General features: G+C 60.4%; 90 protein-coding genes, 1 tRNA gene, 1 other RNA gene and 2 pseudogenes (1 of these 94 running past the window's edge). 52 read left to right on the forward strand and 42 right to left on the reverse strand.

Features of this window, described 5'->3' with window-relative positions; genetic code table 11:
• Positions 1-117 precede the first annotated feature (117 nt).
• A pseudogene (locus tag ACMQ11_RS02735) lies at positions 118-465 on the reverse strand (KilA-N domain-containing protein); the annotation flags it as partial.
• 351 nt (positions 466-816) lie between these two features.
• On the opposite strand from ACMQ11_RS02735, the gene ACMQ11_RS02740 reads away from it, so the two are divergent.
• The 21 genes from ACMQ11_RS02740 (at position 817) to ACMQ11_RS02840 (ending at position 36,706) form a co-directional block, all read left to right on the forward strand.
• Positions 817-2,166, forward strand: coding sequence for an alpha/beta hydrolase family protein (locus ACMQ11_RS02740; protein WP_418991134.1), 1,350 nt, complete (start codon positions 817-819; stop codon positions 2,164-2,166).
• Entirely contained in the window at positions 2,167-3,339 is a 1,173-nt protein-coding gene (locus ACMQ11_RS02745) for a DUF4861 family protein (protein WP_418991135.1), read from the forward strand.
• 120 nt (positions 3,340-3,459) lie between these two features.
• Positions 3,460-5,142, forward strand: coding sequence for a glycoside hydrolase family 28 protein (locus tag ACMQ11_RS02750; protein WP_418991136.1), 1,683 nt, complete (start codon positions 3,460-3,462; stop codon positions 5,140-5,142).
• A gap of 27 nt (positions 5,143-5,169) precedes the next feature.
• Positions 5,170-7,443, forward strand: coding sequence for a fibronectin type III domain-containing protein (locus ACMQ11_RS02755; RefSeq protein ID WP_418991137.1), 2,274 nt, complete (start codon positions 5,170-5,172; stop codon positions 7,441-7,443).
• Between the two features lie 68 nt (positions 7,444-7,511).
• Positions 7,512-9,140, forward strand: coding sequence for a pectinesterase family protein (locus tag ACMQ11_RS02760; RefSeq protein WP_418991138.1), 1,629 nt, complete (start codon positions 7,512-7,514; stop codon positions 9,138-9,140).
• Between the two features lie 55 nt (positions 9,141-9,195).
• Positions 9,196-13,560, forward strand: a complete 4,365-nt coding sequence (locus ACMQ11_RS02765) for a two-component regulator propeller domain-containing protein (RefSeq protein WP_418991139.1) — start codon at positions 9,196-9,198, stop codon at positions 13,558-13,560.
• A complete protein-coding gene (locus ACMQ11_RS02770; RefSeq protein ID WP_418991140.1) occupies positions 13,557-14,768 on the forward strand; it encodes a glycoside hydrolase family 88/105 protein in 1,212 nt (403 codons plus the stop codon). The genes ACMQ11_RS02765 and ACMQ11_RS02770 overlap by 4 nt, the downstream gene beginning before the upstream one ends.
• 215 nt (positions 14,769-14,983) lie before the next feature.
• Positions 14,984-18,235, forward strand: a complete 3,252-nt coding sequence (locus ACMQ11_RS02775) for a SusC/RagA family TonB-linked outer membrane protein (protein ID WP_418991141.1) — start codon at positions 14,984-14,986, stop codon at positions 18,233-18,235.
• 12 nt (positions 18,236-18,247) lie between these two features.
• A complete protein-coding gene (locus tag ACMQ11_RS02780) occupies positions 18,248-20,215 on the forward strand; it encodes a RagB/SusD family nutrient uptake outer membrane protein (RefSeq protein ID WP_418991142.1) in 1,968 nt (655 codons plus the stop codon).
• Between the two features lie 27 nt (positions 20,216-20,242).
• The gene (locus tag ACMQ11_RS02785) at positions 20,243-22,117 is read left to right on the forward strand and encodes a DUF5123 domain-containing protein (protein ID WP_418991143.1); all 1,875 of its coding nucleotides are present in this window, start codon (positions 20,243-20,245) and stop codon (positions 22,115-22,117) included.
• A gap of 94 nt (positions 22,118-22,211) precedes the next feature.
• Entirely contained in the window at positions 22,212-24,533 is a 2,322-nt protein-coding gene (locus ACMQ11_RS02790; protein ID WP_418991144.1) for a fibronectin type III domain-containing protein, read from the forward strand.
• Positions 24,534-24,675: 142 nt separating this feature from the next.
• Positions 24,676-26,121 carry a Fe-S cluster assembly protein SufB gene (gene sufB / locus ACMQ11_RS02795; protein ID WP_418991145.1) on the forward strand — a complete coding sequence of 482 codons (1,446 nt, stop codon included), beginning with the start codon at positions 24,676-24,678 and terminating at the stop codon, positions 26,119-26,121.
• 6 nt (positions 26,122-26,127) lie between these two features.
• A complete protein-coding gene (locus ACMQ11_RS02800; protein ID WP_418991146.1) occupies positions 26,128-26,700 on the forward strand; it encodes a flavodoxin family protein in 573 nt (190 codons plus the stop codon).
• Positions 26,694-27,443, forward strand: coding sequence for a Fe-S cluster assembly ATPase SufC (sufC, locus tag ACMQ11_RS02805; RefSeq protein ID WP_418991147.1), 750 nt, complete (start codon positions 26,694-26,696; stop codon positions 27,441-27,443). Before ACMQ11_RS02800 ends, sufC begins: the two co-directional genes overlap by 7 nt.
• A gap of 2 nt (positions 27,444-27,445) precedes the next feature.
• Positions 27,446-28,267: a SufD family Fe-S cluster assembly protein gene (locus ACMQ11_RS02810; protein WP_418991148.1), complete on the forward strand. Its 822-nt coding sequence runs from the start codon at positions 27,446-27,448 to the stop codon at positions 28,265-28,267.
• A gap of 2 nt (positions 28,268-28,269) precedes the next feature.
• Positions 28,270-29,490: a SufS family cysteine desulfurase gene (locus ACMQ11_RS02815; protein ID WP_418991149.1), complete on the forward strand. Its 1,221-nt coding sequence runs from the start codon at positions 28,270-28,272 to the stop codon at positions 29,488-29,490.
• A gap of 58 nt (positions 29,491-29,548) precedes the next feature.
• On the forward strand, positions 29,549-30,253 hold the full coding sequence (locus ACMQ11_RS02820; RefSeq protein ID WP_418991150.1) for a dTMP kinase: 705 nt from the start codon (positions 29,549-29,551) through the stop codon (positions 30,251-30,253).
• Positions 30,231-31,337 (forward strand): BT_3928 family protein, encoded by a 1,107-nt coding sequence (locus ACMQ11_RS02825; protein WP_418991151.1) that lies wholly within the window; start codon positions 30,231-30,233, stop codon positions 31,335-31,337. The genes ACMQ11_RS02820 and ACMQ11_RS02825 overlap by 23 nt, the downstream gene beginning before the upstream one ends.
• A gap of 62 nt (positions 31,338-31,399) precedes the next feature.
• The gene (locus tag ACMQ11_RS02830) at positions 31,400-32,431 is read left to right on the forward strand and encodes an efflux RND transporter periplasmic adaptor subunit (RefSeq protein ID WP_418991152.1); all 1,032 of its coding nucleotides are present in this window, start codon (positions 31,400-31,402) and stop codon (positions 32,429-32,431) included.
• Positions 32,432-32,438: 7 nt separating this feature from the next.
• Positions 32,439-35,471 (forward strand): efflux RND transporter permease subunit, encoded by a 3,033-nt coding sequence (locus tag ACMQ11_RS02835; protein ID WP_418991153.1) that lies wholly within the window; start codon positions 32,439-32,441, stop codon positions 35,469-35,471.
• Positions 35,468-36,706 (forward strand): TolC family protein, encoded by a 1,239-nt coding sequence (locus ACMQ11_RS02840; RefSeq protein WP_418991154.1) that lies wholly within the window; start codon positions 35,468-35,470, stop codon positions 36,704-36,706. The genes ACMQ11_RS02835 and ACMQ11_RS02840 overlap by 4 nt, the downstream gene beginning before the upstream one ends.
• Before the next feature lie 116 nt (positions 36,707-36,822).
• Here the strand turns inward: ACMQ11_RS02840 and ACMQ11_RS02845 are convergent, their stop codons facing one another.
• Positions 36,823-37,230, reverse strand: coding sequence for an OsmC family protein (locus ACMQ11_RS02845; RefSeq protein ID WP_418991155.1), 408 nt, complete (start codon positions 37,228-37,230; stop codon positions 36,823-36,825).
• Positions 37,231-37,383: 153 nt separating this feature from the next.
• On the opposite strand from ACMQ11_RS02845, the gene ACMQ11_RS02850 reads away from it, so the two are divergent.
• From ACMQ11_RS02850 to ACMQ11_RS02865, 4 genes are read left to right on the forward strand one after another with little or no spacing between them, the layout of a single operon-like run.
• Entirely contained in the window at positions 37,384-40,365 is a 2,982-nt protein-coding gene (locus tag ACMQ11_RS02850) for a tetratricopeptide repeat protein (RefSeq protein ID WP_418991156.1), read from the forward strand.
• 2 nt (positions 40,366-40,367) lie between these two features.
• Positions 40,368-42,107 (forward strand): hypothetical protein, encoded by a 1,740-nt coding sequence (locus ACMQ11_RS02855; RefSeq protein WP_418991157.1) that lies wholly within the window; start codon positions 40,368-40,370, stop codon positions 42,105-42,107.
• Between the two features lie 58 nt (positions 42,108-42,165).
• Complete coding sequence (locus ACMQ11_RS02860) at positions 42,166-42,459, forward strand: DUF2089 domain-containing protein (RefSeq protein ID WP_418991158.1); 294 nt, start codon at positions 42,166-42,168, stop codon at positions 42,457-42,459.
• On the forward strand, positions 42,443-42,988 hold the full coding sequence (locus ACMQ11_RS02865) for a hypothetical protein (protein ID WP_418991159.1): 546 nt from the start codon (positions 42,443-42,445) through the stop codon (positions 42,986-42,988). Before ACMQ11_RS02860 ends, ACMQ11_RS02865 begins: the two co-directional genes overlap by 17 nt.
• 117 nt (positions 42,989-43,105) lie before the next feature.
• Here the strand turns inward: ACMQ11_RS02865 and ffs are convergent.
• Positions 43,106-43,204: signal recognition particle sRNA small type (ffs, locus tag ACMQ11_RS02870), an RNA gene on the reverse strand.
• Between the two features lie 48 nt (positions 43,205-43,252).
• Here ffs and mltG point away from each other — a divergent pair.
• The 10 genes from mltG (at position 43,253) to ACMQ11_RS02920 (ending at position 57,875) form a co-directional block, all read left to right on the forward strand.
• A complete protein-coding gene (gene mltG, locus ACMQ11_RS02875) occupies positions 43,253-44,266 on the forward strand; it encodes an endolytic transglycosylase MltG (RefSeq protein ID WP_418991160.1) in 1,014 nt (337 codons plus the stop codon).
• Positions 44,267-44,286: 20 nt separating this feature from the next.
• The gene (locus ACMQ11_RS02880; RefSeq protein WP_418991161.1) at positions 44,287-44,889 is read left to right on the forward strand and encodes an L-threonylcarbamoyladenylate synthase; all 603 of its coding nucleotides are present in this window, start codon (positions 44,287-44,289) and stop codon (positions 44,887-44,889) included.
• 17 nt (positions 44,890-44,906) lie between these two features.
• On the forward strand, positions 44,907-45,479 hold the full coding sequence (locus tag ACMQ11_RS02885; protein WP_418991162.1) for a DUF4199 domain-containing protein: 573 nt from the start codon (positions 44,907-44,909) through the stop codon (positions 45,477-45,479).
• 3 nt (positions 45,480-45,482) lie between these two features.
• A complete protein-coding gene (locus ACMQ11_RS02890; RefSeq protein WP_418991163.1) occupies positions 45,483-46,439 on the forward strand; it encodes a glycosyltransferase family 2 protein in 957 nt (318 codons plus the stop codon).
• A gap of 3 nt (positions 46,440-46,442) precedes the next feature.
• Entirely contained in the window at positions 46,443-46,907 is a 465-nt protein-coding gene (locus ACMQ11_RS02895) for a DUF4293 domain-containing protein (protein WP_418991164.1), read from the forward strand.
• A 250-nt stretch (positions 46,908-47,157) separates the two neighbouring features.
• On the forward strand, positions 47,158-51,633 hold the full coding sequence (locus ACMQ11_RS02900) for a DUF5689 domain-containing protein (protein ID WP_418991165.1): 4,476 nt from the start codon (positions 47,158-47,160) through the stop codon (positions 51,631-51,633).
• 126 nt (positions 51,634-51,759) lie between these two features.
• Positions 51,760-53,007: a DNA/RNA non-specific endonuclease gene (locus tag ACMQ11_RS02905; RefSeq protein ID WP_418991166.1), complete on the forward strand. Its 1,248-nt coding sequence runs from the start codon at positions 51,760-51,762 to the stop codon at positions 53,005-53,007.
• Positions 53,008-53,025: 18 nt separating this feature from the next.
• Positions 53,026-54,060: an endonuclease/exonuclease/phosphatase family protein gene (locus tag ACMQ11_RS02910; protein WP_418991167.1), complete on the forward strand. Its 1,035-nt coding sequence runs from the start codon at positions 53,026-53,028 to the stop codon at positions 54,058-54,060.
• A gap of 14 nt (positions 54,061-54,074) precedes the next feature.
• Positions 54,075-56,831: a carboxypeptidase-like regulatory domain-containing protein gene (locus ACMQ11_RS02915; protein ID WP_418991168.1), complete on the forward strand. Its 2,757-nt coding sequence runs from the start codon at positions 54,075-54,077 to the stop codon at positions 56,829-56,831.
• Positions 56,832-56,858: 27 nt separating this feature from the next.
• Complete coding sequence (locus tag ACMQ11_RS02920; protein WP_418991169.1) at positions 56,859-57,875, forward strand: DUF5689 domain-containing protein; 1,017 nt, start codon at positions 56,859-56,861, stop codon at positions 57,873-57,875.
• A gap of 336 nt (positions 57,876-58,211) precedes the next feature.
• On the opposite strand, the gene ACMQ11_RS02925 is transcribed toward ACMQ11_RS02920, so the two are convergent.
• From ACMQ11_RS02925 to ACMQ11_RS02945, 5 genes are all read right to left on the reverse strand, one after another.
• On the reverse strand, positions 58,212-60,269 hold the full coding sequence (locus tag ACMQ11_RS02925; protein ID WP_418991170.1) for an LTA synthase family protein: 2,058 nt from the start codon (positions 60,267-60,269) through the stop codon (positions 58,212-58,214).
• A 98-nt stretch (positions 60,270-60,367) separates the two neighbouring features.
• Positions 60,368-63,202, reverse strand: a complete 2,835-nt coding sequence (locus ACMQ11_RS02930; protein WP_418991171.1) for a M16 family metallopeptidase — start codon at positions 63,200-63,202, stop codon at positions 60,368-60,370.
• A 33-nt stretch (positions 63,203-63,235) separates the two neighbouring features.
• On the reverse strand, positions 63,236-63,454 hold the full coding sequence (locus tag ACMQ11_RS02935) for a helix-turn-helix domain-containing protein (RefSeq protein ID WP_418991172.1): 219 nt from the start codon (positions 63,452-63,454) through the stop codon (positions 63,236-63,238).
• 12 nt (positions 63,455-63,466) lie between these two features.
• Positions 63,467-64,186 carry a DUF2975 domain-containing protein gene (locus ACMQ11_RS02940; protein ID WP_418991173.1) on the reverse strand — a complete coding sequence of 240 codons (720 nt, stop codon included), beginning with the start codon at positions 64,184-64,186 and terminating at the stop codon, positions 63,467-63,469.
• Between the two features lie 147 nt (positions 64,187-64,333).
• Entirely contained in the window at positions 64,334-64,945 is a 612-nt protein-coding gene (locus tag ACMQ11_RS02945; RefSeq protein ID WP_418991174.1) for a hypothetical protein, read from the reverse strand.
• Positions 64,946-65,034: 89 nt separating this feature from the next.
• Here ACMQ11_RS02945 and ACMQ11_RS02950 point away from each other — a divergent pair, with 89 nt between their 5' ends.
• The 3 genes from ACMQ11_RS02950 (at position 65,035) to ACMQ11_RS02960 (ending at position 67,570) form a co-directional block, all read left to right on the forward strand.
• Complete coding sequence (locus tag ACMQ11_RS02950; RefSeq protein WP_418991175.1) at positions 65,035-65,763, forward strand: acyl-[acyl-carrier-protein] thioesterase; 729 nt, start codon at positions 65,035-65,037, stop codon at positions 65,761-65,763.
• Between the two features lie 72 nt (positions 65,764-65,835).
• Positions 65,836-66,369, forward strand: a complete 534-nt coding sequence (locus tag ACMQ11_RS02955; RefSeq protein ID WP_418991176.1) for a ferritin-like domain-containing protein — start codon at positions 65,836-65,838, stop codon at positions 66,367-66,369.
• 64 nt (positions 66,370-66,433) lie between these two features.
• Positions 66,434-67,570, forward strand: coding sequence for a glycosyltransferase (locus tag ACMQ11_RS02960; protein WP_418991177.1), 1,137 nt, complete (start codon positions 66,434-66,436; stop codon positions 67,568-67,570).
• A gap of 75 nt (positions 67,571-67,645) precedes the next feature.
• On the opposite strand, the gene ACMQ11_RS02965 is transcribed toward ACMQ11_RS02960, so the two are convergent.
• The 3 genes from ACMQ11_RS02965 to era are packed head-to-tail and all read right to left on the reverse strand — an operon-like array spanning position 67,646 to position 71,970.
• Complete coding sequence (locus tag ACMQ11_RS02965; protein WP_418991178.1) at positions 67,646-69,034, reverse strand: MFS transporter; 1,389 nt, start codon at positions 69,032-69,034, stop codon at positions 67,646-67,648.
• A gap of 19 nt (positions 69,035-69,053) precedes the next feature.
• On the reverse strand, positions 69,054-71,042 hold the full coding sequence (locus tag ACMQ11_RS02970) for a tetratricopeptide repeat protein (protein ID WP_418991179.1): 1,989 nt from the start codon (positions 71,040-71,042) through the stop codon (positions 69,054-69,056).
• A 46-nt stretch (positions 71,043-71,088) separates the two neighbouring features.
• Entirely contained in the window at positions 71,089-71,970 is an 882-nt protein-coding gene (era, locus tag ACMQ11_RS02975; RefSeq protein ID WP_418991180.1) for a GTPase Era, read from the reverse strand.
• A 150-nt stretch (positions 71,971-72,120) separates the two neighbouring features.
• On the opposite strand from era, the gene ACMQ11_RS02980 reads away from it, so the two are divergent.
• Together ACMQ11_RS02980 and ACMQ11_RS02985 are read left to right on the forward strand one after the other, a co-directional pair.
• Positions 72,121-72,729 (forward strand): nitroreductase family protein, encoded by a 609-nt coding sequence (locus ACMQ11_RS02980; protein WP_418991181.1) that lies wholly within the window; start codon positions 72,121-72,123, stop codon positions 72,727-72,729.
• Positions 72,730-72,827: 98 nt separating this feature from the next.
• Positions 72,828-73,532 carry an energy transducer TonB gene (locus ACMQ11_RS02985; RefSeq protein ID WP_418991182.1) on the forward strand — a complete coding sequence of 235 codons (705 nt, stop codon included), beginning with the start codon at positions 72,828-72,830 and terminating at the stop codon, positions 73,530-73,532.
• A gap of 135 nt (positions 73,533-73,667) precedes the next feature.
• Here the strand turns inward: ACMQ11_RS02985 and ffh are convergent, their stop codons facing one another.
• A complete protein-coding gene (gene ffh, locus ACMQ11_RS02990) occupies positions 73,668-74,993 on the reverse strand; it encodes a signal recognition particle protein (RefSeq protein ID WP_418991183.1) in 1,326 nt (441 codons plus the stop codon).
• Positions 74,994-75,203: 210 nt separating this feature from the next.
• Here ffh and ACMQ11_RS02995 point away from each other — a divergent pair, with 210 nt between their 5' ends.
• Positions 75,204-75,848, forward strand: a complete 645-nt coding sequence (locus ACMQ11_RS02995; protein ID WP_418991185.1) for a hypothetical protein — start codon at positions 75,204-75,206, stop codon at positions 75,846-75,848.
• Here the strand turns inward: ACMQ11_RS02995 and ACMQ11_RS03000 are convergent.
• Positions 75,845-76,417 carry a DUF4294 domain-containing protein gene (locus ACMQ11_RS03000; RefSeq protein ID WP_418991186.1) on the reverse strand — a complete coding sequence of 191 codons (573 nt, stop codon included), beginning with the start codon at positions 76,415-76,417 and terminating at the stop codon, positions 75,845-75,847. The two genes, ACMQ11_RS02995 and ACMQ11_RS03000, sit on opposite strands and share 4 nt — an antisense overlap.
• 79 nt (positions 76,418-76,496) lie before the next feature.
• Here ACMQ11_RS03000 and ACMQ11_RS03005 point away from each other — a divergent pair, with 79 nt between their 5' ends.
• Positions 76,497-76,871 carry a thioesterase family protein gene (locus tag ACMQ11_RS03005; RefSeq protein WP_418991188.1) on the forward strand — a complete coding sequence of 125 codons (375 nt, stop codon included), beginning with the start codon at positions 76,497-76,499 and terminating at the stop codon, positions 76,869-76,871.
• Between the two features lie 2 nt (positions 76,872-76,873).
• On the forward strand, positions 76,874-77,698 hold the full coding sequence (locus tag ACMQ11_RS03010; protein WP_418991189.1) for a VanW family protein: 825 nt from the start codon (positions 76,874-76,876) through the stop codon (positions 77,696-77,698).
• 6 nt (positions 77,699-77,704) lie between these two features.
• Here ACMQ11_RS03010 and nhaD read toward each other — a convergent pair whose 3' ends face one another.
• The gene (gene nhaD / locus ACMQ11_RS03015; RefSeq protein ID WP_418991190.1) at positions 77,705-79,039 is read right to left on the reverse strand and encodes a sodium:proton antiporter NhaD; all 1,335 of its coding nucleotides are present in this window, start codon (positions 79,037-79,039) and stop codon (positions 77,705-77,707) included.
• A gap of 167 nt (positions 79,040-79,206) precedes the next feature.
• Here nhaD and ACMQ11_RS03020 point away from each other — a divergent pair.
• Positions 79,207-79,277, forward strand: a tRNA-Gln gene (locus ACMQ11_RS03020).
• Positions 79,278-79,293: 16 nt separating this feature from the next.
• Here ACMQ11_RS03020 and ACMQ11_RS03025 read toward each other — a convergent pair.
• The 12 genes from ACMQ11_RS03025 to ACMQ11_RS03080 form a co-directional block, all read right to left on the reverse strand.
• Entirely contained in the window at positions 79,294-79,764 is a 471-nt protein-coding gene (locus tag ACMQ11_RS03025; RefSeq protein WP_418991191.1) for a GlsB/YeaQ/YmgE family stress response membrane protein, read from the reverse strand.
• An 88-nt stretch (positions 79,765-79,852) separates the two neighbouring features.
• On the reverse strand, positions 79,853-80,113 hold the full coding sequence (locus ACMQ11_RS03030; RefSeq protein ID WP_418991192.1) for a TIGR03905 family TSCPD domain-containing protein: 261 nt from the start codon (positions 80,111-80,113) through the stop codon (positions 79,853-79,855).
• Between the two features lie 157 nt (positions 80,114-80,270).
• A complete protein-coding gene (locus ACMQ11_RS03035) occupies positions 80,271-81,719 on the reverse strand; it encodes a fimbrillin family protein (RefSeq protein WP_418991193.1) in 1,449 nt (482 codons plus the stop codon).
• 17 nt (positions 81,720-81,736) lie between these two features.
• On the reverse strand, positions 81,737-82,669 hold the full coding sequence (locus ACMQ11_RS03040; protein ID WP_418991194.1) for a fimbrillin family protein: 933 nt from the start codon (positions 82,667-82,669) through the stop codon (positions 81,737-81,739).
• 39 nt (positions 82,670-82,708) lie between these two features.
• Positions 82,709-83,557, reverse strand: a complete 849-nt coding sequence (locus ACMQ11_RS03045; RefSeq protein WP_418991195.1) for a hypothetical protein — start codon at positions 83,555-83,557, stop codon at positions 82,709-82,711.
• A 34-nt stretch (positions 83,558-83,591) separates the two neighbouring features.
• Positions 83,592-84,788, reverse strand: a complete 1,197-nt coding sequence (locus ACMQ11_RS03050; protein WP_418991196.1) for a BACON domain-containing protein — start codon at positions 84,786-84,788, stop codon at positions 83,592-83,594.
• Positions 84,789-84,808: 20 nt separating this feature from the next.
• The gene (locus tag ACMQ11_RS03055) at positions 84,809-85,882 is read right to left on the reverse strand and encodes a DUF3575 domain-containing protein (protein ID WP_418991197.1); all 1,074 of its coding nucleotides are present in this window, start codon (positions 85,880-85,882) and stop codon (positions 84,809-84,811) included.
• Positions 85,879-86,259, reverse strand: a complete 381-nt coding sequence (locus ACMQ11_RS03060; RefSeq protein WP_418991198.1) for a helix-turn-helix domain-containing protein — start codon at positions 86,257-86,259, stop codon at positions 85,879-85,881. The genes ACMQ11_RS03055 and ACMQ11_RS03060 overlap by 4 nt, the downstream gene beginning before the upstream one ends.
• A gap of 107 nt (positions 86,260-86,366) precedes the next feature.
• Positions 86,367-88,097: a helix-turn-helix domain-containing protein gene (locus tag ACMQ11_RS03065; protein ID WP_418991199.1), complete on the reverse strand. Its 1,731-nt coding sequence runs from the start codon at positions 88,095-88,097 to the stop codon at positions 86,367-86,369.
• Positions 88,098-88,491: 394 nt separating this feature from the next.
• Positions 88,492-88,812 carry a preprotein translocase subunit YajC gene (yajC, locus tag ACMQ11_RS03070; RefSeq protein ID WP_418991200.1) on the reverse strand — a complete coding sequence of 107 codons (321 nt, stop codon included), beginning with the start codon at positions 88,810-88,812 and terminating at the stop codon, positions 88,492-88,494.
• A gap of 75 nt (positions 88,813-88,887) precedes the next feature.
• Positions 88,888-89,298, reverse strand: a complete 411-nt coding sequence (locus tag ACMQ11_RS03075; RefSeq protein WP_418991201.1) for a DUF1573 domain-containing protein — start codon at positions 89,296-89,298, stop codon at positions 88,888-88,890.
• 4 nt (positions 89,299-89,302) lie between these two features.
• Positions 89,303-90,238: a transcription antitermination protein NusB gene (locus tag ACMQ11_RS03080; RefSeq protein WP_418991202.1), complete on the reverse strand. Its 936-nt coding sequence runs from the start codon at positions 90,236-90,238 to the stop codon at positions 89,303-89,305.
• A gap of 175 nt (positions 90,239-90,413) precedes the next feature.
• Here ACMQ11_RS03080 and ACMQ11_RS03085 point away from each other — a divergent pair, with 175 nt between their 5' ends.
• The 4 genes from ACMQ11_RS03085 (at position 90,414) to ACMQ11_RS03100 (ending at position 93,124) form a co-directional block, all read left to right on the forward strand.
• Positions 90,414-91,685, forward strand: coding sequence for an NAD(P)/FAD-dependent oxidoreductase (locus ACMQ11_RS03085; protein WP_418991203.1), 1,272 nt, complete (start codon positions 90,414-90,416; stop codon positions 91,683-91,685).
• Entirely contained in the window at positions 91,682-92,194 is a 513-nt protein-coding gene (locus ACMQ11_RS03090; protein WP_418991204.1) for a hypothetical protein, read from the forward strand. Before ACMQ11_RS03085 ends, ACMQ11_RS03090 begins: the two co-directional genes overlap by 4 nt.
• Positions 92,191-92,745, forward strand: a complete 555-nt coding sequence (locus ACMQ11_RS03095; protein WP_418991205.1) for a cob(I)yrinic acid a,c-diamide adenosyltransferase — start codon at positions 92,191-92,193, stop codon at positions 92,743-92,745. Before ACMQ11_RS03090 ends, ACMQ11_RS03095 begins: the two co-directional genes overlap by 4 nt.
• Before the next feature lie 157 nt (positions 92,746-92,902).
• Complete coding sequence (locus ACMQ11_RS03100) at positions 92,903-93,124, forward strand: DUF2795 domain-containing protein (RefSeq protein ID WP_019150042.1); 222 nt, start codon at positions 92,903-92,905, stop codon at positions 93,122-93,124.
• Between the two features lie 67 nt (positions 93,125-93,191).
• Here ACMQ11_RS03100 and ACMQ11_RS03105 read toward each other — a convergent pair whose 3' ends face one another.
• The 3 genes from ACMQ11_RS03105 to ACMQ11_RS03115 form a co-directional block, all read right to left on the reverse strand.
• The gene (locus tag ACMQ11_RS03105) at positions 93,192-95,546 is read right to left on the reverse strand and encodes an outer membrane beta-barrel protein (protein WP_418991206.1); all 2,355 of its coding nucleotides are present in this window, start codon (positions 95,544-95,546) and stop codon (positions 93,192-93,194) included.
• A 231-nt stretch (positions 95,547-95,777) separates the two neighbouring features.
• Complete coding sequence (locus tag ACMQ11_RS03110; protein WP_418991207.1) at positions 95,778-96,443, reverse strand: hypothetical protein; 666 nt, start codon at positions 96,441-96,443, stop codon at positions 95,778-95,780.
• A complete protein-coding gene (locus ACMQ11_RS03115) occupies positions 96,440-98,437 on the reverse strand; it encodes a glycoside hydrolase family 97 protein (protein ID WP_418991209.1) in 1,998 nt (665 codons plus the stop codon). The genes ACMQ11_RS03110 and ACMQ11_RS03115 overlap by 4 nt, the downstream gene beginning before the upstream one ends.
• 163 nt (positions 98,438-98,600) lie before the next feature.
• On the opposite strand from ACMQ11_RS03115, the gene ACMQ11_RS03120 reads away from it, so the two are divergent.
• Positions 98,601-99,974 (forward strand): MFS transporter, encoded by a 1,374-nt coding sequence (locus tag ACMQ11_RS03120; RefSeq protein ID WP_418991210.1) that lies wholly within the window; start codon positions 98,601-98,603, stop codon positions 99,972-99,974.
• Here ACMQ11_RS03120 and ACMQ11_RS03125 read toward each other — a convergent pair.
• From ACMQ11_RS03125 to ACMQ11_RS03175, 11 genes and pseudogenes are all read right to left on the reverse strand, one after another.
• On the reverse strand, positions 99,944-100,708 hold the full coding sequence (locus ACMQ11_RS03125; RefSeq protein WP_418991211.1) for an energy-coupling factor ABC transporter ATP-binding protein: 765 nt from the start codon (positions 100,706-100,708) through the stop codon (positions 99,944-99,946). The genes ACMQ11_RS03120 and ACMQ11_RS03125 overlap by 31 nt on opposite strands.
• A 6-nt stretch (positions 100,709-100,714) precedes the next feature.
• Complete coding sequence (gene cbiQ, locus ACMQ11_RS03130) at positions 100,715-101,524, reverse strand: cobalt ECF transporter T component CbiQ (protein WP_418991212.1); 810 nt, start codon at positions 101,522-101,524, stop codon at positions 100,715-100,717.
• Entirely contained in the window at positions 101,521-102,507 is a 987-nt protein-coding gene (locus ACMQ11_RS03135) for an energy-coupling factor ABC transporter permease (RefSeq protein ID WP_418991213.1), read from the reverse strand. Before ACMQ11_RS03135 ends, cbiQ begins: the two co-directional genes overlap by 4 nt.
• 12 nt (positions 102,508-102,519) lie before the next feature.
• Positions 102,520-103,683, reverse strand: a complete 1,164-nt coding sequence (gene yut / locus ACMQ11_RS03140; protein WP_418991214.1) for an urea transporter — start codon at positions 103,681-103,683, stop codon at positions 102,520-102,522.
• Positions 103,684-103,712: 29 nt separating this feature from the next.
• Positions 103,713-104,627 (reverse strand): urease accessory protein UreD, encoded by a 915-nt coding sequence (locus ACMQ11_RS03145; protein WP_418991215.1) that lies wholly within the window; start codon positions 104,625-104,627, stop codon positions 103,713-103,715.
• Positions 104,624-105,286 (reverse strand): urease accessory protein UreG, encoded by a 663-nt coding sequence (ureG, locus tag ACMQ11_RS03150; RefSeq protein WP_418991216.1) that lies wholly within the window; start codon positions 105,284-105,286, stop codon positions 104,624-104,626. Before ureG ends, ACMQ11_RS03145 begins: the two co-directional genes overlap by 4 nt.
• 96 nt (positions 105,287-105,382) lie before the next feature.
• The gene (locus ACMQ11_RS03155; protein ID WP_418991217.1) at positions 105,383-106,102 is read right to left on the reverse strand and encodes an urease accessory protein UreF; all 720 of its coding nucleotides are present in this window, start codon (positions 106,100-106,102) and stop codon (positions 105,383-105,385) included.
• Entirely contained in the window at positions 106,086-106,736 is a 651-nt protein-coding gene (gene ureE / locus ACMQ11_RS03160) for an urease accessory protein UreE (RefSeq protein ID WP_418991218.1), read from the reverse strand. Before ureE ends, ACMQ11_RS03155 begins: the two co-directional genes overlap by 17 nt.
• An 82-nt stretch (positions 106,737-106,818) precedes the next feature.
• Positions 106,819-108,537, reverse strand: coding sequence for an urease subunit alpha (locus ACMQ11_RS03165; protein ID WP_418991219.1), 1,719 nt, complete (start codon positions 108,535-108,537; stop codon positions 106,819-106,821).
• Between the two features lie 147 nt (positions 108,538-108,684).
• A pseudogene (locus tag ACMQ11_RS03170) lies at positions 108,685-108,975 on the reverse strand (urease subunit beta); the annotation flags it as partial.
• Positions 108,976-109,188: 213 nt separating this feature from the next.
• Entirely contained in the window at positions 109,189-109,491 is a 303-nt protein-coding gene (locus tag ACMQ11_RS03175) for an urease subunit gamma (protein ID WP_418991220.1), read from the reverse strand.
• A gap of 186 nt (positions 109,492-109,677) precedes the next feature.
• Between ACMQ11_RS03175 and crcB the strand changes: the two genes are divergently transcribed.
• Positions 109,678-110,055, forward strand: coding sequence for a fluoride efflux transporter CrcB (gene crcB / locus ACMQ11_RS03180; protein WP_418991221.1), 378 nt, complete (start codon positions 109,678-109,680; stop codon positions 110,053-110,055).
• Positions 110,056-110,126: 71 nt separating this feature from the next.
• On the opposite strand, the gene ACMQ11_RS03185 is transcribed toward crcB, so the two are convergent.
• Complete coding sequence (locus ACMQ11_RS03185) at positions 110,127-110,891, reverse strand: class I SAM-dependent methyltransferase (RefSeq protein WP_418991222.1); 765 nt, start codon at positions 110,889-110,891, stop codon at positions 110,127-110,129.
• 2 nt (positions 110,892-110,893) lie between these two features.
• A complete protein-coding gene (locus tag ACMQ11_RS03190; protein WP_418991223.1) occupies positions 110,894-111,730 on the reverse strand; it encodes a S1 RNA-binding domain-containing protein in 837 nt (278 codons plus the stop codon).
• A gap of 176 nt (positions 111,731-111,906) precedes the next feature.
• Between ACMQ11_RS03190 and ACMQ11_RS03195 the strand changes: the two genes are divergently transcribed.
• Both ACMQ11_RS03195 and uvrA read left to right on the forward strand, forming a co-directional pair.
• Entirely contained in the window at positions 111,907-112,674 is a 768-nt protein-coding gene (locus ACMQ11_RS03195; RefSeq protein WP_418991225.1) for a nitrilase-related carbon-nitrogen hydrolase, read from the forward strand.
• 120 nt (positions 112,675-112,794) lie between these two features.
• Positions 112,795-115,343: the 5' portion of an excinuclease ABC subunit UvrA gene (gene uvrA / locus ACMQ11_RS03200; protein ID WP_418991226.1), read on the forward strand. 274 nt of this gene lie beyond the right edge of the window; the window shows 2,549 of its 2,823 coding nt (coding positions 1-2,549); its start codon is at positions 112,795-112,797; its stop codon lies off the right edge, out of view.

The following is a 115,343-nucleotide window of genomic DNA, read 5'->3' on the forward strand; positions in this document are numbered from 1 at the left end:
CGGTCGTATTTCTTATTGTCCATAATCAATTGCCGACCGTTTTATAGATCATCCAATCGGTACACAAAGATAAAGACCCGATGATCCTTGCACAAGATGCATTAGAACGGATATTTACGCTATATCTCGGTGGGCATAGGTACCACCATAACGCCCGGCTCTGGCTTTGAGGCCGAGGGCATTGGTTTTTTCTACGTATTCCTTGACGCTAATTCGAAATCTATTCAACCCGGATTGGTTTCTAATTAGGGCGAATTCGTCCCAATTAAAATTGGAATTATAGACTTTTTCCCATATACCGAGAAATTCCAGCGTGTTCCGGTTTCGCAACCAATCTTTAACGAAAAAATCGCCGTCTTTGGCTTTGAGCATATCTGTAATGCAGATATAGTCGGTATCGTCGATCTGCAAAATTGTTATTTCGGTACCCTCAACCGAAATAGTTTTTGTAGTTTTAGTAGACATATAGGTAATTATCTTATATGCAAATATAGTCGAAAAAAAAGATAACTCTTTTGGTTTGAAGATTAGATTTTATAAGTAAAATGAAATAAACAGCCCGACTTACTTATGACGCATCCATGTACCGCTTCAGCATTTCCATCGCTTTGGGGTCGGCGTGCTGCCGGGCGGATCGGTGGAGCTCGGCGAGTTGATCGGGGTTCACCTGCCCGGTGGCGGCCTGTTCGGTAAAGGTCTTTATCTCGGCTTGCAGAATTTTTCAGCGAAATAAACGAGTTGCGGCCAAAATTCATATATTTGCAACAATCGAACACCCATAAGACGATGCGAAGATTCCTTTGCTTAATAATATATATGGTATGCTGCACGATGGTGCGGCCCGCTGTGGCGCAAAATGCCGCAACGCCGCCAGCCGCGCGTCCGCTCGCCGAGGTGCTCCGCGAGGTGGAGGAGCGGTTCGGCGTGCATATCGCGTGCAAGCGCTTTGCGGCCGATACGGTGATGCTTGCCTGGGCCGATTTCCGCCTCCGGCCCTATTCGCTGCGGGAGACGCTCGACAACGTGCTGCTTCCGCTCGACCTGAGGTGGAGCGGCGAACGGAAGATCACCGTCCAGCCCTATGAACATTACCGCCGCACGGTGGCCGACGGCCAGAAGCTCCTCGCGTGGCTCGGTGCGAAATATGCGGACCTTGCGCAATGGGAGACCCGGCGGCGGGAACTGTTGCGCGATGCCCACGAAAAGCTGGGGCTGGAACCTTTTCTTAAAGGGTTGGTCGCCCGACCCGCCGTCCATCTGGGCGACAAGGTGCGGCACGACGGGTACACGACGCAGAACTATGCGCTCGAAACGCTGCCCGGATTGTATGTCAGCGGCACGATCTACGCACCGCACACACCGGGACGCCATCCGCTGATCGTCTCGCCGGCCGGTCACTGGCCGGGCGGGCGGTACCGCTCCGACCAGCAGTTGCGCATGGCAACGTTCGCCCGCATGGGCGCCGTAGCGGTCGACATGGACATCTTCGGCTGGGGCGACTCGGAGCGGCAGGTGGGGCGCGAAGCCCATACCGCGCCTTATGCCATGCAGATCCAGGTCCTCTGGTCGAAAGCCGTAACCGACTGGATCGTAAACTCCCGCCAAGACATCGACACGACCCGCATGGCCGCTACGGGCGGTTCGGGCGGAGCGACGCACGCCATGCTGCTGGCCCTCGTGGACGACCGTTTTGCGGCGCTGGCGTCCGTAGTGCACCTGGTCTCGCATTTCGACGGGGGATGTCCCTGCGAGAGCGGGCGTCCGGTCACGCTGGCCGCAGGCGGCAGCTGCATGCCCGAACTGCTCGCCGCCGTGATGGCTCCGCGCCCGGTGCTCGCGGTGAGCGACGGCGGCGACTGGACGGCGTCGTACCCGACGCTCGAATACCCGTTTCTGAAGCGTATCTGGGGTTTTTACGGAGCGGAGGATGCGGTCTGCAACGCCCATTTTGCCGATGAAAAGCACGATTACGGCCCCAACAAGCGCCGGGCGGTCTATGCGTTTTTCGCCCGCACGCTCCATCTCGACGCCTCGCGCGCCGACGAATCGCGTGCGGACGTGCAACCCGAGCCCGCGTTGCGGAGTTTCGGCGACGGGGAGCTTCCGGCAGGCGCTCTGCGCTGCCGTGCCGAACTGGAACGAATCATTGACCAACTCGAACAATAGATGAAACGAATTTTACCCCTTTTGTTGCTGTTCAACACCGCCTGCGCACTGGGTGAGCAGAGCGAGAAATGCGTCTACCGCGTATCGACCGACGGTTTGCGGCCGGAGTGTCCGGTGGTGATTACCGATTTGCCGCCGTGGGCCGAAAGCGCCGTGGTCACGGGCGGAGGCCACGAAATTCCCTCGCAGCTCGACAAGGCGCTGGGCGAGCTGGTCTTCGTGGCGGGCGTTCCGGGAACGCAGGATTTCGAGGTCCGTTACTCCTCCGAGCCCGCTGGCAAGAGTTATCCATCGCGCGTCCATGCCCAAATGTGGTTCAAAAACCCCGACAAGTCGTTGCAGGCAGCCGACACGCTCTCCTCCGAAAAAGACGACATGTACCGCAAACTGCACCACCACGGTCCGGCTTTCGAGTCGGAGCTGGCCGCCTACCGCATCTATTTCGACAAGAAGCAGACCATCGACACCTACGGCAAGAAGCAGCAGCGCCTCGAATTGGCCCGGACCATGTGGTACCCCACGGACGAGCAGCTCGAGGCGGGCTACGGACACGACAACCTGCGCGTCTTCGGCTCGGTGGGCGTCGGTGCGCTCAAGGGCTGGGACGCCGAGCAGCAGCGCATGACCCATATCGACCGGTTCCGTCGCCGTGAAGCCTGCATCCTGGCCAAAGGTCCGGTGCGCACGGTGGTCGAAATGCGGGTCGAAGGGTGGCAGTACGGCGGCCGCGAGATCGACATGACCTCGCGCTACATCCTCTATGCGGGGCACGCCGACGTGCGGGTCGAGAACCGCATCGAGGGCGACTACGCCGACCTGGTCTTTACGACCGGGGTGATGAAAATGGCCGAAAACCGCATGATCCGCGACGAGGAGGTGACGGCCGCTTTCGGCAGCGACTTTCCCGAAAACGACACTCTCAAGTGGGAGCGCGAGCACGTGGGGCTGGCCATTGCCGTACCCCGACAGCAGATCGTCTCGCAAATCGACGACAAGGCCAGCTACCTCTATCAGCTGCGGCCCGACCGGCGGGGGCGGATCGACTACGTGTTCGAGATGGCATGGCGCAAGAGCGAGTGGCTCGCCGGCCGCACCGTCGACGAAATCCTCGTGGGGCTGATCGGCTCCGTGCGCAAGGCCAGTGCGCCGGTGCTGGTTTCGCGTATCCGCTGAAATTTGAAAAAAAGTACATCGTTTCAGTCAAAAAATCCCAATGCGATAGGCAGGATAGCCGTACATTTGTATACCTGAAACTCACGCAGATTTTAGTGATACAATAAAACTACCTGTCTTATGAACCTCAAAAAACTGACGATGTTCCTCACGGCGGCGGCTCTGCTGTCCGCCTGCAACTGCCGGGCACACGCTCCGGGCGACGCCTCGCCGTCCGATCTTCCGTTCGAAATGCCGGACGTTCCCCGGCCCCATATTCCCGCGCGCTCGGTGAGCATCGCCGATTTCGGCGGCGTGGGCGACGGTCATACGCTTTCGACCGAGGCGTTCGCCTCGGCGATCGCTTCGCTTGCGGCCCAGGGCGGCGGCCGGGTCGTGGTGCCTGCGGGCGTCTGGTACACGGGCCCCATCGTCTTGGAAGACAATATCGAACTGCACCTCGATAAGAACGCCCTTATCGTCTTCAGCGACGACAAGGCGCTCTATCCGCTGATGAAAGTCACATTCGAGGGGCTCGACACCTGGCGGTGCCAGTCGCCTGTCTCGGCTTTCGGGGCGAAGAACGTAGCCATCACCGGCGAGGGCGTCATCGACGGCAACGGCGATGCGTGGCGGGCCGTGAAATCGGACAAGCTGACCGCCCGCCAGTGGCAGAACAAGGTCCGCAGCGGCGGTGTCCTCTCGGACGACGGCAAAACGTGGTATCCGTCCGAGAGCTACAAGTTCGGAGCGACCACCGGCTCGGACCAGAACGTCTCGACCTGGGCCAGGACGCGCGAGGATTTCGAGAAGATGCGCGATTTCCTGCGTCCGGTGCTGGTGGCCATCCACAACTGCGAGAACGTGCTGCTCGAGGGCGTCACGTTCCAGAACTCCCCCTGCTGGAACATCCATCCGGCGCTCTGCACCAACCTCACGGTCCACGACATCACGGTCCGTTGTCCGGACTATGCCCAGAACGGCGACGGCATCGACATCGAGTCGTGCCGGAACGTCATTCTGACCGATTCGAGTTTCGACGTGGGCGACGACGGCATCTGCATCAAGAGCGGCAAGGACGAGGCGGGCCGCCGCAGGGGCATTCCGTGCGAGAACATCCTGGTCGACAATTGCATCGTCTTCCACGGCCACGGCGGTTTCGTCGTGGGCAGCGAAATGTCGGGCGGCGTGAAGAACGTCAAGGTCTCCAACTGCGTCTTTTCGGGCACCGACGTGGGGCTGCGCTTCAAGTCCACGCGCGGCCGGGGCGGAGTGGTCGAAAACATCTTCATCGAGAACATCGCCATGAACAACATCTTGCAGGAGGCGCTGCTTTTCGATCTCTTCTACGGCGGCAAATCGGCCTCCGAGGCGCGCGCCGAGGGCGGCGATACCGAGCCGACGGACCTGGCGCTCAAACCCGTGGACGAAACCACGCCCGCTTTCCGGGATATACATATCAAGAACGTTTGGTGCCGCAACGCCCGCCGGGCCATGTATTTCAACGGCCTGCCCGAGATGAACGTCGAGCGCGTGACGGTCGAGAACACCCGCATCCACGCCCGGACGGGCGCCCGGATCAACGAGTCGAGCGACGTGGTGCTGCGCGATGTGCAGATCGTCCCCGAAACGGGCCCCGCGCTGATGCTCAACAACGTCCGGGATTTCCGGGCCGAGGGCTTCCGCTGCCCCGCCGGCATGGCGTGCGCGCTGACGGTCTCGGGCAGCCGCAACCGGAACGTCGCCATCGGCTCGGAGCAGATCGCGGAGGCCAACTCGCAGCTGACCAAGGCTGCTGCGAAAGCCGTTCGGATCGGAAAATAATCGAATACGAAATACCTGAAATCACCTATGAAAAATCGAATTTTTACCCTGTTTGCGCTGCTTTGCGCCACGCTGGTTCTCGCCTGCTCGGATGATGAGACGGATGCGGCCACCCTCTCCACGCCGACCGACGTGCGGCTGCTGAACCGCTCCGAGACCTCCCTGATCTTCACCTGGGACGCCATGCCCTCGGCCACGCACTACACCTATCAGCTCATCGATGCCGAGGACGTGACCCTGCGCGTGATCGAGGTCGCCGAGAACACGGCCACCGTCGCCGATCTGACGGAGGGCGAAACCTACCGCTTCCGCGTGCTCGCGTCGGCGCAGAACTACATGCGTTCGGCCTATTCGGAGTACGTGGCAGCCGTTCCGGGCGAGGCCATGCCCGCGCTGGCGGCTCCCGATGCGACGCTCAAAGCCGTGACCCAGACCACGATCGAGGTCGAGTGGACGGCCGTCGAAAAAGCCGTGGGGTATGAATACCAATTGGTAACGGCTATCGACGGGGCGGAGGTCGCTGCGGGCAAAACGACGGAGACGAAATACACTTTCACCGATCTGGTCCGCAACACCGATTATATCTTCCGCGTTAAAGCCATCGCCGACACGGCTTCGGGCGAGAACTCCGATTCGGCTTTCAGCGCCGACCTGCTGGCCGGCACCGAGTCGGGCATCGCCGACGACGGGCTGTTCAAGTTCCCCAACGAGGAGAAGACGGACGGTATCACCCGCGCATTCCCCGGCGCCGAGGGTGCCGGCATGTACACCACGGGCGGCCGGGCGGCCGACGGGACGACGACCGTTTACCGGGTAACCAACCTCAACGATTCGGGCGCGGGTTCGCTGCGCGCGGCGGTCGAGGCCTCGGGCTACCGCACGGTGGTCTTCGACGTGGCGGGCGTGATCGAACTCGAGAAATCGCTCGACATCAAGAACGGCAACATCACCATCGCGGGCCAGACGGCACCCGGAGCAGGTATCTGCCTGAAGAACTGGGGCGTCTCGATCAAGGCAGACAACGTTATCGTCCGCTACCTGCGTATCCGTCCGGGCGATGGGAACGGCAACGACGGACTGGATGCTATCGGCGCCCGCTACATGCAGAACATCATCCTCGACCACTGCTCCATGTCGTGGAGCACCGACGAGTGCGCCTCGTTCTACGTCAACAAGAACATGACCATGCAGTGGTGCCTGATGTACGAGTCGCTGCGCAACGGCAAGCACAAAAAAGGCTCGCACGGCTACGGCGGCATCTGGGGCGGCGCTCCGGCCTCGTTCCACCACAACGTGCTGGCGCACCACGATTCGCGCAACCCGCGGTTCGACGGCCCCGAGCAGTACGCCGATCAGGAGCAGGGCGACGATGCAGCCAAGGCCAAGGGGATCAACTCGACGGACCGCCTGCTGGATTTCCGCAACAACGTGGTCTACAATTTCTGCAATTACGGCGGTTACGGCGGCGTGGGAATCAAGATGAACTACATCGGCAACTACTACAAGTGGGGCCCCGCTTCGGTCAAGGGCTGCGGCCCGAGCTACAAGTTGCAGGGGGGAGAACTGGTCAAGTCTGCGAACAAAGCCGTCAAGCGGGACATCCTCTTCATGGCCGACATCTACTACGACGGCAACGGGCTGAAAGTCCCCGTGCAGGGCAACCCGAGCGTCTATATCGGCGACAACGCCAACAACAAGTTCGACACCTCGGTGCCGGGCGGGAATGCCTCGGTGGGCGAAGCCGTCACGCGCGACAACAAGACGGGCATGAAAATCAACGCGAACAGCAATGCGACCATCACCCCCGCCTGGAACTGGTCCGCTGCGCAGTACGCCGTGCTTGCCGGCGGCAAGGCGTGCGATGTGACGACCCATGCGGCCGATGCGGCATTCAACCTGGCGGTCAAGTATTGCGGTGCGTCGCTGCGGATGGATACGGCCGATGCGCGCGTGCTTCAGGACGTGAAGAACGGCACCGGCACCTCGGGCGAGGCGGGCGGCACGACCGTCGTCGGGCTGGACCGCAGCTGGTACGGCATCATCGACTCGCAGACCGACGTGGGCGGCTGGCCCGCCTACACGGCCACCGAGGAGGAGCTCTCGCGTACGAAAGACACCGACGGCGACGGCATTCCGGACTACTACGAAGATTTGTTCGGCCTGAACAAGGAGGACAAGAACGACGCGCTGAAATACAATTTCGACGACCGCTACACCAACCTCGAAATGTACCTCCACTACCTGGTGCAGGACATCACGGTCGGTCAGGTGGCGGGCGGCGTAGCGACCAAACTGAATTGATCCGAAAAAGTTGAATGACGGGTGAGAGGCCGCAGGGCCCCTCACTTGTCGTATGAAAGAAACCGACTATGAAACGTCTCGTGTTATCGCTCGTTCTGCTCTGCACCGGCCTCAGCGCCGCTGCCGGCAACGACCCGATCCGGGTCTACCTCATCGGCGACTCCACGTGCGCCACCAAGGACCTCAAGAACGAAAACCCCGAGCGAGGCTGGGGGCATCTCTTCCAGCCGCTCTTCGACCAGGGGGTGGTGGTCGAAAACCACGCCGCCAACGGCCGCTCGACCAAGTCGTTCCGCACCGAGGGGCGCTGGAACAAGGTCTGTGAAAAGCTGAAGCCGGGCGACTACGTATTCATCCAGTTCGGCCACAACGACCAGAAGATCAAGGATACGACCCGCTATTCGGCGCTGGAGGGCTATGCCGCAAACCTGCGCCGCTATGTGCGCGAGACGCGGGATAAGGGAGCCGTTCCGGTGCTCCTGACGCCTGTCGTCAGGCGCCATTTCGTCGGGGGCGTTTTGACCGATACCCACGGGGGCTATCCCGAAGCGGTCCGGCGCGTGGCCCGCGAAGAGGAGGTCGTGCTGCTCGATCTGGAGCCGTTGACGCGCGAATGGGTTGCGTCGCTGGGCGACGAGGCTTCGAGGGGCTATTTCATGTGGGTCGCACCGGGCACCTCGCCGCTCTGCCCCAAGGGGCGGCAGGACGACACGCATTTCAACGTACGGGGCGCGCATGTCGTAGCCCGGATGGTCGCTGCGCAGCTGCGCGATCGGATTCCCGCACTGGCCGGGCACCTCGATATTCCCGATCTGGTAGTGGCCAGGGACGGTTCGGGAGATTTCTTCACCCTCTCGCAAGCCGTGGCCGCCGTGCCCGATTTCTGCCGCCGCACCACGCGGATCGTGGTGATGGAGGGCGTCTACCGCGAGAAAATTTCGATTCCGGCCTCGAAGCGCAACGTGGAACTCACGGGCCGGGGCGACGTGCGCCTGACATGGGACGACTACGCTTCGAAAATCGGTCCTACGGGGGTCGAGACCGGCACCTCGGGATCGGCGACGATCTATTTCGGCGGCGAGGGGTGGACCGTGCGCAACATGACTTTCGAAAATGCGGCGGGACGTGTCGGCCAGGCCGTGGCCGTGCAGTGCCTGGCCACGAACCTGCGCTTCGTAAACTGCCGCTTTCTGGGCAACCAGGACACGCTCTACCTCTACGGCTCGGGCAACCGGGACGGCGAAACCGTTACCGGGAACGCCCGCATCCGCTTCGAGGATTGCTACGTCGAGGGGACCACGGATTTCATCTTCGGTGCGGCTTCGGCGCTCTTCCGCCGCTGCGAAATCCGCTCCAAGGCCGACTCCTACATCACGGCCGCCTCGACCTGCCGGGGCCAGCAAGTGGGACTGGTCTTCGATGAATGCCGCCTGACGGCCGACGAGGGGGTTGCGAAATGCTACCTGGGCCGCCCGTGGCGGGAGTATGCCCAAACGGTCTTTATCGGTTGCGAAATGGGCGAACATATCCGTCCCGAGGGGTGGCACGACTGGGGCAAGCCCCGGGCGCACAAGACGGCTTTCTATGCCGAGTACAACTCCTCGGGACCGGGCGCCGCACCCGAAAAACGGGTGCGGTGGGCACGCCGGATTTCGGCCGAAAAGGCCCGCGAGCTGCTCGCCGCCTTTGAAAAATAGGTTTGTTTTCCGGAATTTTGTTATCTTTGTTTAGACCGGAATTTCACTCGAAACCATGAAACGACTGCTGCTGATTCTCTTATTGTGCTCGGCTGGTGCTCTGCGCCCGGCCGGGGCCGAGCCCCCGCAGTGCATTTTCCAGAACTACTCCACGCTCGACGGGCTCACGCACGACCGGATCGCCGATATTTTCACCGATTCGCGCGGTTTCGTGTGGGTCTGTACCTGGTACGGGGTCAGCCGTTTCGACGGGTATGCCTTCAAGAATTTCAGCCCCACGCCGGGCGACTATTCGCCCCTGTCGCACCACCGCTTCATCTCGGTGAGCGAGGATTCGAACGGCCACCTGTGGTTCACGACCTACAACCTGCACGTCTACCGTCTGAACCGGTTTACGGAGCAGTTCGAGGACGTGGCGAAGCTGGTCGAGGGGTTGGATTCGAAACACTACCGCACCAGCCACTGCCTGCACGACACCGCGGGCGGTACGTGGGTGGCCATTGCGGGGCTGGGCGTGGTGCGTTTCGCGGACCGGGCCGATGAAACGCCCGTGCGCGTCGACCGTGTCCTGGACGCTCCGGTGCTGGGCGGCGACGTGACGGCCATGTTCGTCGACGGCGGCAATGCGTGGATCGCAGCCTCCGACGGGCAGTTGAACTACGTGCCGGCGGACGGAGAGCCCGTGCGCACGCTCTCGGAAACCCCGACGCCCGTCTTCGCATTCACGGCCGACAGCGGACATGTCTACGGCCTCTCCCGCACCCTGGTCGTGCGGAGCGGAAAAGACGGAACCGACGTGCGGCAGATTCCCTCCGGCAGCGACGAACTGACAGCTATCGCTGCCGATTCGGTGCGGCGGACGGTCTATGCGGGCAGCCGCACGGGCGGACTGTACCGCATTGCGGACAACCGCCTGGCGCGAATCACCCCCAAGGGAGTGCGTCCGGGGCGTATCCGCGACCTGGCGGCCGACTCCCACGGCATTCTCTGGATCACCACGCCCCGCACGGGCATCACGCGCTACAACCCCTCTACCGGCGACTGCAAGCATTTCGAGCAGAAGCCCTACACCGTCTCGTACAACATCGACACGATCACCAAGATCGCCGAGGGCGGCGGCCGCCTGTGGATCAAGATGAACAACTGGGGGTTCGGTTACTACGACCGGGAGAAAGACGCCGTCGAACCGTTCTACAACGATCCACGGCTCCCCAACTGCCAGATGACCAATGCCGTGGTGCGCTTCGACGTGCGCGATGAGGTGCTCTGGCTCTCGACCTACTACGAGCGCGGGCTGCGCAAGGCCGTCCTGCTCCGGCAGCCGGCCGACGTCTTCACGCTCGACTCGCAGTCGCCGACCGGCCTCTCGGGCGAGGTGCGCGCGCTGATGAACGACAGCCGCGGGCGCATGTGGGTCGGCACGCGCGACGGCGAGTTGATCTGTTACGAAGCGGGTTACAAGCCCGTCTACCGCATGCCGTCGAATCCGGGTATGATCTACGCCCTCGAAGAGGACACCGCCGGCAACATCTGGGTCGGGACCAAGGGCGAGGGCCTCTACCGCCTGCGGCCCGAGGGGCGCGGCTATGCTGTCCGGCACTATGCCCACTCCCCGTCGGACGACTACTCGCTCAACAACGACCAGATCTACTCCGTCGAGCAGGACCACCTGGGTCGTATCTGGGTGGCGACCTACGGCGGAGGCATCAATATCCTCGAAGACCCCGAAGCGGGGCGCTTCATCCATGCGGGGAATCAACTGACGCACTATCCGCTCGAAGAGACCGACCGCGTGCGCTGGCTGCTCTTCGACCGGCCCGACCGCATGTTCGCCGCTACGGTCGACGGGCTGCTGGTCTTCGACCCGAGTGCCGGTTTCAAGCAGATGCGCTTCCGCCTGATGCAGAAAGTCCCGGGGGACGCCCGGTCGCTGGGCAACAACGACATCATCCACATGTGCAAGGATTCGAAAGGGCGCATCTGGCTGGCGACCTACGGCGGCGGACTGAATCTGGTCTCGGGTTCCGACTCTTCGGGGGCTCCGCGTTTCCGCTGCTACGACAAGACGTGCGGTCTTTCGAGCAACATCTGCATGGCCGTCACCGAGGATGCCCGGGGCGATCTGTGGGTCTCGACCCACAATGCCGTATCGCGTTTCGACCCCGAGCGCGAAACGTTTTCCAACTACAACCTTTACGACAACATGCGCAACGCCATCTTCAGCGAAGCCACGGCGCTCACGGCCGCCGGTGGCGACGTGCTCTTCGGCGGAGGCCGGCAAATCTACCGCTTCGATCCGGAGAAAGCCCGCTCGTCGAAGATCGACTACCGCCTGCGCTTCACGGGACTGAGCGTGCGCAACGTGCCGGTGGCGGCGGGGCCCCGTTCGCCGCTCGCGCAGTCGGTTACCGAGGCCCGCGAGATCGTGCTTCCGTACAATTTCTCGAATCTGCGCATGGAGTTCGCCTCGCTCAATTTCGCCATCCAGCACACGGTGGGATACATGTACCGGCTCGAGGGCTACGACCAGGACTGGAACATCGCGGGATCGACCAACCGCGCGGCCTACTCGAACGTGCCGATCGGGGAGTACGAACTCCACGTCAAGGCGTTCGTCGGCAATCCCGGCGCCGCCGACGAGGGCATCAGCGTCGGGGTCCGGGTGCTCCCCCCCCCTTGGCTGACGTGGTGGGCTAAAAGCCTCTACGCGCTGCTCGCGCTGACGATTCTGGCCGTGGTCTACCGCACGGTCAGCTCCGTGGCGCGCATCCGCCGCGAAGCGAGCGTCGAGCAGGACATGACCGACATGAAGCTCCGCTTCTTCACCAACATCTCCCACGAACTGCGCACGCCCCTCACGCTCATTCTGGGCGGCATCGAGGACGTGCGCAAGAACGACAAGCTCTCCTCGCGTGCGGACATCAGCCTCACGCTCGCGCATCGCAACGCCAAGCGGATGCTCACGCTCATCAATCAGCTGCTCGATTTCCGCAAGATCGTCAAGAACAAGATGGAGCTCAAAATTTCGCGCGTCGATCTGGTGCCGGTGGTCGAGGATGCGCTCGACGATTTCCGCGAACTGGCTTCGGAGCGCCGGATCGAACTCCTCTTCACCGTCTCGCGCCGCTCGATCCTGGTTTGGGTGGACATCGAACGCATCGAGAGCGTGGTCTACAACCTGCTCTCCAACGCCCTCAAATTCACCCCCAACGGCGGCAGGGTCGAGGTCATCCTCTCGCTGCGCGAGGACGAGGAGTGCGTGCTGCTGACGGTTCGGGACACGGGTATCGGCATTCCGCGCGACAAGCAGGGGGTGATCTTCGAACGCTTCGCGCAGGCTTCGCGCGCCGTGGACAGCAACATGAAAGGTTCGGGCATCGGACTCTCGCTGTGTCGGGACATCGTGGCGCTGCACCACGGCGAGATCGGGGTGGAGAGCCGTCCGAACGAGGGCTCGGCCTTCACGGTGAAACTCCGCCTGGGGAATGCCCATTTCGGCATGGAACAGATCGACTTTACGGGGGAGCACGGTGCCGAGCGCAGGAGCGACTACATGGTCAGCGACTACACGGCTGCCGACAGCCAGCGCCGCACCGACGTGCTCCCGCCGAAAGATGCACAGAAGATTCTGCTGGTCGAGGACAACCGCGAGCTGCGCATCTTCATGTACAACAGCCTGATCGACACCTACCACGTGATCGAGGCCGACGACGGGGTCGAGGCGCTCCAGAAGATACGGACCGAAATGCCCGACATCGTCGTAACGGACCTGATGATGCCCCGCATGGACGGTATCGAACTGATCGACAAGGTGCGCCACGACTTTACGATGAGCCACATCCCCATCGTCATGCTCACCGCCAAACATTCGCCCGACGACCGGGTGAAAGCGATGGAGTTCGGCGCCGACGGCTACATCACCAAGCCGTTCAGCATCGAGCTGCTGCTGGCGCGCATCGACAACCTCCTGACGCAGCGGCGCAAATTGTTCGAAAAATTCTCGGCCCAGACGGCCCGCAACAAGGTCGTCGAGCTGGTTGTCGAGGACGTGGTGGTGACCGACCGCGACGAGGAGTTCATGAAAGAGGTGATGGCGTGGCTGGGCGAGAACATCGAGAACTCGGAGCTCACGATCGACCAGCTGGCCTCGCACCTGGGATTGGGCCGCACGACCATGTACAACAAATTGAAGAGCCTTACGGGCAAGTCCCCCGTGGAGTTGATCAAGGAGTTTCGCATCACCAAATCGAAGCTGCTGCTGCGCACAGGGCAGTTTTCGGTCTCGGAGGTGGCTTACAAGGTGGGCTTCTCCGACCCGGGCTATTTCAGCCGCTGTTTCCGCGAGCAGTTCCGCATGTCGCCCGCCGAATACCTCAAAACCCATAATCTGAAACAAAACCAAGACACCAAAACCGCATGAAACGAATTCTGATCGCCGTCTGCGCCCTTACGGCCGCTGCGGCCTGCACCTCGCAGCGCTCGCTGCTCGATTCCGAGACCCCGCTGGCCGTGAGGATGGTCCAAAGCGAAATCGCCCGCAACCCCTCTCCCGCGACTCTCGACGGCATTCCCGCCGGCAAGGTCAAGTGGAACTACACCACCGGGCTGGAGCTGCTGGCCATGATGGACGCGGGCGAAGCCTACGACCGCCCCGAGTTCTACGAATACGCGCTGAGATACTACGACACCATCGTCCGCCCCGACGCTTCGGTGCTGACATACCGAAAGGAGAAACACAACATCGACCACATCTGTCCGGGACGTCCGCTCTTCGCAATCTGCGAGCGCACGGGCGACGAACGCTACCGCCGGGTGCTCGATACGCTCTATGCACAACTGCTGTCGCAGCCGCGCAACGACGACGGCGGCTTCTGGCACAAGCAGGTCTACCCGGGCCAGATGTGGCTCGACGGCCTCTACATGGGCGAGCCTTTCTACGCCGAATACGCCGTGCGCAACTTGCAAGGGGAGGAGTTCGACCGGGCTGCGGACGACATCGTCAACCAGTTCGTCCTTGCGGCCGGCCATACGTTCGACCCCGCAACGGGTCTCTACCGTCATGCCTGCGACGTCACGCGCCAAATGTTCTGGTGCGACTCGGTCACCGGACAGTCCGCCCACGCCTGGGGCCGGGCGATGGGGTGGTACGCCATGGGTATCGTCGAGACGCTGCAATACCTGGGTGCGAACGAGCGCACGCAGCCGATGGTCGACATCCTCAACCACATCTACGAGGTGCTGCCACGCTACGCCGACCCCGCTACGGGGATGTGGTACCAGGTGCTGGACCAGCCGGGCCGCGAGGGCAACTACCTCGAAGCCACCGGGTCGGTCATGTTCGTCTACGCCATGCTCAAGGGCGTGCGGTTGGGCTACCTGCCTGCGGAACTGGGCCCCGAGGCGCAGCGGCTCTACGAGCGTTTCGTCGAACGCTTCGTAAGGGAGAATCCCGATGGCACGCTCTCCATTACCGACTGCTGCGCCGTAGCCGGTTTGGGCGGCAAAACGCGCCGCAGCGGCACGTTCGACTACTACATCTCGGAGCCCGTGATCGAGAACGACTGCAAGGGCGTGGGGCCTTTCATCTGGGCCTCGATGGAGTACGACCGGGCCCGCGGAGTCCTCTGACGCGGACTTTCCGACCGAAAACAGCGTAGGAAAATCCCCTTTATGGAGGGGATTTTCGTGTCTCTGAGCCGCTCCGGGGCCGATGGGGCGACTTTCCGCCGGGGGCGTCAATTATTCCATGATAAGTGATAAAATTTACCAATCATCTCGGGAGCGTATTCCTATTTTTGTTTTGCGAAAGATGCGCAATTAACCTAATTATAAAACCTTAAACTATGACAGAGAACATTTACTCGTTCACCAGGACGGTGCTGCAACGCGTGGCGCTCGTCGTGGCATTTGTCGCTTTGGCGCAAGGGAGCGCGGCCCAGACGAGGGCTGTCTCCGGCACCGTCAAGGATTCGCAGGGTCCGGTGCTCGCGGCTACGGTGGTGGTCGTCGGGACGACCATCGGAGTCTCCACCGGTATCGACGGAGACTTTACGATCAACGTGCCCGCGGATGCCCGGCAACTCAAAATCTCCTACATCGGTTACGAGGACAAGTTCGTGGACATCGTGCCGTCGAAGACGGTCTACGACATCACCCTGAACGAAGCCTCGAACGTGATGGACGAAGTGGTCGTCGTGGGCTACGGCGTGCAGAAGCGCTCCGACCTGACCGGTTCGGTGGCTTCGGTCAACTCCAAGGTGCTCGAAGCCATGCCCGTATCGTCGGCCGCCGAGGCCATCACGGGCCGCATGGCCGGCGTGCAGGTGACCACCACCGAGGGCGGTCCCGACGCCGAGATCAAGGTCCGCGTGCGCGGCGGCGGCTCGATCACGCAGGACAACTCGCCGCTGTTCATCGTCGACGGCTTCCCCGTCTCGTCGATCAACGACATCGCCCCGGGCGACATCCAGTCGATCGACGTGCTGAAGGACGCCTCGGCCACGGCCATTTACGGCGCCCGCGGTGCCAACGGCGTGGTGATTGTGACGACCAAGTCGGGCAAGGAGGGCAAGACCTCCGTCTCGCTGAACGCCTATTTCGGCTGGAAGAGCCTGGCCGAAGAGCTCGACGTGCTGAACTCCTACGACTACGTCATGTCGCAGTACGAGCTGGCCAACAGCAAGGCTACCGAGTGGAACAACGACTCGTCGTTCCTCAAGTACTACGGCGCTTTCGGCGACCTGGAGCTCTACAAGAACCTCAAAACGACAAACTGGCAGCAGGAGATCTTCGGCCGCACGGCTTTCACCCAGAACTACAACGCCTCGATCACGGGCGGCTCGGAGAAAGTCAAGTACAACATCGGCCTCACGCACATGGACGACGAGTCGATCATGATCGGTGCGGGCTTCATGCGCAACAACATCAACGCCAAGCTCAACGCCCAGATCGCCAAGGGGCTTTCGTTCGATTTCACGGCCCGCTACTCCTATACGACCGTTACAGGCGCCGGCTCCTCGACCGAGGGCGGTTCGTCGGTTCCGCGTCTGAAGCACGCCATCCGCTACATGCCCACGGCCGGTCTCTCGGAGATGCTGCCCGAGGGCGACGACTACCTCGAGGAGATGCTGGCTTCGAACTCCGCGGAGTTCCTCAACCCGGTCGACATGACCAACGACGAGTACAAGAAGCGCATCCGCCAGCGTCAGACCTACAACGCTGCCCTGAACTGGATCATCGTCAAGGGGCTCACGTTCCGCTCGGAGTGGGGCGCCGACCTGGGCGACGAGCGCAACGACACGTTCTACGGCCTTTCGACCTCCAACGCTCGCAAGAACAACCTCGCTCCCGTGGCGATCAAGGAGAAGAAAGACTCGTACAGCTGGCGCATCGCCAACACGCTGACCTATACCAATACGTTCGCCGACAAGCACGACCTGACGATCCTCGTGGGTCAGGAGGTCAACTCGAGCGTGTCGAACTCCCTGAAAGTCGAAGCGCGCTATTTCCCCAAGAACACCACGCGCGAGGTCGCGCTGGCCAACATGGACCTCGGCACGCCCCGTCCGATCAGCACCGGCGTGGGTACGCCCAACAACCTGGCTTCGTTCTTCGGACGTCTGAACTACTCCTACGACAGCCGCTACATCCTCACCGCCTCGCTGCGTGCCGACGGTTCGTCGAAATTCGCGCCGGGCAACCAGTGGGGCTATTTCCCCTCGGCTGCCGTCGCCTGGCGCATCTCCGAGGAGAAATTCATGACCTCGGCACAGGACTGGCTCTCGAACCTCAAGCTGCGCCTCTCGTACGGCGCCTCGGGTAACAACCGCATTTCGAACGACCTCTACCGCTACGTCTACTCGGTGTCGTCGCCCTCGAAAATGTACGGTATCAACGGCGTTGAGCAGAGCATCATGACGCCTTCGTCGAAACTGCCCAACCCCGGACTGAAATGGGAGACTACCGTCACGCGCAACCTGGGTATCGATTTCGGCTTTTTCAACAACCGCCTGACGGGTTCGGTCGACGTTTACTGGAACACCACCAAGGACCTGCTGATCAGCGCCTCGATTCCCTCCTCGTCGGGCTTCAGCGCCCAGTTCCAGAACATCGGCGAGACCTCGAACAAGGGTGTCGAGGTCGTGCTGGACGCCGTGCTGGTCGATAAGAAGAATTTCCGGCTCAATTTCAACGCCAACCTCTCCTATAACAAGAACCGCGTCGAGGAACTGGGCTACACCAAGCAGATGCTTGTCGGCTCGGGCTGGGAAGCGACGATCTCGGGCGTGGGCGACTACCTGGTCGAGGTGGGCAAGCCCATCGGCCAGGTGTACGGCTACCGCTCGGACGGATTCTACACGATCGACGATTTCGACTATGTTTACGATCCCGTCTCCGGCACGGCTACCTGGACGCCCAGGGACGGCGTCGAGTCGCTGCCCTATGGCGGCACGCCCATGCCGGGTGCCATGAAGCTCAAGGACCTCGACGGCAGCGGCAAGATCGACTCCTCGGACCGCGAGGTGCTGGGCTGCACGCAGCCCACGATCACCGGCGGTTTCAACCTCTCGGCCCAGTTCTTCGGCTTCGACCTGGCCGCCTATTTCAATTACAGCGTCGGCAACAAGGTCTACAACGCCAACAAGATCGAGTTCACCTCGACTTTCAACACGCGCAAGTACGGCAACCTGCTGGGCATCATGAAAAACCGTTTCACCTACATCGATCCCGTGACCGGCACCACGCTGCTGAACGACATCGACGCCCTGCGCGCCGCCAACGAGAACGCCACGATGTGGACGCCGATCAACATCACGCGCGGCGTGATGACCGACTGGGCGCTCGAAGACGCTTCGTTCCTGCGCCTTTCGAACCTCACGCTGGGTTACACGCTCCCCTCGAAATGGACCAAGAAGATCGGCATGTCGCGCTTTCGCGTCTATGTGACCGGTACCAACCTCTTTTGCTGGACCAACTACTCCGGATACGACCCCGAGGTCGACACGCGCCGCTCGACGCCGCTGACGCCCAACGTCGATTACTCGGCTTTCCCCCGGGCTCGCCAGTGGGTCGTAGGTGCAAATATCACGTTCTAACCAATGAGCCGTATGAAAATGAAAAGATTATATATGTATGCGATGATCGCGGCGGCCTCTTTCGGCCTCGGTTCGTGTTCGTCGTTCCTGGAGCAGAGCTCTCCCTCGGTATTTACCCCCGATGTCGTCTACGAGGACATCGACATGACCTACAAGGTGCTCATGGGCGTCTACTCGAAATTCAACGAGGATGCGACCTACTCGCAGTACCTGGGCATCATCCTCAACTGCCAAAGCGATTCGGAAATCAGGTCGTTCACCTACAACAACCCCACCAGCGACGACGGCCGTGCCACGACCAACTACAAGCCGCAGATCACCAGCTCGATGGTCACCAAGGCCGTCTCGGCCCTGTACGAAGCCATCGAACGGGCCAACGTGCTGATCGAGGGCATCGAGGGTTCGTCGCTCTACGCCTCGGGCAACGGGGACGTGGTGAAGATGCACGGCGAGGCCATCACGCTGCGTGCGCAGTGCTACCGCGACCTGATCCGCATGCTGGGCAACGTGCCGTTCAAGATCGAGGCCACCAAGACCGACCTTTCGAACGTCTACCTCCCGAAGACCGACCGTTTCGAGATCATGGAGACGCTCATCGGACAGCTCGAACAGTTCGCCGGCGAACTGCCCTGGCGGCAGGACACGCCCGAACGCGTGACGCAGGGATACGCCCGCGGTCTGTGTGCCCAGCTGGCGCTGATGCGTGCCGGCTGGAACTACTCGACCGACGGAAAGTGGATCGAACCCGACGCCGCCGACGCCAAACCGTTCTACCAGATCGCCATGGAGCAGACCAAAAAGGTGATTGACGAGGGCGGCTACTCGCTCGTGCAGTCGTCGAGCGCCTACTCGGGCTTCGAGAACCTCTGGCGCACGATCTGCCAGCGTCAGTACGCCGACAACGAGGTGCTCTTCGAGATCGGCTTCGTGCTCTCGCGCTCCTCGGAGTTCGGCTACACGATCGGTCCGCGTCTGCGCACCACGACCCCGGCCTACGGCTACGCCACCCAGGGCCAAATCTTTACGCCCATCGAGTTCTTCTACTCCTACCATCCCGACGACACGCGCCGTCCGGTTTCGGTCTACTGCACCGAGTTCCGCGACATCTCCGACACGGGCGAATACGCCAACGGCGTGACCTCGAAGACGGGTATCAGCGAGAACATCATCAGCAACCCGCAGGAGTTCCGCGTAGGCAAGTGGAACGCCATGTGGATGCCGTCGGATTTCGCTTCGGCCTCGTTCGCCGCAAACACCAAGACCGGCACGGGCGTCAATTTCCCGATGATGCGCTACTCGGACATCCTCCTGATGTACGCCGAGGCCGCCTACAACTACACCGGCTCCGCATCGGCACTTGCACGGGATGCACTCAAGACGGTGCGTCAGCGGGCGATTCCGACGATGAGCGACGGCGAGTTCGAAGAGTACCTCTCGACCAAGACGTTCATGAAAGCCATCAAGGACGAGCGCCGCTGGGAGTTCGTGGGCGAGGGTATCCGCAAGTGGGACCTCATTCGCTGGGGCGAACTGCACACGGCCATCGCCACCACCAAGACGCTCTGCAAGGGGATCTACGGCGAGAGCGGCACGCGCAGCTACAACTTCGAGTTCAAGACCCGCAGGGTCAACGGCGAGACCGTCGAGCGCACCATCCCGCAAACCGTCTACTACCGCTACGACGACAACAACGAGATGATCCTCGACGCCAATTACGACTACGACCGCGCCAAGGCTCCCTCGGCCGACTATTTCAGCTCGAACAACGGCGGATGCTGGTTCTGGGACGCCGAGGGCAAGGCCAAATCGACGACCGCCAAGCAGTACGACCAGTACATCGACAACCTGGCCATCGGTCTCTTCGAGGACGATGCTACGGGCTACGGGTACCTCTACTGTCCGTTCTATCCCATCCCCTCGGACATGATCCGCGACTACAACGGCGTGCTGAAGCAGGATTACGGTTTCCCGAATCAATAGTGTACGAACCCTAAAGCAGAATCAACGATGAAATATATCAAAAACATAGCGATGCTGTTGGCGGCGTTCTTCGCCGTGGTTACGGTGTCGTGTACGGACGACGAAACCGCCGACTCGGGCGTCGCCGACCGCCTGTTCCGCCCGGTGTCCGTGACGCTTACCCCCAAGGGAACGTCGCTGACCGCCTCGTGGACCGGCATCAAGGGCGCCGCCGGTTACTGGGTCGAACTCTACACCATGTCCAAGGTTGCGGGTCCCGATGAGACAGAACTGAACGATTACCACCTGGTAGCCAGCAACGAAATGACCACGGCCACCACCTGGGTGGTCGACGGACTGGAGTACAACACCACCTACTATTTCCGTGTCAAGGCCATCGACCCCGACATGGCGCGCAACTCCTATTTCTCGGATTTCTATTCCGTCAAGGTTCCTGCCATGACCGAGGTGCTGAGCTGCGAGTTGCTCGAACCGGTTTCGGCGCTGGTGCGCTTCTCCTGGATGGAGGGCTACGGCATCGAATTCGTGAAGATCACCGCTCCCGACGGCGGCGTGCGCACGGTCTATGTCGACGATGCCGACGGCTCGTTCGAAATGGACGGCTTCGCTTCGGGAACCTACACGGCTGTCGCAGGCAATTCGTCGCAGACCTATAACACGGTCGAGTTCATCGTACCGGTGCTTTACGACGTGGAGGCTTCGGACATTACGTTCGACAACATCCGCTTCACGTGGAGGGTCGATGCCGACATCCGTGCCATCATCTGCACCAACGCCGCCGATCCGACGAATGTCGTGACGTTCGACCTGGGGTCCGAAGCGATCAACTCGGGCACCTACGACTACGCCGTCGCCGAGGGCCGGCTCAAATACGATGCGACCTATACGGCCATGCTCCGTTATGCAGACGAGACGCTTTCCAACGTAGTCACTTTCACCACCATGAAAGAGAAACCCGCCGGTGCGGTCTTCGTTTCGACCATCGATGAACTGCTGGCAGCCGTTTCGGGCGGCGAGCAGATCGTGGCACTCCAGCCGGGCGAATACCTCGCCGAGGAGAACATCGTGCTGACGCGCGCCATCACGTTCATGGCTGCGACGCGCCAGATGCCCAAGGTGATCGTCAACCAGTTCACCGTCTCTCCGACGGCCTATCTGGACGGGGTGATCCGCTTCGAGGCCATCGAGTTCGAATGCAAGAACTTGAACAATACGACCAGCTGCTTCATCGACAACACCAACATGAAAGCCAACATCCGTCGTATCGAGGTCGAGGATTGCTACATCCACGACTACGGCTCCTCGTTCATGCGCTTCAACCGTACCAACGACATCACGGTCGAGGAGATTCTGGTCAACAACAACCGCCTCTTGCGCATGTATGGCCAGAACAGCTTCCTCCAGTTGTCGAAAGGCACGCTGCGCGAGATCACGTTCACCAACAACACGATGACGGGTCTCGACACGCAGAACGCCGGCGTGCGCTTCATCTCCTACAACGCCGGAGACCAGACCCGCGCCGTGTTCAACAACAACACGTTCACCGACTACCACAACAAGGGCCGCCTCTTCTTCCACATCAACAGCAAGGAGGACGGCGCCGAGTCGGCCGGCTCCGTGGAGATCAAAAACAACATCTTCTACACCGAGGAGGCCGAGTACTGCAACGTCTCGAATTTCGACAAGTACGTGCTGACCGTGACCATCGAGAACAACGTGGTGACCAAGCCCTGGGGCAACGGCGGCGACTCCGCAGCTCCCGCTTCCGAGCCGCTCACGTCGTGGGGCGAGAAGTATTCCGAACTCGATCCGGTGTTCAAGAACGCCGCCAAGTACGACTTTACGGTGACCAACGACGAGGTAGTGAAATTAGGTGTGGGTGACCCCCGCTGGCTCAAATAAACTTTAACCTGTTGCTCGGGGACGGGGGAGCGGCCCTCTCCCGTCCCGAAGAGCGAAAATGAATCACGAAAAAATTAAAACAACATAAACTGTTATGAAAAGAAATCCGTTCATTTCGCGCCTTGCAACAAGCGTTGCAGCGGTTGCACTGGCTATCGGTTCGACTTTCACTTTCTCGGCCTGCTCGGACGACGACGAGGTCGACAACGGGGGTTCGAAACCCGTAACCCGTTTGGAGGTTCCCGTCGTGGCGGCGGTCGGCGACGAGGACATCGCCGAAAACTCGCTCAAATTCGCGTGGGCCGCCGTCGAGGAGGCCACCTCCTATTCCGCGCAGATCCGCCTGTCGCAGACGGGCGACATCTTCCGCGAAACCATCACCGAGACCACCTCGGCTGCGTTCGAGGGGCTCAGCGACGGCACCGAGTACTATTTCCGCGTGCGTGCCAACAACAAGTACAACGAGAGCCGCAACTCGGCCTACTCGGAGTGGACCGTCGTCGAGACCCTCGCGGCCGACCCGACCCGCCCGACGCTTCCCACGCCGGCCAACCCCATGTGCGACATGTCGAAGACTACCGTCTCGTCGCTCACTTTCTCGTGGGAATCGGTCGAGGGCGCTGCGGCCTACAACGTCGTGCTGACCTCGATCGGCAAGGACGACGTCACGGCCACCACCACCGACACGTTCTACACGTTCAACGGGCTGGAAAAGGGCGTCAAGTACTATTTCACGGTGCAGGCCGCCGAAATCCAGGGTTACAACGCGTCGAAATTCTCGGGTGTGGTCTATGCCATCACCACCTCCCAGCTCGCAACGCCCGCGGGTCTTTCGTGCACGCTCAAAATGTCCGAGGCCGCCCGCTTCGAGTGGGAAGCCGTGGAGAATGCCGGCGATTACCAGTATGAACTGGCCCAGATCGTCAGCGGTTCCGAAACCATCGTCATGGAGGGACTCGTCAGCGAGATCGACCCCTCGGAGATCGTCCCGGGCAAGACCGTTTCCGCCTCGCAGAGCGGCACGAGCGTCTCGTTCCGCGGTCTGAGCAAGGACACCTACTACTCGTTCCGCGTCAAGGCCGTTCCGTCGGGCGACGCCTACATCGAATCCGCGTTCACGGACTACTGCATCATCAAGACCCTCGTGACCGACGCCACGCCGCTGGCAGCTCCCGCTCCCGCAGTCAAGGAGGCGCAGCAGCTCAAGGTCATCTTCGAGTGGACCGCCGTGGCCAACGCTTTCGGTTACGACTACCAGTTCGCCACGCAGGAATTGATCGACGCGGGCGACGAGAGCGCCTACACGTTCGAACTGCGCGCGGTGAGCGCCGAGGAGAGCGAATCGGGCGAGGCGGTTCCCCTGCCCACGACAGTCACGGTCTCGAAACTCGGCAAGGGCGACGCAGCCGTGGCCCTGACGCCCAACACCACCTACAAGATGCGCATGAAGACCATCGCCGATCCCGCGAAGCCGACCGACGGCGATTCGCAGTGGAGCGAGTGGATGGAGGTCAAGACGGCCGAGTTGACGTCCGAGCTGACCATCACCGCCGATGAGGAGCTGGCCGAGTCGATCGCCCGCATGGCCGACGGCGGTACGCTCTACCTCGCATCGGGCGACTATGCCGTCTCCGACGGAATCGAATTCAACCGAGCCATCACCATTGCGGCGGCTCCCGCAGCGACGACCATGCCTGCTGTCAGCATGGGCGTGAATCCGACGATTGCAGGTACCGTATCCCGGATCGTCTTCTCGGGTCTGGACATCGCGGTCGGCAAGCAGTACATCTTCAACACCAACTCTTCGGCGGCCTATACGCTCGATCTGTTCAAGGTGACCGGCTGCCGCATCACCAACCTCAAACGTGCCTTGCTGCGTACGCAGGACGGCGGCACGACCAACGTCAAGGCCGTGGTCATGGAGAACACGACGGTGATCTGCACGGGCGACGATACCTATGGCGTCTTCGTCTTCAAGTCGAATGCTCCCGCAACCTATACGTTCACCGACTGCACGTTCGACAAGGTGCAGAAGCTGGTCGACCATAGCGCCAACAAGGAGTCCGTCGTCACCGCAACCAACTGCTCGTTCCATCAGTTGCAGAACAAGTCGGGCCGCAGCGACGCCGTCTTCAGCATGAAGGGCGACAGCGGCGTGGTAAATGTCTCGAACTGCGTCTTCGCCTCGACGCTTCCGGTGAACAAGATCTATGTCGGTACGCTGGCCACCGACAGCGGCAATTTCTTCGCAAGCGATCTGGTCGTTACGACCCAGGCCAATACGCTGCCCGCAGCCACGCAGCTTGCCGTCACGCAGGCCGAGCTCTTCCCGAACGTCGCTTCGGGCAACTACGGACTGGCCTCGGGCAATGCCGCCTACGACGCCAAGGCTGGCGACAGCCGTTGGTACAAGTAACAAGGGTTTTTGATTGGGGAAGGGGTGCGGAATTTCGCACCCCTTTTTTTGTCGTTTCGGTCTTGTGGAACCAGATTTGCGGGACAGGCTGTTGAAATTTAGAAACGAATTTGTACCTTTGTACGATATTTTGCTGCAAAATATGGCTGAGAACGAAAAGGACATCATCGAAAATATAACCGGGCAGGAGTACAAGTACGGCTTCACCACCGACATCGAGACCGAAACCATCCCGAAAGGACTTTCGGAGGAGGTCGTGCGCCTGATCTCCGCCAAAAAGGGCGAACCCGCCTGGCTGACCGAGCAGCGGCTGAGGGCCTATCGCCACTTTCTGACGCTCGAACCGCCCACGTGGGCGCACCTGACGATCCCTGAGATCGATTTCCAGGACATCATCTACTACGCCGCACCCCGTCCGCAGAAGAAACTCGCCTCGATGGACGAGGTCGATCCCGAGCTCAAACGCACGTTCGAGAAACTGGGCATTCCGCTCGAGGAGCAGATGGCGCTGGCCGGCGTGGCCGTCGATGCCGTCATGGACTCCGTCTCGGTCAAGACGACGTTCAAGGAGGTGCTCTCGGAAAAGGGTATCATTTTCTGCTCCATGTCCGAGGCCGTAAGGGACTATCCCGATCTGGTGCGCAAATACCTCGGGAGCGTGGTTCCCTATACCGATAATTTCTATGCGGCGCTCAACGCGGCGGTCTTCTCCGACGGCTCGTTCTGCTACATCCCCCGGGGCGTACGCTGCCCGATGGAACTGTCGACCTATTTCCGCATCAATGCCGCCGGCACGGGGCAGTTCGAACGCACGCTGATCGTGGCGGACGAGGGGGCCTACGTCAGCTATCTGGAGGGGTGCACGGCACCCCGGCGCGACGAGAACCAGCTGCACGCCGCCGTGGTGGAGATCGTGGTGGAAAAGGACGCCGAGGTCAAGTATTCGACCGTCCAGAACTGGTACCCGGGCGACCGCGAGGGCCGGGGCGGCATCTACAATTTCGTCACCAAGCGGGGCATCTGCCGCCAGAATGCGCGGCTGTCGTGGACGCAGGTCGAGACCGGCTCGGCCATAACGTGGAAATACCCGAGCTGCATCCTCGCGGGCGACAACTCGGTCGGCGAGTTCTACTCGGTGGCCATGACCAACCATTTCCAGCAGGCCGACACCGGCACGAAGATGATCCACATGGGGCGCAACACGCGCAGCCGCATCGTCTCGAAAGGCATCTCGGCCGGGCGCAGCGAAAACTCCTACCGCGGCCGGGTCCGCGTGGCCAAGGGGGCCGAGAATGCCCGCAACTTTTCGCAGTGCGACTCGCTCCTGATCGGCGACCGCTGCGGGGCGCATACGTTCCCCGAGATCGACGTCCGCAACCGCACGGCGGTGGTGGAGCACGAGGCCACGACCTCGAAAATTTCCGACGACCAGCTCTTCTACTGCAACCAGCGCGGTCTTTCGACCGAGGACGCTGTGGGACTGATCGTCAACGGCTACGCCCGCGAGGTGCTCTCGAAGCTGCCGATGGAGTTCGCCGTCGAGGCGCAGAAACTGCTGGCCCTGCAACTCGAGGGGAGCGTAGGGTAGAACGCGATGAAAGTCGTTGTGCTCAATGGCAGCCCCCGCCGCGAGGGCGTCGTATCGCAGATGGTGGGCCATGTGGTTCGCAACCTCCCTGCGGAGTGCCGTGTCGAAGCGTTCTTCGTCCACGGACTCCACGTGAAACCCTGTACGGGGTGTATGCGCTGCCGCACGCTGGGGCGCTGCGTACTCCCCGAGGACGACGGGCACCGCGTGGCTGCGCAGCTGCGCGAGGCCGATGCGTTCGTGGTGGGCTCGCCCTGCTACTGGGGCGGCATGAGCGGAGAGCTGAAAGTACTGTTCGACCGGTGCGTCTATGCGATGATGGGCGAGCGGGAGAACGGAATGCCCGTTCCGCTGCACAAAGGCAAGCGCGCCGTGCTCGTGGCGTCGTGCAACACCATCTGGCCGTTCAACGTGTTGTTCCGCCAGACGGGCGGCGTGTTCCGTGCGCTGCGCGAGATATTGAAATGGAGCGGCTGCAAAGTGGTCGGAAAGCTGGCCAAGGGCGGGTGCCGCAAGTGCGGCGAACTGTCCGTAAAAGAGATGAGAAAATGCAGAAAATTAGCTAAAAAAATATGTTAAGCGTAAAAAATCTACACGCCTCGGTCGATGGCAAGGAGATTCTGCGGGGCATCGACCTCGAGGTCCGTGCCGGCGAGGTGCACGCCATCATGGGGCCCAACGGCTCGGGCAAGTCGACGCTGGCGGCCGTATTGGCCGGCAACGAAAAATACACGGTCACCGAGGGCTCGGCCGAGTTTCTGGGCCGCGATCTGCTGGACCTGTCGATCGAGGACCGGGCGCGCCTGGGGCTTTTCCTGGGCTTCCAGTATCCGGTGGAGATTCCCGGCGTCACGATGGCCAATTTCATGAAACTCGCGGTCAACGAGCAGCGCCGCTTCCGCGGCGAGGAGCCTCTGTCGGCCTCCGAGTTCCTGCGCCTGATGCGCGAGAAGAGCGCCGTGGTTGAACTCGATTCCAAACTCACGTCGCGGGCCGTCAACGAGGGCTTCTCGGGCGGCGAAAAGAAGAAGAACGAGATTTTCCAGATGGCGATGCTCGATCCGCGGCTGGCCATCCTCGACGAGACCGACTCGGGGCTGGACATCGATGCGCTGCGGATCGTGGCCACGGGCGTCAACAAACTCCATACGCCCCACAACGCCACGGTGGTCATCACCCACTACCAGCGGCTGCTGGACTACATCGTGCCCGACGTGGTGCATGTGCTTTACCGCGGCCGGATCATCCGTACGGGCGACCGCACGCTGGCCCTGCGGCTCGAAAAGGAGGGGTACGACTGGCTCATCAACGAACAGCGGTAATAATGGAACGCATCGAGGAGATACTGCATGCGTTTTACCCCGTCCGGGGCGAAGCGCTCTGCGTAACCGGAGCGGACGAGCGGATTTATGCCGCCGTCGATCCGCGCAAACTGCTGGTCGAGCTGGAGGCGGGCGCTTCGGCGCGGCTCGTCGTCGTGCACAGGTCGCCCGACATGTCGTCGCTGCGCCTGGTGGTGGGCGAGGGGGCTCGGCTGGAGGTGACCGAACTCTTTACGGCCGAAGCATTTGCCGAGATCAGCGCCGAGCAGGCGGCCCGGAGCAGTTGTTCCCTCACCGCCGTGCAGCTTACGAGCGCCAACGCCTCCTATACGGTCGATCTGAACGGCGCCGATGCCGAGAACCGGCTGGGCGTGGTCTTTCTCGCCGCCGGGGAGGAGCACTGCGTCGTGAAATTGCGTACGAACCACCAGGTTGCGGATTGTCGCAGCGACTCTTTCGTCAAGGGCATTGCGGGCGGCTGTGCGGTGGGCGAATTCTGCGGACTGGTCTACGTGGCCGAGGATGCGCAGCATACCGATGCCCGGCAGCAGAGCCGCAACCTGCTGCTGAGCGAGACGGCCCACATCACGACCCGTCCGCAGCTGGAGATCTACGCCGACGACGTGAAATGTTCGCACGGCGCCACGGTGGGGCAGATGGACGCCGAGGCCGTGCTCTACATGCGCCAGCGCGGGCTGAGTCTTTCGCAGGCCCGCCGGTTGCAGATCGAGGGCTTCGCGGGCGACATCGTGCGCCGCTGCGGCATCGAACCGCTTTGCGAGGCGGTGATGGAGGCCGTTTCGGCGAAAATGGAAAAGCTGTAACGATGCTGGACATCGAAAAGATACGCGGGGAGTTCCCCATTCTGAGCCGCAAGGTCTACGGCCGTCCGCTGGTCTACCTCGACAGCGGTGCCACGGCCCAGAAGCCGCAGCAGGTGATCGAGGCGACCGACCGCCTCTACCGCGAGCTGAACGCCAACATCCACCGGGGCGTGCACTACCTCTCGGAGCAGGCCACCGAACTCTACGAATCGGCCCGCAGCCGCATCGCCGGGTTCATCGGCGCCACGTCGCCCGAGGAGGTGATCTTCACCTCGGGGGCCACGGCATCGCTCAACACGGTGGCCTATGCCTGGGGCGACATGGCGGTCCGCGCCGGCGACAACATCGTCGTCAGCGAACTGGAGCACCACTCGAACATCGTTCCCTGGCAGATGCTCGCCGAGCGCAAAGGGGCCGAAATCCGCGTGCTGCCGTTCGACGAGGCCGGGGCGCTGCGCCTCGATCTGCTGCCCTCGCTTCTGGACGAGCGGACGCGCGCCGTGGCCGTCACGCAGGCGTCCAATACGCTCGGCACGCGGCCCGATCTGCGGGCGGTGATCGCCGCCGCCCACGCGGCCGGGGCCATCGTCGTGGTCGACGGCTGCCAGGGTGCGGTCCACGGCGGGGTGAACGTTGCGGAGCTGGATTGCGATTTTTACGCTTTCTCGGGTCATAAACTTTATGGGCCCACGGGGATCGGCGTGCTGTGGGGCCGCCGGGAGCTGCTCGAAGCCATGCCGCCGTTCCTCGGGGGCGGGGACATGGTCGACCGGGTGACGTTCCGCAAGACGACCTATGCGCCCGTTCCGTTGAAATTCGAAGCCGGCACGGCCAATTTCGTCGGTGCGATCGGTCTTGCCGAAGCCGTGCGATTCCTCCAGCGGTTCGATCCGGCCGGGATCGAGGCGCACGAAGAGGCGCTGCTCCGCAGGGCTGCCGAACGGCTGGAGCGGATCGAGGGCCTGCGCATCTACGGCACGACCCCCGGCAAGTGCGCCATCCTCTCGTTCAACGTCGCGGGGGTGCACGCCTACGACCTGGGCATGATCCTCGACAAACTGGGCATCGCCGTCCGCACGGGGCAGCACTGCGCCGAACCGGTCATGGACCACTACGGTGTGCAGAGCATGTGCCGGGCCTCGTTCGCCCTCTACAACACCCTCTCCGAGGCCGACGCCTTGGCCGACGGCGTGGAGCGCGCGGTGAAGATGTTGCGTAGCTAATTAGAATTAAATCGATTTTTAATTCTTAATTTTTAATTCTCAACTACTACTGACGCCTATGTTCATTGTACTCGAAGGCCTCGACGGAGCGGGCAAATCGACCCAGGTGCGCAACCTCCGCCGCCTGCTCGCCGACCGGGGCATGCAGAGCGAATACATCCATTTCCCGCGCTTCGACTCGCCGGTCTACGGCGAACTGATCGCCCGTTTTCTAAGGGGCGAGTTCGGCGGTGCCGACAAGGTGGACCCTTACCTGGTGGCGCTGCTCTTCGCCGGCGACCGGGCCGATGCGGCTCCGCAGCTAAGGCAGTGGCTCGCCGAGGGCAGGGTGGTGGTGCTCGACCGCTATGTCTACTCCAATGTCGGCTTCCAGTGCGCCAAGCTGCCCGCGGGCGATGAGCGCAAACGCCTGATGCGGTGGATTCTCGACCTGGAGTTCGGCTACAACGCCCTCCCGCGCCCCGACCTCTCGCTCTTCCTCGACGTGCCTTTCTCGTTCACCGAGCGCAAACTCACCGGGACGCGCAAGGGCGACGACCGGAGCTATTTGCAGGGCGCCGAGGACATCCACGAAGCCTCGCTCGCACTGCAACGGCGCGTGCGCGAGGTCTACCTCGAAGCCGCCGCCGGGGACCCCGCGCTGCATGTGGTCGATTGCAGCGACGCCGTGGGCGAGATGAACACCCCCGAGGGCACTTTCGCCGCCATTCGCACCGTCGTGGACCCCATACTCGAAACCCATGTCCAGAAACCGATCCTTTAAACTGCTGGCCAACGTCTGCCGGCTCATCCTGGCCGCCACGTTCATCCTCTCGGGCTTCACGAAAGTGATCGACCCCTGGGGCACGGCCATCAAGGTCAACGAATACCTCTCGATCTACGGGGTGGAGTTCCTGTGCCCCGCCAGCATGGCCTTTTCCATCTGGCTGTGCGGCGCCGAGCTGATGATGGGCTGCATGCTGCTCTTCAAGGTGCGCATCCGGCTGATCTCGATCTTCGCGCTGGTCTCGATGCTCTTTTTCACGCTTCTTACGCTGCTCAGCGCCACGATCATCCCGGTCGAGGACTGCGGATGCTTCGGCGAAGCGCTGAAGCTCACCCCGTGGCAGACTTTCTTCAAGAACCTGGCGCTGCTGCCGATGGCCGTCGTGGTCTGGTGGCGTTACCGGCGTGACCGCATTTTCGCATTCAACGCCTTGGAGATCGTCCTTACGTGTACGTTCTTCTTTCTCTCCATGTACCTGGGTTACTACTGCTACCGCCACCTGCCGCTCATCGATTTTTTGCCCTACAAGGTCGGGGTCAACATGTGGGAGGCGATGCAGGCCCCCGTGGTCGAACCGGGAGAATCCCAGACCGTGCTCGTCTACCGCAACCGGAAGACGGGCAAGCTGCGCGAATTCTCGCTCGAAGAGACGGCGTGGCAGGATGCCGAAACCTGGGAGTGGGTGGATACGCGCACCACGACCGAAGCGCCGGCCGTACGGCCGCTGATCAGCGAGTTCGCCGTGCGGGACGCCGAGGGCGACGCCACCGAGCAGCTGCTGACCGCCCCGGGCCGGTTATACATGCTCTGCGTCACCTCCTTCGAACGACTTTCGCGCGGGTGCACCCGACGCATGGCCCGTCTGGCCGAACGGGCTGCGGCGGAGGGCGCCCGGGTGGTCTGCCTGACGCCCCAGCCGCTCGACGGGGTAACGTACCGCGCTTTCGGCGAAGAGCGGGTACGCTGCTACAACATCGACGCCTCGACCATGAAGACCATGCTCCGCGCCCGCAACGGCGTGGTCGAGCTAGTCGACGGAACGATCACTGCTAAAAGGAATTGTCGTGATATTCGTCCGTAGGGACACCCTGCTGCGAATGGTATGAAAGTTGACCCGGGAGAGCCCGAGTCAACTTTTTTCGTATGCGAAGAGTCTTCCTATTTGCGACCGTCCTCGTGGCGTGCGGTTGCGGGCGGCGTGGGGCCGTGCCCGATACAACGGTGCGGCCCGTCAAGGTCACCACGGCCTTGGGGGCGGGCATGATCGACAAGGATTTCGCCGGCCTGGCGACACCCGACGACGTGGTCAACCTCGCGTTCAAACTCCCCGGACAGGTGCTCGACATTCCGGTCAAACAGGGCGAGGAGGTCCCAAAAGGGGCCCTGCTGGCCGAACTGGACCCGCGCGACATCCGGTTGCAGGTCGACGCCGACCGCTCGGCCTACGCCGAGGCCCGTTCGCAGATGCAGCGCATGCAGCGCCTCCTGGCCCACGAAGCCGTTTCGCGCCAGGAGGCCGAAGCGGCCGAAACGCGCTATGCGCAGGCCCGGTCGAAATACGAGAATTCGCTCGACATGCTCCAGCAGACACGCCTCAAGGCCCCCTTTGCGGGGGTGATCGAGGACAAGTACGTCGATAATTTCGAGCGTGTGCAGGCCGGCCAGTCGATCCTCCGCCTGGTCGGTCCCCGAACCACGACCGTCAAGTTCACGCTGCCCGAGAGCAGCCTTGCGATGCTCCGCGATACGGCGGTCCGCTTCCGCGTGGAGTTCGACAACTACCGCGGCGTGCAGTTCCCGGCCGTGCTGAAAGAGTGGGCCAAAACCTCCTCCGACGCCTCGGGCTTTCCCGTTTCGCTGACCCTTACGGGGGTCGACACCGCCCGTTACGACATCTCGCCGGGCATGTCGTGTACGATCACCATGCAGACGGCCGATCCCGTTCCGGATGCCGTCTCGCTGCCCGTCTCGGCCATCTATGCCCCGGCCGGGGGCGGCACTTTCGTCTGGGTGGTCGGAAGCGACGACCGGGTCGAGCGGCGCACGGTGACGCTGGGCGAGTTGTACGGCCGCAACCGGGTGGTGGTCGACAGCGGGGTCGAACCGGGCGAGCGGATCGTTACGGCGGGCGTCTACCAGTTGCAGCCGGGCGAACGGGTCCGAATTCTAAACTGAACCGACCATGAGCCTACCCGAATATTCGCTGCGCAACTCCAAGGTCATCTGGTTTTTCCTCTTCGTGCTGCTGGCAGGCGGCCTCCTGGGCTTCTCGACGCTGGGCAAAAAGGAGGATTCGGTCTTCGTCATCAAGAGCGCCTCGCTCGTCTGCTCCTATCCGGGCGCCACGCCGCTCGAGGTCGAGCAGCTCATCAGCGAACCCATCGAACGCGAGGTGCAGTCGATGCGGCTGGTGCACAAGATCACCTCCGAATCCTACTACGGACTCTCGAAAATCCAGGTCGAACTCGACCCCGCCACCCGTGCCTCGGAGATTCCCCAACTCTGGGACGAACTGCGCCGCAAGGTGCTCAACGTCCAGCCGCAGCTGCCGGCCGGGGCTTCGCCCGTCACCGTGGCGGACGATTTCGGCGATGTGTACGGCATCTATTACGGCCTTTCGGTCGACGCGGGCTACACGTGGTCCGAGCTGCGCGACTGGGCCCAGCGGCTCAAGACGGCGCTCGTCACGGTCGAGGGCGTGCAGAAAGTGACGCTCTTCGGCGAGCAGACCCCCGTGGTGAACGTTTATGTCAGCCTGGCTGCGCTGGCCAATTTCTCGATCCGCCCCGAGACCATCGTCCAGACCATCGGCCAGCAGAACACCATCGTCAACAGCGGCGAAAAACAGGCCGGGAAGCTCCAGGTGCAGATTCTGGAGGACGGGACCTACAAGGAGCTGGACGACATTTCAGACCAGCTCCTGATCTCCTCCTCGGGCAAGCAGTACCGCCTGGGCGACATCGCCCGCGTCGAGCGGGGCTATGCCGAGCCGCCCCGCACGCTCATGCGCATCGACGGACGCCGTGCCGTGGGGATCGGCATTTCGACCGAGGCGCGTGTCGACGTGGTCAAGACGGGCGCTAAAATCACCCGCATGCTCGACGCTCTCGTGCGCCAGATGCCCGTTGGCATGGACCTCACGGTGCTCTACCCCGAGGACCGCATCGCCCGCGAGGCCAATGCCACTTTCGTGCTGAACCTGGCCGAGTCGGTCGGTATCGTCATCCTCATCATCATGCTGGTCATGGGCTTCCGTGCGGGGGTGCTGATCGGCAGTTCGCTCCTCTTCTCGATCGGCGGCACGCTGCTTTTGATGCAGTTTCTGGGCGAGGGGCTCAACCGCACGTCGCTCGCGGGCTTCATCATCGCCATGGGCATGCTCGTCGACAACGCCATCGTCGTCACGGACAACGCCCAGCAGGCGATGCTGCGGGGCGTCGAACGGCGCCGGGCGGTGGTCGAGGGGGCCAACGGCCCGCGCTGGAGCCTGCTGGGGGCCACGCTGATCGCCATCTTCTCGTTCCTGCCGCTCTACCTCGCCCCCTCGGCCGTGGCCGAGATCGTCAAACCGCTCTTCGTCGTGCTGGCTCTCTCGCTGCTGCTGAGCTGGGTGCTGGCACTGACGCAGACGCCCCTGTTCGGCAATTTCATGCTCAAAGTCAAAGCCACGGGCCGCGATCCCTACGACACGCGCTTCTACCGCGCTTTCGACCGGCTGCTGGCCGGGCTTCTGCGCTGGCGTTGGGTCGTGGTGGCGGTGGTTGCAGGACTTTTCGTGCTCTCGCTGGTGGTGATGGGGATGATGCCCCAGAATTTCTTTCCGTCGCTCGACAAACCCTATTTCCGCGCCGACGTGCTGCTGCCCGACGGCTACAACATCCGCGAAACGGAGGCCAACATGCGCCTCATGGAGGAGTGGCTCGCCGCACAGCCCGAGGTGAAAACCGTCTCGGTGACGATGGGTTCGACGCCTCCGCGCTACTACCTGGCCAGCAGCAGTACCTCGCTCAGGCCCAATTTCGGCAATATCCTGGTCGAACTCGACGACAAGCGGCAGACGGTCGGGGTCGAGGAGCGGTTCAACGCGTTCGTTGCCGCAAATTGCCCCGACGTATGGCTGCGCTCGTCGCTCTTCAAACTCTCGCCCGTGCCCGATGCGGCCATCGAGTTCGGATTCATCGGTGAGAATATCGATACGCTGCGCAGCCTGACTGCCCGGGCCGAGGCGATCATGTGGCGCACGCCCGGAGCGGTGAACATCCGCAACGGCTGGGGAAATCGCGTGCCGACGTGGATGCCCGTCTATTCGCAGATGAAAGGGCAGCGGATCGGCATCACCCGTTCACAAATGGCCCGCGGGATCACCGTGGCCACGCAGGGCTACCGCCTGGGCGAGTACCGCGAGGGCGACCAGTTCATGCCCATCCTTTTGAAAGACGAGAATATCGACGCCTACAACCTGACCAACTTGCAGGCGCTGCCGATCTTCACCCCGGGCGGGCGCGTCTTCTCCATCGAGCAGGCCACCGACGGCTTCCGTTTCGATTTCCGCAACGGGGTCGTGCGCCGCTACAACCGCCAGCGGGTGATGAAGGCGCAGTGCGACCCGGCCCGCGGGGTCAACACCATGCAGCTCTTCGCCGCCCTGCGCGACTCCATCGGGCGCGAAATCGTACTGCCGGAGGGCTACTCGCTCAAGGTCTTCGGCGAGCAGGAGAGCCAGCAGGAGTCCAACGAGGCGCTGGCCGCGAACATGCCTCTGACGATGGTGCTGATCCTCGTCGTCCTGCTCCTGCTGTTCCGCAACTACCGCGATCCGGTCGTGATCCTGCTGATGATCCCGCTGATCTTCATCGGCGTGGTGCTCGGTCTGGCGGTGACGGGCAAGGTCTTCAATTTCTTCTCGCTCCTGGGATTGCTCGGGCTGGTGGGCATGAATATCAAGAACGCCGTGGTGCTGGTCGAACAGATCGGTTCGCTGCGTTCGTCGGGACTGGGAGCCTACGAAGCGCTCACGGCGGCCACGCGCAGCCGCCTGGTTCCCGTGGCGATGGCTTCGGGCACCACGATCCTCGGGATGCTGCCCCTGTTGTTCGACTCCATGTTCGGGGCCATGGCCGCCACGATCATGGGCGGACTGCTCGTGGCGACGCTCCTGACGGTCTGCGTCCTCCCGGTGGTCTATGCGATCTTCTACAACATCCGAAAACCATGAAACGACTGCTGACTTTTCTTCTGGGCGCGCTCTGGGTGCCGGTGTGTGCGCAAACATCGCTTGCGGAGTACCGCCGTGCCGTCACCGATTACAGCTGGCAGCTCAAGATCGCCGTCTCGCGCAGCGAAGAGGCGGCTCAGACGATGGAGCAGGCGCGTACGGGCTTCCTGCCGCGCCTCTCGTTGGCGGGGAGCTTCACGGCCAACGCGCGCCACTACGACGGGGTGGAGCACTGGACGTTCGGCGTGTTGCCCCAGCTGGTGCAGACCGTCTATGGCGGCGGAGCCGTAAAGGCCCTCTACGAGCAGGCCTCGCTGGGCTACGGCATCGCCCTGTGCGACGAGGAATTTTCGCGTCTCGACGTGCGCTATGCCGCAGACTACGCCTACTGGAACCTCTCGGCCATGGGGCTCCATGCCGAATCCATGCGGCAGTACGTGGCCATTATCCGCTCGCTCAAAGAGATCGTCGACCGCCGTTTCGACGAGGGGTACATCGCCAAGGGCGACGTGCTGATGATCGACGCCCGGCTGAGCGAAGCGGAGTACGAACTGGTCACCGCCGAGCAGAACTACTCGGTGGCCGTGCACAATTTCAACATCCTGCGCGGGACCGATCCCGCTCTGGACGTGCACCTTGCACAGAGCATCCGCGATACGCTGGCCCTGCCCCGGCGGGTGGCGACCGATCTGGCGTTGCAGCGCCGCCCCGACTATGCCGCAGCCCGGCTCCGCTCGGAGCAGGCCGAGGTCGGCATCCGCACCGCGCGGGCGCCGTACAACCCGCAGGTATCGGTCGGCATCGGCGGCTCGTGGCAGCCCTACGTGCCCAACCGGACCGGCGCCACGACGGTCGACGGCTCGGCTTTCGTGCAGCTTTCGGTGCCCATCTTCCACTGGGGCGAACGGCGCCGGGCCGTGGGTGCCGCACGCGCCGTGCAGTTGCAGACCGAATGGGCGCAGGCACAGCTGCACGATGCGATCGTGCAGGAGGAGATGAACGGCTGGACGGCCATCGTCGACAGCCGGGCGCAGGTCGACGCCTCGGAGCGGAGCCTTCGGATCGCCGCCGAGAACCTCGAACTGAGCACCTACTCCTACGGCGAGGGGCTTTCGACTGTTCTCGACGTGTTGCAAGCCCAGCTGAGCTGGATTCAACTCTACACCAACGCCATCCGCGCGCACTACAACTACGCCCGCTCCATTTCGGACTACGAGCGCATCACGGCGGAGTAATTGAGAATTGAGAATTAAAAATTAAGAATTGAGAATTACAAGTCGACTATTCGCGTCATATCACTTCCCCTTTTTAATTTTTAATTTTTAATTTTTAATTCTTATATTGCGGAGTCTTACGCCTCCACCGCGTCGGTGCTCACCACGGCGATCTCGCGCGAGACAGGGGCGATGCGGCGCAGCATCTGCAACATGCCGCAATAGGTGTCGTGCGTCAGTTCTACCGCGCGGCTCACCCTGGCCTGGTCTTCCTCGGTGCCGCATTCGACGTTGTAGACCACGTGGAACGAACGGAAAGTGCTGTCGGACTGTAACTTTTCGGTGGAAAGATCGCCCGAGAAACCGATCTCGAAACGTTTGGGCGCGATGCGCTCTTTCTGCATGATGTGTATGGCCGTCTGTCCGGCGCACTGGGCGGCGGCATAGAGCAGCAGCTCCTTGGGGTTCATCTCTTCGCAGCAGGTGCCTGCCTCGGGCGCGAAACGGCCCTCCTGGTTCAGTTGAACGGTTACTTTCTCGATCATGGATTCCGGATTTTAGATTTAACTCCCTGCATGGGGCAAATTCCGTTCCCCAAGAGTTCTCGGACCGGTAAAATTTGTTATCTTTGTCCGGTAATTCCTGCCCGGACCCAAGGCACCGGCTTCGCGTCCCGGCTTTCTACACAGATGATGCTTATGCGAACACTCCGGTTTCTGTTGCTCCTGCCCGCCCTTGCGGCGAGCCTTTTCGTCGTGCGGGCCGCCACGCCCGAGACCCGCGCCGCCCTCGAGCGCGGACGCGAACTCTTCGACCTGGGCCGCTGGAGCGATGCCCGCCGCGAATTGCAGTGTGTGCGCACACACCTGGCCCCGACGGACCTTGCCGAGATGCAGCAGGTCGATTTCCTGCTCGCCGCCACGGCCGTCGAACTGGGAAGCCCCGATGCGGCGGGTGCGCTGCGCGATTTCGAAAAACGCTACCCGGGTTCGGTCTACGCCAACGACGTGCGTTTCTCGCTGGGCTCGTTCTACTGCTCGGCGGGCGACATGCGGCGTGCCCGCGAGGCGTTCGACAAGACCGATCGCCGGGCGCTCGACGCCCGGCGCCGCGAGCAGTACGACATCCGGATGGGGTACGTCGAGTTCAACGACGGCGACTACCGCGCGGCCTACGCCGCGTTCGACCGCATTCCCGACCGCAGCGAATACGCCGACCACGCGCGCTACTACAAATCCTATATCGATTACGCCGAGAACAAACTGGGGCGCGCCCGGCAGGGTTTTGCGGCCTTGCAGCGCAGCGACGCCTACCGCGATGTGGTGCCCTATTACCTTTTGCAGATCGAATTCCGCGAGGGAAACTACCGCTATGTGGTCGACAATGGCGACGCGCTGGCCCGCCGTGCCGTGCCCGAGCGCCGTGCCGAAATCGAGCGCGTGGTCGCCGAATCGTGGTTCCGGCTCGAAGATTACAACAAGACGCTCGACCACCTTGCGGCCTTTGCGGCTGCGGGCGGAGAACCGGACCGCGACGCCAGTTACCTCAAGGGCTTCTCGCTCTACCGCACGGCCCGCTACGACGAGGCTGAAGAGTGGTTGCGCAAGGTGTGCGGGCCGCGGGATACGCTGACGCAGAACGCCTCCTACCACCTGGCGGATTGTTATCTGCGGGCCGGGGATAAAAAAGCCGCCATGCAGGCTTTCGCACTGTCCGCGGACGAGACGCTCGACGGGACCGTGGCCGAGGATGCGCTGTTCAACTATGCCAAACTGCAATACGAGCTGGGCGGCGGCGCTTTCAACGGTGCGATCAACCTCCTGACACGCTATGTCGAGCAGTACCCCTCCTCGCCCCGCGCCGGGGAGGCGCGCACGCTGCTGATAGCCGCTTACTACAACTCCCGCGACTACGATGCGGCCTACCGTGCCATCAAGACCATGCCAACGTCCGATGCAGACATTCGCGCGGCGTTGCAGAAGATCGCCTATTTCCGCGGCCTGGAGGCGTACGCAGCGGGCGACCTGCGCGCGGCGCAGCGTTACCTCGCGGAGTCAGCGGCCGTGAATGTCAGTCCCAAATACGAGGCGCTCAATCAGTTCTGGCAGGGCGAAATCGCCTTTGCACAGGGCGACTACACCGTAGCCGCAGCCAAATACAACGCCTACCTCAAACGCGCTCCTCGCTCCGCGCCCGAGTATGCCCTTGCGTGGTACAACCTCGGCTACTGCGCCTTTTCGCGCGGCGACATGCCGCAGGCCTCGGCGGCTTTCGACAAATTCCTCGCGGCGCATCCGGCCCGCGACCGCTACCGCGCCGATGCGTTCAACCGCCTGGGCGACATTCGATACGCCGAGCGCCGGTTCGAGGCGGCGGTAGGGGAGTACGACAAGGCGGTCGCTGCGGGCGGCCCCGAAAAGCACTACGCCGAGTACAAGCGCGCCGTCACGCTGGGCATCCTGGGCCGCACGTCCGAAAAGGAGCAGGCGCTCCGGCGGATCGTCTCCGAGGGCCGGGGCGACTTTGTGGACGAAGCCTCCTACGAATTGGGCCGCACATTTATCTCGCAGGAAAAATACGCCGAGGGCGCGAAGCAGCTCGAACGGTTCGTCGCCGACTATCCCTCCTCGCCCCGCCGCGCGCAGGCGCTCTCCGATCTGGGGCTGGCCTGGCTCAACCTGGGCGACCGGGAGAAATCGCTCGAATACTACGACAGAGTGGTCACGTCGGCGCCCCGTTCGGCCGAGGCCCGCGAGGCGATGCAGGGCATCCGCGAAATCTATGTCTCGGAGGGCAACGTGGACGCCTATTTCGACTACGCCTCCAAGGCGGGCATCGAGAGCGACCTGACGGCCCTTTCGCGCGACTCGCTCTCGTTCGCCGCAGCGCAGAAGCTCTACCTTTCCGACCGGCGCGAGGCGGCTGCAAAGTCGCTGCGCAGCTACCTTGCGAGCTATCCCAACGGCAACTACCGGATCGATGCGCTCTACTTTCTGAGCGACTGCTACCTGCGCTCCGAAGCGCGTTCGGAGGCGATCGAGACGCTCTCGGAACTGGCCGCCGCGGGCAACAACCGCTATACGGTGACGGTGCTCGAAAAACTCGCTGAAATGACCTGGGAGGACAAACGCTACGACGAGGCGGCCGCAGCCTACCGCCGGCTCTACGACGTGGCGACGACCGCCGGCGGCCGCGAGCAGGCCATGACGGGCTACGTCCGCGCGACGCTGGCCGGAGGCGATGCGGCCCGGATCGAGGCGATGGCGGCCGATGTGTGCGCACACACCGACGCCGGAGCCACGGCGCTGCGCGAAGCGCGCTTCGCCCGCGCCGAGCAGCTGCGCGCGGCGGGCCGCATGGCGGAAGCCGTCATGTTGTACGGGCAACTCGACGCCGAGGTCCGCACCCGCGAGGGATCGGCGGCGGCCTACTATGTGATCGAGAACCTCTACCAAAGCGGCGACATGGACGGCACGGAAAAAGCAGTCTTCGCCTATTCCGAGCGCGAACCGCAGGCCTACTGGCTGGCCCGGGCGTTCGTCCTGCTGGGCGATGTCTATGTGAACAAGGGGGACGATTTCCAGGCCCGTGCCACCTGGCAGAGCGTGGTCGACGGCTATTCGCCCGCCGACGACGGAATTGTCGAAATGGCCCGCGAGCGGATACAAAAACTCAACTGACGATGAAAAAATTGCTGATTGCAGCTCTCTTCGCGGCGCTCCTGCCCCCGGTCGCGCAGGCGCAGGTGGAAAAACAGGTCGAGGTGACCAAGGCCTATGTCCCCAGCCTGGAGAGCGCCGAGAAACTCTCCATCGCACCCGACATGACCGACACGGTGCGCATGCGGCCCGAGATAGACTATACCATCACGCCCCTCTCGCTTCGGACGACGCTCACCACGCGCCCCATCCGGCCCGCGACGGTTACCTATTGGGAGTTCAACCGCCCGCTGCCGTTCTACCTCAAGGTCGGGGCGGGCTATCCGCTCAACTCGGTGCTGGATTTCTACGCTTCGTCGCAAAACCCCGGCACGGGCTACGTGGTGGGGTATGTCAACCACGAGGGGCGCTACGCCGAGATCGCCAACGAGTTCGGGGTGAAAAACAACTCGGTGCGCATGCAGAACCGCGTGGGCGCCGCTGCGGGCAAGTATTTCGGTCGGCATATGCTGGAGGGCGAGGTGAGTTATGAAAACCGCCTCTACCACCGTTACGGGGCTTTCGACGCCGCCGAAGCGGTGGAGCCCGACCTCGCCGCCGAACGGTTCCGTCCCGGCTCGGCAGTAGATTACGGCGACGCAAGGGTGGCCGTGCGCTTCGGCGATGCGTTCCAGGACCTGAGCCGCACCAATTTCGAGGTGGCCTTGGGCGGAGGGCTCTTTTTCGATCACTCCGACGCACCGCACTACAACGACCGGGCGCGCCAGAGCGCTTTCGACGTCAGTGCCCGCCTCGCCCGCGCTTTCGGACGGCACACCCTTTCGGCCGAAGCGGGCTACGAGCGGCAGGCCGGACAAAAAGCGCTGGCCGACTACAACCGGCAGCAGATCCATGCCGCCCTGCGTTACGGTCTGAGCGGCGGGGTAGTGCGCCTGGAGGTCGGTGCCGACTACTACCATGACAAGATCGAGGGCTCCGAATCGGGGAACTACGTCATCCCATTCGCGCGGCTCGATTTCAACCTCGGCACCGCCGGGCTGCGGCCTTTCGTCGAGGTCGACGGCAGCGTTCGGGACAACGGCTTCCGCTCGCTTACGCGGCAGAATCCCTATGTGGTCAACGCGACGTGGCTCGGCAAGAGTTCGGTGGATTACAACGGCCGCTTCGGGATCGGCGGCAGCCTTTGGCGCAACCGCTTCGCCTACCGCCTTTATGCCGCTTTCTCGATCCGCGACAACCACCTCTACTGGGTGGGCTCCGACGTGGGATGGAACGCAGCCGCAGATCCCGGACCGGTCTACTGGCCGGGGGCTTTTCGGCCCGTCATGGCGCGCCAGACAGCCACCTCGTTCAACGGCGAGATCGAATACAGGCCCCTGAGTCGGCTGCGGCTCGATCTGGGCCTGCACGGCACGGTCTACAACGACGATGTGCCGCTTGAGAACGGCAGCCCCAAGTTCGAGGGCAACGTGGGCATTCGCTACGAGGGGCCCCGGATCGCGTTCGGCGTCTCGGCCCATCTGCAAAGCGAGCGCGCCTGGTCGCTCTTCGAAGCCGATCCGACCGAGCTGCCAGCGGGGGCTCCCGAAACCTTTACGGCCCCGCTCGCCATCGATCTGCGCCTCGATTTCGAGTGGAAGATCACGGGCCGCATCGCGCTCTTCGCCCAGGGGCGCAACCTGGCCGACCGGCGGCTCTACCGCTTTGCGTGTTATCCCGAATACGGGGCGAATTTCACAGTAGGCGTGAAGATGAATTTTTAGTATTCGACGGCGAAAAAAACGTATATCGATTCCAACAGAGTCAACCTCCAATTAAGATATGGCCCAATTCAAAAACCTGCCCAAAATGTGCCCGTCGTGCGGTAAACGGCTGAGTGTTCATTCGATGCACTGCAACGGGTGCGATACGCACATCGAGGGAAACTACTCGCTGCCGGTCATGATGCAGCTATCGGCTGCCGATCAGCAGTTCGTGCTGGATTTCATCAAAAGCAGCGGCTCCCTGAAAGAGATGGCCCAGAAACTGGGCCTGAGCTATCCGACGGTGCGCAACCGGCTGGACGACATCATATCGCAACTCACAAAATTCGAAAACGATGAGCAGGATTCTTAACCCGTTCGAGTATCTCTCCGTCGGCAAGGCCCTGGGATGGGGCCTTGCGGGGACCGTTCTTTGCGTGGTCTTGGTGTGCATCGCCCGTTGGCCGGTCGAATGGTCGTTTACGGAGGTCATGTCGATTCTCTCGACCAACCTGGTGCTGTGGCTGCTGATGGCGTCGCTGCTCTATGTTTCGGCGCTGGTCTTTTCGCCCTCGCGCATCCGCGCCCTCGATATTTTCGCCACCAACCTTTTCGCCCTGTTGCCCGTGATCGTCGTCTACGGTATTTCGAGCGTCTTGTTCGGCTGGATCAGGGGGTTCAACCCCGAACCCAAGAGCATCGCCTGGCTCGCCGTTTCGGGCTTCTACTACCTCATGCTGCTCGTCTCGTCCATCTCGCTGGTCTGGTCGATGGTGTGGGGGTGCATGGCTTTCCGCGTCTCGGCCAATATCAAGAACGGCAGCGGCGTAGCCATCTTTCTGGTGTGCTTCGTGATCGTCAATTTGGCGATCCAGTTGGTAATAAGCTATTTCAGTCTTTGAATACGTTTTTGCGCATCGCAAAAGGGAGCGGTTTTTGCCGCTCCCTTTGCGGTTGCAGGACGTCTCGACCGGAAACGAAACGTGCTGCGACCTTTCGGGCCGCAGCACATGTTAAAAAATGGGTGAGCTCCTTATATCGCACCGCTACGACCGCATACCCTTGCTCGATTCCTCGCCTGGGGGATTCTGCGGGAGCTGGTCGTATAAGACTCACCCGGGCACAAAAGTAGGAAAATTTTATATCTTTGCAAAAAAATTAGCGGAATGCGTAAAAAAACTTTGCTCGGCATCGTGCTCGGAGTGTTGGTGCTCCTTGTAGTCGCGGGGGTGGTCGTGCAGCGGCAGTTCTACGGAAACGCCGTAGGGGAAGAGTACGAACTTTTCGTCAGCCGCCGTGCGGATTACGGCGAGCTGACCGATTCGCTGATGCCCCGGCTGCGGCACCGTTGGGCGTTCGGGGTCTATGCCCGCCGGATCGACCTGGAGCAGACTTTCAAGCCGGGCCACTACGAGCTGAAACCCGGCATGAGCGTCATCGAGGTGGCGCGCATGCTCAAGCTGGGGCTGCAAACTCCCGTGCGCGTGACGATCAACAACGTGCGTACGCCGGCGCAGCTGGCTGAGAAACTCGCGCGGCAGATCGACGCCGATTCCACGCTTCTGACCGAGGTGCTGACCTCCTCCGAGGTGGCCCGGAGCGTGGGTTTCGACAGCGTGACGCTCTTTTCGATGTTTCTTCCCGATACCTACGAGTTCTACTGGACGGTGACGCCGCGCGAACTGATCGCGCGCATGAAGCGCGAATACGACCGTTTCTGGACGCCCGAACGCGACGCTCGCCGCGAGCGCAGCGGCCTGAGCCGGCTGGAGGTGATGACCCTGGCCTCGATCGTCTACGAGGAGACCCGCAAGACGGATGAAATGCCCCGCATCGCCGGGGTGTACATCAACCGCCTGCGCCGCGGTATTCCCTTGCAGGCCGATCCGACGATCAAATACGCCATGCAGGATTTCGGCCTGCGCCGCATCCTCTACCGCCATTTGAAATACCCGTCGCCCTACAATACCTATATTAACAAAGGGTTGCCGCCCTCACCCATCTGCATGCCGGGTCGCGCGGCCATCGAGGCCGTGCTCGATTTCGAGCAGCACGACTACATTTTCTTCTGCGCGCGGCCCACGTTCGACGGCTACCACAATTTCGCGCGCACGCTCCGCGAGCACAATGCCAACGCCCGGGCGTACAGCGCCGAGCTGAACCGGCGGAAGATTCGATAATTTTTCGTACATTTGTCGTCATGTTGACGAAGATCTACGGGGAGAACCCCTCGGAAAGGGAGTTGCAGCGGGTGGTTGCGGCGTTGGAAAACGACGGGATCGTCATCTATCCCACCGACAGCGTCTACGCTTTCGGCTGCTCGCTGCGGTCGCCGCGGGCCATCGAACGCCTGCGCCGCATCCGGGGCAAGGGTGTGTCCGAACTTGCCGTGGTCTTCGAGAACCTGTCCCAGGTGGCGGAGTATTGCCGTGTGGACAATGCGGCGTTCCGCATCCTCAGGCGCAACCTGCCCGGCCCGTTCACTTTTCTGCTCCCGGCTTCGGGACGCATGCCGGACAAGGCGCTCGAAAAACGCCGCACTATCGGCGTGCGGATTCCCGCCAACGCCATCCCCCGTGCCGTGGTTGCGGCGCTGGGGTGTCCGCTCCTGACCACCTCGGTCCGCGAGGATGACCAGGCCGAGGAGTATACGACCGATCCCGAGCTGATTCACGAGCGCTACGGGCGCGAGGTGGCGCTGGTCGTCGACGGCGGCCCGGGCGACCGGGTGCCTACGACCGTGGTGGACCTCACGGACGAGGAGCCCGAAATCGTGCGCGAGGGAAAAGCCCGACTGCAATGACGTAAAGAAACAGCATAATGGAACCAAAGAATTACTGGAAAGAAACGGCCCGCTGCGGCGCCCTGGTCGGCCTCCTGCTGGCCGTATCGTTCTTGCTCGAAACACGGATGATGCTCGCCGGCAGTTTCGGCGTGTATGTTCTCGAATGGATCGTGGCCGTGGGGTTGCACTACTACCTGCTGCAACGCTTCTCGCGCAGCTATTCGCTCGGCTTCGATGCCGAAGAGGGCTTTTCGTTCGGCCGGGGGTACGGCTTCGTGCTCTCGGTATCGGCCGTGGCCGGCGTTGTGCTCGGGGTGGTGCAATACCTCTATCTGAACCTCTTTCTGGGCTATGCGAACTATACCGAGCGGGTGGCGGCCGTCTTCACCGACATGCTTGCCCGCGACGGCGGCGTCCCCGCTTCGATGCAGGCTTTCGTTGCACAGGCGATCGGGATGATCGAGACGGCACCGGCGCCCTCGTTTCTGGGGACGATCTGGAGCGGCGTGTTTTCGAGTCTGCTGTTCGGCCTCTTTTTCGGCCTGATCGTTGCCGGTATCGTGGCGCGCGCTCCGCGGCCTTTCGGGGAGGAGACAAACGAGGAGTAACCGATGGAAAAACTCGACATATCGGTCGTCGTGCCCCTCTACAACGAGGCGGAGTCGCTTCCCGAACTGGTTGCGTGGATCGACCGCGTGGCTCGTGGCGGGAATCTTTCGTACGAGGTCATTCTGGTGGACGACGGCTCTACGGACGGCTCGTGGCAGGTCGTCGAGCGGCTCAAAGAAAAATATGCTGCCGTTCGGGGAATTTCGTTCGCCCGCAACTACGGCAAGTCGGCCGCCCTCTACTGCGGATTCGCAGCGGCGAAAGGGGAGGTGGTCTTCACGCTGGACGCCGATTTGCAGGACTCGCCCGACGAGATTCCGGCCATGCGCCGCATGATCCTCGACGAGGGGTACGACCTGGTTTCGGGGTGGAAAAAACGCCGCCACGACCCTGCGGGCAAGCGCTGGCCCAGCAAATTCTTCAACTGGACGGCCCGCTCGGTCTCGGGCATCCGCCTGCACGATTTCAACTGCGGGCTCAAGGCGTACCGCCGCCAGGTCGTCAAGGCGATCGAGGTCTACGGCGAGATGCACCGCTTCATCCCGATCCTGGCCCGCCAGGCCGGATTCCGCCGCATCGGCGAAAAGGTCGTCGAGCACCGCGCCCGCAAGTACGGCTGTTCGAAATTCGGCCTCGAACGCATGGTGAAAGGGTATCTGGACCTCATTACGGTGCTGTTCATGTCCCATTTCGGGCGTTCTCCGATGTATTTCTTCGGCAGCCTCGGGACTTTGATGTTCCTCGTGGGCGGCGGCACGACGGTGTGGATCATTGCGGCCAAGATCTGGAAGCAGCTGCACGGGATCCCTTTGCGCGCCGTGACGGACCAGCCGCTGTTCTACCTGGCCATGCTGGCCGTCATCCTCGGCGTGCAGCTGTTCCTGGCCGGATTCCTGGGCGAATTGATAAACCGCGGATCGAGCGAGCGGAACAAATACCTGATCGACAAAACTTTGTAAACGATGATACAACGCATTCAGACCCTTTATCTGCTTGTGCTGACGGCATTGATGGCCGTCACGCTTTTCGCGCCCCTGGCCTGGTTCGCAGGCGAGGCGGGCGAATTCACGCTCCATGCTTTCGCACTGCGGACCGCCGACGGTGAGTCCGTGCAGCCGACCGCCTACATGGGCGTGGTGCTGGCGCTTGCCACGGCGGTGCCGCTGGTCACGATCTTCCTTTACAAGCGCCGGCTGTTGCAGATCCGCCTCTGCGTGGCCGAGATGGTGCTTCTGCTGGGGGCTGCGGTGATGGAGGGAATCTACTATTTTCTCAGTTGGCGCGTTTTCTCCGACCAGACTTTCCACATGCAGGGTTTCAAACCGTCGATCGCGCTGCCGCTCGTGGGGCTCGTTTTTGCCTACCTGGCGGTCCGCGCGATCTTCCGTGACGAGATGCTCGTACGCGCTGCCGACAGAATTCGCTGACAAACTAACGGTTATGGCCCGGGATGTGCATGGGAAATGCACGTCCCGGTTTTTTATCGCCGGCTGCAATACGTTGCGAAAATTGTTGCAGGAGATAAATTAACCCGTTTGTAACAGAAAAAAGGCGGCCTTGGCTTTGTCAGTCCGGAAAATAATTTTAAATTTGAGCCACAATATTGCTATTATGTAATTAATTGTAAGAATTTTAAGATATATATTAACGATTTTTAATTACTTAATCAAATCTTCTATGAAAAAGATGAACTTATGGAAGTTGTTGTTCGGCGCGATGCTGGTGTTTGCCGCCACGGCTTTCACCTCGTGCGTGGACGATAACGAGGACAACGGTATGCCTTTTCTCGATGTGACACCCGACGTGCTGTCGTTTACGGCGGACGGCGAGGCGCTGGACGGCGTTTCGGTGTTCAAGGTGAAGAGCAACCGTCCCTGGGAACTTTCCATCGAAGCCGGCGGGGAGTGGGTTACCGCATCTCCGGTCAAGGGCAACAGCAATGCGACGGTCGAAATCCTCGTGCCTGCAAGCAACGAGGGCCGGATCGCCACGCTGAATTTCCAGCTTAAAAACACGTACGGTGCCTACCTGACCAAGACGGTGACCGTGCAGCAGGGCGACGCACCCAAGGCCGGCCCAGTCAGCAAGCTGAATGAGTATATTCGCACGGCACTCGGCAGTACGCAAAGCGGATCGACCGTCGATCTGAATTACAGCGAGACTACCGTCGAGGGTGTCATCCTGGCCAATAACGAGGGCGGAAACAATTTCGGCAAACTCTACGTGGGTGACAATATTTCGCTGCCCAATTCGGCCGTTATTCTTTACGATACCAAGCTGTTCACCAAGGCCAATAGCGTGAACTATCCGGTGGGTAAGAAAGTTACGCTCAATCTTTCTTCGGCCCAATACGCTCCGTTCGGAAACCTTCGGGAGGTGAAAGGTGTTGCGATTACGGTCTCGGAAGAGGATCCTGTCGAAGTTGTGGTACCGTCGCTGACCGCAGCCCAGCTCAATGCGGGCAACTACCAGGGCCAGTATGTTAAGGTGCTCGATCTGACGCCGCAGGAGACCTATGTCGGCGAAGCCTGGGCGACCGGCTCGAAACGCAAAGTCGTACTCGATGCCGCCGACAAAGAGACCGTGCAGTCCTTTATGTCGGACAATACGGAGACGAACGCTTCCGATTTCGCTTCGCTGATTATCGTAGCCAACACGGGTGCCATGCTGGGTACCGCAGAGCAGAACTACGACAATATCCAGCTTATCCCGACCAAACCGTCGGATGTTGCCGCATTCGTTTCGAACGCTCCGATGCTCAACACGACCCCCTCGGACAAGATCACGCTGGGCGCCGCTGCCGGTGTCTCTTCGACCATTTCGGTCGTCTCGAACCTCGCATGGACCGTCTCCACGAACGGCAGCGGCTTTACGGTCGATCCTGCGTCGGGCGAAAACGCCGGTACGGTTACCGTCACGACGACGGCTGCGAACGAGGACCAGGCCGAGAAAGAGCTGGGTTCCGTGACGTTCACCGCCGAGGGCGTCGAGCCGGTGATTATCAAGGTGCTCCAGTCGGGCAAGGTCGATGCGCTCTTCGTCGAGAGCTTCGGCGACCTGGAAGAAAAGTTGGATTCGTGGCCCTATTTGGATACAGAGGCAGCCCAGCAGTACCTGGTTCGCGGCGGCTACGGCTACCAGAGCGGCAGTTCGTACAGCAGCAGCAACGCTTCGGTCCGGTGGACGGCTACGACCTCTCCCGAGGCTGCTACGGCAGGATTTACGGGCAAGGGACATATGTGGCTGGCCGGCCGCACCAAGGAGGGCGACGCCTATTTCGCTGTCAACCAGCTGACGCTGACCAATGAAACGGGCATCGATTTCTCGTTCGGTATTCTGGCGGGAACGAATCCGTTGGATTTGGCTACGGATAAACCAACCGTATCTGTTTCGTTCGACGGAAACAACTGGACAAAAGTTGAATACGCTGTTTCAGAACAGCTTAACGGAACCAAATGGAAGAAAGTGACGGGCTCGTACGATTTCCCGCAGGCCGCTTCGCAGCTCTGGTTCAAGATCGCTTACGAATATACCGGCACGACCAATAAGACGGGTCTGCGTATCGAGGACGTGCTGCTGACGGCCCGCACGGGCGGTGTCGTTCCGGCCAGCGTCTCTACGACGGCTGCTTCGGCGATCACCGAGACGACGGCTACGGTCGGCGGATCGCTCGCCGGCGCCAACATCGCCGACTACACGGCCGTTGGCGTGCAGTATGCCGTCAAGACGGCTGCGGCTGCGGATTGGAATGCCGCCACCAAGGTTGCTGCAACGAGCAAAACCTCTCCCTGGACGGTGAACCTCACGGGGCTGGCTGCCGGCACCACCTATGTATATCGCGCCTACGCTACGCCCGCGAGCGGCGCGGAGCTGGCCGGCTCGGAGTTGACTTTCACCACCGAAGCCTCCGCTACGAGCGATGCCGACGTTTGGATCGACTTTACCAAGGACGCGGCCGTTTTCCCTGCCGATTTCCCGACCAAGAAAGGTACCTATGGTCCCGCGACCTACCAGTTCGGCACCGGAAAGGATTTTACCTTGGTCGGCACCATGAATGGAACAGACGAGCAGGGATATTATAAAGGTTATGTTTATGTCGATAATAAAAAGACGGATAAGACCTATCTGATGCTGGGGTCGAAAGACGCTTATATCGAGCTGCCCGCCGTGGCCGGCAAGTCGCTCTCGAAAGTCGTCTGCACCTCTACGAACGCCGTTGCTGCCGTTGAGGTAGCCATTACGGATGCAGCCGGAGCCGTCGTTTCCGGCGGTGCGGCGCAGACCTGGACCGCACAGACGCAAGCGTCCTATACCTACGAACTGAGCGGCACGGCCGAGAATACTCGATACCGGATTCTGGTCGCAAACGCAAAGAACGCCCAGTTTACCCGGCTGGAACTCTGGTACGCCGACGGCGGCTCCACGCCGACGCCGTCGCTGACGCCCGCCACGGCTTCGATGGAGTTTGCCGCCGAGGCGGATGCTACGGGCAAGACGCAGGTGTATACGGTTGCCAATGCCGACGGACTGTCGCTCTTCGCCACGGTGGCCGATGCGACCAATTTCAAGGCCGAGGCGACCGACAAAACCGTCAAGGTGACGACGCTGACCGACAACGAGAGCGCCGAGGCCCGCACGACGACCGTAACGGTCTTTCTGGCCGAGAACGCAACCGCCGAGAAGAAAGCCACCGCGACGATCAACGTGACGCAGGCCGGCAAGGCGGCAGCAACTCCCAAGACGGTGGCGGAGTTCGTGACCTACATCAAATCCCTCAATGTCGCCAATAAGGCTACCGCATCCCTTTCCGAATGGGCCGGGCAGACCGTCGAGGGGTATATTGCCGCGAACAATTCGGGTAACAACCTCTACAAGTTGCTCGCCGTGGTCGACAATACCGGCAACCCCGGTTCGGGTATCATCCTTTCCGACAACCAGTATACGGATTTGACAGCCTATCCGGTGGGTGCCAAGATTTCGATTCCGATCACGGCTACCTCGGAGGTGTACAACGGCGGTTATTTCAAGATCAACAAGGTGGAGCCCGTGGTCGACAAGAATACGACCGTCACGATAACTCCGGCCGAAATCACGGTAGCGCAGTTCAACACCAACGACTACCAGGGGATGCTCGTCAAGATCGGCGGACTGCACTATACGGGCAGCGAGACGACCTGGATCACCACTAATGACAACTACCAGTACCGTCTTTTCAACGACGGGACCACGGAGCTCTCCGTTGCCAACTACAAGACGGTGACGTGGAAAGACGAGATGATCTCCCAGACCAAGACGAACGGTTATCTGATCGGTGTGGGCGAGTATTACGACAACAAGGCCCAGCTCTACCCGCAAACTCCGGCCGACGTAGCCGATTTCAAGAGCACGACGCCGACCATTACGGGCGTTACGCCCTCGTCGCTCTCGTGGAATTTCGATCAGACCGATAGCAGGGATGTGAACGTCTCAATTGCCGGCACCAGCGCCGCGCTGAGCCTGCATGGCGACATCGCTCCTTTCACGGCTGTGACCAACGGCGATAGGATCACCGTTACCCCCCCCCAGGCGGCCAATGAAACCGATGCGGACATCGTAAAGACAATGACCGTATCGATCGCCGGCGGCAACAGCATGAATGTCACGCTGACGCAGAAAAAGAAGCCGGCGGCAGGGCAGGTCGCTACTTTCTGGAAAGACGATTTCAGCCAGTTCGATACGCTGAATGAAGACGGAACCAGCGATATTGCTTCATCGCTTACCGGATCGGTTGACGATTATAAAGACAAGTATTCCTCGGGTGCTAAAGTTTACGCAGGAGCGAATGGAACACTGAAATTCGGTTCGAGTTCTGCAATCGGTACTTTGACTACTCCTGCCATGAAAAATGTTCCCGGCGCATCGGCTTCCGCTGAGTTGAATTTGGATTTGAAAACCTTTGGTTCCGACAAAACGCAAGTGGTGATTACGGTCAACGGCGGTGGTACGATTCAAGGGGCCGAATCGGTTACGACGGACCAGTTGACGGCCGATATGCAGACGTTGACTTACACGTTGGAAGGCATTACTCCCGAGACTACGGTTACCGTTGCTGCCCGAATCAAGTCGAAAAATCGTTTCTACCTCGACAACCTGACGATAGTAGAAAGGAAATAACCGGCTTTCGAAATAAGTTATCCCTCCCCGGCAGGAATTTCCCTGCCGGGGGCGGGTTTTCCGAAACAAAGCCTACTTTTGTATACAGAATAAGATCGAATGACTTTGAAACACAACTATAACATAATGGCTCTGGTCAAGGGCGTCGTGATGATGACCCTGACGGCGTTCCTGACGACCGCTTGCGGCGACGACAAGAACGAGGGAGGAGCCGGCGGCGCGAACTCCGTGGAGTGGGATATGGAAAAGACCATCAAGCCCGACTCCGAGGGGGCCGCCGTATTGGAGGTGACCGGACGCGAGGGCACCGGCTGGACGGCTGAGATCACCTCGGGCGAGGAGTGGGTGTCGTTCAACCGATCGGCGCCCGGCGGTCAGACCGTGAAGACCGGCGAGGTCGGCACGAGCCTGGCGGCCCGGACGCAATACGTCTATTACTGGCCGAACAACACCCGCAACGACCGCACGGCGACGATCCGTTTTACGTTCGCGGGCCAGGAGCCCGTCGAACTGGAGATGGTGCAGTTCAGCACCAATTCGGGGCAGAACGTCTACACGGCCGGATGGAACCGGGCATGGCCCGAGATTCCCGCCGAGGGTAACAAGTCGCTCGATGCGGGTAATTTCATCTATGTGACCCATTTCGGTCCGGTCTACAACGAGGCGGCAGGCAAGAATTTCACGGGCCGCAATTTTACGTTGTGTTTCGACAAGACCAAGCGCGGTTCGTGGTGGGTGGCCTATCCGATGCACAAGACCTACCTGGGCTCGGGCCGTCCCTCCAAGGACCCCTGGGCATTCGATCCCAAGATCGCTTCGTCGTTCCAGGCCGATCTGGCGCGCGGCGGTTACAACCGTTCGCCGGCATTCAGCTACTCGTTCGACCGCGGGCACCAGATTCCCAACGCCGACCGCAACGCCAACACCACGATGCAGTACCAGACGTTCTACAATTCGAACGCCACGCCGCAGGCCTCGTCGCTCAATCAGGGTCCGTGGGTGCAACTCGAGGGCAAGATCCGGGACTGGAAATGCTCCGACACGCTCTACGTCGTGACGGGCGCCTACTGGCGTCCCGGCAGCACTGCCTCGACCACCGACAAGGCCGGCCAGAACTGTCCGCTGCCCACCTCCTATTTCAAGGTGGTGGTCCGCACGAAGAGCGGTGCGACCGGAAAGAGGCTTCAGGATTGCGCGCCCTCCGAGTTGAAATCGCTGGGATTCTGGGTTCCGGAGAATGCGCCCAACCAGGGCCAGCCCCGCAGTTGGGCTACGAGCGTCAAGGAGATCGAGGACAAAACGGGCTTCACGTTCTTCCCCGACGTTCCGGCCGAGGTCAAGACCATGACCGAGACCGCTTCCTGGGGATTGTAAAACTTAAATTTCAGACCGATGAAAAAACGACTGACATGCACCTTGCTCCTGGCGCTTCTGATCGCTGCCACGTTCGCGCAGAAGCCCTACAAGGTGATGTTCTATAACCTGGAGAATTTCTTCGACACGATCAACGATCCCGAGGTGCGCGACGACGAGTTCACACCCGAGGGGCCCAAGGCGTGGAATTCGGCCAAGTACTACAAGAAGCTGGGCAACATGGAGCGCGTGTTGTTCGACATCGCGGCTTTCGACCGGAACTATCCGGCCGTCATCGGCGTCTCGGAGGTCGAGAACCGCTCGGTGCTCGAGGACATCGTGGCTACGCCCCGCCTCGCCCCTGCCAACTACCGGATCGTGCATTACGATTCGCCCGAGGCGCGCGGCGTCGATGTGGCGTTCATGTACCGTCCCGACGTCTTCAAGCTCGAGGGGAGCTATCCGGTCAAAACCGTCGTTCCTACGCTTCCCAATTTCAAGACCCGCGACATTCTGACGATGTGGGGCACGATCGAGAACGAGCCGTTCTATTTCATGGTCGCCCACTGGCCCTCGCGTCTGGGCGGCAAGGAGGCTTCGGAGTTCAAGCGGATCGCCGTCGGGGAGCAGATGCGCCGCCTGGCCGATTCGGTGCTCCGGATCAACCCGGCGACCAAGATCGTGGCGATGGGCGATTTCAACGACGACCCCACGGACCCGAGCATCGCCCGGGGCCTGGGCGCCAAGGGCAAAATCAACGAGTTGCAGCCGGGCGACATGTACGCCCCTTTCACCGACATGCTCAAGGCCGGTCTGGGCACGCTGGCCTACGGCGATGCGTGGAATATCTTCGATAACATCGTGGTCTCGGAGAACCTGGCGACGGGTTCCGAGGGCGCGCTCAAGTTGCAGAGGGCTCCCAAATCGAAATACTACGGCAACATCTTCAAGCAGCACTACATGGTGCAGAAAGAGGGGCAATACCGCGGCTATCCGCTCAGAACCTATGTGGGCAACAATTTCCAGGGCGGATACAGCGACCATTTCCCGGTGTATATCTATTTTGCCAAATAAATTACTTACAGGATATGAAAATCAAGAGTCTACTAATTTTAATGATGTCTTTGCTGTCGCTCGGCGCCTATGCGCAGGACGGAGGCATCAAAGGCAAGGTCGTGTCGCGTGCGGGCCGTATCGCATTGGGGAACGTGCGGATTACGATGACGCCCGGCGATGTGACCACGACTACGGACGCACAGGGTAATTTCGAGATCGAGAACGTGCCGGGCGGGGAGTACTCGCTGCTGTTCGAGGCCGCCGAATTCGAGCCCCTGACCCTTGCGGTCCGGGTGGAGCGGATGATGCGCGACATCCACACCGTCATTCTCGTGCCGGCCCTGCCGCAGCAGACGCTCGACGACGCGGTGTTCGCGGAGTTCGACACCGAGACGATGGACGATGCGCAGGCGCTGCCCACGTCGCTCTCGGCCTCGAAAGACATCTTCAACAACATCGCCTCCTACAAGTTCAGCGAGATGCGCTTCAACGTCCGCGGTTACGATTCGCAGTACCAGGACGTCTACATGAACGGCATCCAGCTCAACGACGCCCTGACGGGCTACACCCCGTGGTCGCTGTGGAGCGGTCTGAACGACGCCACGCGCAACCAGGAGGTTTCGACCGGACTGATCGCTTCGGACGTGGGACTGGGCGGTATCGGCGGCACGACAAATATCAACACATCGCCCTCGCAGATGCGCAAGGGCTTGCGTGCCAGCCTGGTGAACGGCAACTCGATGTACCGTTTCCGGGCCATGGTCACCTACGCTTCGGGTTATCAGGACAACGGTTGGTCGTATGCTTTTTCGCTCTCGACCCGCCAGGGCGGCAACTCCTATGTGGACGGGGTCTACTACAACGCCTACGGCTATTTCGCCGCTGTCGAAAAGCAGTTCGGAACCCGTCACCGCTTGGCCCTCTCGCTGCTGGGTGCACCGACCGAGCGCGGTGCGCAGCAGGCTTCGACCCAGGAGGCTTACGACCTGGTGGGCAACAATTACTACAATCCCAACTGGGGCTGGCAGGACGGCAAGAAGCGCAACGCCCGCGTGAGGAACAACCACGAACCGCTCCTGATGCTCAACTACACGTTCGACATTACGGACCGCTCGAAGCTCAACCTGGCCACCTCGCTGCGCTTCGGTAAGAACGGCTATTCGGCCCTCACGTGGCAGAACGGTCCCGACCCGCGTCCCGATTACTACCGCTACCTGCCGAGCTACTACAAACTTGACGGAAACAGCATGGGCGCTGCCATGCAGATGGTTTACTGGCAGGCCAACTACATGGATATTCGCCACCTGCGCTGGGATCATATGTACCAGACCAACTACATCCAGGGCGATCAGCTCAATGAAACCTATCCGGGCCGTCGTTCGAACTACATGGTCGAGGAGCGCCACACCGACCAGCTGGACTGGAACCTGGCGGCCAATTTCTCGCACATCTTCCGCAACAGTTCGAAGATCAACGGCGGTGTTTCGCTGCGCATGAACCGCACGGAGTACTACTCCCAGGTCAAGGACCTGCTGGGCGGCGAGTACTGGCTCGACATCGACAAGTTCGCCGAGCGCGATTTCGGTTCGGATGCGATCGCCTATCAGAACAACCTCGACTACTACTGGAGCCATGGCAACAAGGCGCATGCGGCCAAGGTGGGCGACAAGTACAGCTACGATTACAACGCGCATGTCATCCGGGCGCGCGCATGGGCCTCGTACAATTTCAACCTGGGCGGCCTGGGCGTTACGGTCGGCGGCGAGGTAGGCCATACGTCGCTCTGGCGCGAGGGTCTGTGGCGCAAGGGTCTGTTCATCGACAACTCGAAAGGTGATTCCAAGACGCAAAATTACCTTACATACAAGGCAAAGGGCAATTTCAACTATCGTTTCTCGGCTGCGCACTCCGTGGAGGCCAACGTGATCTTCATGCAGGAGGCCCCCGAGTTCCAGGCGGCGTTCGTATCGCCCCGTACGCGCAACACCGCTACGCCGGGTATCGAAGCCGAACGGGTGCTGGGTATCGACGCATCGTACAACCTGCGCGTGGGTGATCTGAAGGCACGTGTTTCGGGTTACTACACCCGCATCTACGACCAGTCGAAGGTCATCTCCTACTACGATGACGTGGCTGCGACGTTTACCAATTTCGCCATGAGCGGCATCGACAAGCTGCATTTCGGTCTGGAAGCGGCCGTTTCGATTCCGCTCTACCGCGGTTTGGCGCTGAACGGCGCCGTCAGCTGGGGTCAGTACACCTACGACTCGAATCCCTTCTACGTGCAGACGCAGGACAACAGCGGCGGCATCGTCTCGTCGGGCAAGGTCTACTGGAAGGATTTCCGCGTGGAGAGCACTCCGCAGACGGCCGTCAACGTCGGGCTTTCGTACCGTACGTCGAACAACATCTTCCTGGCGGCCGATTTCAACTACTACGACAACATGTACCTGTCGATGAGCCCGATCTATCGTACCGACGCCGTCATCACGGGCGGTATGACGGCCGACGACGTTGCCAACATGCGCCGTCAGGAGAAATTCGACTCGGCCTATACGCTCAACGCCAGCATCGGCAAGAACTGGTACATTCACCGGCTCTATACGCTGGGCTTCAGCCTGGAGGTCAAGAATATCCTGAACAACCAGAAGATCAAGACCGGCGGTTACGAGCAGACGCGTCTGTCGAAGAACACCGAAACGACCGTCACCTCCTACCAGCCGTTCGACTCCAAGTATTTCTACATGTTCGGTACGACCTATTACCTCAATATCTATTTCCGTTTCTGACGTCCGAACGACTAAAGCATGAAAAGTATGAACAGATTATTTAAAATTTCACTGATCGCTGCGGCCGGATTGTTCTTCGTCGGTTGTTACAACGATTTCAGCAATCCGAAGCCCGCCAAGATCTACACACAGAAGGAACTGGAGAATGAGGGAGCGGAGTATGTCTCCATCCGGGACCTCAAGGAGCAGTTCAAGCAGCGTAATCCGGGTATGATCGAGGGTTCGGTGGCATCGTGGACCGTGGAGGGAAATATCTTCACGGGCGGTAAGGTCATATCGAGCGACCGTTACGGCAGCATCTACAAGTCGATCTATATCTACGACGAAGAGTCCGGATCGGCCATCGAGGTCAAGCTCAATACCGGCAACTACCTCTTCTATCCGGTCGGCCGCCAGGTATTCATCAAGCTCAAGGGGCTGGTGCTGGGCAACTACCGCGGTATGGTGAGCATCGGTACCCGTTCGGCCAATACCTCCTACTCCAACGACAACATCGAGAATTTCATCATGATCGAGGAGCATGTCAAGGTCGGCGAACAGATCGGCATGACCAAGGCAGATACGCTGGTGGTCACCAGGGAGAACTACCTGACGACGCTTTCCGACGACGATCTGGGTCGCCTGGTGCGCTTCGAGGGCGTACAGAGCAAGTTCGGTACGGCCGGATGGGGCTACAAAAATACGTTCCCGAACTATTTTGCCAATTCGACCTATAATTTCGATACCTCCGATCCGGGATGGGAGAACGTGGACACGTGGGCTACCAAGCGCAAGATGCCCAATCTCAATACCGGCGGCGAGGGCGAGATCGACTATTTCTTCTACGGTTCGGCGTGGTTCACCTACGGCGATGTGAACGCTACTCCCGGCAACTACGTGGTCCGTACGAGCGGCTATGCGCAGTTCCGCGAGAAGAAGATTCCGGCCGACGGCAAACTGGTCGATCTGACGGCAATCTACACCAAGTACACGGGGCCTAATGGACAGAACCCGGCCTACCAGTTGATTCTCATCAGCGATGCGGACGTGAAGGTGCTTCCGTAACGCTCGGTCTATCCATGAAAAGCCCGGCTCCACTTAAGGAGCCGGGCTTTTGATTTTGTCTTCGGGCAGTTTCCGTTTTTTCGGGGTGGATAGACTGTTCCGAAAGCGGTTTGTTCGCGGGATGGTATGTGTTCGGGTTGAGAAATGCGGTCCCGAAGGCATCGACAGTCCGCAGTCACGCGGGCAGTGGTTCATCTTCTGCTCGGCATCAGGCATCCTCGCTGGCCGGGGGAGGACGGTGCGGAAGGCAAACCCGGACCTGCCAACTTAAACGTCTCGTTCAACGCCAGTGGAAAGCCGCCACATGCCTTTCGTCTCGGCAATACCAAAAACAGGTCAGCGCTTGTTCCACGCCGCGGAGCTCTGGTAGTAGTAGATAGCCCGGTCGAGATGCGCCGAATCTGTCTCAAGTGCCGGTTCGATGTGGTAGGGATTCTCCGCCGTGGGGTTCAGCCTGTACTGCTCGAAGCGGCGGACCGGAGAGAGAATGGTGAAGGTGTCGTTTTCGAGGTATCCGAGGTCTTGATAGGTGGCGATGAATGCCCGGTTGACATACGTCTGGTCCAGTACGCTGCGACCGAAGAAATGCGAATCGTAACGCATGCCGAGCAGCGACAGCAGGGTAGGTATCAGGTCGATCTGAGACACAACCCCTTCGACGTACTGCGGCGCCACGAATCCGGGGGCGAAGATCAGGGCCGGAATGTGGTATTTGCCCAGTGGAATCTCCGTGCGTCCGGCGCTCGAAGCGCAATGGTCGGCCGTGATGAGGAAGATCGTATTCTCGAACCACGGCTGCCGCGCGGCTTCGGCCAGAAACTGCCCCAGCGCATAATCGGTATAGAGCACGCCGCCCTCGCGCGATTTCGAATCGTGCGGTATTCGGATCTTGCCGGCAGGGTAGGTGAACGGACGGTGGTTGCTGACGGTCATCACATGGGCGAAGAACGGTTTGCCCTCAGCAGCCTGGGAGTCGAGCGTGCGGATGACCTTGCGGTAGGCATCCTCGTCGCATACGCCCCAGATATTTGCGAACGAAATCTCTTCGGGCGCATACTGCCGCTGATCCACAATGTTGTAGCCGTTACCCGAAAAGAAGGTCTCCATGTTGTCGAAATAGCTGTTGCCGCCGTAGAAATAGGTGACGTTATACCCCTTGTCGCGCAACAGGGCACCGACGGAGTGCATGCCGCCATTGTTCGGCCGCTTGATGATGCTCTGCCCGGGGCAGGGCGGCAGCGAGAGAGTAACGGCTTCCAGGCCGCGTACGGTGCGGTTGCCCGTGGCATAAACCCGGTCGAAAGCCATACTCAGCCGGTAGAGCGAATCCAGCACGGGTGTCAACTGCCGCGTGTTGCCAAAACGCTCCATGAACGAAGCGCTCATGCTCTCGATGGTGATGAGCACGATATTGCGATGCACCTCGGGCTCGTCGCTGACAATAGCGTGCCGATTGTCCGCCGTGCTGTCGTAGACATCGTGCACGAACGCCACGGCTTCGGCTTCGGGCCGCGTGAGGTAGAAGCGGTTGAAATCCAGTTCGTTTTTGACGAAAGCGTCGTAAAATTTGTAGAGTCCGTTGGCCTGCAACTCGTTGACGTAAACGTTCGGACTGTTCTGGAAGCGGGTGTTGAATCCGAGCAGCCACACGGCGATCAGCAGGGCCGCGATGTACGCCGGACCGATGACGGCTTTCCACCGCCAGCCATAGAGCATGGGGGCGCGCGCCAGATCACGCCGGAAGAGATACCAGGTCAGCAGAAGCGTCACGACGATGATGCCCAGCAGCATCGGGACAACGGGGTAGGACTCCATGATGTTGCCCACGACCTCGTTGGTGTAGACCAGGTAGTCGACGGCGATGAAATTGTAGCGCACGCCGAACTCGTTCCAGAAGAAATATTCGCTCAAGCCGTTGAATACGATGGCACCCACGTAGAACGTGATGAAGAGGGCGAACCATACCGTGGTCCAATAGGGGCGGAATCCCTTGAAAAAGAGCCTGATGGCAAATGTTACCACCCAGTAACCCAGGACGATCGAGGCGATGCGCGGGGCGACGCTGCCGTACTCGTCGAAGATGGTGTTGCAGAACGCGACGTAGCAGAATGCGGCAGTGAGAATACCCAGAATGAGATAACCCCACGGTTTGCGGTATTTGGTCCGGGAGACGCTCAGCATGAAGAGCCACAGAAACACGAATCCGACGGTAGCGGCTGCGAAATCGTTGACGGCGCCCGCGAGGAAGATCCGGCACCACTCACCGAACGAGAATCCGAGGTCGGAGGTCTGTTCGTTGAAAAGCAGCACGATGCGCAGAATGAAGCCGACGGCAAGGGTAAGTATTGCAAGTTTGAGATAGATGCCCGTGACAAGGCGGATACTTTTTCGCATGTTTGTGTTTATTTTGGGCACAAAGTTAATCTTTTTCCGCCATCGGCAAAACAAAAGGCAGCCGTAAATGGCTGCCTTTTGGAAAGTTCGGTCTATTTTTACTCGGCTTTGGCTGCTTCGGGCCGCATGACTACCTGCACCAGGTTGTCGTCGTCGAGCATCTTGCGGGCCAGGGCCTGCACGTCGGCATTGGTCAGCGACCGCAGCGCCTGCTCGTAGTCGGCGACGTAATCGAGTCCCGAGCCGTATTTTGCCTGGAGGTAGTTCATCCATCCGCCGTTCTGCTCCAGGCTGTTTTTCCAGCTTTTGAGCAAAAATTCGCGGGTCTTCTCGATGTCCTCGGTCTTAGGACCGTTCTGGGCGATCTGTTCGATCTCCTGCATCACGATCTCGCGCAGCTCGTCGGCCATCTCCTCGTTGGTGTCGAATTGAATGTCCATTTTGTAGGTTTCACCGGGGATATACGCTGTCGAGCCGGAGACGTGGACACCGTACGTGCCGCCCTTCTCTTCGCGGATCGAAACCAGATAACGCGAGTTGAGCGCCTGTGTGAGGAACGTCAGCGCAATCTTGTTCGGCAGCGTGTAGGGCATGTCACCCGAGAAGAGGTAGTGTACCGAAACCTTGGGCTGCTGCATCGCGGTGCGGAAATCTTCCGTCACGGCACCTTTGACCGGTGCTGCCTTGTCGTCCACGAACGTCATCGGCGTCTTCGATGCGGGGATCGAACCGATGTATTTCTCGACCAGCGGCTTGAGCGTATCGAGGTCCACATTGCCCACGATCATGAACGTGAAGCTGTTGGCATCGGGGTAGAGTTTCGAGTAAATACCCGGCAACTGCTCGAACGAAAACTTGTCGATCTGCTCGAGGGAGATCATCTGGCGGCGCGGGTTGTTGTTGTAAGCCACGTCCATGAATTTCTCCTCCATCAGGTAATCGGGGTTGTTCTTGGCGTTTTCGAGTTGCGACCGCAGCATCGTCACCAGCCTGTTGTAGTCGTCGGCGTTGAAGCGGGGCTGCGTGAAATTGAGGTAGACGAGCTGCATCATGGTTTCGAGGTCCTTGGGCGAGCAGACACCGCTCATAGCGCTGGCATAATTCTCGACGGAGGGCTGCACCGAGGCCGATTTGCCCGAAAGCTGTTTCTTGAGGTCCGTGGCGCTGAACTTGCCTACACCCGACACGGAGTTGAATGCAGGCATTATTTCGCCCATGTAGAACTCCTCGTCCGTCAGAACCGACAGACCGCCTTTGGCCACAGCGCTCAGACGTACCTCGTCGGCCTTGTACTTGGTGGGTTTGACCACGACCTTCACGCCGTTGGCGAGGGTCCACTCCGTCGTTCCGAACGCGGCATCCTCGGTCGTTTTCGCCACGGGAGAGCCTTTCAACACGATATCCTCGGCAATGAGCGGCTCCTTGACGGTGTTGTCCTCGTAGGCTGCGATCTCAGCCGCGGCCACCTTGTCGCGGATCGAGAGGAGCTGCTCCTCGGTGGGGTTGACGATGCCCTCCTTGGCCGGAGCCGTCACGACGATCACCTGGTTGGTCGGGGTGATGAGTTTCTGTGCGATGTTGTTGACGACATCCACGTTCACGGACTTGATGAGCATGCTGTCGAGCTGCCACTCGGTCCGGGCATCGGGCATGGGCGAATTCTTCCGGAAATTATCCAGATAACGCTCCACGAACTCCTCGTTGCGGCGGTCGTTGCGGTTGGTGTAGGAGCGCTCGGCCGAACGCATCAGGTTGTCCTGTGCGCGTTCGAACTCGCTCTGCGTGAAGCCATAACGGCGCATCTTCTCCATCTCGGTCAAAAGGGCCTCATAGCCTTCGAGCAGCTTGCCGTCCTGAGTCTGTGCCAGGAAGATCGTATAGTCGAGCGAGGGAATGACACCGAAAACGTCGCCCGAAGCCATGCCGGCACCGAGGAAAGGCGCATCGGGTTGCATGGCCAGCTCTTGCAGGCGGGCGTTCTCCATCGAGGTCATGTAGGCCTGGATCACGTCGAGCATCTCGGTATAGATCAAATTGCCGTACTCCTTGGGCATGGCCGGGCGCTTGATGAAGAGCTGGACTTTCGAACCCTGCATTTCGGGATCGGTGTAGATGCTGACGATCGGCTCCTCGTTGTCGGGCACGGTGACCACCTCTTTTTTGGAAGCGTCGGCTGCCGGAGCGGGAATATCGCTCATGAGCTTCTTGATTTTGGCTTCGACAGCCTCGGCATCTACGTCACCGACCACGATAACGGCCTGGTAGTCGGGGCGGTACCACTGGTGGTAGAAATCCGCCAGGGCCTGGTGCTCGAAACTCTTCAGGTCGTCGAGGTAGCCGATCAGGTTGCGCTGCTCGTATTTCGAGCCCTTGCCGACGGCTTGCAGCATCTTCATCATCGAACGCCACTGAGCGCCGTCGCGCGTGCGCAGTTCCTCCATAATGACGCCCCGCTCGGAGTCGATCTCCTTGGGCTCCAGCGCGATGAAATGCGACCAGTCGTGCAGGATCAACAGGGCCGAGTCGACGATGCCCTCGCGCGTGGTCGGGACGTCCGAAATGTTGTAGACGGTGTAGTCCCAGCTGGTGGCCGCGTTGAGGTTGGCGCCGAACTTGACACCCACCTTTTCGAGGTACTCCGTGAGCATCTTGTCGGGCAGGTTCCTGGTGCCGTTGAAAGCCATGTGCTCCAGGAAGTGGGCAAGCCCCTGCTGGTTGTCGTTCTCCTGGATGGCGCCCACGTCGTGCAGGATGTAGAAATCGGCCTGCCCCTTGGGTTTGTCGTTGTGGCGAATGTAGTAGGTCATGCCATTCTCCAGTTTGCCCGTGCGGACCTCCTTGTCGGCCGGAATCGGCGACATCGGGTCCATCTGCTGGGCCATCAGGCTGCTCGCGGCGAATGCCGTTACGATCAGCAACATCAATTTTTTCATAGGCGATTTATTTTTTAGTGGTTGTTCGGTCGGTTATTGCCCGGGCTGTTCGGGGCGGTATTCGATCACATCGCCCGGCTGGCAGTCGAGTTCGCGGCAGATCGCCTCGAGCGTCGAGAAGCGGATCGCCTTGGCTTTGCCGTTTTTGAGAATCGAGAGGTTGGCGGGCGTAATGTCCACCCGTTCGGCCAGTTCGCCGAGCGACATTTTGCGTCGGGCCATCATGACGTCGATATTGATGATTATAGCCATACACCTCACGAATTAGATGGTCAATTTCTGCTCTTCGCTCAGGTTCTGGCCGATGGCGAACACCTCGGCTGCGAAGAGGACGAGAATACCCATGATGACGGTCGAGTAGGAGATCCGGAATCCGGTCTCGACCGCATAGCCGCTGCCTGCGAGCACCTCGGCCGCGCGTTGGGCCATGCGCCAGTTGACTATGTCGTGGAATAGTTCGGTCAGGATCGTCAGCAGGCCGATCGTGCGCAGCATCCACACGTTGCGTTTGTCGAGCGTGTGCTCTTCGCGGATCGAGCGCCGCAGCGAGTGGATGATGAGGATCATCAACACGATGATCGCAGCGAATGCCAGTACATTCAGTACGGTCAGCAGGTAGAGCCACGGGCTGCCGCCGATCGAACCGAATGCGATACCCATGACTGAAGCGCCCGGCGCATCCTCCTCCACGGTCAGGCAAAGGGTGCCGATGCGTGCTTCGACCGAGCGGTCTGCTGCCGCGACGCTGTCCAGTGCGATCTCGCTGCGCGGAGAGTTGGCGATCGCAATGTTGGAGAGCATATAGACCCGCCGGGGCGTGCCGGACATCCAGCTTTTGACGATGTCGTTTCCCATTTGGCTGCCTTCAGAGTAGCCTTTGGAGAAATCGGGCAGGAATCCGTGGGCGATGCTTGCCACCAGCACGATGAAAAACGTTATGTAAATTACCAGCAGTCGCTGCAACAGCGATTTTTTGTTCTGCATTGTGTTCCTGTTTAAAGTTAACCGCTGCAAATATACGACAAATTTTCGAAAAACAAATAATATTTATCGTTTTTCGATAAAATTAGCACCCAATAGAAAAGAGGACAGCACGCATGCTGTCCTCTTTGCCGGAAATGGCGGGAAGAATTATTCCACGTTGTCCTTGAGCTGCTTCCAAATCGAAGCGTTGATGGCCATACCCACGGAGAAGATCACCACGATGACGGCGAACATCACCACGAACGTGATGAAACCCACGTTGATCGCACCGCAGATCGCGCTGAACACGCCGGCCACGATCATGGCGGCCACGGCGAAGAGCAGAATGACGGCGAACATGGTCCACTTGCTGCCGTAGGTGGCGTCGTTCGAAGCCTTGATGGCCTGGATCGGATTCTTGCCTTTCTCAATCAGGAAATAGAATGCCAGCGCCCACGAGAGCGACAGCACGATGCCCGGGATGTAGAGGAACAGGAACGCGATCAACAGCGGGAAGATCATCAGGCCCCACGTAATGAGGAATTCGCCCATGTAGCGGCGGTACTTGCTGTCGAAGATGCTCAGCGGATTGATCACCTCGCCCTTGGCCAGCTGCGTGGGCAGCAGGGTGATGGCGATGTAGGTACCTATATTGATATAGGGAATCCAGATGGTTACCAGGAACAGCGCGACGGCTACGACGATCGAGGGGGCGTTCTTCACGCCGATGGAGATCGCGTCCTGGAGGGTCAGCGAAAAGTCGAGTTTCTTCATTTCCATAACGAACTGGTTTAAGGGGTTAACAGTAAAACAAATATAGTAAATTTTTCCTATCTTTGTATCTCTGAAAACAGTAAAATAGAAAGAATATGGCGGAAAAATCGCTTTATGATTTCCGGGTCGAACCCCAGGATGTGGATTTTACCCTGCGGGCCACGATTCCCTCGCTGGGGGCCGCTGTGCTCAACACGGCCGGAATCGACGCCCACGGCAAAGGCTTCGGGGTCGACGCACTCAATGCCGACAACCACTCGTGGGTGCTTTCGCGCATGGCCCTCGAACTGGACTCCAGGCCCGGACAATATACGGATTACACCATCGCTACGTGGATCAGCGATTACGGCCGCGTGCTTTCGACGCGTAATTTCACGCTCACCGACGCGGCCGGTACGGAGTTCGGTCGCGCCGTGACGCAGTGGGCGATGATCGACCTGGCGACCCGCTCGGCGGTCGACCTGTCGTGGGTGGGACGCGAGCACGCCGAAGCCATCGTCGACGTCCCCTCGCCGACGGACAGACCCCGCAAGGTCCGCGAGGTCGTGCCGACAGCGACCGCGGAGCACCGCGTGGCATACAGCGACATCGATTTCAACCGCCACGTCAACACGATGCGCTACATCGAGATGATGTTCGACATGCTGCCGCTCGAACTGCTGACCGGCGAGGCTCCGGTGCGGCTGGATATTCATTTCCTGCACGAATGCCGCTACGGACAGACCCTTTCGGTGGGCTGCGAACTGCGCGAACGCGCTGCCCTTTATGAGATTCGGGCCGACGACTCGACCATCGCCCTGCGCGCCTCTATCGAGTGGAAATAGAGCCGCCGGGAACGTACCGCCGGGGATGAGTGGAACGGGTTTTGCAGCTCAGGGCTGCAAAACCTTTTCATTATGGAAGCTACCGAAGTCAAGAACAAGCACCAGGTGAGCATCGACCTTTTGAACGATGCCGTGGGCAAGGAGATCGCCACCTCGCTCCAGTACATGTATTTTCACACCCATTTCGAGGACTCACGCTACCAGCATCTGTCGAAGATCATGCGTGAAATCTCGATCGCCGAGATGCGCCATATCGAGGATTTCTCCGATAGGATCATGTTCCTCCAGGGCGACGTGGACATGAACGCCTCGTTCCGCACGCGGCAGGTTACGGACGTCAAGGAGATGCTGCGCCTGGCCATGCAGCTCGAACAGAATACCATCGATACCTACAACGAGGCTTCGCGTGTGGCTTCCGAAAACCGCGATGCCGTGACGCACAAGATGTTCCAGGACATACTGGTCGAGGAGGAGGAACACCTCGACACGTTCCGCACCGAGTTGCAGAACCTCATGGACTACGGTGAGGAGTACCTGGCGCTTCAGTCCGTTGCAGGCAGCAAGCACACGGCCCGCAGCTTCAAGCAGAAAGACGAGGGCGAGTAGCCCCTGACTGCGGAAAAATTCGGGATTCCGGCTGCGGGGTCCCGAATTTTCGTATATTTGTCCTATGAAAATCACCATTCTGGGACCGGCGCATCCCTACCGCGGCGGACTGGCTTCGATCATGGAGATCATGGCCCGCACGTTCCAGGCGCGGGGCAATGAGGTCCGGATCGAGACGTTCACGCTGCAATATCCCTCGCTGCTCTTTCCGGGAAAGAGCCAGACGGTCTCTACGCCGCCGCCCGCGGACCTTGCGATCCGCCGCTCGGTCAACACGGTCGATCCCTTGAACTGGCTCCGCGTCGGCCGCCGTATCCGCCGCGAACGGCCCGATTTCGTGCTGCTCAAGTACTGGACTCCTTTCATGGCCCCCGCATTCGGAACCATCGCGCGATTGGCTCGCGGCAACGGCCACACTCGGGTGCTATGCCAGATCGATAATGTCGAGCCGCACGAGCACCATCTGACCGACAAACCTTTCAACCGCTATTTCCTCCACGCCGTAGACGGCTTCGTCTATATGTCCGAGCAAGTGCACCGCGAACTCGAAGCCTACACCGATGTGCCGGCCCTCTTCTCGCCCCATCCGCTGTTCGAGAATTTCGGCCAGGGGGTCGCCCGCGAGGAGGCCTGCCGCCGCCTGGGGCTCGATCCCGCCCTGCATTATGCGCTCTTTTTCGGACTGGTGCGCGACTACAAAGGGCTGGACCTGCTGCTCGACGCCTGGGCGGCTCTTCGTCGCGCCGGAAAGACGGCGGGGCGCAGGCTGATCGTGGCCGGCGAATTTTACACCCCGAAAGAACCTTATCTGCGGCAGATCGCCGATCAGGGGCTGGGGGAAGAAGTGATTCTTCACGACCGCTTCATTCCCGACGAGGAGGTGCGTTACTACTTTTCGGCGGCCGATTTCGTCGTGCAGCCCTATAAGAGCGCCACGCAGAGCGGCGTGACGCAGATCGCCTACCAGTTCTGCACGCCGATGGTCGTGACCGACGTGGGCGGACTGCCCGAGATCGTGCCTGACGGCCTCGTGGGGTACGTGGCTCCACCCACGACTGAGGGCATAGCCGCCGCCATCGCCCGCATGTACGAAGCGGGTACTCTGGAGCGGTTCCGCGCCAACTGCGTCGACGAACGGCGGCGCTTTTCGTGGGACGAAATGTGCGACCGGATCACGGAGTTGTACCGGATGGTGGAGTAGGGCGCTGCCCGTAAATTCGAGGGGCTGTGACGCAACGCATCACAGCCCCTCTCTTCATTTATTTACGCAGCCGGGCTACTTCTTGATATTGGGAAGCTCCAGACCGTACCCTTTCCTGCGGTCCACGGCCTTGAGCCACAGACCCAGGAACATGGCTGCCACGCCGCATGAGGCGAAGATCACCATCGGGAGCGTATAGTTGTAAGCCGTGCCTTCGACATGACCGGGGTTGCTGAATTTCAGTGCATAACCGATGATGGCCGGGAAAAGGCAGAGGCCGATGTTCTGAATCCAGAAGATCAGCGAGTAGGCCGAACCCAGGTAGCGGGTCTCCATGATCTTCGGCACCGAGGGCCAGAGGGCCGCTGGAACCAGCGAAAAGGAGATGCCCAGCAGGACGATGGCGCCGTAGGCCAGCACGATGCTCGGGAATGCCGGCAGGACAAATGCGAAAGTGAGGTGGCAGACGATCATCAGCAGCGCGCCGAAGATCAGCATCGTGGCGCCCTTGCCCTTGTGGTCGAGGTAGCTGCCCAACAGGGGCGTGATGGCTGCGGCGCCCATCGGGAACCAGCGGAAGATGCTGGCCGCCGTCTTGGCAGAGATGCCGAGGTTGCTTTCGAGCATATTGGTGGCGAAGCGCTGGAACGGGAAGATCGCCGAATAGTAGAGCACGCACAGCAGGGCGACGATCCAGAAGACCTTGCTTCCGAAGATCTTGCCCAGATCGCTGACGCGGAACTCCTCCTCGGAGGAACCCTCGCCTTTGGCCTTGATACCTAACTGCCTGTCGAGTTTGCGGTCCATAAACGTGAAGATCGTGAAAGTCATCAGGCCGATCAGCAGCAGCACCGTGCAGAATGCCACGGGCCGCACAACCGATGCGGGAGCCATGCCGGCCAGCCACGGAGAGAGCGAGAAGACGGCGAAGACGCCCACGCGGGCGATGGCCATTTCGAGCCCCATGGCAAGAGCCATCTCCTTGCCCTCGAACCACTTGGCGATGGCTTTCGAGACGGTGATGCCGGCCATTTCACAGCCGCAGCCGAAGATCATGAAGCCCAGCGAAGCGACCTTGGCCGACGCGGGGAACGAGACCCACCACGAATTAAACCACTGCTCGACGCCCGAGCCGATGAATGCCTCGCTGATGGCGTAGTACTTGATGCAGGCGCCGATGAACATCAGCGAAGCGGACAGTTCGCCCGTGAAGCGAATGCCCGTCTTGTCGAGGATGATGCCCGCGAGGATCAAAAAGCCGAAGACATTGAGGATGAACTCCGAGCTTCCATACATGCCGAAGACATCGGAGGTCCAGCCCCGCTGCACCTCGATCATGCTTTGCAGCGGCGACATCATGTCGACGAACATGTAGCCGAAGAACATCGTCAGCGCGATCAGGATCAGTGCCGTCCACCGGGCGAGCCGCGAGTCGTTGAGTTTGCGTTGGATAGTTTCTACCATGGATTTATCGGGTTTAGAGTTAGTTTTCGGTCTGCGAGTAGCGCTTGAGCACCTCGTACGCCTCCGTAATGCCCAGCTCGCCGGCTTTCGAGAGGTCGAGACACCCCTTGCGCGTGTCTTTCATGAAGATCTGGATGATCCCGCGGTTGTAGTACGCCTCGGCGAACCAGGGATTCAGTTCGATGGCTCGGGTGTAGTCCTCGAACGCTTCGGGCAGGCTGCCCGAGAGGGCGCGGAGGTTGGCGCGGTTGTAGTAGGCGTAGGCGAAATCGGGGAAGAGCTTGAGCGCCTTGTTCAGATCGGCCACCGCCTCGTCGTAGCTGTACGTGCGTTTTGAGTTGTTATTCAGCCGGTTGGCCGGGTCCGAGTCGATGGTGATCCGCTGGTAGGAGTTGTCGATCGACGAGATGAAATCGATCATCTCGGCCCGCGTGGTCGAACGGTTGAGGTAGAGGAACGGATTGGACGGATTGAGTTCGATGGCCGTCGAATAGGTATTCACCGAGTTGGTGTACTGCTTGATGAGCGACTGCGTAATGCCGCGCTCGAACAGGACGGTCCACGCGGGGTCCTGTGCTTTCATCTCCTGCACATATTGCTTGTCGAGCATCAGGAGCGTGTCGGCCGCCATGTTGCTCTCTCGCCACGAGAGGGCCAGGAACTCGTTGTCGATCCGCTTGCGGAAATCCTCGACCCGTTGCAGGTGGTAGCGCTCGACGACGGGCACCGAGTCGGGCCGCATGAGCGTGAACTTGAACAGGGGCAGCAGGCGCATCTCCTCGCGGCCGCCGTTGTGACCCGTGATGCGGTCGAAGCTGCCGCCCGAGAACTTGCTGTCGAACGAGAGCAGGCGGTCGAAGCGCTGCGTGGTGTCGGCATAGATCGAGTAGGTGCTGTCGCTGAGGCGCGAGCGGTATTCGGCGATCTTCCGTTGGGCCGCATCACGGTCCTTTTTCGCTCCCTGGGGATCGCGCAGCAACTCTCTCAGCCGGCTGCGGTAGATGTAGGCGTTGGCAAAATCGGGGTAAAGTTCGATGGCCGAAGAGTAGTCCGCCACGGCCTTTTCGATCTCGCCCAACTGGGCGTGGACGCCCGCCCGATTGTAGTAAACCAAGACGTTGTTGGGCGAATAGAGCGCCACCTTGTCGTAATCTTCGAGTGCCCGGTTGTAGTCGCCGATCTGCGTGCGGAGCATGGCCCGGTTGAAATAGGTCAGCGAATTGGTCGAGTCGAGCTGGATCACCTTGTCGAAATCCGCGAGCGCCAGCATCGGGCGGTTGGTGTCCGAGTAGACCAGCGCGCGGTTGAAATAGGACAAAAGGTAGGTCGAGTCGCACGAGATGGCCTTGTTGAAATCGGCTTCGGCCTCGCGGAAGCGTTTTTGCTCCATGTAGAGACCGCCCCGGCGGTTGTAGCCGTTGGGATTCTCGCGGTTGGTGCGGATCGCGGTGTTGAAATTGTCGTAGGCGCGTGTAGTATCCTTGAGGTGGAGGTAACTCAGACCCCGGCAGATATAGGCGTCGGCGACCTTGTTCTCCTGACGGATGAACTTGTCGAAATCGTCGATGGCTTCGTGGAACTGCTGGTTCAAGAGGCGCGTCACGCCCCGGCTGTAATAGGGACCGGGCAGGTCGGGCCTCAGGTCGATCGCCTCGCGGAAATCCTGCAACGCATCGTCGTAGTTGCCCAGCCGTGAGCGCGTGATGGCGCGGTAGGTGTAGGCCTGCGTGTAGACCGGATTGAGGCGGATGGCCGTCGAAAAGTCGGCCTCGGCGCCCAGCAGGTCGTCGAGGTTGTATTTGGCGATGCCGCGCAGGAAATAACCCTCGAAAGCATCCTCGTCGAAGCGCAGCAGCGTGTTGAGCGTGCGGATGGCCTCCTGGTAATCGTTGTTCATCATGCACGAACGTCCCACCCAGAAGAAATACTCCCGGTTGTACTGCGCATGCGCTTTCGAGCCGCACACGAGGGCTGCGCCCAGAACGATTGCAAGGATGAATTTTCGCATTTCTACCCGAATGACTGCCTTTCTAACGTACCGCCGCTGCATTTTATTATTCCTGTTCGTAACCGAACCGGCGCAGCTGGCGGGGGTTGTTGCGCCAGTCGTCGCTGACTTTGACGAAGAGTTCGAGAAAGACCTTTTTGCCCAGAAACTCCTCCATGTCTTCGCGCGCGGCCTTTCCCACCCGTTTCAGTTTCTCACCCTTGTGACCGATCAGAATGCCTTTCTGCGAGTCGCGCGCGACGTAGATCGTGGCGGCGATGCGATCGATCGCGGGCTCCTCTTTGTAGCTTTCGATCACGATCTCGGTGCAATAGGGTATCTCCTTGTCGTAGAATTTGAGTATCTTCTCGCGGATGATTTCCGAGGCGAAGAAACGCAGCGTCTTGTCCGTGAGCGTCTCCTTGGGGTAGAACGCCGGACCCTCGGGCAGCAGGTCGAGCACGGTGCGGAAAAGCCCCTCGATGTTGAAATGCTCCTTGGCCGACGCGGGGACGATCCGCGCCTGGGGCAGCTCCTGCTGCCATTTTTCGACCAGCGTGTCGAGCGCTTCGGGTGTCGTGAGGTCGATCTTGTTGATGACAACGATCGTAGGAATGCCGCTGCAACGAATCTGCTCGACGACCTCCGACGAGCGGTCGCCCTGCTCCACCGTGTCGGTCACGTAGAGGATGATGTCGGCATCGGTCAGGGCGCCCGTGACGAATTTCATCATCGACTCCTGCAACTTGTAGGCGGGTTTGAGTATGCCCGGCGTGTCGGAGTAGACGATCTGGAACTCCTTGCCCGAGACGATGCCCATGATGCGGTGGCGCGTGGTCTGCGCCTTGGAGGTGATGATGGAGAGTTTTTCGCCGACCAGGGCGTTCATCAGCGTCGATTTGCCGACGTTGGGGTTGCCGATGATGTTAACAAAGCCCGATTTATGCATGGTTCAAAAGTGATCTATCCGGACAAAGGTAGCGATAAAAAGCGCCGCGTGCAACCCTCGGGACGATAAATTTGCCTGCAAGCGATCTCTTTGCGAGGACGTTTTCAGGAATTTTGCCTATATTTGTCCGAACCGAAAAAAGATGTGGTTATGAAAACAGGGAAATTGTTGGCGGGTGCGCTGGCGGCTCTTCTCGTCGTCTCGTGCGCCCAGAATCGCACCGTGGATAGCGGAGAGGCTGTGCTGAATGCGATCGCTTCGCGCACGAGCATCCGCTCTTTCGAGCAGCGTGCGGTCAGCGCCGACACGGTCGAACTGCTCCTGCGGGCCGCGATGGCGGCTCCCTCGGCCCGCAACCGACAGCCGTGGGCATTCGTTGTGGTCGACGATCCGAAACTGCTCGCGCAGCTGGCCGATTCGCTGCCTTATGCCAAAATGGCGGCCCGGGCTCCGCTGGCCGTGGTGGTGTGCGGGGTGCTGACCGAATCGGGCGGGGCGTCGAATCACGGCTGGTGGGTGCAGGATGCCGCAGCCGCTACCGAGAATCTGCTGCTGGCCGCCCATGCCATCGGGCTGGGCGCCGTCTGGACCGGGGTCTACTCCTATGAGGACCGGGTACGGGCCCTGCGCAATGTCCTCGGTTTGCCCCGGAGCGTTGTGCCGCTCAATGTCATTCCGTTAGGCTACCCGGCCGAAACCCCGGCACCGAAAGAGAAATGGGACCCTGCGAAAGTCCGCCGCAACGGCTGGACGGAGTAAATGATCGCTGTTATGAAAAGAATCGTAATTCTGCTTGCAGGCTTTTTGTTTGCGCACGTATCTTTCGCGCAACAAGATAGTGAGGACAACGATATTTATTGGCCGGTGATGGTCGAAGGGCTCCGGTTCCAAGGCTCTCTGAATTGCACGACCCGGTTTTCGGAGTGGGTGGAAGACAACATACGTTTGAACGACAGCCGGAATCGACTCAAGTTTTTGTTCAGTTCGTTGTGGAAAAAGACGGCTCCCTGTCCAATTTCAAATGTGTACGTTCCCCCGACAATTCATTGACCGAAGAGGTTTATCGTGTCATGAGATCAGCTCCCAAGTGGACGCCGGGAAGATCGAAAAACAGCACGGTAAGAACTCAAACCATGATATCGGTCGATTTTATCGAACGCTCTCAGTTGCTGGCAAAAAGAAAGGAGAAAAGACTGGAATACCGAACTATAAGTGTGGCTAATCTGCGTGCGCTGCTTCCCATCGTAGACAAGCCGGTAGTCGTGTTGATCCTGTCCGATTTTGGTTGCGTTCCCTCCCGATCTTTGTTCAATGCCTGGCATACGCTGTTGAAAGCCTACGAGGGACGATACGAGCGCTATGTCGTGATGCGTGACGAGGATACCGGTTCTTATGAAAATTGCTACGGTTTTCGGGATGAGTATGGTGCACAAGAGGTCCCTACGATCCTTTTTTTCTATAACAGAAAGGGCGATTATGTAAGCCGCACCGGCTACGATCGGAAGCAGAGCGGGGAACTCGTCAAATGGATGGAAGAAGCCTTTGCCAAATCGGAATTCTAAAGGACGGAAATTCCCGGTCAGACAGGAATCGGAAGCGCCCGAATTTCCGGGTTGAATTTTTCGTCCCCGACAGCGATACGCTGCCGGGGACGAGTCTTTTTCTAAAAATCCCGATCCTGCAAGTCGCAAATTCAGCTACCGCCGCATCCCCGGCATCTTGGGCATTTTCATGCCGCCGCCGGCCACGGCTTTCATCATCTTGCGCGTGTCCTCGAACTGCTTCATCAGCCGGTTCACGTCGGCCATCGTCGTGCCCGAACCCTTGGCGATGCGTTCGCGGCGGCGGGCGTTGATGATCTCGGGCCGTTCGCGTTCGGCGGGGGTCATCGACGAGATGATGGCCTCGGTCTGCTTGAACACGTCGTCCGGAATGTCGACGTTCTTGAGCATCTTGCCCATGCCGGGAAGCATTCCGGCCAGGTCCTTGAGATTGCCCATCTTCTTGATCTGCTGAATCTGCGAGATGAAATCGTTGAAATTGAACTGGTTTTTGACCAGCTTTTTCTTGATCCGGCGCGCCTCCTCCTCGTCGAACTGCTCCTGGGCGCGCTCCACGAGCGACACGACGTCGCCCATGCCCAGAATACGGTCGGCCATGCGCTCGGGATGGAAGACCTGCAAGGCGTCCATCTTTTCGCCGCTGGAGATGAACTTGAGTGGTTTGTCGACCACCGAACGGATCGAAATGGCGGCGCCGCCGCGCGTGTCGCCGTCGAGTTTAGTCAGCACCACGCCGTCGAAATCGAGCCGGTCGTTGAACTCCCGGGCGGTATTCACGGCGTCCTGACCCGTCATGGCATCCACGACGAAGAGGGTTTCGGAGGGCTTCACGGCGGCCTTGATGGCGGTGATCTCCTGCATCATCGCCTCGTCCACGGCCAGACGGCCCGCGGTATCGACGATCACGACGTTGTACGATTTCTGGCGGGCGTACCGGATGGCGTTTTCGGCGATCTCGACCGGATTACGGTTTCCCTCTTCGGTGTAGACCTCGACGCCGATCTGGCCGCCGAGCACCTTGAGCTGATCGATGGCCGCGGGGCGGTAGACGTCGCCCGCGACGAGCAGCACCTGACGGCCTTTCTTCGTTTTCAGCAGCGAGGCCAGCTTGCCCGAGAAAGTCGTCTTACCCGAACCTTGCAGACCCGCGATCAGGATGACGGCCGGCGTTCCCTCCAACCGGATCTCCGCGGCCGTGCCGCCCATCAGTTCGGCCAGTGAGTCGCGGACGATCTTGGTCATCATCTGTCCCGGCTTCACGGCCGTGAGTACGTTCTGGCCCAGCGCTTTCTGCTTCACCTCGTCAGTGAACGACTTGGCGACCTTGTAGTTGACGTCGGCGTCTATCAGGGCGCGGCGAATCTCCTTGAGCGTCTCGGCGATATTGATCTCCGTGATGCGGCCCTCGCCCTTGAGTATTTTGAACGACCGTTCGAGTTTGTCGGTTAAGTTTTCAAACATGACCTGAGAAATTTTGCCCACAAAGATAGCGAATAATTTAGAAAGCACAATTCGCTGACGGCATTTTGTCGTTTCGGAAATTTGTCTTATGTTTATCCCCCGAACCCAACCTTTTTTGCAATGAAGAGACTCCTTGCCTCAGTGTTGCTTACCGTCTTGTACGGGGCCTCCGCCGCGCAAACGCTTGTTCCGATAGACGAACCGCGTGAAATGCCCCGCCGCCGATCGTTCGACAACCAGTTGGGCCTGCGCTACGGGGCGCAGCTCTACGTGGGCGACGGGCGCGGTCCCGAGTTGCAGGCCTTTTCAATCGACTATGCCCGCTACAACTTTTACAATATCGGGTTCCGTACGGGACTGAACGTCTTTGTCGACGAGGATGTGCGCGACTATTTCTCCGTGCCGCTGCAATTCTCGTGGCGCACGGGACGCATCGCCTCGGCCTGGCGCCGCGAAAGCCAACAGAGCAGTGTCAGCAATAACTATTACAACGGCAGATACGCCCCCGATTTGTACAGCGGTTCGACGGCCGATGCGGGCAGCACTTTCTTCAACGTGCTGCTCTCGATCCTGCCCTCGGCGTTCGAATTCCACGCGGGCGTCACGCCGGGCATGATGTTCGGGCCGTTCTCCGCAAATGCGTCGTATGGCCCGGCAGACGCGTCCTACGTGGTGCGGCAGCGCTTTTCCTGCACGTTCGACGCCGGCGTCAGGTTGATAATCCCCATCTGGCGCTTCGACCTGTTCGGCGATTTCACTTACCACTGTTACCTCACGGACAATTTCCGGGAGGGCGATTTCCGTCCCTCGCGCTCCTACATGGGTCTGGGCGTCGGGCTGGCGTTCAATTTCTAAAGCAGCCCGGCCTCGTAATAGATCACGATCTGCTCGATCATCCGGTCCTCTTTCTCCTTGTCGTACTCCGATTTGAGGTTCTGACCGAAGATGCGCGACACGCCCTGCCAGAAGCCGGCCACGAAACCGCCGCGGAACTCGCGCAGCACCTCGTAGGCCGTGTATTCCGTTTCACGGTCGATCAGCTTGAGCAGCACGCGGCCCTGCGTGCGGGTCATGTGCTTCAGCACGGGGGTGTATTCCTCTTTGATCTGGTGGTACACCTCCCGGATGTAGGCTTTCTGCGCCTTTTTGGTCGGCAGGCGGCACAACTCCTCCTCCATCTCGGCCATCCGGGCCTTGGCGATCTTGGCGATGGGGTAGACCCGTTTGACGGCCTCCACCAGCCGGCGGTAACGACGCAGATCGACCGGGCGGCTGAAGACATAGACCGGCAGCGAGTGGATCAGCGGAATCGAGTCTCCCCGCTCTACCGTCCACTCCTGGTGCCAGAATCCATGACCGCCCTGCGCCTGCGCCCCGGGGAGCGCGGCGGCGAGAGCGAACAGAAGCAAGAGCCATTTTTTCATTGTCAGGGAGAAAATTCGTACCTTTGACGGCAAAGATAACTCGATTTATCGTAAAAACGGAATCCGTAAAGCAGATAGTATGTTGGAGAAAGGATTGTCGGCTCAGAGCCGCACGACGGTCGCCGGGGAGAACACGGCAGAGAGGATGGGATCGGGCGACATGCCCGTATTCGCCACGCCGGCGATGGTGGCGCTGATGGAGAACGCCGCGATGACGGCCGTGGCCGCTGCGCTGCCCGCGGGCTCCACGACCGTCGGTGCGGAGATGAACTGCACGCATATCAAGCCCTCGGGCATCGGGGCCGAAATCACGGCCACGGCCGTACTCACCGAGGTCGAGGGGCGCAAACTGACGTTCAACGTCGGTGCGCGCGACGCCGAGGGAATGATCGGCGAGGGGGTGCATATCCGCTACGTCGTGGACCGCGAAAAGTTCCTCTCGAAAGTGAAATAGCCGTGGAAGCGCCCGGACCTCGTCCGCTGCACCGTTCGCGGCTGCGTCTGTGGTGCGGCCGCTTGTGGTACACGCTTCAGCGCTATGCGCTGTGGTATTTCGGAGGTATCCGCTTCGCACGCAGAGCCTCCGCGCCCGCCACGCCCTACCTGCATTTCAGCCACCGTACTCCCTTGCTGCGCAAACTCAGGGACGTGGACATGCAGTACCAGCACAATAAGATCGTCAACCTCAAACTGGCCGCTAGGCGGCTGGACGGGGTGACGCTCCGCCCGGGCGAGACGTTCAGCTACTGGCGGCTGATCGGACGTCCGACCGCTCGCAAAGGGTATCTGGAGGGGATCGTGCTCTTCTGCGGGACATTCCGTCCCGGCACGGGCGGCGGGTTGTGCCAGCTGTCGAATCTCGTCTACTGGATGACGCTGCACACGCCCCTGACCGTCGTGGAGCGTTACCGCCACTCTTACGACGTTTTTCCCGACTGCGGCCGCACGCAGCCGTTCGGCAGCGGCGCCACGTGCGTCTATCCCTACCGCGATCTGATGATCCGCAATGACACTGAGACCACATTCCGCCTGCATGTCCGCGTCGGCACGGAGTACCTCGAGGGGGAGTGGCGTGCCGACCGGCGACCCGAATACACTTACCGCGTGGTCGAACGCAACCACCGCATGACGCCCGAATACTGGGGCGGTTACAGCCGCCGCAACGAACTTTACCGCGAGGTGTACGACGACCGGGGTCGGTGCGTCGACGTGCAGTTCGTCACGCGCAACGACGCCCTGATGATGTACGCTCCGTTTCTGGAAGAGAATGCGCGGCGGTAGCCTGAATCAGAATCCGATGAGGTGTTCGAGCCAGATCACCCCGATACCCGCCAGGTAACCTGCGAAAGCCAGCAGGGAGATCTTCTTGAAATACCAGGTGAAATTGATCTTTTCCAGCCCCATCGCCACCACGCCCGCCGCCGAGCCGATAATCAGCAGGCTGCCGCCCACGCCGGCGCAGTAGGTCAACAGGTGCCAGAACAGGCCGTCGGCGACGAACGACCGCATGAATGCCGGGTCGCTGCTCGCCGCAATCGAGGCGGCATCCGCAATGGGGTACATGCCCATCGAGGCGGCCACCAGCGGTACGTTGTCCACCACCGACGAAAGCAGCCCGATCACGCCCGTGATGGCGAACACCTCGTGGACCTGCTTATCGAGCCACTGCGCCATGTCGGTCAGTACGCCTGCGGACTGAAGCGCCGCCACGGCCATCAGGATTCCCAGAAAGAAGAGGATCGTCGGCATGTCGATCCGTTTGAGCACCTTGGGTACACGCGGCTGGTTGGTCCGGGCCATGTTTTGCTTGCGGTCGTAGATGATCTCGGTGAGCAGCCACATGGCCCCCAGCGAAATGATCATGCCCATGTAGGGCGGCAGCCCGGTCAGCTCCTTGAAGAGGGGCACGAACAGCAGGCTCGCAACGCCCGTGATGAGGATCAGGCGGCTCAGCCGCGGTCCGATTCCTGCCGGAAGCTCCTCTGCCGGCGGTTCGGTCGCAACGGCTACCGTGTCGGTGTTCGAAATGTAACGGCAGGCGAGGAACGCGGGGATGACCACCGACACCACGCAGGGCAGAAACAGGTTGTAGATGAGCGCTCCGGCCGAGACGTTGCCGCGCATCCAGAGCATGATCGTCGTCACGTCGCCGATGGGCGACCAGGCGCCGCCGCTGTTTGCGGCGATCACGATCAGGCCGGCGAATACCCAGCGCTCCTGCTGGTCGGCGATGATGCGGCGCAGCAGCATCACCATGATGATGGTGGTGGTCATGTTGTCCAGCACGGCCGACATGAAGAAAGTGATGAGTGCCAGCAGCCACAGGAGCTTGTGCTTGTTGCGCGTGGTGATGTGGTCGGTGATGATATTGAACCCGCCGTGCGAGTCGATCAGATCGACGATGGTCATGGCTCCGATCAGGTAGACCAGTATCTCGCAGGTGTTCCCCAACTGATCGACCAGCTCGGTGCCGATCCGCTGGTCGTGCCCCGCGAGACTGAAGACGGTCCAGATAGCGCCGCACATCAGCAGCGCAACGGCCGATTTGTTGATTCGGATTTTGTGCTCCAGGGCGATGAAGAGGTAGCCCACCACGAAGAGCACGATCATTGTCGGGATCATATTTTCCTTGTTTATATGCGGTTCCGGTGTTTCGCTCGACAAGGCAATTTCCGGGCCGGGCCGCAACCCGAATCGCTGAAACGAAACCGGTTGCCCGTCATTTTTCGGCCCCGGGGTTGGAGTTTGCGAATTTTTGCTTATCTTTGCGTCGCTTCCGAGCAGTTGTTTGAGCTGTGGTGTAATGGTAACACAGCAGATTTTGGTTCTGTCGTTCCAGGTTCGAGTCCTGGCAGCTCAACGCAAAAAGAGAGGTCTCAGGACCTCTCTTTTCTGTTATCGGCAGTCGTTTTCTTCTGCGGACCGTTCGTTTTCCGTCGGACATTTGCGGGGCGTCTCCCGGCGGCGGGCTTCACCTGCTTCGGTTCCGGTTCCGGCTGCTCGGCGCACGGAGTCGAGCGGTCGATCTTCTCCGAAAAGAGCTCCAGGGTTTCCCGATTCTCCTCTTCGGCCTGTTCCCGCACGGTATCATCCACGTCGCGCATCGGGCGGTGCGCCACCGCCGCCGCGAACCAGAGCAGTACGCCGGCGCCGACGATGGCCAGTACCACGCTGGCGAGCGAGCCCGGCGCGACGAATCCGAACAGCGAGAGCAGCCACCCTCCCAGCACGGCCCCGACCACGCCGACGATCAGATAGATGAAGAGCGTGCGACGGTCGCCCCGAACCAGAAATCGGGCGATCATTCCGGCAGCCAGGCCGATCAGAACATACCACAGGAAATACATGACTATACGGTTTTATACCGCTATACCGTGCAAAATCCCTGCCCGAGTTGCGCGCAGGGGCGGTCCGATTGGCTTTTCGGCCTGCCGATCACCTCTTTGCTTCGAGCGCCTGCCCGAGCGCACGGGCCAGCTGGTCGGGACACGAGGTGCCCTTGCCGCGGCAGTCGATGCCTGCCAGCCTCTCGATGGCTTCGGCAGCCGTCATGCCGCGCACCAGCGCGGCGATGCCCTGCTGGTTGCCGTGGCAGCCGCCCGTAAACGCGACGCTGCGGATTATCTCCTCTTCGAGTTCGATGTCGATCTGCCGCGAGCAGGTGCCCTCACAGGGGTAAACTATTTTTGCGGTCATTGGTTTGTGTGTTGTTTGCGGGTGCAAAGATATGAAGATCCGCAAAGAACGCTTATTTTTTGCAGAATCTTTGGCCCCAAGATGACCCTTTTTTGCTCAGCGCGCCTCAGCCCTCTCGATCTGGCGGGAAGACAATAATCCGGTGATACCGCAGCGGTCAGAAGGCCATGACGGGCCAGGTACAATTGGTTACAGCGTCGTCTTTACTCAGAGCCATCCCCAGCCCGTTTTCTAAATGAACTGTCGCTACATTGATATTCGTCCAATCTGTTGAAGTCCAGGCAAACTTATACTCAGGAAAGGGATTTTCTATCCCGAGCTCTTTCAATACCGGGGTCAGAATTTCCCGGTTCTGTTCACTACATACCGCTCTCATTTCGTTCAGTGCCGGCAGATACCAAACTCCGGTGGACTGGGCTCCGTAGGTTGTTCCCTGCCGATTCAGACCGTCCACCCACTTCATTGCCGGATACTTTTCGAATTTGCCGTCCCGCTTGCGGAAGCCTTCCATATTCACGCGCCCGTTATCGTCATCGCTTATATTGGTAAAGACGAGTTCCGTCGACCATACAAGAACCCCTTCCATCCGCCTCAGGCCGACGATCTTGCCCGACTTGCCGCCGTTGCTCACCTCGAAGACTACACCTTTTTTGCCGCTGAAACCCACGTAGGGATAGATGTCGCCGACCTTGTATACATGGTTTGGGTCGACGGTCAGGTTGACGTCGATGGTCAGGTCGAGCGGCTTCACCTCGCTCCGGATCAGGTTGAAACTGCGGGACGGGCGGTGCGAGAGGGTCGTGAGGTAGGTCCATTCGAACGTGAGGAGTACGCTGCCCTGCGGGACGTTCTGCTGGGGGACGAGGGCGTACCAGCACTTTTCGGCGGAGTTGTAGTGCATCCGGATGTCGGTGGCTGCGCCGGAGGTGGCGACGTCGCCCGTCGCCAGGTTGAGCGTGGCGGACGGTTGCCTCCCTTTGAGCGTCACGACGTCCGCCGGGCGGGGCGCCTTGTCCTTGTCGGCGGGGCCGTCGGCGAGCTTCACCCGCACCAGCGCCAGCTTGTGACGGAACGTGAGAGACACGGGGTCGGCCGTCTTGTCCACGTTCGGAGTGCTTGCCGTCAGGAGGTAGCTTGCCGAAAGTCCCGTAGTGCTTTGGTCCGTCTGGACGGTAAAAGGCATTGCCAGCGGGTCTACACCCTCCGGGCGGTAGGGATAATAAGCGTAGAAACTAAGTGGCTTGCCGTCTTTTGGGTAAACGTCCTTGCCAGCGGGCAGGTCGCAGGTCCACGTGGTGCCGTCGAAAGTCATCGGGGCGTTGTCAACCCAGTTGCCCGCCGATTGCAGGGCGCCATCGCCCTTGACGATGAAGAGGCCCACGCGGTCGCCGGCGGTGAAAGAGGAGGTGAAATCCGTGTTCGTCGCCACGCGGGTGGATGCGCCGCAGGGCGTGGCAGCGGCTGTGGCTATGGCGATTTCGAAGCGTATCTCCTGCGGTGCGCCGCCGGCCGGGGGGGGGACGGCGAACTCCTCCTTGCCGCAGGCCGCGGCGAGCAGCAGGGCGCAGAGGGTGCAGGCTGTTTTGCAGGTGGTCATTGGTTTCATGATGCACGTTTTCGAGGTTATTCCGCCGTCCCGGTTCCGGTCGAGCCGCCGGTCCACGCATGGATGCTTCCCGAGGCGGAGAGGGTTCGTTTGGTGACGTTGATGGTATAGACATACATTTTGCCCGCCTCGAGAACCGGAATCTGGTTGTGGATCGACCACGTATAGGCCTCGTTCTGGTCGGTGTGGAAAGTCACGCTGTGGGCCTCGCCGAGCGCGGCGGGCAGCAGAATCGCTTCGAACCTCGTGCCGGGGAAAGAGGGCGCCGCATAAGCCGTGATCTCTTTCGGCCCGCCCGGCCCGGTAAGTCCGTCCACGCCTTTCAGGTCGAACGTGGCGGTGGTATTCATGCCGTTAATCTTGACCGTCGTGACCTTTCCGGGAACCGAGGCGTCTTTCGAGACTTTTATCACCAGCTTCACCAACCGGTGTGTGAAAGCGAGTTTCACCTCCCCGCCCTCGCGTCCGTCCTGCTTGTCGTACCCGACGCCGTCGTTGTCGGCACGGGCGGTCATGAGGTCGATGGCGCTCTGGGGTTTCTGTTGCGTAAGGTCGATGGGGTACGAGAAATCCGTCAATGCCGCGTTGTGGGGATGGTAGGCGATGAAATCTACCTTGGCCCCATTGGCGAGCGGGTAGTAGATTTTGTTCGCGGAAGCCGTGAACGTCGTTTGTGCCCCTCCCCTGTCCACCAAATATAAGATGTTGGCGGCCTGGCCCGCTATTTCGCCCGTGCCGTGGCCGACCATGTAGATGCCGATGGGATCGGCGGCATTCCAGCGGGCGTTGCCCTGGTCGTCGACCGTGACGCGGGACTGGGGCGGGAGGGCGTCGATTCCGGAGCTGAACCGGACCGCTCCGTCGTCGTTGCGCGGGAGCGTGTCGTTCTTGTCGCACGAACAGAGAGCCAGCGTGGCGATAAGGGTTGCAAAAAGAGGAGATGCTTTCATGATTTTCTCGAATTGGTTATGTGAATAGATTTGATTTTGTCAGTCGGCCGCCCCGCTGCCGGTAACGGGCGTCCAGTTGTCGATCGTCCCCGCGAATCCGGCTTCCGACGGGGTTTCGACCACGCGGCCGTCCAGGGTGAGGGGCGTACGCTTGTCGTCGTTGAATCCCGCCAGGGCGGACGTCAGATCGCTCGTGACGGTCATGGGCCCGGGATTGTCGTCCCGGAACCGGATAGCGAGGTCCAGTTCGATTTTCTCGCCCGGTACCACGCCCAGCAGCCGCAGGGTCGCAGCCCATTTTCCGGCTTCGGCTCCCCCGGCGATCTTCGAAAAAGAGCATGCCACCGCACCGGGCAGGGAGTGGGTCCCGTTTTCCAGATCCACCTTGCAAGCGACTCCCCGCAGCGTTCCGCCGACCGATACGATCCGTGCGACGGCATCGCCCGTGGGTGCGACCGCCAGCGTCAGCTCGCGCACCTGCTGCCGCATCACGGCTGTGCAGGCGTGGTCGGTATCGGGTGAGATCGTCACCTCCGCCGCGCACGAGAAGAGCCAGCCGGGGTTGTACGTGCCGTCGAGGCCGGCTTGCGCCACGTTGCCCTCGATGCGGATATTGGTGGGGATGTTGCAGACCAGCATCCGGCAGGTGCCCGGTTCGAACAGGCGGTCGAGCGTGTTGGTCGCGCCGACGAGCGTGGCAGTGTAGTCGCCCACGCGCACCGTATAGCTTTCGGGCACCGCAAGTCCCTGACCGATCCCGCTCCAGTCGGTGGTGAGCGTGAGCGTTCCCTTGTCGGGATGCGCCGTGTTGTAGATCGGGTCGTTCACGTCGCAGGCCGCCAGGAGCAAGCATGCTCCCGCCGCCGCTATTTTCATATAAGTTTTCATAATTTGCTGTTTTAGCCCGTTCGCAACGGCGCGGCTACCTTTTCACTACGGCGATTCCGGTGACAAAGAAATTCTCCGCATCCGTGCCTTTCGGCAGGTCGGTCCGCCTGCCATTGACCCAGTAGCATGCGCAGGTCTTGTTTGTCCGGTCCTGATACTGGCCCGCGACAAAGACCTTTCCGCCGGCCACCGCAATGCCCGGAACCTTGGCGTTGTATGCACCCGCGGGCAGCGGCAGTTCGGTATGCTTTCCGTTCGTCCAGCATAAGACCGCATCCCGCTGGCTGTTCATGCAGGTTCCCGCGGCGTAAACCGTTCCGTTCACGACCGCTATCGACTGAACCGAGCAGTCATCCATCCCCTGCGGCACGTCGGTCAGCGGCGTACACGCTTCGCCGACCCAATAGCAGGGGTACCTCACACCCTCCGATGAGTAACAGCCGCCGATATAGACCGAGCCGCCCGAACAGGCCATACACATGGCGTCGGATTCATTCGTGGTGACGGGTGCGGTGAGGGATTTCGCATTGCCGTCTTTCCAATAGGTAGCGATATTGGCTGAGTAACCCAAAGCCGAGATGTAGAGTTGTCCGGCGATATGGACCTCGCCGTCTTTCCAGTAGCATCCCGTACCGCCCATGTTGCCCGACAGATAAATCGAACCGCCCGAAGCGGCGATCGACGTGCAATGGCTGTCGACCGTTCCCGAGGGAACGGGGAGGGCCTTTTGCACGCCGTTCTTCCAATAGCAGGCGAACGTATTGTAATCCGCGGTCTGGTACGAGCCCGAAACATACACGTCGCATTCGGCTGCGGCCTCCTGCGTCGCGTTGATCGTCACCGGGGCCGCCTTGCCGGCCGTGACGGTGATCGTCGCGGGAGGAGGCGCCGCCGTCTTGTCGTTGGGCAGGGCCGTGACGGTAAAGGTTCCCTCCGAGGGATTCATCTCCACCTTGCACCACGACTGGTCGGTGATCGGCAGCCAGACGGGCTGGTTGGTAGAGACTTTGTAGGTGTAACTTTCGGCGGCCTCGGCGCTGAAAGCGATGGCAGCCGTTGCCGGAGAGATCGTCACGTAGGGGTCGCCGCCGGAATCGTCGTTGCCGCAGGCTGTTGACAGCAGCGCGGCGGCGGTCAGTACGCCGGTTGCAATTCGTTTCGCGCGCGCCGTGAACGGGCTGCCGCCCGCGCCGGGGCAGTCCAGAGTTTGCTTCGTTGTCGTCGTTTTCATATTCATTATCTGAGAAATTGTTATCGTTTTCCGCCTATTGTCCACACGAGCGATATGCCTGCCTGCGTCGGCCCCCAGCAATTCCGGCTTCGGTCTCGCTCCTTGTATACCCGCACGCGGTTGGTGATGCCGAACGTGTCGTATTCGAAGCGGGTATAGCCCAGTCCGAGGTTGAAATCGACCGCCCAGCGGCGCGAAAGCGGCAGCTGGTAGCCCACTGTCAACCCCGCGCCCCACAGCGAACCCTGATAGCCCGTCTGTTTGGACACGATGCCGCCGAGGGCGTACCGGTAAAGATTGAACCGGCCGAAATTGGCCGACACGCCCGCGTAAAAGCGCTTGTCACGGAGCAGATACCACCGCACCTCGGGGCTGAGGAGCCAGATTTTCTGCACCTTGCCATGCCGGTCGCCCCACCATGAGCGGCTGCCGTCGAGTTTGATCCCCGCATCGCGGGTCAGGCGCCACTCCACCCCAAGCGTCGGCAGCAGCAGCGCGTCGTAGAGCACGTTCGTCCGCACGGCCACGCAGTAGGGTTTGGCAGGTGCGGCGGCTGGTTCGGACGTTGCCGCAAGCGCGGGCGCGGGCTCGGCCGCAGGCTCCGGTTTGGCCGCAGGATGCGGAGGGGAGACGACCTCGGCGGGCTCCTCCTTGCGGGGCTCCTCCGGCACGACCGCCTGCGGTTCCCCGGCCGGAATGCGCAGCGTAACGACCACCACATCCCGCCTGCCGTCGCAGGGTACGGCATGGTTGGCGGTAATGAAATGGGCCTCTTCGAGCCCTTTCACCGTAATCAGTTCCGATTTGACGCGGTTGGCGCGGACACGGGCCGTGCGGAGATTTTCCCGCACGGTCGGCAGCGAGGCGCAGTAGCCGTCCACATACAAGGGTATCGAACCTGCGGCTATTTCCGCCCGACAGCTGTCCACCAAAACGTACAGCCGCTCCAGCTCCGCGCCGTTTCCCGCCCAGGGAACGTAGAACGCATCGCTGGCGGGCAAGAACCGGAACGTGACCGTTTTCGCATCGTTCGGCTCCTGTCCGAAGACGTTTGCAACCGCAAGGAGCAGCCCGAGTGTCAAAATTTTTCTCATGGTTTCGAGGTATTTGATTGTGCTTTGAGTTGCGACGGGGAGAGGCCCGTGATCCGTTTGCAGACGCGCATGAAATTCTTGCGGTCGGAGAACCCGGCCAAAAGGGCGATCCGCCTGATTTTCAGTTCTCCTCCACCTGGCGAGCGCATCAGCCGCAGGGCTTCGGCGATCCGCAGTTCATTGACCAGACGGCAGAAACTTGTCCCCAGCAATCCGTTCGCCGCACGGGAGAGGTCGTAGCGCGATACGCCCAGACGCGACGCCGCATCGTCAAGCGAAAACCGCGGATCGAGATAGAGCTTGTGCTCGGTCAGCTCGTCGCGGAGTCTTGCGGCCAGGTCGCGGTAAAAACGGATGCGGTGATCTTTCGTGTCCATCGTCGGGAGTCCGGTTTGCTGGGGACACTCCAAAAGTAGGACACACGGAACACAAACAGGACGCAATTGTTGAATTGCGTCCTGTTCGGAAAAGTACCGCCGCCCTTTCAGGAGGCGATATTGCGGCGGAACTGGGTCGGCGAGAGCCCCGTGACCTTTTTGAATACGCGGTAGAAATTCTTGCGGTCATTGAAACCCGCGTCGAACGCGATGGCATCGACCGTCAGGGTTGCATTGGCCGGGTCGGACATCAGGCGCACGGCCTCCTTGATCCGCAATTCGTTGACATAAGCGTTGAAATTCACGCCAGTGCAGCGGTTCAACGCCCCCGAGAGGTAGTAACGGCTGTATCCGGTTGCGGCCGCCAGCATGTCGAGCGTCAGATCGGCCTGCCGGTACATCTTCCCGTCGATGACGGCCCTCTCGACCGCGTGCATGATCGTGCGGTCGAACGCTTCGGGTTCGGCCTGCGCTTTCTGCGGCTCGGTCCGGCAAGAGGAACTGCTTTCGGCTGTGTCATCAACCCTCTCCAGCGGCTCGCAGTCTCCCGAAACAGCGGCCCCGCGTTCCGCTTCCACCCCGGCCCACCGCTGGCTTTTGCGCACCAGTTCCCGGTAGGCGGTCCGCGTACGGCGGTAGTAGACGCAAACCAGAACCAGCAGCAGCAGGATCACGCCCAGTGCGACAGAGACGAGCAGGGCTGTCCGGCGGTACATTCTGCTGCGGATCTTTTCCGTGCCGAGTTCCTGTTCGTGCACCTTGCGGTCGGCGGCGCGCAACTGTTGTTCCAGGCGCCGCAGCACCAGCCCGCTGAACGCCTCCTGCTCGCGCTCTTTGGCGCGGAGTGCAGCATCGAGGCAGGCGTCGGCTTTGCGCCGGTCGCCGCGCAGCGTTTGGTAGCGGGTCTCCACCTCCAGCAGGCGACTGTCCTTTTGCGGCAGGCGCGTGCGGCGGTGGAAATCGAGCGCCCTGTGCAGGAAGTTCCCGCCATTGGTCAGATCACCGCGCTGCAAGTAAATGTCTGCGATTTTTGCAGCCAGGCTTGCGGCGAACGGGTCGTCGTTGGGGCGCTTCATCTTCGCCAGCGCAGGCTCCATCCAGGCGAGTGCCCGGTCGTTATCGCCCCGCAGGTAGAAATTGTAGCCGACATTTCCGCCCGCGATACCCTCCCAGACATACCGGTCCTCCCCGATGGGCGCCGAGAGCTCCAGTATGCGAAGAAAACAGGAGTCGGACCTTTCGAAATCGGCTTCGCTGCGGTAGCACAACCCCAGTCCGTTGAGTGCCGGATAGAGCCGGTGATTGTCCGCAATCATCTCCTCGTCTTCGGCGATCAGGCGGTAGAAACGCGCGGCCTCGGCGTATTCCCTGAACGAGTAATAGAAATCGGCTATTTCGAGATAGAGGTAGAATTTCCACGGGAACTCACCCAGCGGTACATTCGCTGCCCGGGCGGCCGCCTCCAGATAAAGGGAGAATGCACGCTGGTAGTCGCACGCGAAAATGCGGTACACGGAGGCGGCATTGAACAGCGCCCGCAGCCGGAGGGCCTCCAACCCGCTCTTTTCGGCCGTGCGGGCAATGGCCAGCAAGTCTTCCGCAAAGCGCTCGGCGGTATAGTCCGCCGAAGGGGTATAACCTCCTTTCCGGCTCTCGTAAAAGCGCACATGGCCTGCAATCCGCTGTCGGTCGAGCTCCCAGACACCGGTCGGATCGGCTTGGGCGGCTTCGGTGAAGAGTTGCACGAGCCGGACGCGCGCAAGCGAATCGCCCGAGAACAGGCTGTCGCAGAGCGATTCGTATCGGTCGAAATAGTGGTGGCATTCCTTGCCGACCATTTCGAGCAAGGGGTTCGTGTCCCGTGCTGCGAGGGGGGGGGAGGACGGCAGCACGAGCGCAAGGAAAAACAGATATATAAGTCGGCACTTCATCCGGTTGTACATCGTATTGTCGTGCAAAAATAGACAATTATAAAGAACCTGAAGACTTTTTCGGGATATATTATTGAGGCAGGAACACCCCGGGCAATCTCATTTTCGGTGCGATTTCCCCGGGATAGGAGGAAGCAGTCATTTTTTATTCTTTCATACGTTTGTAGTGAATTTATTGTTTCTCGACTACAAAAGATACGAAAAAGCACCGCCGAAAAGGGGGTAATTTTAAGAGGCGCTTAAAAATTCCCCCCCCCTCGGCAGTGCCGTTTTCGTGCGCCCGTAGACGCTGTTTATCCGACTACTGGCGTTGCAGGTCGCTGTTGTCCGCCACGACCATGTTCTTGTCGATACGCAGCGTTACGTTGCCGTCCACCTCGATCAGGAGCGTGGTCTCCTTGATCTCCTTGACCACGCCGTAGATGCCGCCGGCGGTGATGACCTTGTCGCCCTTTTTCAGCCCCTCGCGGAAAGCCTGCATGGCCTTGCGGCGCTTGGCTTCGGGACGCCACATGAAGAGCCAAAGGACCAGCACCATCAGGCCGATCATGATGATGAAACTGTACTGCTGCATGAATCCCGGCTGGGGTTCGATGGGAGCCGCCTGAAGAAAATTAATCATATTCTTTCGTTTTTTGAATGTTTGCCGAGCGGTTAACGCTGCAAAGATAGGAATTATTGGCGGAAATGCAAGACTTTACTCGATTTCCGCTTCGACAAACAACCGCAGGGGACGCGGAGCGCCCGAAAGGGTCAAATCGACGGTCTTCAATTGCCAGCCGTGCTGGCCGCGCGAGTCAAAGAGGAGCGTCAGCTGCCGCGCCTGGCCCGGCGCAATCGGCTCGGAATCAAATTCCAAAGTCGTGCATCCGCAGTTGCGGGCATATGTGACGACGGCCACGGGCCGCGAGGCGGTGTTCGAGAGCCGGAAGCCGAGCGAAGCGATTTCGCCCGAACCGAGGCGTCCGAAACGGATGGTGTCCGTGCCGCCCGCGGTGAGAATCGAGTCCGTGAGCGTGATAATCCGGCCTTTGTATTCCCTCGGCGCGGGCCGCTGGCGGCAGGCGGCGCAGAGCAGTACAAGCACTGCGAGCGAAAGCGCACGCATGACGTCAGATCAGACCGCGGCCTGATTTCTCGATGCGTCCCTCCTCGGTGAGCGACTCGACGATCTTGTCCAGTACGCCGTTGATGAAAGTGCTGCTGCCGGGCGTGGAGTAGTATTTCGAGATTTCGATCCACTCGTCGAGGGTCACCTTGACGGGAATCGAGGGGAACGACGTGAGCTCAGCCATGGCCGTGCCGATGATGAGGTTGTCCATGAAGACGATGCGCTCCACATCCCAGTTCGCAGTGAATTTTTCGATATATTCCTGATAAGCGGCATAGTTGACGAGCGACTTTTCGAAGAGCGTGCGGACGAACTCGGGGTCCTCGTCGCTCTTGAACTTGCTGCTCACCCGCAGTTCGGTGTGCGACGGTCGCAGGTTGGAGAGCGTTCTGAGGATCATCATGACGATATAGGGCAGGTCGTCGCTCCACAGGATCGACATCTCCTCGAGCACCTCGTCCAGCGGCTCGCAGTTCTGCAACTCCTTGAAGAACGTTTCGAGCAGTTTGCGGTCGTCGTCCAGCGAACGTTCCTCGCGCTGCATGTAGTCGCGGAAATAGTCGCTCTCGGCAAGTTGCGCATAGAGGGTGCGGATCAGCTCTGGATAGCGGGCCCAGCCCAGTTTTTTGGCGGCGACGCAGTCGTTCACCGAATCGCTGTTGGCGATGATCCGGATCACGGCGTTGTCTACGAATTTGCGGTTGGGGTTGAGGTCCTCGAATGTGGGCAGCTTCTTCTGGCGGGCCATCTCCTGACGCTGCTCGGCATAGCGGGCCAGTTCGACGGGGAGGATCAGTATCTGGAAATAGAGGTCGTAGGCTTTGTCCACGGACGCCATGAGCGTCTTTTCGGAGGTGATCAAGTTGTCGGCGCCCGATTTGAGGTGGGCGAACAGCGCCTTGACGACCTTGATACGAAGTAATCTTCTGCTTAACATATTTTCGAGAACGTTTTAACGGGCGCAAAGGTAAGGATATAAATTAAAAATGAAAAATTAAAAATGAAAAATGGTCTGTATGGCAAATCGTTTCCGGTACTTGGCTGCCGTTTTGAAATTTTTAATTCTTAATTTTTTAATTCTTCATTTTAATTCTTCCTATCTTTGCACCCGTATGGAACAGATCGAGGAAAAACAGCCTTTCGACGTGATCGTCGTCGGTGCGGGTGCCGCAGGCATGATGGCTGCCGGCACGGCGGCGCAGGCGGGTAAGCGGGTGCTGCTGCTGGAAAAGATGGACAAATCGGGCCGCAAGGTCCGCATCACGGGCAAGGGGCGCTGCAACGTGACGAACGCGCGCCCGGCCGAGGAGTTCGCATCGCAGGTCCGCACCAACGCCGTGTTTTTCGCCCCCGCGTTCGCCGAGTTCAACAATCGCTCCACGATCCGCTTCTTCGAACGGGCCGGCGTGAAGCTCGATATCGAGCGCGGCGACCGCGTCTTTCCCAAGAGCGGCAAGGCCTGGGACATCGCCAATGCCCTCCTGGCCTACTGCTTCGAGAACGGGGTCAAGATTCTCTACGACACGCGCGTAACGCAGATCATGACCTTGGGCGACAAGGTGTTCGGTGTCCGGTATGTCAACAAACGGGGCTTCGAGCGCAAAGAGGAGTGTGCGCAGGTGATCCTCACCACGGGCGGCGTCTCCTATCCCGCTACGGGTTCGACGGGCGACGGATACGCCTTTGCCGCCGACCTGGGACATACCATCGAACCGCTCCGTCCCTCGCTGACGCCGCTCGTCTCGTCGCATCCCCGGATCGGAAACCTCGACGGACTGCTGCTGCGCAACGTCAAGGCCGTGCTTCTGATCGACAACGAACCGGTGCGTGAAGAGTTCGGCGAGATCGGCTTTTCGGAGCGCGGGATCGAGGGGGCCGTGGCGCTCCGGATGAGCCGCGATGCCGTGGATGCGCTTATCGACGAACGGGATGTGAAACTCACGCTCGACCTCAAGCCGGCCCTTACCGCGGAGATACTGCGCGAGCGCATTGCCCGCGAGATCGCCGAAATGGCTCCTACGGAGTTCTTCGGGGAGTTGCTGCGCAAACTGGTTCCCAAACCGCTGGTCATGCTGCTGGCCAATGAGCTGGAGATTCCGCCGAGAAACTACGTTTCGAAACTTACCGAAGACCGGATCGAACGCCTGATCGCTGCGCTCAAGTGCCTGACGTTCCCCATCACCGACTATGCCCCGTTCGAATATGCCGTCACCACGGCAGGCGGCGTGCGCTGCGACGAGGTGAACCCCTGCACGATGGAGTCGCTCAAGGTCAAGGGGCTCTATTTCGCCGGCGAGGTGCTCGATCTGGACGCCAATACGGGGGGCTACAACCTCCAGATCGCCTTTTCGACGGGCCGGCTGGCCGGAATGCTTAAAAAATGAAGCTCGGCGGACACATCCTCCGGGTCCGGCTCGCGGGCCGTGTGGCGGAACTCCGCAACCGCTTGTCGCGTGCCCGGCATTTCCGCGGCCACGGCGTCCACTCTCCCTTTGTTTACGACATTGTGCGCCATGTTTTGATGCGCAGCGATTTACTGCCCGGGGATCGGTCACTCTACCGTGCGTTGCTGGAGCGGGGCGTGGCTCCGCGCCGTGCCGTGCAGTTGCAGAATCTGGCGATTTACTGCGGCCTGCACACGTTTGGCCTGGATCGTGCAGGGGCCGATCTTTGCATATTGACGCGCGAACTGCCGCGCAGGGAGACGCTGGCCGCAGTACGGGCCGCTGCCCGATCGGGCAGCACCGTGGCGATTCTGGCGCCCTGCGAGGGGATCGTCCGTCAGGCTTTGTGCCGGCAGATCGTGGCATCCCACCGCTCCACCACGGTGGATAACCGGGGTTATCTGCTGCTTTTCAACAACCACTTGCCGAAACAACATTTCAAGTTATGAAAGTATATACCAAGACCGGAGACCAGGGCATGACGTCGCTCGTCGGCGGCGAGCGGGTCTTCAAGACCGACGAGCGGGTCGAAGCGTACGGCTCGGTGGACGAATTGTCGGCTTTCGTGGCTCTCTTGGCCGACAACCTGCGGACCGATCCCTCCCTGAAAGCGTATGCGGACGACCTGAGCCGCATCCTCTCGCGGCTGATGACCGTCGAAGCCCTGCTGGCCTGCGGGTCGTCGGGCTGCGAGCATGTTCCGTCGTTGTCGCCCGCATGCGTCGCCTGGCTCGAAAGCCGCATCGACGCGATGCAGGCTGCGCTGCAACCGCTCGACCGCTTCACGATTCCGGGCGGCCATGCATCCGTTTCGTTGTGCCACGTCTGCCGCACGGTTTGCCGTCGGGCGGAACGCGCCGCGCTGCGTGCCGACCATCGATACGGAGTCGATGCGACTGCGCTGGTTTGGCTCAACCGCCTTTCGGACTATTTCTATCTTCTGGGGCGCACGCTTACGGCGCACTATGGAGTGGAGGAAGTGTTGTGGATAGCCGAATGAATAGACGCTCAGCCAGTTGTGTGAAACAGGCGTATGTTTTCCCTTTTTTTCTTTGGATTTCTCGTTTTTTTTATACTTTTGCAAATCGGTCGCAGCGGGATTCTGCCTGTGAAAGGCATGTAAACTGCTGAAATAATGGACATAAAAAATTAGGCATATGTATTGGACACTTGAATTGGCGTCGAAGCTCGAAGATGCACCCTGGCCCGCAACGAAAGAGGAGCTGATCGATTATGCGGTGCGTTCGGGAGCACCTCTCGAAGTGCTCGAAAACTTGCAGGAGATCGAGGACGAAGGAGAGATTTACGAATCGATCGAAGATATTTGGCCCGACTACCCCTCCAAAGACGATTTCTTTTTCAACGAGGAAGAATACTAACGGTATCAGTTACAGCAAAGCGGCTCGGTTGGAAAACCGAGCTGCTTCTGTATGAGGGCTGTACCTGTCACCTGCCATCCGTTGCAGTCGCCTGTTGCAGTTTGCTCTTTTCGGGTGCGATCAGGTTGTCGTTGCTGTCCTCGATGCTGGAGCGCATGGGCTGCCGACGCCGCTGCGCCTGACCGAAGCGGTAGGTTACGCGGAATCCGACGTAGCGAATATGCTCCCGCAGGTTCACCAGGTTGCTCGAGTAGCCGATGCCCTCCGTGAATGTTTTGATCTTCAGTCTCTTGTGTAAAGGGTTGTTGTAAGTTACGACGATGTTGAGTTTTTTCTTGAAGAGATTCTGATGCAGGCTGATCGAGCTGTCGAAATAGCCTTTCGTCTCACTTTGCAGTGTCAACTTGTTCTCGTTGTAGCCCACCTGAGCGTAAACGTAGCTCTGTTTCCAAAGTTCGACCATTGCTGAAATTGTCCCGCCATAAGAGAACCCGCTTCGGGCAGGCATCCCGTTGCGCGGGTCGATGTCGATATACGAACTGTTGAGTTCGAGACCGATGTTGCTGATCTGCGAGAAATAGTATCCGGTCCAAAGCATGAGCCTGCTGTCGCGGTAGCGGCCGATGTTTTGGTAGGTAGTTTCGTATTTTCCGGCGCTGTTCAGAGCGGTAAAGGTCTGCATGTCGTTATTGCTCCAGTTGTGCCGTCCCATAAGCAAGAAGCGGTATTTTGGGCGTGCAATGTTGAAATTCATAAAGATAGAGTGTGTGACTACGCTCTTCAGATCGGGATTGCCGTAGCTGACCCGGTCGGGATCGCTGTCGTCGACGAACGGATCGAGGACGCTCGAACTGGGCCGCTCGATCGTTTGCGAATACCAGACCGAAAAGCGTATCCCTTTTTTTGAATAGCCGACGTTGATATGGGGAACGGCATTGAAAAAGTCGTGCTTGTTGTCGGTGCGGCGGGTGTCGACCCGGTTTTTCATCCGGTCGGACATGGCATCGAACTGACCGCCAGCCCCTGCATAAAAATTTTTTAACGTGATCATGTAGCGTGCGTATCCGAACAGAATCTGCTGCGTGTAATCCGTCTGTCCGTCGATCCGGGTGGGTGTGTCGGGATCGGTCCAAGAAGCGCTCAGATTGTCGTCCATGCTGTTGCGGTAGGTGTATCGCAGTCCGGCCTGAATCTGGTGCTTCTTGCTGATCGTATTGTCGTAGTCGACCGAAGCGCTGTGCTGGCGGGTGGTGCCGCTGCGGTCGAGGCGGTAGTCGCGGTCCGCGTAATCCAGCATGCCACGGTAGGCGGAGGACTGATCGCTGCGGTTCTCGGAATCGGCGTATTTGTACTCCACCGACAGGATATGGTCCGGGCGGGAGAAGAGGTGCTGGTAGAGAAGCCCGCCCGAGTAGGAGTACTCTTTCGAATTCAAAAAGTCCGAGCCGGCATATTTTCGTGTCTCGGTCAGAGCGGCATCGAAATCCGTCCGCAGGTTGTCCACCTCGCTGCCGGAGCGGTGGGTGTCGTACGAAAGGGTCAGATTGAGAAGGTTGCACGTGTCGATTTCGTAGACCATATCGAGCGATACGGGAAGAGTCCGATCCCGTTTCGCATCGTGCAGCGTCATCTCGGTCAGGCGCCGCGTACCGCTTTCCGTGTTCAGAAACTCTTCGGTGCTGCGGAACGGATTGACCACGTTGTCGGCATAGCTGACCAGAGCCGATGCGGTGAATTTACCCGCCGTACCCATCAGGAAAAGATTAGGACTGTAATTGCCCCGGGTGTTGGCCGTCATGCCGACCGAACCGGTGAAGAGACGCGAAAAACTGCGGTCGAACACGATATTGATCGTACCGGCATTGCCGGGCGAGTTGCTGTACCGGGTCGAGGGACCGGTCGAAACTTCGATCTGCTTGATGACCGCGGCGGGGAGCGAGTTCAGAATATTTTTCAGGTTGCGGGCATAGAATTCCGATTTGCGGCCGTTGACAAGCAGGGTAAATTTTTCATCTCCCGCCAGCGTGACCTCTCCTTCGCCGTCCACCGCAAGCAGCGGCACCCGGCGCATAACGTCTACCAGCTGGCTGCCCGCGGCAATGGGGTCGGACTGGACGTTGTAGATGATTTTGTCCCGCTCCATCTCGACCAGCGGGCGGGCGCCCACTACCGAAACGCCGTCGATGGCATACGCCTGCGGCTGCAGGCGGAGCACGCCCAACTCTTCGGCTTCGGCCGCGAGGACGAGAGTCTGGTAGCCCACGAAACTGACGGTCACCTTTTCGACCGCCGTTCCGCTCTTCATCGACAATCGGAATTTCCCCTCCGTATCCGTTACCCCTGCCCGAATCACCGTGCTGTCACGCCCCAGCAAGACGACGGTTGCATAGGGGATGGGTGCCCCCGTGGAAGAGTCCAGCACGGTCCCGGTAAATTTCTCGGGTGTTTCCAAAGGGATTTGGGCTGTTGCGGTCCGGGCTGCAAGCAGCAACAAGAGGCAAAAGCGGGTAAAAATTTTCAGCATGATGGGGTTGCGTTTTATTCGGTATGCCGTAAAAATAGAAATAAAATGCCTGTTCCATCCATAAAAAGCTGAAAATTAAGCGCTAATGCAATTGTTGATTGCGCTTATTGTGTTTTTATTGCAATACCTCTACCGTGTAAAAATCATTTTGTAATGCCGCACCACCATCGTGTCGCGCGGTCCCATCCGGTGGACTTTCGCAAGATCGATGCTGTTTGAGTATTGATTTATCATTTCCGTATCGGTCATGCTGGCAAATCGCGTGCGGAGCTGCATCCACTCCATTTCGAAGCGGTGTTCCGAGGTGAAGCGACCCCACAGGCACTTGTGTATCATCCCAATCTGAGGATGAAAAACGTCGATGTCCCCCTCCCGCCAGCGCAGCATCCGGAACACCGGCTCTTCCATGTATTCGGGGGCTTCCGGATGGACCATCACCAGCAGGCCGTCGTGGCGAAGGATGTCAAATCCGTCCTCGCCTCCCTGTGCCCACAGCATCCGGAAATGGTCCCTGTCCGGAAAGTCGATGCGGTCGAACTGCGAGCCGTCGGGCTCGGCCCAGTAGAACAGCTCCGTGCCACCGCCCGCGGGGTATACCCGGATCGGCGTGTCGCGGAACCGTTGCATCCGGGCCGGATCGTCGACTCTTTTCCCTCCTATGTAAAACTGATAATCGGAGGCGGGTTCGATCCGGCTGAAACGCATTGTCACCGGGTAATGCAGCGGCTCGTCTTTTTCACAGGCCGTAAGAGCACTCAGGCAGAGTGCCAGGAAAGTAACGCAGCGTGTTCTCATTCCGGGATAAATGTTATGGCCTGCCCGCCGCGTGCGGCCATCTCGATCGCCAGCGTATCGGCGGAGGTTACCCGGCGCTCGGAGATCCGGTAGGCTTCGGGATCGTCCGATGTCGGATCGTCGGCATAGATCGTGGCGCGGTAGGAAACTCCCTCGCGGAGGAATCCGAGCGGCTGCCGGAGCGTCCGGGCCGAAGCGTCGGTGCCGGCTCCGAGGAAGAAACGGTCGCCCGCGCGGCGAGCCACGACGATGTAGTCGCCGATCTGTCCGTCGAGCGCCCGGGACCAGTCTGAGTCGGCGTCGAAATTGCGGAAGAACTGAAACGCCGGATGCCCCTCGTAGTTTTCCACCAGGTCGGCGGCCATTTGGAGCGGAGAGTAGATCAGCACCCAGTTGGCGATCTGGCGGGCAAGGGTGGTCTTGATCGAGCAGTGCTCGTTGTCGCCGTTCCACTTGAGCCGGCCCTTGTCGGCCTTGGCGCGCGAATAATCGATGTCGAAAATCCCCGGCGTGTAGTCCATCGGGCCCGAGAGCAGGCGCACGAATGGCAAAGTGCAGAGGTATTCCGCCGAGTTACCCTCCGACCAGGCGTTCCACTCCATGCCCCGGGCTCCCTCGCGGGTCATCATGTTGGGCCATGTGCGGCGAATGCCGGTCTCCTTGATGGGTTCGTGCGCATCGAGCATCAGCTGGTATTTCGCAGCCGTTTCGACTACCCGCTGGTAGTGGCGCACGCCGTACTGCGAATGGTGCTTGTAGCCGCCCTTGAATCCGCCTGCATAACCCGTCTTGAGCGTATGGACGCCCAGTTCGGCATAGCGCTTCATGGCGCGTTCCATTGCGGCTTCGTATTCAGGGATGTTGCCGCCCGTCTCGTTGTGCATCCATAGTTCGACGTCTTTTTCGCGGGCGTAGTGGGCGATGCGTTCGAGGTCGAAATCGGCATAGGGTTCGATGTAATCGAAATGCTGGTTGCCGCCCCAGTTCTCCCAGCCGACGTTCCACCCCTCGAACAGTACCCCCTGGATTCGATTGGCTGCCGCAAAATCGATATGACGCAGGGCGTTTTCTGTGGTCGCTCCGTGGCGCGGACCCATCGTCCAGGTCTGGGTGCCCAGGTGCATGCCCCACCAGACACCCACGTATTTCTGCGGTTTGATCCACGACGTGTCGGCGATCTTTGAGGGTTCGTTTAGGTTGAGAATCAGGGCCGAATTGATGAGGTCGACCGGCTTGCGGCCTATCTGCACGGTCCGCCAGGGCGAAATGAACTCCCCGCCTTTGCGGACTCGCACGCCATCGGGCCACGGAGCCAGCTCGGCCTTGAGCTCTTCGCCGCTGCGACGGAGGGTCATCTCAGCGAAATCGTACAGCGCGGCTTCGTGGATGCTGCCGTAGAGCCCGCCCGGCGTGCGGAACGTAAAGGGCGTGTTGGCGTCGGCTATTTCCGCTACGGGCAGTTCGCGGTATGGCAGTTCGTAGGTCTCGAAATTTCCGGGTATCGACCACGACATGCCATCGCCGGCGAGCCGGAACCCGGTACGCTCGTCCAGGATGTGCAGCGAATCGCACGGCGTGCGGTATTCGTAGCGGAATCCGACGCCGTCGTCGAACACCCGGAAGCGGAGCGTCAGTGCCACGCCCTCGGCGTTCTCCAGTTCGACGGCCATTTCGTTGTGGCGGTCGCGGTTGACCTTGTTCTCGCCCCAGGGCTGGCTCCACGTCTCATCGCGCGCGGTGCGGCGGACGCGTTTTATGCGGAATCCGTCCGCAAGGTTCGTTTCACGGGCTGCGAAACCCATTGCCGAAAGAGGCACGACCGCCTCTTCGAAAGCTGTAATCGAATATTGGACAGCGCCCAGGCTGTCGAGTCGGACTTTCACGGCGATGTTTCCGTCGGGCGAAACCGCCTCGGGGGCAGAGGGGGTGCAGCCTGCAATGAAGAGTGCGGACAGCAGGGCGCCCGTGAGGATAAGTTTGCTTGCGGTTTTCATGGTTCGGTAGGGTCTGGATCGTTTTTAACCGCAAATATAGCTTTTTGCATCCGGAAACCAAAAATCCTCGGAAGAAAAAAGCGAGCAAGAGCCGCAGGGCGTATGGCATATTTTTTGGCCTCAAAGGGAAAACACAGAAAAGATGGTCGGTAAAAAAGTCGATATGGATACGATGCCCCTCCGCTGGGGCCATTTTCGGGTGCTGATCGTCGCTTCGCTGGGGCAGGTGCTGGGCGCCGGACTGGCCACGCTGGTGGGAATCATCCTGCCGATGATCCAGTTGCTGCGCCACGCCGAACTGTCGTCGCTGGCACAGGGCGCTGTCGCGTGTACGAGTCTTGTCGGTATTATGGTCGGTTCGGTAATTTTCGGTGAGTGGAGCGACCGAAAGGGCTACCTCCTTTTTTTCCGGCTCTGTCCGCTCGTTGTGCTGGCTGCGTCGCTGCTTGCGTTCTTAGCGGACAACCTGGCGGGGCTGGTCGTCGGGCTCTTCCTGATGGGGCTGGGGATCGGCGGCGAATACAGTCTCGATTCGGACTACATTTCGGAGATCATGCCCCGGCGCTGGCGGCTGATGATGGTCGGCGTGGCCAAAGCCTCCTCGTCGGTGGGTAATATCGTGGTGGCGGGCATCTCTTTCTTTCTGCTGAGCAGTTGGGACGATCCCCGGCTGTGGAACCGCCTGCTGCTGCTCGTTTCGGTTTTCTCCCTGGCCATGTTTCTCAGCCGCATCCGCTTCGAACAGAGTCCCGGCTGGCTCTTCGCACGCGACCGGGACGGCGAAGCGGAGCGCGCCGTGCAGTACTTTCTGGGTAAGGATGTCGAGATCAACGAGCTGCGAAATCGCCCGCGGCGCAAGGACACGCCGAAAGTGGGGTGGAGCGATCTGTTTCGCCGCGGAAATATCAAAAAAGTGCTGTTCAGCGGCATTCCCTGGGCCTGCGAGGGGGTAGGGGTCTACGGGATCGGCGTGTTCCTGCCCGTGCTGATTCTGGCGCTCGGGCTGGAGAGCGTCTCAGAAGCGCCGTTTGCCCGGATCATACACTCGGTGCAACTGACCACCTATATCAATCTCTTCATCCTGCCCGGTTTCGTGCTGGGGCTCGTGCTCGTCAACCGCTGGTACCATGTGCGCACCCAAACCTGGGGTTTTCTGCTCTGCGCCGCGGGAATGGCGCTGCTGCTGGCGGCTTACGAGCTCCATTGGCCCGTCTGGATCGCCGTGGCGGGATTCATGCTTTTCGAACTGTTCCTCAACGCGGGGCCGCACCTGATGACTTTCATCATTCCGCCGCAAATCTACTCCGTGGCCGAACGCGGCGCGGGGGCGGGGCTGGCCGCAGCGTTCGGTAAACTGGGCGCCGTTGTCGGCGTGCTGTTCATCCCGATGCTGCTCGAATGGGGCGGTGCCGGGCTGGCGCTGCTCGTCACGATCGCCACGCAGCTGTTAGGCGCTCTGATAACGGCCGTTGTCGGACACAAGGTGCTGCCGAACCGCGGCAGCGGTTATCGTCCCGAACTGCGGCACGACCGCTGACCCGGCTGCTCCATCCTGCAGGGGCGCTCCAGTCCGCATGCTTCGAGCAGTTCCGTATCGTTGAAAACGGAGCGTGTCGTACCATCCGCGACGATTCGTCCGCCCTGCATCGCCAGTGTGCGCGGACACAACTCCCAGACCAGCTCCATGTCGTGCGTGGCCACGAGCATCGTATGGCTGAAGCGGCCCAAGAGTTCGATCGTCTGCCGCCGCGCCCGCGGGTCGAGATTGGCCGTAGGTTCGTCGAGCACCAGGATCGAGGGGCCCATCGACAGCACGGTCGCTATCGAGACGCTCTTTTTCTGCCCGCCCGAGAGGTGGTAGGGCGACTGCTTGCGCAAGCCCAGGGCGCCGACCGCTTCGAGCGCTTCCACGACGCGGCTCTCGATCTCCCCGGCCGTCAGTCCCATATTCGAGGGGCCGAACGCCACGTCCTCCTCGACCGTCGGCATGAAGAGTTGGTTGTCCGGGTCCTGAAACACCAGTCCGACCGACTGGCGAACCAGGTTCACGGTCTTTCGCGTCAGGGTGATACCCCCTACGACGACCTCGCCCGACGAGGGCATCAGCAATCCGTTGGTATGCAGCAGGAGGGTCGATTTCCCGGCGCCGTTGGCGCCTACCAGTGCGACTTTCTCTCCGTGGGTGATGCACAGCGATACGCCCCCGAGGGCTTCGAAGCCGTTGGGGTAGCGGTAATGCACGTCGTTGAACCGGAGGTAGTGGTGGCTCATGCGGTTTCAGTTTAGGAGTGCGGAAAGGGTCTCTACGGGTCGGAACACCCGCATGGCGAACAGTACGGCGCTCCATGCCGCGAGGAACAGTGTATCGCGTCTATTCCAGGCCGGCAGGTCGTAGATTCCTGCCGGGATGCAGCCCCTGAAACCGCGCGCGAGCATGGCGCATCCGATCCGTTCGGAGCGCTCGAACGAACGGATCAGCAGTTGTCCGATCATCGTACCCCACACTTTCAGCGGATAGGAACCCCGGCCGAAACTGCGGGCGTCGCGGGCCCGCTGCATGGCCAGCGCCTCTTCGATCAGCACGTACAGATAGCGGTAGACGAACAGCAGTTGCGTGGTAAACAACGCCGGCACGCCGAGCCGCTGCATGCCCCGGCACATGTTGTAATAGCCCGTGCTCTGGATCAGCAAGAGCAGCGCCTGCACCGACAGGAGACCGCGCAGGATGATCGAGAGAAAAGAGATCCACCCGCTTGTTACGACGACGGAGCCGACCATGAACGCCGGCTGGCGGTCGTAGAAAAGGTTGAAGAAGCCGACGAATGCCACGAACGGCAGCACCGCCAGCGAGCGCCGGAACACCTTCCGGTAATCCAGTCCGCCCATCGCCGCCGTGAGGATCGGAAAAGTGAAATAGAGCAGCAGCTCCGACAGCCGGGTGAGCGGTACGGAGAGCATCGTGACGAGAAAGACCACCGTGACGAGGAGTTTGGCGCGCACGTCAAGACAGTGGAGCGGACTTTGCCTCAGCGCGGTCCGCTCCATTGCATCCAATTCCGACAGGACGTATTGCAGCCGGTTTTTCATGGTTGTTTCTGCCCGGCACGCATCAAATAGGACGCGCCAAAAACGGCGGCGAGAATCGCGCCGCTGCCGATGATCCCCGCCAGCGAGGTGTCGTAGTCGGGCATGAGGGCCGTTGTCTGCTGAATGCGGGCGCTCGTGCCGTGCAATCCCTCTTCGGCGGCTTCGAGGTCGGTACCTCCGGTCACCTTTTCGATCGACCACTCCAGCCCGTCCGGCTTCGACGAGGCGAGCCACGAGAACGATCCGCCGATCAAAAGCGCGGCCAGTGCGATCACGGCAAGGGCTTTTCCCAGTTTGCGCCTGCCCGGGGCCGGTTGCGTGGCGGCTTCGGCGAGCAGCTCGGGTTTGTATCGCTGCACCACGCCGATCACGGCCGCGGTGGCCAGACCCTCTCCGATTCCGATCACCAGGTGGATCGGGAGCATGAAGAGCAGAAACCGTCCCGTCGGCAGGGCCGTGATGTCCGAAAGTTCGGTCTCGAGCGTGACGGCCGCTGCGCCCAGCTCCAGCGAGACGACGCTTGCCAGGAGCGAGGCGGTCAGAATCCGTGCCGCCGAAGCGTTGGGCTTCATCAGCGGTCGGAAGACCAGCGGGTAGGCCACCAGACACGAAAGCACCGCCATGTTCAGGATATTGCATCCCAGGGCCATGAAACCGCCGTCGGCAAAGAGAAGACACTGGATCACCAGCACCGACGCAAGCGTAAGCAGCCCTGCCCAGGGCCCCAGGATCGCTGCGAGCAGAATGCCTCCTACCAGATGGCCGCTGGAACCGGTGCCCGGAATGGAGAAATTGATCATCTGGGCCGCGAAAATGAAAGCGCCCATGACCCCCATCAGGGGCAAAAGATGCTCCCGTTCGCGTCCGTTTGCCGGGCGGTCGTTCCGCTCGCGTTTTACTTTCCAGACTGCCGTTCCCAGCAGTGCCAGCGAAACGGCTCCCGTGAGGATGAATACCGGCGGGGAGACCAGTGCGTCGGACATGTGCATCGTCGGTTACCTTTTCGGGGATTCTTTACGTCGGTTTTCGCTCGAATCGTCGCTCTTCCGTCCGGGGGTTTCATCTTTTACCTCGGCACCCGGAACGATCGCCAGCGAGGTGTCCGCGGTTTGCTCTGCGGGCATCTTGATGAGCGGCTGCTGATCCCTCAGGTGCTTCTTGTTCTCGGGATACCAGTTCGAATGGTCGGGTTTCTCCTGTTCGTCCAGCTGGATATGCGGCAGGAGGAACAGCCACGTGGCGATGCAGAACGGTCCGGTCAAGGTCGCAAGACCGACCGGTTCGAGCAGCACGTTCATGCCCGCCTGGATGAAGAGCGTTACCAGAATACCCAGTATGGCCCAGAGCGCCGAGCGCCGATTGGGCTTGTAGAAGACTGTGGCCAGCGCGATGGCCGTCAGCACGGCGCTGAAGCCGTACAGCCCGTGTGCGATCTCGAATCCCGAAGCCTTGAAGATCAGGGCGACGAAGAGCGCCAGCGCCGATCCGATCGCGGCCCACAACGCAGCCCAACGGCTGCAAAGGGCCAACCCGATGAGGAAGAGAAGCCCCGTGACCCACGAATCGATCAGAAAGACCTGGGCGACGCCTTTGAGCCAGTAGACGATCAGCGATCCGAAGCGGATGTTTTCCACCGACGAGAACACCTCGGGCAGAGCCGGAACGGCCATGTGGGTGGGAGGCATTCCGTTCATGGCCCGTGCGGCCAGCAGGAACATCCAGGTTGTGAAGACGAACGGGAATGTGAACGAATTGACCCTCCAGGGCGCCATGACGTTGTTGAAGCCCGTGCGTACCCAGGTTGTCAGGGCCGCGCAGAGAATCAGCGCCAGCCACATCCAGATGGTGTTACCCAGGAACGTGGGGAAAGCACACCCGACGAGCACGCCGTTGAAGCCCCACAATCCCTGCTCGCCGTCCCTGGCCGGGAATCCGATCAGGTAGCCCGTGATCGTGGAGACGATGACGCCGACCAGCGCGCCCCAGGCCACGACGCCCAGCCCCTCGGCATAGGCGCCCCAGAAGATGCCGATGATGAACAGCAGGCCGGTCCATGCGCTGTTCTGGAACATCACCTGGCCCGTGCCGCGCAGCAGAATTTTCAGAAAATCGAACGACAGGAGGTTCATCCCGTTCGACATTGTAATCGTGTTTGCCATATTCAAAAGTTTTTATTGTTGTTGAACTCCTACCGCCACGGGAACTCTTCGGGCAGGATTTTACCCTTGACTTGCTGCCGTACCGAGGAGCAGAATTCACGGATGAGTTTCTTCACCGGAGCGGTCTCTTCGCCCAGCACCTTGTAGAGCAGCCCGCAGTCGTTCGGAAGCCGCGTAATGCCGGCGGCCAGACGACGGTTGCGGTCGATGAACGCTTCGGTGCGCGCGTAGATGCTTTCGGCGTGCTCGGGGGGCGTCAGGACGATCACGTTGGCGAATACGTCGTAGCCGTTCATGGCTCCGAGCGTCTCCGGTGAGTGCGTTTCGGGCCGGATGATGAATTTCTCGCGGAAAAGCTGCCTCCCGTCGGGCCGCTCGGCATGGGTGCAGACCGAGAGAATATCGTACTGGAACGTCTCGCCGCGGTCGAAATACTTGCGGCCGCTCATGTAGATTTCCGAGTAGAAGAGCGTGGCCGTGGGGTCGATGCGGATCTGCGTATCGGAGATGAAGCGCGTGTGCCGGCAGGGGATCGTCGGCTCGGGCAGGTACTCCAGGTAGGCGTTCTCTTCCAGGCAGAAATGCTGCGTGAGCCCCGAGTAGTTATACCGCATCTCGGCCAACTTTGTCGCCGCTCCGGTCGAAATGTGGGCGTAGGCGTTGGGGCGGACGACGAAATGCTGCTCGTAACGGTCTCCGTCCACGTTCGGACCGCCCGACGAAAGGACATAGACGCACGGCATTTCGGGCATTCCCTCGTCGAAATAGAGCTCCTGCTGCACGATCAGCGGCGCATGCCGCTCCAGATCGCGCATGATGGATTTGCCCTGATCGTCCAGTTCGAATCCCAGGTACAGATAGCCCATTTTCCCCGGCGTGCCGACAGGCATGGCCTTGGGCTCTTCGAGGTAGGGGCTCATCTCTTTGGCTGCTGCGAAATTCATTGTACGGCGGTTAACGGTTCGTCGATCTCTTGCCGGTCGAGGTCTATGTCGAAGAGCGCCATCCGGCGGATGAGCGCCACCAGCTCGTCGATCCCCTCGCCGGTCATGCAGTTGGTGAAGACGAACGGTTTTCCGGGGCGCATCTGTTCCGAATCGCGGCGCATCACCTCCAGATCGGCATGCACGTAGGGTGCCAGATCGGTCTTGTTGATGACCAGAATGTCCGACTGCGAGATGCCCGGGCCGTCCTTGCGCGGTATCTTGTCGCCGGCGGCCACGTCGATCACGTAGATGAAGAAATCCACGAGCGCGGGGCTGAACGTGAGCGTCAGGTTGTCGCCGCCCGATTCGATCAGCACGATGTCGCCGTCCGGGAAGCGGGCCTCCATCTCCTCGACGGCCGCAATATTCATCGACGGGTCCTCCCTCACGGCCGTATGGGGGCAGGCGCCCGTCTCCACGCCGATGATGCGCTCCTCGACCAGCACGCCCTTGAGCATCTTGCGCACGTGCTTGGCGTCTTCGGTGGTCACCACGTCGTTGGTGATGACCAGCACCTTGTAACCCATCTCCAGCAGACGGGGCGTGATCGCCTCGATCAGCGCGGTTTTTCCGGAGCCAACGGGGCCCCCGATTCCGATTCTACATGTTGTACCCATCTTTATCTTGTGTTTTTTTATCCTCTTTAATCTCCTCCCTCGGGAGGTTCTTATCAGCCGTTTCGCCGCTAATTCTTAATTTTTAATTTTTAATTCTTAATTCATGAACATCCGTTGGGTGCCTTTTTCGTGGAGCGAGGCCAGAATGTCGATCTGCGGCACGAACGTGTACATGTCTTCGAACTCCATGCCGCGAACCTGCTCGTAGAGCGCATCCATCTGGTCGCCCATGCGGAAGAGAATGCGCTGCGTGTCGTAGTGCGACACCCTTACGCAGCGCAGGGCCGCGCTGAGAACCATGTTCGCCACACCGTACTGGTGCGAGCAGAAAAGTCCTTTCTCCGAAATGCCCGTGGCGGCGAATACGATGCCCTGGGCCACGGGATAGGTGCCCGGCGTATGCCCGGCCGCGATCTCTTCGAGCCACAGCGCAACGGTTTCGTCCGGGAAGATGTGTTTCGACAACTCGGCCAGCTTCTTGCCCATGCGGCAGGTCATCTGGCGTGCTTCGGCGTTCATCTTGCAGAGGATCGCCTGCTCGTCGGCCCGGTGGATGCCCTCGTAGTTATCCCGATGGTAGTTGCGCCAGGCGTGCAGCGCCGCGATGCCGTCGGTAAAGGCGGCCTGCCGGGCTATGTCCTGCGTGTAGCGTTCGAGTGTCGCAGCGTCGTGAACCAGCCCCATCTCGGCAGCTGTCTCCAGCCCGTTCGAGAATGAGAAAGTCCCTACCGGAAATGCCGAATCGGTGAATTCCAGAAGCCGCATGACGGTGGTTGCGTTGTCGGTAACGGCTGACGTTTTAATGTATGTGCGCATACTCATGTCCGTGGGGGTGTTCCGTTTCTTGGTTGTGTCCCGTAGCGTGTTCGTGGGCATGCGGCGGATGCGCGTCTGCGTGGTGATGGTGTACGTCGCTGTCGGGACCCGTGCCGCCGAACAGCCGGCGGATTTCGTGGGGTGCCAGGTAGGGGATGACCTGCTCCCCGGGCTGGAACGAGTAGGTTATCTCTTCGATGTGGTGCGTGCGCATGACGCTGTCCATGACTTTCTTGTCCACGGTGAGCGGTACGTAGACCCGGGTTCCCTTGACCACGGCCGGCCAGTGCTGGTTGCCGATGGCGTGTCCCAGTTCCACCGCGATGTGGATGATCGTTTCGGGTTTCTCCCGGGCAAGTGTCGAGAGGTCCGCCACCAGCACCTCGTTGAGCTGAATGCGGATGGCGACGACTTTGTTCTGTTCGGGCAGGAATTCCAGTACGTCGCCGTCGAGCAGTTGCGAATGGCGCTTGAGCGCCACGGCGTATTCGTTGTCCAGCCGGCTTCGGCCGACGAAGCGGCTCTTCTGAGCCGTCCACTGGTCCAAATCGATGAGTTCGATTTCAGCGTTTCGGGTCTTCTCTTTCCACTGGGGAGCGTTGAGGTTTCCGATGATTTCCGTGTAGATTTTCATTCGTGGGAGGTTTTTGAGTTTATTTTCAATTTCCGGGAGCACACCCTGCGGCATGCTCCCGGAAATTGAAAAAAGATAGAGTTTAGCTGAACCACAGTAACTGGCTCAGGGGGAACTTGTCGGCCGGCTTGACGTAGGCGCGTATGTTGTTGACCAGTACGTCGAACGTTTCGGGGTTCACGTCGATCGCGGGCGTGCCGCCGTTGCGCACCATGTCGAACTTGGTGAGCTGCCGCGTGCGCCGCACGGGTTGAACCATGCGTTTGAGGCGCAGCCGCTCCTTGATGCCGCTTTCGTAGGCGGCGTTCGAAACGAACGAGAGGCAGGTCTCGGGCAGCGCCCGGCCGAACGCACCGTACATCGGACGGTAGTAGCACGGCTGCGGCGTGGGGAGCGAAGCGTTCGGATCGCCCATGTTGGCCCAGTTGATCAGGCCTCCCTTGATGACCAGTTTCGGCTTGGCGCCGAAGAACTGCGGCTCCCAGAGCACCAGGTCGGCGACCTTGCCTTTCTCGACCGATCCGAGGTAGTCCGAAACGCCGAACGTGATGGCCGGGTTGATGGTGATCTTGGCCAGGTAGCGCAGCACGCGGAAGTTGTCGTTGCGGTCCGAATCTTCGCAGAGCCGCCCACAGGCATTCTTCATGAACGAGGCCATCTGGAACGTCCGCATGAACGATTCGCCGATGCGGCCCATGGCCTGCGAGTCGGACGAGACCATCGAAAGCACGCCCAGGTCGTGCAGTACGTTCTCGGCCGCCTGCGTCTCGGGCCGCACGCGGCTCTCGGCGAACGCCACGTCCGACGGAATCTTCGGATTGAGGTTGTGGCAGACCATAATCATGTCGAAGAGCTCTGCCTGCGAGTTGATGCCGAACGGCAGGGTGGGGTTGGTCGAAGAGGGGAGCACGTAGGGCATGGACGCCACTTTCAGCAGGTCGGGAGCGTGGCCGCCGCCGGCACCCTCGGTGTGGTAGGTGTGGATCGTGCGTCCGTCCATGGCGGCGATGGTGTCCTCGACGTATCCGCTCTCGTTGAGCGTGTCGGTGTGGATGGCTACCTGCACGTCGAAACGGTCCGCCACGCCCAGCGCGGCGCGGATGGCTGCGGGCGTCGAGCCCCAGTCCTCGTGGATCTTCAGACCGCAGGCGCCGGCCTCGATCTGCTCTTCGAGGGGTTGGTTCATCGAGCAGTTGCCCTTGCCCAGCAGACCCACGTTGATCGGCAGCCCCTCGACGGATTCGAGCATGTGTTCGATGTTCCAGCGGCCCGATGTGATGGTCGTGCCGTTGCTGCCGTCCGTCGGGCCGATACCTCCGCCGAAGACGGTCGTGATGCCGTTGCTCAGACACGCGTAAGCCTGTTGCGGAGAGATCATGTGGACGTGGCCGTCGATTCCGGCCGCCGTCAGGATGAGGTGCTCGCCCGAAATGGCGTCAGTCGCGGTGCTGGTCACCAGATCGGGATGCACGCCGTGCATGATGTTGGGGTTGCCGGCCTTGCCGATCCCCGCGATCATGCCGTCCTTGACGCCCACGTCGGCCTTGACCACGCCCAGAATCGGGTCGATGACCGTCACGTTGGTGATAACCAGGTCGAGCGATCCCTCTTTCGAGGTCATCGTGTTCGCCAGTCCCATGCCGTCGCGGATGGTTTTGCCGCCACCGTAGACCACCTCGTCGCCGTATTCGCGCAGGTCTTTCTCCACCTCGACATAGAGGTCGGTGTCGCCCAGGCGGATCTTGTCGCCTACGGTCGGACCGAACAGGTTGTTGTATTCTTGTCTTGAGATCGTTGCCATGTCTTACTGTTTTTTAGGATTGTTATTGGGTTGACCGGAGGCGTGCGCATCGCTTCCCGTCGTGCTTTTGAAACCACGGCGGCGGGCTCTTTCGACGGCCTTGACGCGAGCCGGGAAATAGGTGGGCGCATCCTCGTCGCCCGTGTAGCCCATGACCAGCCCGTTGAAACCGATCACGCGGCGCTTACCGGAGTAGGCCACGACCTCGACCTCTTTCTGGTCGCCCGGTTCGAAGCGGATGGCGGTGGTCGAGGGGATGTTCAGGTGGCAGCCGAAAGCGGCGTTGCGGTCGAACTCCAGGTAGCGGTTGACCTCGAAAAAGTGGAAATGCGAGCCGACCTGAATGGGCCGGTCGCCCGTATTGCGGACCGTCAGTTTGGCGGTATGGCGTCCGAGGTTGAACTCGATCGGTTCGCTCGAAAGGATCTCGCCGCCCACGTTGACCGTCTGCTGAGGCTGGAAGCCCGGCTGGTTCGGATAGAGTCCGGAAACGGACTGTTGTCCTTGCTGATTTTTTTGTCCTTGCTGTCCTTGTTGTCCCTGCGATTGTTGCTGCGTATGCGGTTGGGACTGCGATTGCGTTTGTGCCTGCTCCTGCTTGTCGTTTGCAGGGCCGGAATTCGGTGTACTCATGATTTGCTTGTTTGATAATTACTTAATCGGATGGTGGATGCTCACCAGACGCGAGCCGTCGGTGAACACGGCTTCGACCTGAAGCAGGTCGATCATGTCGGCGACGCCTTCCATTACGTCGCTTTTCTTGAGCACGTTGGCGGCCCCTTTCATGACCTCCTCGACGGTTTTACCCTCGCGGGCTCCTTCCAAAGCGGTAGAGGTGATATAGGCTACGGCTTCGGGATAATTGAGTTTCAAGCCTTTCTGCTTGCGCCGTTCGGCGATTGCGCCCAGTGAAAGCAACATCAACTTGTCGATCTCTTTCGGTGATAAGTGCATAATACGATTTTTTTATGGTTAAGAACCGGAGGTCGGTACCGGTGGCGGATAAACACGACCGGAGGTTCGGTTGCTATTTATTAGGACAAAGAGTATGCCACATCGATCCTACGTGAGGTCGTAACTGCGTCTTACTCGTGGCATTATATTTGGGAAATGAGGGGAATCAACCAAATTCTTGCTCTTATGTTCAAAGCGATGATTATTGCAGGCTTAGGAGGCTTCATCGGTACCTGCCTGCGTTTTTTGACCGGAAAATTGGCCCATGTCATCACACTTTCGGCCTTTCCCTGGGGAACTTTTGCCGTAAACATCATCGGCAGCTTCGTGATCGGCATCTTCTTCGGCCTGGCCGAAAAGACGCACATGATTTCGCCCTCGATGAATGTCTTTCTCATCACGGGTTTTTGCGGCGGCTTCACCACGTTTTCGTCTTTCGCCGACGACATGTACCTCCTTTTGCAACAGAAGCACTGGCTCTATTTCGGACTCTATGTCGGTTTGAGTTTCATCCTCGGCCTGCTGCTCGTCTGGCTGGGCCGTTCGCTGATAAAGGCGGCCTGAGCGTCGAATGCAAAAAAAAGAAGCGATCCTCCACAAATGGAGGATCGCTTTTCGGTTGCAGGAATTCCGTGTTATTTCTCGGCGATGAAGAACAGGTCGAAACTTTCATTCGTCACCTGTCCGAGCGCGTAGTCGTCCATGCGGATCGAGGTAGTCAGTTCGGTGTTGGCCCGAAGCAGGCGGCGGCGGTTGAGCCGGTTCATCAGATCGTAGGGGAGTGCGAGCAGCCGGCGCGGCAGGCGGTGCTGCAAATCGAGCGGATCGAACCGCAGGATGCGTTCGACGCTGCGGCGGTTCCGCTCGTAATAGGCCATGACCTTTTCGTTGCCCGAGACCCCGAGCGCCTCGATGCGTGAAAATTCGCCGCCGAGCAACGCCCGCAATTCGTCGGCGGTATATTCGCGCACATGCCACGGATTGCGCGTCAGCGACATGGGAGCATTGGGCGTGGTCAGAATGAACCGTCCGCCCGGGCGCAGCACGCGGCTGACTTCGCGCACGAACCCCCGGTCGCGTTGGATATGTTCGATGACCTGAAACGAGATCACGCAGTCGAACATCCCGTCCTCGAACGGCAGGGGCGGCACGGTGGCCCGGCGGAACTCGACGTTGGGGAGTGCGAGCAGTTCGGGTGCCGGCTCGTGCTTGTCGATGGTGATGAAACGTGCGGCGCGGGGAGCCACGACCTCGATGCCGTACCCGGCTCCGGTGCCGATCTCGAGCACCTCGCCCCGGATGCGCTCCGCAGCTTCGTGGTAGGCCAGCAGCGAACGCTGGAAGACGAAATTGTCGGATGCTTCCCGCGAGACCCGTTCTGCGGTATTGATCTTGCTCATAGTCAGTTGCGTAACTTGATTCCCTGTTCGACGATCTCTGCCTGGCCGCGTTTGAGCAGCATGCCCAGCGCGCGTTTGAACACCTTTTTGCTCATCTGCGTGAGGCGTGTCACCTCTTCGGGCGCGCTGTCGTCGTTCAGGGGCAGGAAACCACCGTTCTTTTCGAGCAGGTCGAGCAGCGTCTGCGCCGAATCTTTCACCTGGGCGAATCCCTGCTGCTGCAGGCTCAGGTCGATCCGGTTGTCCTCGGTGATGCGTCTGACATAGCCTTTCGTGCGTTCGCCGACCGAGACGGGACGAAAGAGCTGGTTGGCGTAGAGCATGCCCCAGTGGCGGTTGTTGACGATCACGCGGTAACCAAGGGGACTTTCCGAAGCCACGAGCAGGTCCACCTCTTCGCGCGGACGGACCGTGATGAGGTCGTTGCTGATGAACCCCTTGAGCTTCATGGTGGCCACGCAGCGGCCCGTGACGCTGTCCTCGTAGAGGTAGACGACATAGCGATGGCCGGCCAGCACGCCGCCCTGCTGGTTGCGATTGGGGAGGAAAAGGTCCTTGCCGTACAGGCCCCACTCCAGAAAAGCACCGTGAACGCTCTTGTCCACCACTTTCAGGAACCCCGCCTCGCCGACCCGCAGCAACGGTATCTCGGTCGTGGCCACCAGCCGGTCCTCGGAGTCGTGGTAGAGAAAGACCTCTTTCTGGTCTCCGACCTTGTCCGCAAGGGAGACATAGCGGTTCGGGAGCAGCACTTCGTTCTGTTCGTCGTCCGTGAGATAGAGACCGTATTCCGACAGACGGCTTACGGTGAGTTGCTGGGTGCGTCCTGCTCTGAGCATATCGTTCGTTGTTGTGTGCTGCAAAAGTACGCTTTATTTCGCAGGCTTGCAACTTTTCGTCAGCCGGTGCCCAATCCTTTTGCCGTTCGGGAAAAAATGCGTACCTTTATAAAATGTTTCGCAAGCGCGAAAGCTGTGGTGCGGCTTCTATTTCTTAACGCTTTAATTCTATTGCTATGAAAATCGATGTGGCCATCTGCCAGGTGGACATGGAATGGGAGAACACCTCCCGCAATCTGGAGCGACTCGAGGGGATCGTGGCTGCGGCTGCGGCCGACGTGGCGGTGCTGCCCGAGATGTTCGCCACGGGCTTCAAGCTGCGGCCGGCGCGCGTGGCCGAGCCGCACGACGGACTGGTGGTCACGACCATGCGCCGCTGGGCAACTCAATACGGCAAAGCCGTAGCCGGCAGCGTGGTCATTGCCGAGGGGGAGCAGTTCCGCAACCGCATGTTCTTCATCGAACCCTCGGGTAAGACCTCGTGGTACGACAAGCGCCACCTCTTCCGTCCCGGCGGCGAAGCGCGCGACTATACCCCCGGCGACCGCCGCGTGGTGGTCGAGTACCGGGGCTGGCGCTTTCTGCTGCTCGTTTGCTACGACCTGCGATTCCCGGTCTGGAGCCGCAACCGGGGCGACTACGACGCCATCCTGTGCAGCGCCTCGTGGGCCGACGACCGCCGCGAGGCGTGGCGCACCCTGATCCGCGCCCGGGCCATCGAGAACCAGTGCTACATGGCCGCCGTAAACCGCGTGGGTGTCGATCCCGACGCTTCCTATGCGGGCGATTCGGCGATCATCGGTTTCCGCGGCGAGACGCTTGCCGATGCGGGCAGCGGGGAATGTACCTGCGTTGCGACCTTCGACAGCGAGGCGCAGGCAGCCTGCCGCGAGCAGTTCCCCGCCTGGATGGATGCGGATCGATTCACAATCCTTGATTCATAATTATCCGGCGGCAGGAGGCTTATTTGCCGTGGGGGAGAGTCCGATTGACGAATTATCCTTATCTTTGCACGAATTTCCCCGCGCGAAAATAAACCGGGGACTACATACGTTTAAAGTGCGATGAAAGAGGATTCGATCAAAATACTCGGCGCCCGGGTGCATAACCTGAAGAACGTCGATCTGGAAATTCCGCGCCGCAAACTGGTGGTCATCACCGGTCTGAGCGGCTCGGGCAAGTCGTCGCTCGCGTTCGACACGATCTATGCCGAGGGCCAGCGCCGTTACATGGAGACGCTTTCGACCTATGCACGGCAGTTCGTAGGCACGATGGAGCGTCCCGATGTGGACAAGATCACGGGCCTGAGTCCCGTGGTGGCCATCGAGCAGAAAACGACCAACAAGAACCCCCGTTCGACGGTGGGCACCGTCACGGAGATCAACGATTTTCTCCGCCTGCTCTATGCCCGTGCCTCGCGGGCCTATTCCCCCGTGACAGGCGAGGAGATGGTCCACTATTCCGACGAACAGATCGCCCAGCTCATCATGGAGGGCTTCGCAGGCCGCCGGATCGCCCTGATGGCCCCCATCGTCAAGGGCCGCAAGGGTCACTACCGCGAATTGTTCGAATCGCTGGTCAAGAAAGGTTATATCTATGCGCGCATCGACGGTGAAATCCGTGAAATTTCATCGGGCATGCGACTGGACCGCTACAAGATACACACCATCGATCTGGTCGTCGACCGGCTGGTCGTAGGCGGGGAGGCCCGCGAGCGGGTGATGACCTCGCTCAAGGAGGCCATGCGGCAGGGCAAGGGCACGATGGCCGTCTACGACTACGGGACCGAACAGCAGCGGTTCTACTCGCGTCACCTCATGTGCCCCTCGACGGGCGTGGCGTTCGAGGACCCGGCTCCGCACACCTTTTCGTTCAACTCGCCCAAAGGCGCCTGTCCCCACTGCAACGGGCTGGGCGAGGAGGCCGTGTTCGACATCGAAAAGATCATTCCCGACGCCAAACTCTCGCTCAGGCAGGGAGCCGTGGAACCGCTGGGCAAGCACCGCAACAACCTGCTCTTCGCCATCCTCGAGATGCTCGGGCGACGCTACGACTTTACGTTGGACGATCCCGTCGAGACCCTCTCCCAAGAGGGGCTGAATGCCGTCTTGTACGGCGATTCCGAGCCCTTGACGGTCGATTTGCGGGAGTTCACCTCCTCGGGCGGGCGACAGTTCTTGCAATGGGAGGGCGTGGCCGAGTATATCGGCCGTACCGAGGACGACGACTCGAAACGAGGCCAGAAATGGCGCGAGCAGTTCCTCGTCCACCGCAAATGTTCGGTCTGCGGGGGTTCGCGTCTGAAAGCCGAAGCCCTCCAGTTCCGTATCGGCGGCAAGAGCATCGCCGACGTCTCGGCCCTGTCGATCGCCGAGTTTTCGGAGTGGGTGGCCCGTATCGAGGATCACATGTCCGACAAGGAGTGGAAGATCGCGCAGGAGGTCGTCAAGGAGATCCGCGAACGGCTCCATTTCCTGATGGACGTGGGGCTGGGTTACCTCTCTCTGGCGCGTTCGTCCCGGTCGCTTTCGGGCGGCGAGAGCCAGCGCATCCGGCTGGCCACGCAGATCGGATCGAAACTGGTCAACGTGCTCTATATTCTCGACGAACCCTCCATCGGTCTGCACCAGCGCGACAACCAGCGCCTGATCCGCAGTCTGGAAGAGCTGCGTGACGCGGGCAACTCGGTGATCGTCGTCGAGCACGACGAGGACATGATGCGCGCCGCCGATTACATCGTGGACGTGGGGCCCAAAGCGGGGCGGCGGGGCGGTCATATCGTCGCTGCGGGTACGTTCGATGATATTCTGCGCTCCAACACCATCACGGCCGACTACCTCACGGGCCGCCGCCGCATTGAAATGCCCGAGACCCTGCGCAAGGGGACGGGTGAAAAGATCACGATCCGCGGCGCCAGGGGCAACAACCTCAAAAACATCACGGCCGAATTCCCGTTGGGAAAATTTATCTGCATCACGGGCGTGAGCGGCTCGGGCAAGTCGTCGCTGGTGAACGAGACTCTGCGGCCGATCCTCTCCCGGGTGCTCTACCGCTCCTACGGCCAGCCTTTGGAATACGATTCGGTCGAGGGCATCGAACACATCGACAAACTGGTGGTCGTGGACCAGTCGCCCATCGGCCGCACGCCGCGCTCGAATCCCGCGACCTACTCCAATGTCTTCCAGGACATCCGCAAGCTGTTCGAAATGACCCCCGACGCCCAAATTCGCGGTTTCAAGGCTGGACGCTTCTCGTTCAACGTCAAGGGGGGCCGCTGCGAGGAGTGCCGCGGAGCGGGCGTGCAGACCATCGAGATGAATTTCCTGCCCGACGTCTACGTGCGCTGCAAGGCGTGCGGCGGCCACCGCTACAACCGCGAGACGCTCGAGGTCAAGTACAAGGGCAAGTCGATCGACGACGTGCTGAACATGACGGTCAACATGGCTGTGGAGTTTTTCGAGAACATTCCCAACATCTATCAGAAACTCCGGGCCATTCAGGAGGTAGGTCTGGGTTATCTCACCCTCGGCCAGCCTTGCACGACCCTCTCGGGCGGCGAGAGCCAGCGCATCAAACTCTCGGCCGAACTCTCCAAGCGCGACACCGGCCGCAC

The organism is Alistipes sp., assembly GCF_048465575.1.
In the GTDB taxonomy this organism is placed as follows: domain Bacteria; phylum Bacteroidota; class Bacteroidia; order Bacteroidales; family Rikenellaceae; genus Alistipes.

Bases quoted from the DNA above. Each gene is read 5' to 3' on its own strand.
- ACMQ11_RS02740 (WP_418991134.1), top strand. From the start codon at position 817: ATGGTATGCTGCACGATGGTGCGGCCCGCTGTGGCGCAAAATGCCGCA.
- ACMQ11_RS02745 (WP_418991135.1), top strand. From the start codon at position 2,167: ATGAAACGAATTTTACCCCTTTTGTTGCTGTTCAACACCGCCTGCGCA.
- ACMQ11_RS02750 (WP_418991136.1), top strand. From the start codon at position 3,460: ATGAACCTCAAAAAACTGACGATGTTCCTCACGGCGGCGGCTCTGCTG.
- ACMQ11_RS02755 (WP_418991137.1), top strand. From the start codon at position 5,170: ATGAAAAATCGAATTTTTACCCTGTTTGCGCTGCTTTGCGCCACGCTG.
- ACMQ11_RS02760 (WP_418991138.1), top strand. From the start codon at position 7,512: ATGAAACGTCTCGTGTTATCGCTCGTTCTGCTCTGCACCGGCCTCAGC.
- ACMQ11_RS02765 (WP_418991139.1), top strand. From the start codon at position 9,196: ATGAAACGACTGCTGCTGATTCTCTTATTGTGCTCGGCTGGTGCTCTG.
- ACMQ11_RS02770 (WP_418991140.1), top strand. From the start codon at position 13,557: ATGAAACGAATTCTGATCGCCGTCTGCGCCCTTACGGCCGCTGCGGCC.
- ACMQ11_RS02775 (WP_418991141.1), top strand. From the start codon at position 14,984: ATGACAGAGAACATTTACTCGTTCACCAGGACGGTGCTGCAACGCGTG.
- ACMQ11_RS02780 (WP_418991142.1), top strand. From the start codon at position 18,248: ATGAAAATGAAAAGATTATATATGTATGCGATGATCGCGGCGGCCTCT.
- ACMQ11_RS02785 (WP_418991143.1), top strand. From the start codon at position 20,243: ATGAAATATATCAAAAACATAGCGATGCTGTTGGCGGCGTTCTTCGCC.
- ACMQ11_RS02790 (WP_418991144.1), top strand. From the start codon at position 22,212: ATGAAAAGAAATCCGTTCATTTCGCGCCTTGCAACAAGCGTTGCAGCG.
- sufB (WP_418991145.1), top strand. From the start codon at position 24,676: ATGGCTGAGAACGAAAAGGACATCATCGAAAATATAACCGGGCAGGAG.
- ACMQ11_RS02800 (WP_418991146.1), top strand. From the start codon at position 26,128: ATGAAAGTCGTTGTGCTCAATGGCAGCCCCCGCCGCGAGGGCGTCGTA.
- sufC (WP_418991147.1), top strand. From the start codon at position 26,694: ATGTTAAGCGTAAAAAATCTACACGCCTCGGTCGATGGCAAGGAGATT.
- ACMQ11_RS02810 (WP_418991148.1), top strand. From the start codon at position 27,446: ATGGAACGCATCGAGGAGATACTGCATGCGTTTTACCCCGTCCGGGGC.
- ACMQ11_RS02815 (WP_418991149.1), top strand. From the start codon at position 28,270: ATGCTGGACATCGAAAAGATACGCGGGGAGTTCCCCATTCTGAGCCGC.
- ACMQ11_RS02820 (WP_418991150.1), top strand. From the start codon at position 29,549: ATGTTCATTGTACTCGAAGGCCTCGACGGAGCGGGCAAATCGACCCAG.
- ACMQ11_RS02825 (WP_418991151.1), top strand. From the start codon at position 30,231: ATGTCCAGAAACCGATCCTTTAAACTGCTGGCCAACGTCTGCCGGCTC.
- ACMQ11_RS02830 (WP_418991152.1), top strand. From the start codon at position 31,400: ATGCGAAGAGTCTTCCTATTTGCGACCGTCCTCGTGGCGTGCGGTTGC.
- ACMQ11_RS02835 (WP_418991153.1), top strand. From the start codon at position 32,439: ATGAGCCTACCCGAATATTCGCTGCGCAACTCCAAGGTCATCTGGTTT.
- ACMQ11_RS02840 (WP_418991154.1), top strand. From the start codon at position 35,468: ATGAAACGACTGCTGACTTTTCTTCTGGGCGCGCTCTGGGTGCCGGTG.
- ACMQ11_RS02845 (WP_418991155.1), bottom strand. From the start codon at position 37,230: ATGATCGAGAAAGTAACCGTTCAACTGAACCAGGAGGGCCGTTTCGCG.
- ACMQ11_RS02850 (WP_418991156.1), top strand. From the start codon at position 37,384: ATGCGAACACTCCGGTTTCTGTTGCTCCTGCCCGCCCTTGCGGCGAGC.
- ACMQ11_RS02855 (WP_418991157.1), top strand. From the start codon at position 40,368: ATGAAAAAATTGCTGATTGCAGCTCTCTTCGCGGCGCTCCTGCCCCCG.
- ACMQ11_RS02860 (WP_418991158.1), top strand. From the start codon at position 42,166: ATGGCCCAATTCAAAAACCTGCCCAAAATGTGCCCGTCGTGCGGTAAA.
- ACMQ11_RS02865 (WP_418991159.1), top strand. From the start codon at position 42,443: ATGAGCAGGATTCTTAACCCGTTCGAGTATCTCTCCGTCGGCAAGGCC.
- mltG (WP_418991160.1), top strand. From the start codon at position 43,253: ATGCGTAAAAAAACTTTGCTCGGCATCGTGCTCGGAGTGTTGGTGCTC.
- ACMQ11_RS02880 (WP_418991161.1), top strand. From the start codon at position 44,287: ATGTTGACGAAGATCTACGGGGAGAACCCCTCGGAAAGGGAGTTGCAG.
- ACMQ11_RS02885 (WP_418991162.1), top strand. From the start codon at position 44,907: ATGGAACCAAAGAATTACTGGAAAGAAACGGCCCGCTGCGGCGCCCTG.
- ACMQ11_RS02890 (WP_418991163.1), top strand. From the start codon at position 45,483: ATGGAAAAACTCGACATATCGGTCGTCGTGCCCCTCTACAACGAGGCG.
- ACMQ11_RS02895 (WP_418991164.1), top strand. From the start codon at position 46,443: ATGATACAACGCATTCAGACCCTTTATCTGCTTGTGCTGACGGCATTG.
- ACMQ11_RS02900 (WP_418991165.1), top strand. From the start codon at position 47,158: ATGAAAAAGATGAACTTATGGAAGTTGTTGTTCGGCGCGATGCTGGTG.
- ACMQ11_RS02905 (WP_418991166.1), top strand. From the start codon at position 51,760: ATGGCTCTGGTCAAGGGCGTCGTGATGATGACCCTGACGGCGTTCCTG.
- ACMQ11_RS02910 (WP_418991167.1), top strand. From the start codon at position 53,026: ATGAAAAAACGACTGACATGCACCTTGCTCCTGGCGCTTCTGATCGCT.
- ACMQ11_RS02915 (WP_418991168.1), top strand. From the start codon at position 54,075: ATGAAAATCAAGAGTCTACTAATTTTAATGATGTCTTTGCTGTCGCTC.
- ACMQ11_RS02920 (WP_418991169.1), top strand. From the start codon at position 56,859: ATGAACAGATTATTTAAAATTTCACTGATCGCTGCGGCCGGATTGTTC.
- ACMQ11_RS02925 (WP_418991170.1), bottom strand. From the start codon at position 60,269: ATGCGAAAAAGTATCCGCCTTGTCACGGGCATCTATCTCAAACTTGCA.
- ACMQ11_RS02930 (WP_418991171.1), bottom strand. From the start codon at position 63,202: ATGAAAAAATTGATGTTGCTGATCGTAACGGCATTCGCCGCGAGCAGC.
- ACMQ11_RS02935 (WP_418991172.1), bottom strand. From the start codon at position 63,454: ATGGCTATAATCATCAATATCGACGTCATGATGGCCCGACGCAAAATG.
- ACMQ11_RS02940 (WP_418991173.1), bottom strand. From the start codon at position 64,186: ATGCAGAACAAAAAATCGCTGTTGCAGCGACTGCTGGTAATTTACATA.
- ACMQ11_RS02945 (WP_418991174.1), bottom strand. From the start codon at position 64,945: ATGGAAATGAAGAAACTCGACTTTTCGCTGACCCTCCAGGACGCGATC.
- ACMQ11_RS02950 (WP_418991175.1), top strand. From the start codon at position 65,035: ATGGCGGAAAAATCGCTTTATGATTTCCGGGTCGAACCCCAGGATGTG.
- ACMQ11_RS02955 (WP_418991176.1), top strand. From the start codon at position 65,836: ATGGAAGCTACCGAAGTCAAGAACAAGCACCAGGTGAGCATCGACCTT.
- ACMQ11_RS02960 (WP_418991177.1), top strand. From the start codon at position 66,434: ATGAAAATCACCATTCTGGGACCGGCGCATCCCTACCGCGGCGGACTG.
- ACMQ11_RS02965 (WP_418991178.1), bottom strand. From the start codon at position 69,034: ATGGTAGAAACTATCCAACGCAAACTCAACGACTCGCGGCTCGCCCGG.
- ACMQ11_RS02970 (WP_418991179.1), bottom strand. From the start codon at position 71,042: ATGCGAAAATTCATCCTTGCAATCGTTCTGGGCGCAGCCCTCGTGTGC.
- era (WP_418991180.1), bottom strand. From the start codon at position 71,970: ATGCATAAATCGGGCTTTGTTAACATCATCGGCAACCCCAACGTCGGC.
- ACMQ11_RS02980 (WP_418991181.1), top strand. From the start codon at position 72,121: ATGAAAACAGGGAAATTGTTGGCGGGTGCGCTGGCGGCTCTTCTCGTC.
- ffh (WP_418991183.1), bottom strand. From the start codon at position 74,993: ATGTTTGAAAACTTAACCGACAAACTCGAACGGTCGTTCAAAATACTC.
- ACMQ11_RS02995 (WP_418991185.1), top strand. From the start codon at position 75,204: ATGCCCCGCCGCCGATCGTTCGACAACCAGTTGGGCCTGCGCTACGGG.
- ACMQ11_RS03000 (WP_418991186.1), bottom strand. From the start codon at position 76,417: ATGAAAAAATGGCTCTTGCTTCTGTTCGCTCTCGCCGCCGCGCTCCCC.
- ACMQ11_RS03005 (WP_418991188.1), top strand. From the start codon at position 76,497: ATGTTGGAGAAAGGATTGTCGGCTCAGAGCCGCACGACGGTCGCCGGG.
- nhaD (WP_418991190.1), bottom strand. From the start codon at position 79,039: ATGATCCCGACAATGATCGTGCTCTTCGTGGTGGGCTACCTCTTCATC.
- ACMQ11_RS03025 (WP_418991191.1), bottom strand. From the start codon at position 79,764: ATGTATTTCCTGTGGTATGTTCTGATCGGCCTGGCTGCCGGAATGATC.
- ACMQ11_RS03030 (WP_418991192.1), bottom strand. From the start codon at position 80,113: ATGACCGCAAAAATAGTTTACCCCTGTGAGGGCACCTGCTCGCGGCAG.
- ACMQ11_RS03035 (WP_418991193.1), bottom strand. From the start codon at position 81,719: ATGAAACCAATGACCACCTGCAAAACAGCCTGCACCCTCTGCGCCCTG.
- ACMQ11_RS03040 (WP_418991194.1), bottom strand. From the start codon at position 82,669: ATGAAAGCATCTCCTCTTTTTGCAACCCTTATCGCCACGCTGGCTCTC.
- ACMQ11_RS03045 (WP_418991195.1), bottom strand. From the start codon at position 83,557: ATGAAAACTTATATGAAAATAGCGGCGGCGGGAGCATGCTTGCTCCTG.
- ACMQ11_RS03050 (WP_418991196.1), bottom strand. From the start codon at position 84,788: ATGAAAACGACGACAACGAAGCAAACTCTGGACTGCCCCGGCGCGGGC.
- ACMQ11_RS03055 (WP_418991197.1), bottom strand. From the start codon at position 85,882: ATGAGAAAAATTTTGACACTCGGGCTGCTCCTTGCGGTTGCAAACGTC.
- ACMQ11_RS03060 (WP_418991198.1), bottom strand. From the start codon at position 86,259: ATGGACACGAAAGATCACCGCATCCGTTTTTACCGCGACCTGGCCGCA.
- ACMQ11_RS03065 (WP_418991199.1), bottom strand. From the start codon at position 88,097: ATGGTCGGCAAGGAATGCCACCACTATTTCGACCGATACGAATCGCTC.
- yajC (WP_418991200.1), bottom strand. From the start codon at position 88,812: ATGATTAATTTTCTTCAGGCGGCTCCCATCGAACCCCAGCCGGGATTC.
- ACMQ11_RS03075 (WP_418991201.1), bottom strand. From the start codon at position 89,298: ATGCGTGCGCTTTCGCTCGCAGTGCTTGTACTGCTCTGCGCCGCCTGC.
- ACMQ11_RS03080 (WP_418991202.1), bottom strand. From the start codon at position 90,238: ATGTTAAGCAGAAGATTACTTCGTATCAAGGTCGTCAAGGCGCTGTTC.
- ACMQ11_RS03085 (WP_418991203.1), top strand. From the start codon at position 90,414: ATGGAACAGATCGAGGAAAAACAGCCTTTCGACGTGATCGTCGTCGGT.
- ACMQ11_RS03090 (WP_418991204.1), top strand. From the start codon at position 91,682: ATGAAGCTCGGCGGACACATCCTCCGGGTCCGGCTCGCGGGCCGTGTG.
- ACMQ11_RS03095 (WP_418991205.1), top strand. From the start codon at position 92,191: ATGAAAGTATATACCAAGACCGGAGACCAGGGCATGACGTCGCTCGTC.
- ACMQ11_RS03100 (WP_019150042.1), top strand. From the start codon at position 92,903: ATGTATTGGACACTTGAATTGGCGTCGAAGCTCGAAGATGCACCCTGG.
- ACMQ11_RS03110 (WP_418991207.1), bottom strand. From the start codon at position 96,443: ATGAGAACACGCTGCGTTACTTTCCTGGCACTCTGCCTGAGTGCTCTT.
- ACMQ11_RS03115 (WP_418991209.1), bottom strand. From the start codon at position 98,437: ATGAAAACCGCAAGCAAACTTATCCTCACGGGCGCCCTGCTGTCCGCA.
- ACMQ11_RS03120 (WP_418991210.1), top strand. From the start codon at position 98,601: ATGGATACGATGCCCCTCCGCTGGGGCCATTTTCGGGTGCTGATCGTC.
- ACMQ11_RS03125 (WP_418991211.1), bottom strand. From the start codon at position 100,708: ATGAGCCACCACTACCTCCGGTTCAACGACGTGCATTACCGCTACCCC.
- cbiQ (WP_418991212.1), bottom strand. From the start codon at position 101,524: ATGAAAAACCGGCTGCAATACGTCCTGTCGGAATTGGATGCAATGGAG.
- ACMQ11_RS03135 (WP_418991213.1), bottom strand. From the start codon at position 102,507: ATGTCCGACGCACTGGTCTCCCCGCCGGTATTCATCCTCACGGGAGCC.
- yut (WP_418991214.1), bottom strand. From the start codon at position 103,683: ATGGCAAACACGATTACAATGTCGAACGGGATGAACCTCCTGTCGTTC.
- ACMQ11_RS03145 (WP_418991215.1), bottom strand. From the start codon at position 104,627: ATGAATTTCGCAGCAGCCAAAGAGATGAGCCCCTACCTCGAAGAGCCC.
- ureG (WP_418991216.1), bottom strand. From the start codon at position 105,286: ATGGGTACAACATGTAGAATCGGAATCGGGGGCCCCGTTGGCTCCGGA.
- ACMQ11_RS03155 (WP_418991217.1), bottom strand. From the start codon at position 106,102: ATGCGCACATACATTAAAACGTCAGCCGTTACCGACAACGCAACCACC.
- ureE (WP_418991218.1), bottom strand. From the start codon at position 106,736: ATGAAAATCTACACGGAAATCATCGGAAACCTCAACGCTCCCCAGTGG.
- ACMQ11_RS03165 (WP_418991219.1), bottom strand. From the start codon at position 108,537: ATGGCAACGATCTCAAGACAAGAATACAACAACCTGTTCGGTCCGACC.
- ACMQ11_RS03175 (WP_418991220.1), bottom strand. From the start codon at position 109,491: ATGCACTTATCACCGAAAGAGATCGACAAGTTGATGTTGCTTTCACTG.
- crcB (WP_418991221.1), top strand. From the start codon at position 109,678: ATGTTCAAAGCGATGATTATTGCAGGCTTAGGAGGCTTCATCGGTACC.
- ACMQ11_RS03185 (WP_418991222.1), bottom strand. From the start codon at position 110,891: ATGAGCAAGATCAATACCGCAGAACGGGTCTCGCGGGAAGCATCCGAC.
- ACMQ11_RS03190 (WP_418991223.1), bottom strand. From the start codon at position 111,730: ATGCTCAGAGCAGGACGCACCCAGCAACTCACCGTAAGCCGTCTGTCG.
- ACMQ11_RS03195 (WP_418991225.1), top strand. From the start codon at position 111,907: ATGAAAATCGATGTGGCCATCTGCCAGGTGGACATGGAATGGGAGAAC.